Source organism: Streptomyces cyaneofuscatus, assembly GCF_000718135.1.
Classification (GTDB): Bacteria; Actinomycetota; Actinomycetes; order Streptomycetales; family Streptomycetaceae; genus Streptomyces; species Streptomyces cyaneofuscatus.
The window spans coordinates 112,345-215,747 of the sequence record NZ_JOEM01000011.1; the positions used below are offsets into that span (position 1 = coordinate 112,345).

Here is a 103,403-nt window from a genome sequence, read left to right on the forward strand (position 1 = left end):
CAGTATGGCGTGCATGCTGGTGCCCTCCTGCTCGGCACGCTGCTTGAGGGCCTCGGTCTGGTCGTCGCGGAGACGCAGGTTCATAGCCATACCAGAACGGTACCACCGGGTGGGGCCAGAGTGGTACTGGCTACATCTCCCGCACCCGCGTAGCCACCCAAGCCCCCACCACCGCGACCACCGCCATCGGCACGAACACCGCCGCGAAGGCCGCCGGGTGCGAGCCCGTGGCCGCCCCGCTCACCGTGCCGTGGGCCGCCGCGCCCAGGGCCTCGCCGCCGAGGGCCGCGAAGGCGGCGCCGCCGAGGGCCAGGAGCAGGACGTTGGAGAGGCCGTCGGAGATCTGGAGGGCGGCGGAGTTGGAGCCCGCCTCTTCGGGGGCCGACAGCTTCAGGAGCAGCACGCTGGTGGAGGCGATCACCATGCCCATGCCGAAGCAGCCGAAGGCCCAGGCCACGGCGACGATCCAGACCGGGACGGCCGGGATCAGCACGGTGGGGGCCACGGCGATGGATGCCGCCACCAGCACCATCCCGCTCACCATCAGCCGCTCCCGGTACGGCTCCAGGCGCGGCCGGGACTGGACGTACGAGCCGAGCGCCCAGGTCGCGCCGCCCACCGCCAGGGAGAGGCCCGCCATGGTCGGGGTCAGGCCGCGCTGGGTGACCAGCATCAGCGGTACGAAGGACTCGGCCGCGATGAACGAACCGGCCGCCACCCCGCGCAGCAGGATCACCGACGGCAGCCCGCGCGCCGCCCGTACGGTGCCGGTGGGCAGCAGGCCCCGTACGGCGGGCACCAGCAGCGCGACGCCCGCGGCGGCGGGGAGCACGGCGAGCCAGTTCAGCTCCTGGCCCGCGTACTGGAGCAGCCCGGCCCCCGCCGAGATCCCCAGCGCGAGGCGGATACGCCGGCGGTCGTACGGTGGCGGCGGCGCGTCCGGGTCCGCCGGGCCCGAGGCCATCCGGCGGATCTGCGGAAGGGCCAGGGCCAGCGGGATCACGATCAGGGCGGGGATGCCGACGAAGACCCAGCGCCAGCCGAGGTGCTCGGTCACCGTGCCGGCGGCCAGCGGCCCGACCACGGACGGGATCACCCAGCTCGCGGCGAAGGCGGCCATGATGGCGGGCCGGATGCGTTCGGGGTAGGCCCGCCCGATGACCACGTACAGGGCGACGATCACCAGCCCGCCGCCGAGCCCCTGGACCGCCCGGCCCGCGATGAAGACCCACATGGAGCCCGCCGCCCCGGAGAGCAGCAGACCCGCGCCGAAGGCGGTGATCCCGGTGGCGAGCGGCTGGAGCGGTCCGCGCCGGTCGGCCCACTGGCCGGAGAGCACCATGGCGAAGAGGCTGGTGGTGAAGTACGCGGAGAAGGCGAACGCGTAGAGCGGGATGCCGTGCAGTTCCCGGGCGGCCACCGGCATCGCCGTACCGACCGCCGTCGCCTCGAACGCGATGAGGAACACCACGGAGACGATGCCGATGCTGAGCGCCCGGAAGGTGCGCCCGAGCACCCCCTCGGCGGCCGCCTCGGTGACCGCCCCGGCCAGATCGTCGGGCAGCGCGTCCGGCATCCCCGGCCGCAGGTCGCCGGGTATGCCGGTCTTCAGATCGGTGGGGAGGTCCGCCGGCAGTCCGGTCGCGGGGTCGGTGGGGCCGCCCGGCAGGTCGTGCGGCAGGTCGGTCGGCGCGGGGCGCGCGGCGTCGGTGCCGTCACGCTGTTCGGGGGCGGTCATGGCCCCAGAGTAAGGGGCGTGGAGCGGTTTGAGCCCTGTCCCTGGGCCCGCCCGGGGTCGTCCCTTGGTCGTAGGCCGCAGGGCCCGGGCGTGAACGGCGTATGGCAGTCGCGTTGCGCACCGGCCGCTTCCCTTGTGGTCCGCTCCCCGCGCGTCCTAACGTCGAGGACGAAGAAGCAAACGCATGGCCGTGTGCCCGAGAGGCTCAGGGGCTCGACTGCAACTCGAGTTACACCGGTTCGATTCCGGTCACGGCCTCCGATGAGGCACCGAAAGGCTACGGCCGCCCCTATTCTGCGGGGGCGGCCGTAGCCGTGTCCGGGGCACGGGGACGCAGGCGCGGCCGGGGCTCGCTCTCCCCTTCTGAGCAGCTGAAGCAACGAACCCGCGGAAGCACAGGGATCGCACCTATGGCCGTCGTCGTCCTCCTGTTCCTCATAGCCGCGGCATTTCTCGCCGTCGCCCTGATCGGCCCGTACCGGCTGTACTGGCGGGCCCGGCCGCGAGCGGCCGGGCAACCTTCGGAAGCGGCTCTCGCGGTGGGGCGGGTCGCCGCGTTCGGGGCCGCCGGGGCCTTCGTCTTCGCGGGCTGCTCGGCTCAGGAAGCGGCTGACCTAGGGGCCTGGACAGCGAGCGAGGTCCGGAAAGCCTCCGAGGACGCGGCGGAGTCGATGGCCTCCGACCCCCAGATCCGCCGCGATCCGGCGGAGGGCTACACCTCACTGATCGAGGCGGCCGTCCGCGAAGCGGGAGAGGGCCAGGGACCCTCGTACCACGTCTCCGTAGAACGAGCCGGTGACGGTCACTCCTACGCCATCTCGGCGGACGGCTCCGAGGTCTGCATGCACGTCACGGAGGTGAGGTCGGCACAGGGCGGGATCCTGGTGCCGGAAGCGGGTGGCGGCAGCGGGTCCATCGCCACGTACGACCTGACCGCGACGGTCGAGGACGGCGCCTGCTGAACCGGGCGGCCGGGGCCGGCGGCCGGCCGAGGCCGCCGATGGCGCCGCCGCGGATCCGGCTGCCGGCCGGCACACCACCCGGCTCACGACAGAGGTTTCAGTTCGGGGTCCAGATTCTCGGGAAGCCCGCCGTTTCCCTCGCATTCGAGCTCTTTCGCCACAGCAAGAGACCCAGCGTGCAGGACAGTGAGGTTGGCCACGAGATCACTCACGGCATCTCCCCGGTCATGCGCCTTCCCCAGGCCCCCACGGATACGGGCCGGAACACGCTCCGACCCTTCGAGCCGCGGGCTCACACATTCGAAGTAGAGACCTGCCGAACGCGCGCCGGCCACCGCTTCCTTGCCCAGCGGGAACAGCCGAACGCCATCAGGGTTACGAGGGTCACCCACATCCTGAGGGGCGTAGATGCTGAAGGACAGAGAGGTCCTCTCACGGGAACTGACACCCTTTGCGGATATCTGGCAGAGCTTCTCGCTGGTCGACCAGGTGCGGTCCGACGCATACCCCTCCTTGATCTTCTCGATCACCCGGGCCATGCCTCCTCCGGCGCGCCGCTCGAAGGACGTAGCTCCGGCGACGGCTTCCACCGTCTTCTCCATGCGGTCCGGGAAGATGCCTTGGCACACCTCGGCTGCCCCCACGAAGCTCGGTTCGGGTTCAGGATCCGATCCACACGCCGCTCCGCCGAACCCGGCCGTCACGACCAGGGCAGCCATCAGGACCGTTCTGTACCGCGACTCACTCACACCCATGCCTCTCAGCCTGTCTCCGGACTTGTGCCCTGCTGGTTCTCACGGTCGTTTCCGGTCGAGTAGCCCGAACGCATCGATTCCTTCATGTCCTGGCGGAATCCGGAATCCTCTTTGGTCGTATGACGTGCCAGGAACTCCTCCATCGGGGCCTCCGCCATGGCTTCCCCAGACCGGTAGATCCTGTTCCAGTCCCCTTCGGAGAGGTCCTCGGCCTTCTCCTTGCTCTTGTCGACCGAGTTGTCCGAGATATCACCGACAAATTGGCCGATGACCTGCTCCGCCGCACCGCTGGCAGTATCGGTCGCCAGGGGGATCAGCACTGCTGCGGCACCCACGGCGGCCGTCGCCGGCAGGAAGGCGACTCCGGCCGCGATTCCGGCCGCCGCACCGAATTCCACCCATCCGGCACGCTTGGCCACTGCCTTCTCGAAATCTTCATGCGTCTTCATGTGGTTCGCGGCGACCTGGTCGGCCCGGGACTGGTCGAGCATGCCCTGCACCTCGGATCCGACGTGAATGGTGGAGCGGGCCGACCCCATATCGATCTTCCCGTCAGATCCCACCTGCGCTTCGAGCGCACTCCTCGTGTAGGCCTGCTCGGCCGCGGAGAGGGTGGCGTACGCATCCGGATGCTGACCGAGTGCGCTGAGAAAGCGGCGGGCGGCGCTCCTGCCCTCCTCCTCCTCGCCATCGAAGGAGACGTGTCCCTCCAGATTCTTGGCAGGAGCGAAGACGCTGTCAGTACTCCCCTTGTCCAAGGCCCAGTTGATGTCGTCGATATACCCGGCCCCCATGATGCCGAGGCTGTCGGCCATGCCCTCCTGCTTTTTGAGCAGCCCGGCGTCCTCGCCGTACTTCTCCATGACCTGGCGCATGACAGCCGCGTTGTCGGCGTCCCGCACAACACTCGCGTCCGGATGACCCGCCGGATAGCCCAGCGTCGCCGCCTCCAGCGCATGACCCAGCGCGTCCGGCATGTACTGCCGGGTGGCCTCCAGCTTGTTCGGGTCGGTGGAGTTCATGTCCGGGAACGACTCCCACTTCTCGTTTCCGAAGAAGTCGAGGTAGTTGTCGATGGCCTCGCCGTCCTGCTTGCCGAGATCGGCGGTGGCTCCCTTGTCGACCGTGCCGTCCTCGTTGTAGGCCGTCGGGTCGTCGGTGAAAAAGCGCTTCGCCGCGTCCGGGCTGTTTCCCAGAGCCTCCAGCATCGCCGTGACCGGGTCGTAGCCGGAGCCGTTCTTGCCCGAGGGGTTGAATGGGCTTCCCAGAAAGCTGTGCACCTGCTTGTTGTCGGCGAACCTGTACGGGTCCTTCTGGTGCAGTTGCGCGACGTGCTCGGCGATCGGGTTGAGGAACTTGGCGTCGTACTTCCCGTACCGCATGATGCCGCCGAGCAGTTGGTACCCGTACGGGTCGCCGGGGGTGTCGTACTTGGAGAGCGGGATCTGCTGCGTCCCGAGCTTGCGCAGCTCCGGTCCCCACTCCGCGGAAAACGCCTTGTCGTACGAGGCGGTGGCCAGGTTGAGGCCGAGGTTCTTCTGGAGCGTCTGGACGTCCTTCAGCCGCTCCTCGTCGAATTTCATGCCCCGGTACGTGTCCGTGGCGAGCTGCCCGAAGAAGGACAGGGACTTCTCCGGGCCGAGCTTCTCGTAGAAGTTCTTCGAGAACTCCACCGACTTGCTGTTGTCCCTCAGCAGTTCGTTGAGCGCCTGGAGTTGAGTGTGCGTGAGGTCGCGCCCCTTGGCGGCCAGCGCGGCGGCCCTGGCGGCCTCCTCCTGGTCCAGTTTCGTGTACTTGGGGGCGCTGAAGTCCTTGCGGTCGGTGACGTTCGCTTCCAGGGCGTTCTTCAACGACACATCGGCGTCGTTGCAGTTGTCCACGATCAGGTCGATCTTCTTCTGCCAGGCGGCGATGTTCTGGTTCTCCTGACGCACCAACTGCGGGTAGTCGGGATCGTGGCGCTGCGCGGGAGGCGCGTCCGCGAGCGGCTGACGCGCGGACACCTTGCCCTCCGCATCGACCCGGATGCCGGCGGCGGGCCCTTCGTGATCCCGGATGCCGGTCAGATCGGCCTTGGCCTTCTTGATGGCGGCGAGGCCGTCCTCCAGGATCATCTTCACGCCCTTGGCCTGAGCCGCGGCGTCCGCGAACTCCTTGGCGGTCTTGCCGATGAATGCCTTGGTGACCCCCGCGTTGAGCCCTTCCCAGCTGGCTTTGTCCGCCCTCGTCTTCATTCCGTCGGCGGCCTGGGTGGCAAGTCTGTCCAGTTTCTGCGCCATCTCCGACCAGTCGTCGGCCGCGGCCTTCAGCTTCCCCACGGGTGCGTCGACGATGTCCCGGTAACTCAGCACGTGCGTGTTCTCCCCCGAGTCCTACTGCAGGTATTCCGTGAGCTTGGAGATCGGTGGCAGGTCGCCCACGACCTTCACCTCGTCCTTCGCGTGCTGCGCCTTCGTGTAGTCCAGGTGGTTCGAGATGTGCGCGCAGGAATCCAGCAGCGTCTTCAGCTGGGTCTGCCAGCGGTCGTGCACCTTGAGTACCGCCGCACCACTCACGAAGTTGCCGTTGGTGAGCGCGATTGCCGCCTCGAAGGTGGTGGGGCGGGCGTGGTCGCCCTCCTTCGACAGCCTTGTTCTCAGGTCATAGGCGTCGTTCCCGATGGCTCCGAGGTCGTCCCGGTGCACCACCAGGTCGGGTGTGCCACCCCCGCCGCCCCCGCCGCCCTCGGACGGAACGCCGTTGATCTGCGTGGCGATCCGCTCGGCCGCTGCCGTGCGCAGTTCGGCCCATTCCTTGTCGAACGTCATGGCTTTCCCCCTGAACCCAACGTCATGGCTTTCCCCTTGAACCTACTGAGCGGCCGGCGGCGCTCAGGCCGCCTTCAGCTTCTCCATCACGTCGCGCATGTCACTGATCATGTCGGCGTGGAACGACTCCGGCGCGGGAGGGTCGGGCCACTCGTCCGGCTGCTCCCCGGTCTCGGATTCCACGGGGTTCATGGCGGTGGAGAGGGTGAGCGTGAGGACCACGGCGCCGTCCAGCACGCTCAGCCGGGTCCCTTCCCCGTCCTCGGCCAGCAGATAGGCCCGGTCCCCGAGGTTGGGTACCAGCTCGGGACGTTTCTCCTCGCCGTCCGTCAGAGCCGACGGTCCCTCGCGGGCCTCGAACTCGGAACGGGGGTCGGTCTCCTTGTACAGCTCGACCGTCAGTCCGACGTGGGCGTTGACGCTCCAGCCCTCTTCGTACGTCTCGGCGCCCTCTTCGGATATGAGTCCCAGGAAGCAGCGGACCTGGTTGAGCGCCGGGTGTTCGATGCGTCCCGCAGCGAGGGCGGGGGCGTCCTGGTGCTTCCCCACGGACGCGGTCAGCGCCTTCAGTTGCATCCCGGAACACGAGCGGCCGTCCACCCGGTAGCCCCGTGGGTCCGGCTTCCGCGTGACGCCGTCCCCGTACGCGAAGACGGCCGTCGCCCACACCGTGGACGCGACCAGTGCTCCGGCCGCGCCCCAGAGCAGGGCGTGGCCGCGTCGGCGCCCGGACGCGGGCTTCCGGTCGAAGTCGCCCACGGCCTCCGCGGTGTGCTCCGGTCCGAACTCGCCTATCAGCTCCGGCTCGGAAATCATGTCCGGTTCCCCCCTGGTCATGAAAGCGACGCACGCGTGTGCCCCGTCAGGCCTTCGGGGTCACCACCGCCGCCTGCGGGCGCACCGGCAGGCGGTTGACCGGGCGGCCGGTGGCCGAGCGGATCGCCGAGGCCACCGCCGCCGGGGCCGTCACGACCGGGACGGCCGAGGCGGGCTTGGCGCCGAAGGGGGCCACCACGTCCCGTTCCTCGACCAGTTTGACGATGCGGATGTCCGGGGCGTCCAGCGAGGTCGGGAGCGCGTAGCCGGTCAGGTCGGGGTGGCGGATCAGGCCGCGGGCAGTACGGAGGTTCTCGGTGAGGGCCGCGCCGATGCCCTGGGTGATGCCCGCCTCGATGCGGATCGCGAGCTGCTTGGGGTTGAGGACGCGGCCCACGTCCTGGGCGACCGCCATCTCGACCACCCGGATCGAGCCGAGCTCGATGTCGACGTCGACCACCGCCCGTACCGCGCAGAACGCGAGGCCCACGAACGCGTCGCCCTGGCCGGAGCCGTCCAGCGGTTCGGTGGGGTGGGGGCGGCACTGGGCGGTGGCCCAGAGTTCCTTGCCGTCCATCGCCTCCATGACGGTGGTGGACAGGACGCCGTCGTACGAGGTGATCTTGCCGTCGGCGATCTGGAGCAGCTCCGTGGACATGCCGAACTTGTGGGCCAGCGGCTGGAGGAGCTGGGTGCGGACCATCTTCGCCGCCCGCTCCACCGCCCCGCCGGAGACCCAGGTGTGGCGGCCGTGCGTCGCCGGGCCCGCCGGGGGCTGGTCGGTGTCGACCGCCGCCACGTGGACCTCGTCCACGCCCAGGACCTCCTGGACGATCTGGCGGGCGAGAGTCGTGAAGCCCTGGCCTGTTTCCACTGCCGCGCAGATGACCGTGGCCACGCCGTCGTGGACCCGGACCGTGGCCGTGGAGACCTCGTCCGCGCCCTCGGCACCGAGCATGTGGACCATGCCGACCCCGTACCCCACGCCCCGGCGCACCGCCCCGGGTTCGCCCGCGCCCTCGGGGCCGCCGGGCAGCAGCCAGTCGTCCTCGGGGGTGTCCTTGGGGAGGGCGGGGAGGGGGGCGTCGCGGACCGCGCGGAGCAGTTCGGCCACCGGGGCCGGGCAGGTCACCGTCTGGCCGGTGGGCAGGATGTCGCCCGTCGACAAGGCGTTACGGAGGCGGAGTTCGGCCGGGTCGATGGAGAGCTTGGCGGCCAGCTTGTCCATCTGGCCCTCGTACGCCGCGCAGACCTGCATCGCGCCTTCGCCGCGTACGTGACCGGAGGGCGGGTTGTTCGTACGGACCGCCCAGCCTTCGATGAAGGCGTGCGGCACGACGTACGGGCCGCAGGCGAACGCCACGGCCGCCGCGAGTGATTCCGAGGAGGCGTCCGCGTACGCACCCGCGTCCAGCAGGATCTGGGCCTCCACCTTGACCAGCCGGCCGTCCGCGTCCGCGTGGTGGCGGTAGCGGAGGAGGGTGGGGTGGCGGTGGGCGTGGCCGAGGAAGGACTCCTCGCGGGTGGCGGCCAGCTTCACCGGGCAGCCGGTGCGCAGGGCGAGCAGGCCCAGCGGGATCTGGAAGCCGGGGTCCTCGCGGTCGCCGGTCGCGCCGGGGACGCCGGTGACGACGACCTTGACCCGGTCCGGCTCCAGGCCGAAGCAGGCGGCGGCCAGGTCGCGGTCGGTGTGCGGGTCGGTGGAGGCGGTGTAGATCTCGACGCCGCCGTCGGGGCGGGGCACGGCGAGACCGGCCTCCGCGCCGATGGGGGCCGGGTCCTGGCGGCCGATGCGGTAGAGGCCCTCGACGATGACCTCGCCGGTCGCCTCGGCATCGCCGTACCGGAGCGGGATGTGCCGGATCAGGTTGCCGTCGGGGTGCAGGGGCTCCGCCGCGAACGCCTTCTCCGGGTCCGTGACCGGCTCCAGCACCTCGTACTCGACGGCGATCGCGGCGGCGGCGAGACGCGCGGTGTCCGGGTGGTCGGCGGCCACCGCGGCGATCGGCTCGCCGTGGTGGCGGACCAGGTCCGAGGCGAAGACCGGGCGGTCGACGACGCTGCGGCCGTAGTTGCTGTCCCCGGGGACGTCCTCGTGCGTGACCACCGCGCGCACCCCGGGCATCGCGGCGGCGGCCGAGGTGTCGACCGACAGGATGCGGGCGTGCGGGTGCGGCGAGCGCAGCACGGAGGCCCAGAGCAGCCCCTCGGCCCAGAGGTCGGCGGCGTACGGGAAGGTGCCCTCGGTCTTCGCGCGGGCGTCGGCGGGCGGCAGCGAGGCGCCCAGGCCCATCAGGGGCGGCTCCTGGCCGGGGCCATCGCCCGAACCGGCGGCGTCGATCCTGGGCAGGGTGGTGCTGGTCGCGTTGGCCGCGGTGGCTGCGTCGCCGCTCACGCCGCCTCCTTGTCGTTCGCCCCGCCGCTACGCGGGCGGGGGGTGACCTGTGGTGTCACGGGGTGCTGTCCGGATGCCGTGGGTCTGCGCGCGTCGATCACTGCGCGCCTCCCTCGTGCGAGTGGGAGTGCGGGTGGGGCTGGTGCTGTACGCCGCCGGCGCCGGGCTCGGCCTGGTGCGGGATGCGGGCCTCGTCCTGGGCGGCGGCGGACGCCTCCGCGCTCGCCTCACGGGCCGCCACGACGTCCGCGACCGCGTCGAGCACGCCCCGGTAGCCGGAGCAGCGGCAGAGGTTGCCGCAGAGGGCCTGGCGGGTCTCCAGCTCGCTGGGGGCGTGGTTGCCCTCCAGCAGGTCGTGGATGGTCATCGCCATGCCGGGGATGCAGAAGCCGCACTGGACGGCCCCGCAGGCGGAGAGCGCCCGCTGGACGTCGGAGGGCTCGCCGTCGACGGCGAGCCCCTCGACCGTACGGACCTCGCTGCCCGCGGCGGTGGCGGCCGGCACCAGGCAGGAGGCGACGAGGCGGCCGTCGACCTGGACGTTGCACGCCCCGCACTCGCCCTGCGAGCAGCCGTCCTTGGCGCCGGCGAGGCCGAGGCGCTCGCGGAGCACGTAGAGCAGGGACTCGCCGATCCAGGCGTCGGAGACCGGGCGGTCCACGCCGTTGACGTGGAGGACGTAGGAGGCGGCGGGGTGCTCGCTCGGTACGTCGAGGGGGGCTGCGACCGGGTCGTGGGACGGGTCGTGAGCGGGGTCGTGGGCCGGGTCCGGCTCCGGTTCCGCTTCGGGGGTCTGTTCCGCTTCCGCCTCGGGGGCGGCGGCGGCTTCCGGGCCGGGGGCGGCCGGGGACTCCGCTTCCGGTTCCGCGTCCGCCGCGGCGAGGGGTTCCGCCGGCGGCTCCTCCGCTTCCGGTTCGTCGCCGGGGAGCGGGTGGCCGTCGGTCTCGGGGCCGGGGTCCGCGACGGGGTGGGCCGCCGTGCGCTCCTCGTCCGGGGCGGGGAGCGCGGGCGCCGGGGACTCCTCGGGCTGCGGCTGTGCCTGCGGCTGCGTCGCCCAGGGGGCGGGGGCGCCGCCGGGGAGCGTGGCCGGGCGCGTGTCGTCCGCGTACCACTGCTGCGCGGCTGCCGCCGAGGCCAGGAACTCGCCCGACTCGTCCGGAAGATCCCCGTCCGCGACCGGGATCGTCCACTGACCGGTGTGGCCGGTGTGGCCTGTGTGGTTCGCGTGGTCTGTCTGTGCGGAGAGGTCCGTGTGCGCGGAGGTGTCGGTGTGGCCGGTGCGGTCCGGGTGGCCCGCGTGGTCGCCGGGGGCCGTGTGCTCCTGGTACTCCCCGGAGCCCTCCCCCGCACCGGGCTGCCCGGGCTGCTCCCCCATCGCCTCGGTGAAGTTCCACTGGGCCGTGGAGTGCGAGGTCTCCTGGTACGGCTGCGCGTAGCCGCCCTGCTCGTTCGGGTCCGGCCAGTGCACCGCCCCCGGGGCCTGCTCCTGGGCGCGCCGCTCGGCCTGCGCCTGCTGCTGGCTCTGCGTCTGCACGACCCAGCTGCCCGTCGCGGCCGGGTCCAGACCGGCGGCCGGGGTCAGCGGGACGATCATCGGCGGTACGTACCCGTGGCCGGGCGCGGCCAGCGGGATGTTGGCCAGGTCCTCCGGCGGCAGCTGGACGAACGCGGTGGCGTCCGCGTCGTACTCACCGCTCTGCGGCGTCGGCTCCCAGCCCTCGTACCGGGGGTCGGGGTGTTCCTCATTGCTCACGACAGTGCCCTCCCCAGTGCGCGTCGGGCGAGCGCGGCGACGGTGCGCCGCAGGTGGAGTACGGCCGGGGAGAGCGGCAGGGTCTCCGATCCGTCGGCCGGCGGTTCGTGGTCCGGGATGCAGGCGGCGGCGACGTACTCGCCGAAGGCGGCCAGCGCGTCGGGGGCCAGGCCCCGCTCGCCGTCCCAGTCGATCAGCGAGGCGATCCAGCGCTCCGCCTCCAGCGGGCGCAGCGGCATCGGGGCGATGGCGCCGACCGCGCAGCGCACCCCGCGCCGGGCCGGGTCGAGCACGATGGCGACCGAGGCGGTGGCGCGGCCGGGGCCGGTGCGGCCGGTGGCCTTGAGGAACACCTGCGGGGCGTGCAGCAGCGGTACGCGGACGAAGCCGATCAGCTCGGCCGGGCTCAGCATCTCGCGGCCCGCCAGCAGGTGGGAGACGGGGATCTCGCGGCGGACCCCGCCGGGTCCCGCGACGACCAGCTCGGCCTCCAGGGCGGCCAGCACCGGCAGGGCGTCGCCGGTCGGCGCGGAGGTGGCGATGTTGCCGCCGAGGGTTCCGGCGTTGCGGATCTGGGGCGGGCCCGCCGCGCGCGCGGAGGCGGCGAGGGCGGGGATCAGGGCGGCGAAGTCGGGCCGTCCCATGCGGGCGTGGGTGAGGCCGGCGCCGAGCAGGGCGTGGCCGTCCTGGTAGTGCCAGCCGCGCAGCTCGCTGATCCGGCCGAGGCCGACCAGTCCCGAGGGGCGCAGGAGCCCCTTGTTCACGGCCGCCATCAGGTCCGTTCCCCCCGCCACGGGGACGGCGGCAGGCATGGCTTCCAGCGCCGCCACGGCCTCGTCGAGCGAGGCCGGCAGCGTCACCGACTGCATCGCCTGCGGTGCGTGCGTGGTCAACCCAGCTGCCCCTTCCCGGTCTCCCGGCTGGTCCGCCTGTTCCGCCGTACGGTACGTGTTCACAGGCCGGACGTGGCAACTCTGGCACATCTTCCGATGGGACCGGCGCGAGGGTCCGCGAAGGGTGGATCCGTCCCTGACCTGGGGGATGATCCGGTTTCGCACCTCTTCGGAGTGGAGGGTGAATTGCCACTCTTCAGCGATGCTTGTACGACTTATTCCCTTCGTTCCGGAGGCTGTTCGCCCGGGCCGTTCGTTCCGGGGGCGTTCGTCCGGAGGCCGTTCGGTCCGCGCCGGAGATGCTCCGGCGCGGACCGTCCCGGGGCTCACACCGCCGGCGGCGCTCCCTCGATCGGGCGACCGAGGATGCCGGGCCGCCGCTGCCACGGCAGCGGGCCGCCCGGCCGGCGGTAGTCGACGCCGAGGGCGTCGAGCCGGGCGTAGTGGTCGGTCATGCGCGCGTCGAATCCTGCGAAGTCCCGGTCGGCCGGGGCCGGCAGGGAGCTCCAGGCGACCTCGGCGAAGGCGGCGAGGCGCGGGAAGACCTGGTAGTCGACGCGCGACCTGTTCTGCATGACCTCGGTCCACACATTGGCCTGGGTGCCGAGGATGTGCCGTACGGCCTCCTCGCTCAGCCCCGGCGGAACGGGTTCGAAGCGGTAGACGTCCTCCAGGGTGCGGACGTACCCGATGGGCATCGGCTCGTCGGGGCCGCCGTCCTGACGGTGGTCCAGATACACCTGCTGCTCCGGGCACATCACCACGTCGTGCCCGGCCTCGGCGGCCGCGATGCCGCCCGCGTACCCACGCCAGGAGGAGACCGCGGCGCCCTCGGCGAGGCCGCCTTCGAGGATCTCGTCCCAGCCGATGAGACGGCGGCCGCGGGCGGTGAGCCAGCTGTCGAAGTGGCGGATGAACCAGGACTGGAGCTCGTCCTCGTCCTTGAGGCCGAGTTCGGCGATCCGGGCCTGGGCGGTCGGGGACTCCTTCCACTGGTCCTTGAGGCACTCGTCGCCGCCGACATGGATGAACGGGGAGGTGGCGGCGGGGAAGAGGTCGAGCAGTTCCTCGAATACGCCCTCGAAGAAGCGGAGGGTGTTGTCAGTGGGGGCGAGTACGTTCGGGTTGATGCCCCAGGTGTCCCAGACGGAGAGGGTGGTGGTGTCGATGACGTCGGTGTTGCCCAGCTCGGGGTACGCGCTGATGGCGGCCTGCGAGTGGCCCGGGATGTCGATCTCGGGGACGACGCGGATATGCCGCTCGGCGGCGTAGGCGACGATCTCGCGGATGTCGTCCTGGGTGTAGTAGCCGCCGTGCGGCGTCTCGTCCCACAGCTCGGAGGCCCGGTGGCCGTACTTGGTACGGGAGCGCCAGGCGCCGGCCTCGGTGAGGCGCGGGTAGCGCTTGATCTCGACGCGCCATCCCTGGTCGTCGGTGAGGTGGAAGTGGAAGACGTTCAGCTTGTGCGCGGCGAGGAGGTCGAGGTAGCGCAGGACGTCGTCCTTGGGCAGGAAGTGCCGGGAGACGTCGAGCATCAGGCCGCGCCAGGAGAAGCGCGGCGCGTCCTCGACGACCACCGCCGGGACGTCCCAGGTGCGCCCCGGGGCGACCGGCGCGCGGCGGAAGGCGTCCGGGCCGAGGAGCTGACGGAAGGTCTGCGCCCCCCAGGACAGGCCGGCCGCGCTGCCGCCGGTGATGCGTACGGCGTCGCCGTCGACGACCAGTCCGTACGCCTCGGGGGCCAGCGCCGGGTCGAGCGAAAGCTCCACGCGGGAGCCCTCCGTGCCGTCGGCGAGCGGCAATCCGGTGGCCGCGCCGACGGTGGCGCGCAGCAGCCGGGCGACGCCCTCGGCGCCCGGTGCGGCGGCGAGAACGGTCGCCGCGTCCAGCCGGAACGGCTCCGCCCCCGGTGCTCCCCAGGTCACTTCGCGCGGCGCGGGGATCAGGCCGGGAGCCGCCGTGTCATCGGGTGTCATGACGTCAGTCCTTAACCGCTCCGCCCAGTCCGGAGACGAGGCGTCGCTGTACGAGTACGAAGAAGACGAGGACGGGAATGGTCATCACCGTCGAGGCTGCCATGATCCCGCCCCAGTCGTTCTCGTCCGGTTTGAAGAAGACCAGCAGCGCCATCGGCAGCGTCGACTGGGAGGTGTCGCTGATGATGAACGACTTCGCGAACAGGAAGTCGTTCCAGGTGGTGATGAAGGAGAAGACGCTCGTCGCCACCAGGCCCGGGAAGACCAGCGGGAAGAGGATCTGCCACAGGAAGCGGGTGCGGCTCGCCCCGTCGATGTAGGCGGCCTCCTCCAGGGCCTCGGGAACCGCTCTGACGAAGCCGCGCAGCATCCAGATGGCGAACGGCAGCGAGAAGGCCAGGTGCGGCAGGATCAGCGAGCCGAGCGTGTTGAGCTGGCCGAAGTCCCGCATCAGGAAGAAGAGCGGGATGGTCAGCGCCTCCACCGGCACCATCTGCGCCACCAGGAACATGATGAGCAGGGTGGTGCGGAACTTGAAGCGGAAGCGGGTCACGGCGGTGGCGGCCAGGAAGGCGACCAGCGCCGAGAGGATGACCACCGTGCCCGCCACCAGCAGGCTGTTGAGGAAGTAGCGGCCGAAGTCCTGCTGTTCGAAGACCCGGCGGAACGAGTCGAGGGAGGGGGCGAGCGTCCAGGGGCGGGGCTCGGTCGACTGGATCTCCCCGGCCGGTTTGAAGGCGGAGAGCACCATCCAGTAGAGGGGGAAGGCGACCGCGACCGCGATCACCAGGGCGGTGGCCTCGGCCGCCAGCCTGCCGGGCCGCTTGACGCGTAGCGCCGTACGTACGCTCACAGTTCCTCCCCCTGGCGCCGCACCAGGCGCAGATAGACCAGCGTGACGGCCAGCAGGATCACGAGCATCACGACGCCGATGGCGGAGCCGAGGCTGTACTGCGAGGACGCGAACGCCTTCTGGTACGCGTACACGTTGAGCACCAGGTTCTGCCCCGCGATGCCGCCGCCGTTGGTCATGACGTAGATCTGGGTGAAGACCTTGAAGTCCCAGATGATCGACTGGATGGTGACGACGATCAGGATGGGCTTGAGCATCGGCGCCATGATGGTCCGCCAGATCCGCCACTGGGAGGCGCCGTCCAGCGAGGCGGCCTCCAGCACCTCGGTGGGGATGGCCCGGATGCCCGCGTACACGGTGACCATGACGAACGGGAACGAGCACCACAGGACTTCGAGGAGTACGAGCGCGAAGGCGCTGTAACGCCCGTACGTCCAGGAGAAGTCACCGAGGCCGAGCACCTTGTTCACGGGTCCGAAGTCGGGGTCGAAGAGGAAGACCCAGACCGTCGAGCCGGTGATCGCGGGGGTGGCCCAGGCGCCGAGCGCGGCCATCATCAGCACCAGCCGGGGCAGGGCGCGGATGCGGGTGAGCAGGACGGCGAGCGCGCAGCCGACGAAGAGGGTGGAGACGACGCAGGCGGCGGCGAAGAGGACGGTGGCGAGGAGGACCTGCCAGAACTGGCTGTCGTTGAAGAGGGTGGCGTAGTTGCCGAAGCCCTTGAAGGTGGTCGGTTCGCCGCCGCTGACCTGGGCCTGGGTGTACTCCAGGAACGAGATCAGGCCGAGCTGGTAGATCGGGTAGACCAGCAGCCCGGCGAGCAGGACGAGGGCGGGCAGGAGGTAGAGCCAGGGGGTCCAGCCGGAGTGGCCCCGGGGGGACACCGGGCGGCCGCGCCGGGGCGGACGGGCGGCGGGAGTGCCCGCGCCCGCCCCGGACGCACCGGGGGCCGGAGCCTTGAGAGCGGTGGTGGGTGTGGTCATCGTCAGCCCGCGTCGGTGAAGGCCGCGTCCATCTTCTTCGCCGCGTCGTCCGAGGCCTGCGCCACGTCCTTACGGCCGGAGACGATCTCCTGGAACATGTTCGGCAGGACCAGCGAGGCGTCGATCTGGCCCCAGGCGGGCGAGGCGGGGACGAACTTGGCACCGGCACCGAGGGTCTGGACGAACGGGGCGACGAAGGGCTGCTTCTTCGCGGCGTTGTCCAGGACGTCGGTGTAGGTGGGCAGGAAGCCCATCGCGTCGAACATCTCGGCCTGGGTCTTCTTGCCGGTGAGCGACTTCATCAGGTCGACGGCGAGGGTGCGGTGCGAACTGCTCTTCAGTACGCCGATGTTGTTGCCGCCCGCGAAGGCGGGGGCGATGGAGTTCGGGGCGATGCCGGGCAGCGGGACGACCGCGTACTTGCCCTTGACCGAGCCCGCCTCGACGGCCGCGTGGCTGAAGTCGCCGCCGATGGCCATGGCGGCCTTGCCGGAGGCGAAGGCGGTCACGGTGGCGTTGCCGCCCATGGAGGCGCACTTGGCGGCCGGACAGTTGTCGTCGCCGAAGAGGGAGGTGTAGGCCTCGATGCCCTTGCGGGCCTTCTCACTGTTGATGGCCGACTTGTACGTACCGCCGCTCTCGCCCGCGATCTCGCCGCCGTGCGACCAGATGAAGGGCATCGCCCCGTAGGTGTACGCGCCGCCGACCGCGAGGCCGTAGAGGTCCGGCTTCTCCTTGCGGATCTTCTTGGCGGTGGAGATCAGCTCGGCCTGGGACTTGGGGGGTTCGATGCCGAGGTCCTTGAAGACGTCGGTGCGGTAGTAGAGGGCCCGGACGCCGACGAAGAAGGGGGCGCCGTAGACCTTGTCGCCGACGGTGACGGACTGCTTGGCGATCGGGTCGGTGTCCTTGGCCTCCTCCCAGGCGCCGAACTCCTCGGTGACGTCCGCGAGTCCGCCGTCCTTGACGTATCCGGCGGTGTCGCTGTTGCCGTACTCGATGAGGTCCGGGGCGCTCTTGGGGTCGTTGAAGGCGGCCTTGATGCGCTGGGCGCGAGTGTCGACGGGTATGTACTCGACCTCGACCTTCGCGCCTTCGTGGCTCTTCTCGAACGCGGCGACCGCGTCGTCGACGACCTTCTCCTTGGGCTTGTTGCCGACCTCCTGGAAGAGCCAGACACGGAGAGTCCCGCTCTTCTCGTCACCCTTCGCACTGGTGTCGGAGGTCTGCGGCGCGCAGGCGGTGGCGGTGAGGCCCGCCAGCACAAGCGCCGCAACCGGGGCGGCAATTCGGGCAGAAAGCTTCATCCGGGAACCCCTACCGGTCATTCGTTGCATCATGTGCAACGTGCGTTTCGTTCTGCACAACTGGCAGGAGAGTAAGTCCGGTTCCGGCGCCCGACAAGTGGTCTCCACCACTCTGTGACCCGCCGACGCAGCCCGCGCAACGCGAGCACGAGCGGTCACGTTCCGTCACCAGCGGCGCGGAGGCCGGAGCCCGGGCATGCCGAAGGCCCCCGGCACACGCGATCGACGCGTGTGCCGGGGGCCTTCGGAAGACGGAGTGGGAGCCCGGCCGGAGTGGGAGCCCGGGCCTACTTCTTGCCCTTGTCCTTGCCGCCCTTGCCCTTGTCCTTGTCGCCGCCGGCGCCCATGGACTCGTAGATCTCCTTGCACATGGGACAGACCGGGTACTTCTTGGGGTCGCGCCCCGGCACCCAGACCTTGCCGCACAGTGCGACCACGGGAGTGCCCTCCAGGGCGCTCGCCATGATCTTGTCCTTCTGGACGTAATGGGCGTAGCGCTCGTGGTCGCCGTCGCCCCTCGACACCTGCGGCGTCGGCTCTACGAGGGTCCCCGTACCTGCCCCGCGATCGGGCTCAAGAGTGCTCATAACCGCCAAGGGTACTGAAGAAGCGGGCCTTCAGTTGAGCGAAGGGTCGTCCGGATACGTGGCGATCATCGCCAGCTCGCTGCGCTGCCGCCGGAGCACCGCGCGCCAGAGGTTCTCCGGGCGCGGCGAGGAGACGTCACCGGGCTCCGACTCGACCACGTACCAGGCGCCCTCGGTCAGCTCGCCCTCCAGCTGACCGGGCCCCCAGCCCGCGTACCCGGCGAAGATCCGCAGCGAGCCCAGCGCCGGTCCCAGCAGCTCCGGCGGGGTCTCCAGGTCGACCAGGCCGATCGCCCCGTGCACCCGGCGCCAGCCGAGCGGGCCCTCGTCGCCGGGGATCACCGCCACGCCGAGCGCCGAGTCGAGCGAGACCGGGCCGCCCTGGAAGACGACGTCCGGCTCACCGGTCAGCCCGGCCCAGGAGCCGAGGATGTCACCGACGCCGACCGGGGTCGGGCGGTTCAGGACCACGCCGAGGGAGCCCTCCTCGTCGTGGTCGAGGAGGAGCACCACCGCGCGGTCGAAATTCGGGTCCGCGAGGGCGGGTGTGGCCACGAGCAGTCGCCCTGTGAGCGAGGACACCTCCGTCATGGCAGAAATGATCCCGCATCTTCGCCCTCCGCGGGGTCCCGGCGGCCGTGATGACCACCTCAGGAGAGCGAGCGCAGCTCAGGGCGCACGGAGGCACGGGGAGCGCACCGTACGGGGAGGATCCGGGAGCCATCCGGACGGTGACCCTCCGCAAGATCGGGTGCGCGGAGGGTGTTGTGGCGGATTCATGACGTTCGTACACCCCCCTTCGCCTTACGGAACGGGGGTAGGAGGCCATTACCCTTTTCGTTGGCCCCCTGCCCGACCACTCCGGAACGCGAGATACATGACCGGCACAGACGATGTCCTGCTTGTCCACGGCGGCACCCCGCTGGAGGGCGAGATCCGCGTCCGAGGCGCCAAGAACCTGGTGCCGAAGGCAATGGTCGCCGCGCTGCTCGGCAGCGGGCCCAGCCGTCTCCGCAACGTTCCCGACATCCGTGACGTACGGGTGGTCCGAGGACTGCTGCAGCTGCACGGCGTCACCGTCCGCCCCGGCGACGAGCCGGGCGAACTGATCCTCGACCCCTCGCACGTCGAGTCGGCGAACGTCGCCGACATCGATGCCCACGCGGGTTCGTCGCGCATCCCGATCCTCTTCTGCGGCCCGCTGCTGCACCGCCTCGGCCACGCCTTCATCCCGGGCCTGGGCGGCTGCGACATCGGCGGCCGGCCGATCGACTTCCACTTCGAGGTGCTCCGCCAGTTCGGCGCGACCATCGAGAAGCGGGCCGACGGCCAGTACCTGGAGGCCCCGCAGCGGCTGCGCGGCACCAAGATCCGGCTGCCGTACCCCTCGGTGGGCTCCACCGAGCAGGTGCTGCTCACCGCCGTCCTCGCCGAGGGCGTCACCGAGCTGTCCAACGCGGCCGTCGAGCCGGAGATCGAGGACCTCATCTGCGTACTGCAGAAGATGGGCGCGATCATCTCCATGGACACCGACCGGACCATCCGGATCACCGGTGTCGACAAGCTCGACGGATACACCCACCGGGCGATCCCGGACCGTCTGGAGGCGGCCTCCTGGGCGTCGGCGGCGCTGGCGACCGAGGGCAACATCTACGTACGCGGCGCCCAGCAGCGTTCGATGATGACCTTCCTGAACACCTTCCGCCGGGTCGGCGGCGCCTTCGAGATCGACGACGAGGGCATCCGCTTCTGGCACCCGGGCGGCGCGCTCAACGCCATCGCGCTGGAGACGGACGTCCACCCCGGCTTCCAGACCGACTGGCAGCAGCCCCTGGTGGTGGCGCTGACGCAGGCCGCGGGGCTGTCCATCGTCCACGAGACGGTGTACGAGTCGCGGCTCGGCTTCACCTCCGCGCTCAACCAGATGGGTGCGCACATCCAGCTCTACCGCGAGTGCCTGGGCGGCTCGGACTGCCGCTTCGGCCAGCGCAACTTCCTGCACTCGGCGGTCGTCTCCGGACCGACGAAGCTCCAGGGCGCCGATCTGGTCATCCCCGACCTGCGCGGCGGCTTCTCGTACCTGATCGCGGCGCTGGCGGCGCAGGGAACCTCCCGGGTGCACGGCATCGACCTGATCAACCGGGGCTACGAGAACTTCATGGACAAGCTGGAGAAGCTCGGCGCGAAGGTGGAGCTGCCGGGCGGTTCCCTGGTCTGACCGCACAGCGCTGCCGCACACAGCACTGCGCGAACACGGCGCCCCGGTCCCCTCACAGGGGGCCGGGGCGCCGTGCTGTCCGGGAACGCGCGAACCGCCCCGGCGTCGTCCCCGCGATCCGCTTGAAGTGGCGGGTCAGGTGAGACTGGTCGTGGAAGCCCACGGCGGCCGCCGCCTCCCCGGGCGGCACGCCGTCCAGCAGCAGCCGGCGGGCCCGGTCGACCCGGCGGGACGTCAGGTACTGGTGCGGCGCGATCGCGTACGCCGCGCTGAACGCCCGTACGAGATGGGCGGGGTGCGCGTGGACCAGCCGGGCGGCCTCGGCCAGGGTGATGCCCTCGCCCGGCCGCTCGTCCAGCCGCTCGTCCAGGAGGTCGCGGAGGTCCTTCGCGACGCCCGGGCCGGGCGGCGGGCCCGCGGGGGCCGTACGGGGGCGCAGGTGGCCCCGTAGCCGCTCGCCGATGAACGCCAGGCGGCTCTCCGCCTCGAAGGCCCCGCCCGGGTCCGCCAGGGCCGTGTGGAGGCGGCCCACACGGCTGCGCAGGAGCGGGTCGGCGAGGTCCGGGGTGTCCACGGCGGGCCCGATGAGCCCCGCGTCGAGCTGCGTCATGTCCAGGTAGAGCACCCGTTTGCGGAAGCCGTCGGAGGTCGCGGGCGAACCGTTGTGCGGGACCTGCGGCGGCAGCAGGCTCACCGTGCCGCCCGGGGTGCCGCGCTTGTGGCGGTCCAGGTCGTAGCGGACGGCCCCGTCGTCGACGATCAGGAGCGTCCAGGCGTCGTGCACGTGCATGGGGTAGGCGTGCTCGGTGAAGCGGGCGTGGAAGACCTCCACGACGCCCGGGACCGCCGGACGCCAGGCGGAGATCTCCTGCGGTGCCGGTTGCCTGGGCGTCACGCTAAGAACGTACAAGAATCGTGCGAGGGCCGACGGCCAGGCTCGGACCATGACGAACACGCACGAGACAGCGAGCGGAACCACGGCCACCGGCGAGGCTCCCGTCCGCTTCGACACGAAGGTCGCGGTGCTGCTCCGCGACGACCTGGAGACCTGGCAGCGTCTGAACGTGACCGCCTTCCTGGTCAGCGGCCTGGGGACGGTGGCGCCCGAAGTGATCGGCGAGCCCTACGAGGACGCCGACTCCACCCCGTACCTCCCGATGATCCGGCAGCCCGTGCTGGTCTTCGAGGGGGCGAAGGAGACGCTGACCGCCGCGCACGCCAAGGCGCTCTCCCGGTCCCTGACGACGGCCGTGTTCACCTCGGACCTGTTCGGCACGGGGAACGACCGGGACAACCGGGCGGCGGTACGGGCGGTGGGGCGGGACGCGCTGGATCTGGTCGGGCTGCTCGTGTACGGGCCCCGCAACGCCGTGGACAAGGCCCTCAAGGGCGCGCGGATGCATCCCTGACCCCGGGTGAGCCCGGCGGCGTGCGAGCGCCTGAGCGGGGCGCATGTGCCCGTGGCATGCGCGAGGGCGGCCACCCCTGGTCGGGGGTGACCGCCCTCCTTGCGCCTTTGAGGGTTACTTACCCTTGGCGGCTTCCTTGAGCTTCGAGCCCGCGGAGACCTTCACGCTGTAGCCGGCGGGGATGTTGATCGGGTCGCCGGTCTGCGGGTTGCGAGCGGTGCGAGCGGCACGGTGGGTGCGCTCGAAGGTCAGGAAGCCGGGGATGGTGACCTTCTCGTCGCCCTTGGCGACGATCTCACCGACGGTCTCGGCGAGCGCGGCCAGCACGGCGTCGGCGTCCTTGCGAGTCACCTCGGCGCGGTCGGCCAGGGCGGCCACCAGCTCACTGCGGTTCATGTTGTTACTCCCGTGTTCTTCTTGCCTGTGAGGCGTGAGATCGAAGCCGATGCTGCCAGGGCCCTCTGACAGTCCCCGGACCCGGGTCTGATGTCAGACCCTCGCGCCCGATTACGCATCCTGCCCCCACCTGCGGCGGGAAAGCCAATCCGGAACCCTTCAGGGTCAACGAAAAGCGCCACTGTCTGCTCGTGGTGACGTTCCGTCGGCTTCCCTTAGCGGTCCGCAGCGGATGCCGGGCCCTACGGGGCCCACTGCCCGCCCACCCTAAAGGGGCGTTTGGGGCGCCGCGACCCGCGACGCGCCGTACGGCACGGGCGGGTGCGGCCCGGGGTGTTTCCCGCGTACCCCTGATGGACCCCGCGAAACCGGGTGCCCTAGATGGCGTCGGCGGGTGCGGCTCCGGCGCCCGCGGCGGCCTTGGCGGCCGCGCGGACGGCTCCGGCGACCGCACCGGCGACCTTGTCGTTGAAGACGGAGGGGATGATGTAGTTCGCGTTGACCTCGTCCTCGGCGACCACGTCGGCGAGGGCTCCGGCGGCGGCGAGCATCATCTCCGTGTTGACGGTGCGGGACTGAGCGTCCAGCAGACCGCGGAAGACACCCGGGAAGACCAGCACGTTGTTGATCTGGTTGGGGAAGTCGGAGCGGCCGGTGGCGACGACGGCCGCCGTCTCGCGGGCGATCGCCGGGTCCACCTCGGGGTCCGGGTTCGCGAGCGCGAACACGATCGCGCCGTCCGCCATCGCCGCGACGTCGTCGCCGTTCAGGACGTTCGGGGCGGAGACGCCGATGAAGACGTCGGCGCCGACGACGGCCTCCTTGAGGGTGCCGGTGACGCCCTCGGGGTTGGTGTTGTCGGCGATCCAGCAGAGCGGCGACTCGGGGTCGGCGGCGACCAGGTCCTCGCGTCCGGAGTGGACGACGCCGTGGATGTCGGCGACCACGGCGTGCTTGACACCGGCGGCGATCAGCAGCTTCAGGATGGCCGTACCGGCGGCTCCGGCACCGGACATGACGACCCGTACGTCCCCGATGCTCTTGCCCACCACGCGCAGGGCGTTGGTCAGGGCGGCCAGGACGACGATGGCGGTGCCGTGCTGGTCGTCGTGGAAGACGGGGATGTCCAGGGCCTCGCGCAGCCGGGCCTCGATCTCGAAGCAGCGGGGTGCGGAGATGTCCTCCAGGTTGATGCCCGCGAAGCCGGGGGCGATCGCCTTGACGATCTCGACGATGGCGTCGGTGTCCTGGGTGTCCAGGCAGATCGGCCAGGCGTCGATGCCCGCGAAGCGCTTGAAGAGGGCCGCCTTGCCCTCCATGACGGGCAGCGCGGCCATCGGGCCGATGTTGCCGAGGCCGAGCACCGCGGAGCCGTCCGTCACGACTGCGACGGAGTTGCGCTTGATGGTGAGGCGGCGGGCGTCCTCGGGGTTCTCGGCGATGGCCATGCAGACCCGGGCGACGCCGGGGGTGTAGATCATCGAGAGGTCGTCACGGTTGCGGATGGGGTGCTTGGACGCCATCTCGATCTTGCCGCCGAGGTGCATGAGGAACGTACGGTCGGAGACCTTGCCCAGCACGACGCCCTCGATGTCGCGCAGACCTTCGACGATCTCGTCCGCGTGCGAGGTGGAGGAAGCGGCGATCGTGACGTCGATCCGGAGCTTCTCGTGGCCGGACGCCGTGACGTCGAGGCCGGTGACCGACCCTCCGGAGGACTCGACCGCCGTGGTGAGCTGGGAGACCGCGGTGCCGCTCGCGGGCACCTCCAGCCTGACCGTCATCGAGTACGAGACGCTGGGCGCCGTTGCCATGGCCGAGTCCTTCGCTTTCCTCAAGCTTCATTGCTTCGCATCCGGAACCCTCGTTCCGGTCACGCTTCCCGATCGTCGCACCTACCGACCGGTAGCCGGTAATGAGCATCTTCTTTCGGAAAGTGTTTTCCACCATACGAGAAGTCACCCGTTCGGCGGAACCCCCAAGAGCCCTCAAGAGTCCCGTAAACGAAAACAGACCCGCGCCACCATCAGGTGACGCGGGTCTGTCTTCTTCACTCAGGTGGCACCGACCCGCCATGCTCGCCTCGCGGCAAGTGGTCGCTCGAAGCGACGAAGGTTGGGCCCGGGGGCTTGGATCGAGCCGGTGCCAGTACCAAGGTAACAAAGACCCCGGAGAAGTGATTCCCGTACGACGGGCCGACCTGATCCCGTCGTACGGGCAACAGCTCAGGATCACTCCCGCAGCAGGTCAGGCACCCCGTCCTCGTCCGGCATGTCCCGCTCCCCCGACACCACCGTGAGCTGCTGCGTCGCCCTCGTCAGCGCCACGTACAGCACCCGCAGCCCGGCCGGGGACTCGTCCGCGATCTCCGCCGGGGAGACGACCACCGTGGCGTCGTACTCCAGGCCCTTCGCCTCCAGGCTGCCCAGCGCCACCACCCGCTCCCCCAGCTCCGCGAGCCACTCGCGGGCCTGGGTGCGCCGGTCCATCGCCACGACCACGCCGACCGTGCCGTCCACCTCCGCCAGCAGCCGGCGCGCCTCCTCGCGGACCGTGGCGGCCAGGTCGCCGTCCTCGACCGGCACGAAGCGCGGCACCACCCCGGTCGAGCGGACCGCCGACGGGGACTCCATGCCGGGCATGGCGAGCGCCAGCACCTTCGCGGCCAGCTCCGCGATCTCGGCCGGGTTGCGGTAGTTGACGGTGAGGGTGAAGCGGCGACGGGGCCGGGAGCCGAGCGCCTCGTCCCGGGCCGCCGCCGCCTCGTCCGGGTCGGACCAGGAGGACTGCGCCGGGTCGCCGACGATGGTCCAGGTGGCGTGGCGGCCCCGGCGGCCCACCATCCGCCACTGCATGGGCGTGAGGTCCTGCGCCTCGTCGACGATGACGTGCGCGTACTCCGTGCGCTCCGCCGCGAGCCGCTCGGCCCGCTCCCACTGGGTCTCCTCGCGCTGCGGCATCAGCTCCTCCAGCCCCGAGAGGTGGTCCAGCGGGTCCGCCTCACGCTTCCGCTTCGGCCGGACCACCGTGCCCAGCAGGGCCTGGAGCTCGTCCAGCAGCGCCACGTCGTGGACGGAGAGCGGACCGTTGCCCTCCGCGTCCAGCCGCTTCAGGGAGCGGGCCAGCCGGCGCACCTCGCCCTGGTTGAGGATGCGCCGGGACCAGCGGGCCAGCCGCTTCTCGTCGGCCATCGCGGCCAGCACCCGACGCGGGGTCAGCTCGGGCCACCACGCGTTCAGGAACTCCAGGAACGGCGTCTCGGTGGAGACGTCCTCGTCGAAGGAGGACCGCAACTCCGCCACCAGCTGCGGGTCGGTGTAGCGGCCGCGCCCGGAGGACTTGCTCCACAGGGCGTCCAGCAGCAGCTTGCGGGCGCGCGGGCGCAGCAGGTTGACGGGGGCGGTGCCGCTGAGCACGTTGTGGCGGACGCGCTGGAGTTCGTCGGCCTCCAGCTCGACCCGGGCGCCGAAGGCGACGACGCGCAGCCGGGTGGGGGTGGTCGCCGTGCCGTTCTGCGCGGGCTCCTCGCCGAAGGAGAGCTGGCCGCCACCGCTGCTGGGCGGCTTCGGCGCCTCCAGGGCGCCCCGGGCCGCCTTGCGCAGCACATGGAGCATCCGCGAGGAACCCTTGATCCGGGCGATCGCCGGTTCGTCGTAGGTGGTGGCGCCCTCGACGCCCGCCGCCTCGTCCGAGAGCGAGCCGACCGCGCGGATCGCGACCTGGCCCTCCTCACCGAGCGAGGGCAGCACGCCCTCGGTGTAGGCGACCAGGAGCGGGGTCGGGGAGACGACGAGGATGCCGCCCGCGTACCGCCGCCGGTCCTGGTAGAGGAGGTAGGCGGCGCGGTGCAGGGCGACGGCCGTCTTGCCGGTGCCGGGGCCGCCGGTGACCTCGGTGACGGAGGCGGCGGGGGCCCGGATCACCAGGTCCTGCTCGGCCTGGATGGAGGCGACGATGTCCCGCATGGTGTGGCTGCGGGCCTGGCCGAGGGCGGCCATCAGGGCGCCGTCGCCGATCACCGGGAGCTTCTCGCCGTCCAGATGCGCCGTCAGCTCCGGGCGCATCAGGTCGTCCTCGACCCCGAGGACCTTGCGGCCCTTGGAGCGGATGACCCGGCGGCGTACGACGCGGCCGGGCTCCTTCGGGGTGGAGCGGTAGAACGGGGCGGCGGCCGGGGCCCGCCAGTCGATCACCAGCGGCGCGTAGTCGGAGTCCAGGACCCCGATCCGGCCGATGTGGAGCGTCTCGGCGATGTCGGCGGTGGCGTCCTCCCGTACGGCGTCGTCGGCCGGCTCGACGGAGGTGAACGCGCCGTCGGGGCCGCGCTCACCGTCCTTGCCGAGGAGCAGGTCGATCCGCCCGAAGAGGAAGTCCTCGAACTCGTTGTTCAGCCGGTTGAGGTGGACGCCCGCCCGGAAGACCTGGGCGTCCCGCTCGGCGAGGGCGCCGGGCGTGCCGACCTGCCCGCGTTTGACGGCGTCGTGCATGAGAAATTCCGCCTCGTCGATCTTCTCTTCGAGACGGTGGTAAACGCGGTCCAGATGATCCTGCTCGACACCGATTTCCCGGTCCCGCAGCGAATCGACAGCGGCATCCTGCGCGGCCACCGAGGCCCCCTTCTGACGTGCATCGGGCAGCCGTCAACCCTATGCGAAGGGGGGCCCGGGCGCACCCGCCGTCCACCGTTACGCGTGTTGCGATTACGCGTCGGAGCGCGGACCTGGGTGACGCGCCGGGGTGGCGCGCCGGAGCGGCCGGGTCCGCTCAGGCGCCGATCTCCACCAGCCGCTCCCCGTCGAACGTGCGCACCTCGAAGCGGTCGATGTCCTCACGGGCCATCGCCGCGCCGCCGTGCACGTACAGCGGGTTCTTCGCCGACTCGTGCGTCGAACCCTCGATGCCGTACCCCCACTGCGGGACGGACCAGGAGGTGACGACCTCCTCCTCCCCCGTCTTGGAGACGGCGACGAGCGTGCACTTCTGCGGTCCTTTGACGTTCTTCAGCTCCAGGACCGTGTGGGTGCCCCACGCCTTCTCCTCCATCCCGACCGTCGCGCCGACCCGGGTGGTGGGGTCGGTCGCCGTCACCTTCTCCGTCATGTGCTGGAAGAAGGCGTCCTCGGCCGGGCTGGTGGGGTGCGGGTCGACGGCGGCGACGCTGCGGCCGCCGTCGTCGCCCGCCGTGACGGCGACGGCCGCGACCGGCCCGCCGATGATCAGGGCCGCCGCCGCGGCGATCAGATACCTGCTCCGCTTCGTCCGCCGGTGCCTGCGGTGCGCCACCTCGTCCATCAGCCCGCCGAGCACCTTGGGCGCGGGCCGCTCGGGAACGTGCGGTACGGGACGGGCCCCGGGCGCCGCCGCCGGCGCCTCGGCCAGCATCGCGAGCATGGGCTCCATGCCCGCGAACTCGTCCAGATGCGCGGAACACCGGGCGCAGCCCGCGAGATGGGCCTCGAAGGCGCTCGCCTGCGCGTCGTCCAGGATGCCCAGGACATAGGCGGCGGCCGCGTCGTGCTCGCTCCCTTCGGGCTCTCCGCCGAACGGCGGCTCGGGTCCGGTGGGGCCGCCGGGAGCGCCCGGATAGCCGGGGCCCGGGGGCTGCCCGGGGCCGGAGAGGTACGCGGGCCCCGAGGGGTGTGCAGGACCCGCGGGATAGGGGGAGTGCGGGGGGTGAGAGGGACCGGTGGGCATACGGGGTCCCGGAGGCCGGGGCCCGAACGGCTGCCACTGCTGGTCGCTCATGCCGTGATCCCCCTCTCTTCGAGTGCGAGCTTCATCGAACGGAGTGCGTAGAAGACCCGGGACCGCACGGTGCCGCTGGGGATGCCGAGCACCTCGGCCGCCTCGTTCACCGTACGTCCCCTGAAGTAGGTCTCGACCAATGCTTCCCGGTGCGCGGGCGTCAAATCGTCGAGCGCGTCCGACAACGTCATCAGCCACAGCGCCTTGTCGATCTCGTCCTCCGCGGGAATGACCTCCAGCGGCGACGGATCGACCTCGCGCGGCCGGGCCTGCCGGCTGCGGTGGCCGTCGATGACGATGCGCCGGGCGACCGTCACCAGCCAGGGGCGGACGGAGCCGGTGGCCCGGTTGAGCCGGCCGGCGTTCTTCCAGGCACGGATGAGCGTCTCCTGCACCACGTCCTCGGCCCGTTGGCGGTCGCCCGCCACGAGCCGGAGGACGTACGCGAGCAGCGGCCCGGCATGTTCGCGGTAGAGCGCCCGCATCAGCTCCTCGTCCGGTATCCCGTCAGGAGGCGTGGGCGGCTCACTGCGATGTCGAGCCCTGTGCGGACGGTCATCGGCCACGGCCGCATCCTTGCGCACCCGAACCTCCTGGTCGAGACCCTGAATGGAGCTCTTCGGGGAGGGATACGGGGGCGCGCGCCGGATCATTCAACGTCGCTTCATATTTCTTTCGTCGAGATCCTCCGGCGCCGGTGCCGGGCGACCCGTTCGCGGTTGCCGCAGACCTCGCCGGAGCACCAGCGGCGCCGGCCCCCGCGCGAGGTGTCCAGGTAGAGCCGGTGGCACGCCCCGCCCGCGCAGCGGCGCAGCGCTCCCCGCGCCACCGGGTCGGTGAGCAGGTCCACCGCGTCCCGCGCCACGACCGCGAGGAGCCCCGCGCAGCCGGGCTCGGCGCTCAGGGTCCGTACCAGCGCCCCGCCCTCGCCGCGCACCGCACGCGGCCCCGGCGGGGCTTCGGCCGCAAGGGAGTTGACCCGGTCCAGGGCGTTCCCGTAGCCGGGGCAGCCGAGTTGGGCCGACGCCGGGTCGATCCCGTGCTCCGCAAGGGCGAGTTGGGCCGACATCAGCCGGTCCACGTCCGCCCGCAGCTGCCGGAACCGGGTCAGCCAGGTGGCGTCCAGCGCGCGCAGAGCCGTGCCCGGCGGGACGAGCCGGGCGGCGGTCAGCCAGTCGGTGAGCCGTCCCGGTCCGTCGAGCTGTTCCCGGGCGCGAGGCGTCCCGCCCGCGGGCCCGGTGGCCACCAGGTCGAGACAGATCCGGCCGGAGTCGAACCGCCACACGTACGCGCCCCTGCCCGCCGCCATGCGCCTGTCACCGCCTCGGGATCACCGGTCGGATGCCACCCTCCAGAGTGCCCCCGGCGGGGCCCGGCCGTAACCCCCGCTACCGTGACGGCATGAACGATCACGGGGGAACAGCCGGGGGAGCAACCGGGGGAACGCACGGGCCGGGCATCACGCTCACCGCCGGCCCGCTGCTGATGCGCCCCTGGCGCGCGGAGGACGTACCGGCGCTGCTGGAGGCGTACGACGATCCGGCGATGCGGCAGTGGATACGGACGCCCGCGTCCACGCCCGAAGAGGCCGCCCGCTGGCTGGAGTCGCAGTACGAGGGATGGGAGTCGGGCACCCGGTTCAGCTTCGCCGTGACGGACCCGGGCCGGGGCGGGGAGCTGGTCGGCAACCTCGCGCTGAAGCGGCCGGGCCCCGGCCCCGAGCGGGCCGAGGTGGGGTACTGGACGGTGGCGCGGGCACGCGGTCGGGGGGTGGCGCCCCGGGCCCTGGAGGCGCTCACCGACTGGGCGTTCACGGCCTTCGCCGACGAAGGGCTGGTCCGGCTGGAGCTGCTGCACCAGGTGGACAACGTGGCGTCGTGCCGGGTGGCGGAGAAGGCCGGTTACGCGTTCGCGGAGCTGTTGAGCGCCCTGCCCCCGGAGTTCCCGCTGGACGGCCATCTGCATGTGCGCGAGGCGCCGTTGAGGCCGGACGGCAGGGTCACCGCTCAGCGTGGCGAAGCTGAGCCCGGGGTGTCCCCCGCCGGGTCCAGCGACAGCCGGTAGCCGCGTTTGACGACGGTCTGGATCAGCCTCGGCGCCCCCAGCGCGGAGCGCAGCCGGGCCATCGCCGTCTCCACCGCGTGCTCGTCGGTGCCGCTGCCGGGCAGCGCCCGCAGCAGGTCGGCGCGGGCCACCACCCAGCCGGGGCGGCGGGCCAGGGTGTGCAGGAGGGCCATGCCCGCGGGCGGCACCGCGCGCAGTTCGTCGTCGACCAGCACGGCGTGGCCGCGGATCTCGACGCGGTGGCCGGCGATGGGCAGGACCCGGGCGGTGGTGGGGAGTTGGGCGCAGACGAGCTGGACGAGGGGGCCCAGGCGGAAGCGTTCGGGCTGGACGGTGGGGATGCCACGGGCCTGGAGCGGGAGGGCGGTGACCGGTCCGACGCAGGCGGCCAGGACGTCGTCGCGCAGGGCGCCCAGGATCTCCGGGAGCAGCCCGCGGACCTCGGCGCGGCCCAGGAACGAGGCGGCGGCGGGGGCGCTGGTGAAAGTGACGGCGTCCAGGGCCCGGGCGGCGGTGGCGTCGAGCATCCGGTCGAGCGGGGCGATGTCCTGCGGCGGCATCCAGCGGTAGACGGGGACGCCGACGACCTCGGCGCCCGCCGCCTGGAGGGACTCGATGAAGCCGGGGAGCGGTTCGCCGTGCAGCTGGAGGGCGATGCGGCGGCCCTCGACGCCCTCGCCGAGGAGCCGGTCGAGGACTTCGGCCATCGATTCGGACCCGGGTGACCAGGCCTCGGTCAGCCCGGCGGCCCTCACCGCGCCCTTGACCTTGGGGCCGCGGGCGAGGAGTTCGACGCCGCGCAGCCGCTCCAGGAGCGCGTCGCCGATGCCCCAGCCGTCGGCCGCCTCGACCCAGCCCCGGAAGCCGATCGCGGTGGTGGCGACCACTACGTCGGGGGCGTGGTCGATCAACTCCTTCGTCGCGTCGAGGAGTTCGCTGTCGTCGGCGACCGGAACGATCCGCAGGGCGGGGGCGTGCTGGACGGCGGCGCCGCGCCGCTTGAGGAGGGTGGCGAGCTCCTCGGCGCGGCGGGCGGCGGTCACTCCGACCGTGAAGCCCGCGAGGGGGCCGTGGGTGGTGTCGTCGTCCTGCATGGCGTGTCCCCGGCTTCTGTGTCCCGCTGTTACGCGATGGTGCGGAGGCCCGAGACTGCCAACGGTGCGTGACAGGCTCGGTTCCCCCGTATTTCCCGGCCGTTACGTCACCCGTGGCCCGGGAGGTCCCGTCTCTACACCTCTGCGTAACCGACCTGCGTCTTCGCGGTCACGGGCGCGGGGCGGCGAAGGTATACCACCCAGGTGAGGGCGGAGCAGACGCCGTAGAAGGCGAGGAAGGACCAGAAGGCGGCGGTGCCGGTGCCGGAGGTCTGGAAGGACTGACGGAAGGCGAGGTTGATCGCGAGGCCGCCGAGGGCGCCGACGGCCCCGATGAAGCCCATGGCGGCGCCGGAGAGCCGCCGTCCGTGGGCGGCGGCCGCCTCGCCGTCGAGGCCCTTCTCGATCGCCTGGGCGTGGAAGATGCCCGGGATCATCTTGTACGTCGACCCGTTGCCGAGCCCCGTCAGGACGAACAGGGCGGTGAAGCCGACGAGGAAGACGGGGAGGGACGCGGTGGCGGAGGCGTGGATGACGATCGCGGTGGCTGCCCCCATCGCGGCGAAGGCGGCCAGCGTGATCCGGGCGCCGCCGTGCCGGTCGGCGAGCCGGCCGCCGAAGGGGCGGATCAGCGAGCCGAGCAGCGGGCCCATGAAGGTGAGCGAGGCGGCCTGGAGCGGGGTGCGGCCGAACTGGGTCTGGAGGACCAGGCCGAAGGCGAAGCTGTAGCCGATGAAGGAGCCGAAGGTGCCGATGTAGAGCATCGACATGATCCAGGTGTGCGGGTCCCGGACGGCCTCCTTGGCCGCCCCGGTGTCGTTGCGTACGGGCCGGAGGTTGTCCATGTACAGCGCGGCACAGAGCGCGGCCACCACGATCAGCGGGATGTAGACGCCGAGCACCAGCCGGGGGTGGGCCGCGCCCAGGGTGCCGATGACGAGGAGGCCGATGAGCTGGACGACGGGGACGCCGATGTTGCCGCCGCCCGCGTTGAGACCGAGCGCCCAGCCCTTCTCGCGGAGCGGGAAGAAGGCGTTGATGTTGGTCATCGAGGAGGCGAAGTTGCCGCCGCCGATCCCGGTGAGCGCGGCGACCGCCACGAACGTGCCGTACGAGGTCCCCGGTTCCATCACCCAGAACGCGGCGAGCGTCGGGGCGAGCAGGCTGACCGCGGTGAAGATGGTCCAGTTGCGGCCGCCGAACCGGGCGACGGCGAAGGTGTACGGCACCCGCACCAGCGCCCCGACCAGGGTGGCGGTGGAGATCAGGAAGAACTTCCCGGCCGGGTCGACGCCGTACTCCGGTCCCATGAACAGGACCATCACCGACCACAGGGTCCAGACGGAGAATCCGATGTGCTCGGAGAGCACGGAGAACCACAGGTTGCGGCGGGCGACGCGCTCGCCCTTCTCCCGCCAGAACGTCTCGTCCTCCGGCTCCCAGGTCTCGATCCAACGGCCTGCCATCACGCGCCTCCACAGGGGGGTCGGGGTGGTGTCCCCGTCGCTGCGGGGTGTGGTCCCGACGCTAGGGAGCGCGCGTTTCGGTGGAGTGCCGTGAGGTGACCGGTGGGCAACCTTGCTCTCACCGGACCGGAGGCGGCCCGGTGAGATGCGCCGCTACGGAACCGCCTGGCGCATCAGTGCCAGATCCCTCTCCGGCAGCCAGGCGCCGGGCGGGGGTACGAGCCAGCCCTGGGCCGTACCCAGCAGGTCCGATGCCGTACGCAGTGCGTCCACTCCGGGGTGGTTCAGGCCTTTGCGCCAGACCAGCATCAGCGGCGAAAGCGGAACGGGATCGACGAGCGGGCGGACCACGGCCCCCGGGAGCGGCGGGAAGTCCACCACCGCCAGGACAGGGTGGCCCGCCTTGGCGATGACGCGCTGGAATTCGGCCACCCCTACGGCGAGCGGAACGGGCGGTGCCAGTTCGATGTCCCACGCGGCGAACAGCAGCGCCGCGAGCTCCGTCCACTCCCGCGTCCGCTCGTTGCCCGCGCCCGCGTGGACGGTCGTCCCGGACAGCTCGGACAGCGGGATGGCCGCGCGCCCGGCGAGCGGGTGGGAGGCGGGCAGCATCAGGGCCATCGGCTCGTACCGCACCGGCTGTACGGAGAGCCCGGCGCGCACCCCCGGGGCGAGCCCGGCGGCCCGGCCGAAGGAGACGTCCAGCCGGCCGGCCAGGATCTCGGAGGCGGCCCAGGTGAGCCCGGACTCGAACCGTGCCATCAGCTCGCACTCGGGGGCGAGTTCACGGGCCCGCTCCAGCACCCGGGCGGCGGTCGTCCCGTCACTGTTGAGGTCGACCAGCAGGGGCCGGGCGGGGCCGCCGCTGAAGGCCGCGGCGAGTCCGTCGTGGGCGTCGAGCACCCGGCGGGCGTACGGGAGCAGACGCTCGCCGTCCGGGGTGAGCGCGACCTGCCGGGTGGTGCGGACGAACAGCTCCGCACCGAGCTCGCGCTCCAGTCGGCGGATGTCCCGGCTCAGCGCCTGCTGGGCGACGAAGAGCCGGGCGGCGGCCCGGGTGAAGTGCAGCTCCTCGGCGACGGCGAGGAAGGCGCGCAGGAGCCGGGGGTCGGTGTCGGGGGCGGGCACGCGGTGAATCTACAACGCGGCCGCCCATTCACAACAGGGGTGCGTGAATGGGCGGGCAGAAGGTGTTGGACCGGGGCGGCCGGGCGCGGCGAGGCTGGACCCCATGCCGAGATCCCCTGCCACCTGTACGGTCCCTCCCTCCACCGCACTGCTCACCGTCGCCGGCGGCCAGCTGGTCGCGGCCCCGCGCGCCGCGCCGGAGCGCGTACGGAGGAAGCGGCCCGCCTCCGCCAACCCCTACCTCCGGCTGCTCGCCACCCCCGGCGCCCGCGCCTTCACCGCGGGCAACCTGATCGCCCGGCTCCCCATGGGGATGCTCAGCGTCAGCGCGGTCATCATGATCGCCGGGTCCCGGGGCTCGTACGCGCTCGCCGGGGCCGTCACCGCGACGGGCCTCGCCGCGACGGCCGTGGTCGCGCCCTTCACCGCCCGGCTGGTGGACCGCTACGGGCAGGCCAGGATCGCGGTGCCCGCGACCGCGCTCGCCGTGCTCGGCTCCCTCGCGCTGGTGCTCTGCGTCCACCACGACGCCCCGGCCTGGACGCTCTTCGCCGCGTACGCCGCCACCGCGACCACCCCCAACACCGGCGGGATGTCCCGGGCCCGCTGGGCGCACCTGCACCGGGGCGACCCGGCGGCCCTGCACACCGCGAACTCCTTCGAGCAGGCAGCCGACGAGCTCTGCTTCATGCTCGGCCCGGTCCTCGCGGCGGTGCTCTGCGGGGCGCTGTTCCCGGAGGCGGGCACGCTGGTGGGCGCGTTCCTGCTGATGACCGGGGTCCTGGTCTTCGCCGCCCAGCGCGCGACGGAGCCGCCGCCGACCCCGCGTACGCGCACGGCCGTCTCCCCGCTCCGCACGCCGGGGATGCCCGCGCTGCTGGCAGTCTTCCCCGCCACGGGTGCGGTGTTCGGGGCGCTGGAGGTCGTCTCCATCGCCCATGCCGGGGGTGCGATCCTGGCGCTCCAGGCGGCAGGCTCCTGTGCGGCGGGGCTGCTCTACGGCTCGCTGCGGCCCGCGCGGAACGTCCACCGCAGGCTGCTGCTCTGCCTGACCGCGATGACCGCGCTGATGTCCCTGCCGCTGCTCGCCACCACCTCGACCGCCTCCCTGCCGGTCCTGGCGCTCTGCCTGCTGCTCGCGGGCGCGGCGACCGCCCCCACCATGGTCACGGGCATGACGCTGGTCCAGCGCGCCACACCTGCGGGCCAGTTGAACGAGGGCATGACGCTCTCGGTCACCGCGCTGCTGGGCGGGGTGGCGGCCGGCGCGGCGACGGGCGGCTGGCTGGTGGAGCACGCGGGTACGGTCTCCGGCTACGCCGCTCCGATGGGCGCGGCGGCCCTGGCGCTGGCCGTCGCGGCGGCGGGAACGTCTCTGCGGCGCCCCGGTGTCAGCGGTGGCTCAGCACGTTGACCACGCGGCCGTTGGGGTCGCGGACCATGAACCTCCGCACCCCCCACTCCTCGTCCTGCAACGGATGGACGATCTCCGCACCGCTCGCCCGGACGACCGCGTACGCCGCGTCCACGTCGTCGACCTCCACGCTCAGATCTGGGGTGACGGGGGCCGTGGCGTCGCTGGTGATGATGCTGATCTGTGCCGTCGGGCTGGACGGCGGGGCGAGCGTCACGATCCAGCCGTGGTTCATGACTTCCTCGAAGCCCAGCAGACCGTAGAACTCCCGGCTCTCCTGCACGGCTTCGGACTGGACGAGGGGCATGACACGGCGAACGGTCATCGACGACTCCCGATGAGAGGGGACGAGCACGCTGAGATGTCCACGCTTACCAGAACCCGCCCCCGGAACTCGCCCCGAGAAGGGGCGTTTCAGGCCCGTTCGCGGATCCAGGCGGCCAACTCGCGTACGACTTAGGCGGATGCGCCGCCGAGGTGGACCAGGGCCTCGTCGGTGATGGTGGGGAGGTCGCCGTAGAGGGAGGGCAGGGAGAAGCCCGCCAGCTTCAGCGCCTCGGCGAGGTCGCGGGCGGCCTGGTTGCCTTCCGCGAGGACGGCGGCGTACTGCGGTCGGTACATGGGGAATCAGCCTTCCGACGGTAAAGCGGTCATGTGGTGGGTGAGTTGACCGACCCTCAGCGGCGCGGGGGCGCCGAGAGCACGAACCCCAGCTCTCCGGCGGAGTCCACGACGAGCGACATGAGCTGAGCGGTGGTGAGCGCCTCGCGCCGCTCCCCGTGCGGGCCGAAGAGCAGGACGTACGCGGCCGGCTCCCCCCGGACCAGCGGCACCCGGAGCCCCGGGGTCGTGCCCGGCGCCGGTCCGTATCTGTCTGTCACGGGGCTCCTCCAGAGCACGGGGTCCTCCGGCCGCCGGCACGCCGGGCTGCGGCTGCGGCACAGTCGTCCTTCTGGCTCTTCGACTTCCCCGCCGACCCCTGCATCGCCTGCGTGGCGAACCTGACCGGGACGCTGTTCATGGACCAGTCCGGACAGCTCAACGCGTTCTCCGACGCGTTCGACAACCTCCGGGCCAGTGCGCCGGGCCCGGCAGATTCACTGACGCGCATCACCGACATCATGGATCTGATGCGCCGCGAACGAGACACGAGGAACCCGTCATGACCAGCGCCACCCCCACCGTCGTCGGCCCGTTCGTCAAGGCCACCGCCAGCGGCCAGCAGGATGCGTGCGTGGAGGTGGCCCCCCTCTCCGACGGCGGCCGGGCAGTCCGCGACAGCAAGAACCAGCACGGCCCCCGCCTCCACTTCACCCCCGCCCAGTGGGCGGCCTTCACCGACGGCGTGAAGAGCGACGCGTACGGGAGCTGACACGGACGCACCACCAGCACCCACAGGGCCGGGCCGCGCGGGATGACCGCTGCGGCCCGGCCTGCTCATGGGGCAGGGTGGGGGCATGTCGACCTACGAGACCATGGCGTTCCACCTGGAGACCGAGCGGCTGATACTGCGGCCGTGGGCGGAGTCGGACGCGGCGGAATTCAGCGCCCTCCTCTCCGAACGCGGCGACGAGACGTACACGGTCGAGCACGGCCGCGAAAGGATCGCGAAACTGCTCTACGCGACCGAGATCACGGGAATCGCCCTGCTGCCCATCCAGCGCCGGGCCGAGGGCGATTTCATCGGCTACTGCGGACTGGTCATCGGCCGCTCCACCCTGGAGGAGCCCGAGATCGCGTACGAGCTGTTCCGGCACGCGCACGGACGCGGCTACGCCACCGAGGCGGCCCGCGCGGTGGTCGGTGCCGCCGGGGCGACCGGGCGGAAGCGGCTCTGGTCGACCGTCGGCACCTGGAACACGCCGTCGCTCCGCGTCCTGGAGAAGCTCGGGTTCGAGCAGGACCGCGTTTCCATGGAAGGCACCAAGGAAGTGGCCTGGCTCACCCGGTCGTTGCCGTGAAAAGCGCCGCGGCATGAAAAAACCTCTGCCCCGCGAGCGGACTCGCGGGGCAGAGATTTACATGGGGTGGTGGAGATGGCGGGAATCGAACCCGCGTCCAACGGTGCGGAACCAGGGCTTCTCCGAGTGCAGTTCGCTGCGCTTTTCTCGGCCCCGGAGGTCACGCGAACAAGCCTCCGACAGGCTCAGCCACTGTTTGATTTCCTTCTAGGCCCCGTGGCCGGGCCTAGAAGTTTAGATCCCTAGTTGATGCCAGGATCCGGGTCGGGATCACCCCCGGGCTGACACTCCGCAGAGTCTTCGCTTAGCTGCTAATTAGGCAGCGAGGGCGAAGGCGGAGGAATCGCGCTTGGAATTGGCGATTATTGTTTGCGACATATGGTTTACGAGATCATTGCCGCTTCCTCGACTCGCTTCCCCTGCTTCGACATCCGCTGTCGAAACCGATCATCCCCATGTTGATTTTTCAAAACGCGCACCTTCGCTGAGGTGCACGGCCCATCGTACGTGACCAACGCCGGACGATGCCAGCGTATTCCCCCGCAGGGGGTCGGGGCAGGCCGGTCAGGCGCTGCGCTGGCGCCGGCGGGCCGCCGAGATCGCGCGGTTCGTCTCCCTCGTGTCCTGCTTCTCGCGGAGCGTCTGCCGCTTGTCGTACTCCTTCTTGCCCTTCGCCAGCGCGATCTCGACCTTGACCCGGCCGTCCTTGAAGTACAGGGCGAGCGGCACGATCGTGTGGCCGCTCTCCTGGGACTTGGACTCCAGCTTGTCGATCTCGGCCCGGTGGAGGAGCAGCTTGCGCTTGCGCTTGGCCGCGTGGTTGGTCCAGGTGCCCTGGACGTACTCCGGTACGTGGATGTTGTGCAGCCACGCCTCGTGGTCGTCGATCTGGACGAACCCGTCGACCAGGGAGGCCCGGCCCATGCGCAGGGACTTCACCTCGGTGCCCATGAGCACGAGGCCGCACTCGTAGGTGTCGAGGATCGTGTAGTCGTGCCGCGCCTTCTTGTTCTGCGCGATCATCTTGCGCCCGGTGTCTTTTTCCTTAGCCATAGTGCGGTCATTTTCGCACTACGACCCACCCCCGAGGCCACTCAATACCGTCTCGGCCCGCTGCTGGGCCCTCTCCCGCACCACCAGGTCGGGGGTGATGCCCCGGCCCTCGACGCTGCGGCCCGCCGGAGTGCGGTAGTGGCCCACGGTCAGCTCGGCCACCGAACCGCCCGGCAGCTCGCTGGGCATCTGCACCGAGCCCTTGCCGAAGGTGCGCGCGCCGACGGTGACCGCGCGGCCCCGGTCCTGGAGGGCGCCGGTCAGCAGCTCGGCCGCGCTCATCGTGCCGCCGTCGACCAGAACCACGACCGGCCGCTCGGTGTCGCCGCCCGGGTCGGCGTACAGCGCCTGCTGCTCCCCGCGTACGTCGTACGTGGCGACCAGGCCGCCGTCCAGGAAGGCGGAGGCGGCGGTGACGGCCTCGGTGACCAGACCGCCGGAGTTGGCGCGGAGGTCCAGGAGTATCCCGGCGTCCCCGGGCGCCCCGCGGACCGCGTCCCGTACCTCCTGACCGGTCCCCTTGGTGAAGGCGGCGACCTTGACGAGGAGCGCCGAGGAGGGGCCGGTGCCCAGACGGCTCACGGTGACCGCGTCGGGGGTCAGCCGGGCGCGCTCCAGCGTCCGCGTGGAGGGTTTCCCCTCCCGTACGAGACCGAGGGTGACGCGGGTGCCTTCCCCGGCCCCCGTACCGTCACCGCGGAGTAAGGCGACCACCTCGGGGACAGGGCGCTTGTCGACACGGCGGCCGTCGATGGTGCGGAGCAGGTCGCCCTCGCGGATGCCGGCCCGGTCGGCGGGGCCCCCGGGCTGGACCCGGGAGACGGCGACGCCCCCGCTCGCGGTGCGGCGGGCGGAGAGGCCGACGCCGAGGTACGAGCCGTCCAGGGCCTGCTCGAACTCCTCGTACTCCCGCTCGTCGTAGACCGCGCCCCAGCGGTCCCCGCTGCGGCTGACGACCTCCCCGGCGGCCTCCTTCACGGACTTCCCGTCGGCCTCGGCCTCCGCCGCCGCGTCCTCGATCTCCTCGCGGTCGACCGGGGCCAGGGTGGAGGCGACGGCACGTGCCGGGAGTTCGGGGAGGGGGTCGGGGTCCTGCGGCAGCGAACCGGTCGCCGCGCCGGTTGCGAGGACACACCCGAAGACCAATGTCAGGGCTGCCCCGCGGCAGAGGCCGCGGGGCCGGAAGCGGTGCGAACAACCCGACATGGCGCCGAGTCTAGGACAAGCCTCCTGGGGCGCACGGGCAGTTGCCCGCGCGCCCCAGGAGGCATAAGTCATACCTTCAGATACTTGCGCAGCGCGAAGAGAGCGGCGACGGCCGGCATAAGGAGGCCGATCGCGAGCACCAGCGGAAGCTTGGTGAGGACCGCGTCCCAGCCGATGAAGTTGATCAGGTTCAGCTTCTCCTGGAGCGCGAGTCCGCCGTCGATCAGGAAGTACCGGCCGCCGAGCAGCATCGCGCAGGCCAGCAGACCGCCGATGAGGCCGGCGACGGCCGCCTCCATGATGAAGGGGGCCTGGATGTAGAAGCCGGAGGCTCCCACCAGGCGCATGATGCCTGTCTCACGTCTCCGGCTGAACGCGGAGACGCGCACGGTGTTGACGATCAGGATCAGCGCGATGACGAGCATCAGGATCATCACGTAGATCGCGACGACGTTCATGCCGTTCATCAGCTCGAAGAGGTTGTCCAGGATGGACCGCTGGTCCTGGACGGACTGCACCCCGTCCCGCCCCGCGAAGGCCGTCGCGACGACCTTGTACTTCTGCGGGTCCTTCAGTTTGACGCGGAACGACTCCTGCATCTGGTCGGGCGTGATGTTGCCCGCCATCGGGGAGTCGCCGAACTGCTCCTGGTAGTGCTTGTACGCCTCGTCGACCGTCTCGAAGTGGACCGGCTTCTGCACGGCCTCCATCTTCTCGAGGTCGGCCTTGATCTGGGCCTTCTGCTCCGCCGTGACCGCGCCCTTCGCACACTTGGGCATGTCCTTGGCGTCGTTCTTGTTGCAGAGGAAGATCGAGACGTTGACCTTGTCGTACCAGTAGTCCTTCATCGTGCTGACCTGTTCGCGCATCAGCAGCGCGCCCCCGAACAGGGCGAGCGAGAGGGCGACGGAGACCACGACGGCGAAGGTCATCGTGAGGTTGCGACGGAGACCGACGCCGATCTCCGACAGGACGAACTGGGCGCGCATGGCGTCCTTTCAGTACTCGATGCTCGACATGAACGAGGGGCCCGGGGGCGCCCTCGGTCAGTGCTGGTAGCCGTAGACGCCGCGTGCCTGGTCGCGTACGAGACGGCCCTGTTCGAGCTCGATGACGCGCTTGCGCATCTGGTCGACGATGTTCTGGTCGTGGGTCGCCATGATCACGGTGGTGCCGGTCCGGTTGATCCGGTCCAGCAGCTTCATGATGCCGACGGAGGTCTGCGGGTCGAGGTTGCCGGTCGGCTCGTCCGCGATCAGCAGCATCGGGCGGTTGACGAAGGCACGGGCGATCGCCACACGCTGCTGCTCACCACCGGAGAGCTCACCGGGCATCCGCTCCTCCTTGCCGCCGAGGCCGACGAGGTCGAGCACCTGGGGCACGGCCTTGCGGATCTCACCGCGCGGCTTGCCGATGACCTCCTGGGCGAAGGCCACGTTCTGCGCGACGGTCTTGTTGGGCAGCAGGCGGAAGTCCTGGAAGACCGTCCCCAGCTGGCGGCGCATCTGCGGCACCTTCCAGTTGGAGAGCCGCGCGAGGTCCTTGCCGAGCACATGGACCATGCCCGTGCTGGCGCGCTCCTCGCGCAGGATCAGCCGCATGAAGGTCGACTTGCCGGAGCCGGAGGAGCCCACCAGGAAGACGAACTCACCCTTCTCGATGTCCAGCGAGACATCGCGCAGAGCCGGTCGGGTCTGCTTCGGGTAGGTCTTGGAGACGTTGTCGAATCGGATCACGGATGCACCACGGTCGGCCGGGAGTAGGTGAGCGTGACCATACGCGAACCGGGCTCACGCGTGCAGGCGGCGTCCGGCAATGGGCGATTTATGGTGGATCGCCGCCGGGTACGTATCGGGTCGGGCCCTCCCTTGTCCGGCGGGCCGCGCCGAAAACGGCGGGAGCTGGCACAGTGGTGGGGGGAACGGTTGCGTTTCCCGGAGCGTTGTGCGGAGAGAGAAGCAGTCAGCGGCTCCGCCGCGCGGGAGGAGGAATGCGCATGACCTACGACCGACTGGTGTGCGCGAACTGCGCGTCCCCCGTGAGCGAGGGGCGCTGCCGCGTCTGCCGTGCCGTCCGGCAGCAGATGCTGGAGGAGCAGGGTCAGGGCCCGCTGGCGGGGATGAATCCGGCCATGCTGATCGCGCTGATGGTCGTGCTGCTCGCGGCGCTGGCGCTGGTGGCCCACCAGACCGCCTGACCCCTCCTGTACGGCCGTGACGGCCGCTGGAGCGGCTTCATGCACGCAGAAGGGCCCGGGAGGCGTTGTACAGCCTCCCGGGCCCTTCTCTGCGCTGTACCGACCCGTGTACGGGGCTCAGGTGCACCCGTACGCGGTCTTCAGCGGGTCCTAGGCGACCGTACGGCCGCCGCCGACCAGACGCGGCAGGATGCGGAAGCCGATGCCGCCGGCGATCATCGTCGCGGCACCGATGACCAGGAAGGTGGTCTCGGCCGCACCGGTCTCGGCGAGCTCTTCCTTGCCCTTGCTCTGCTCGACCGGCTGGTTGCCGACGCTGTCGGTGTCCGTGTTGTCGGCGCACTCGACGACACCGGACTCGACGGTGCAGGCGTCGTCGCCACCGGTCGCGGAGCCGGTGGTGCCGGCGCCGTCGGTGGTGGAACCGGTGGTGCCGGTGCCGCCGTCGTCGCCGCCGGTGGAGCCCGACGTGCCGGTGGAGCCGGTCGAACCGGTGGAGCCCGTGGAACCGGTGGAGCCCGTGGAACCGGTCGAGCCGGTGGTGCCGGACGTGCCCGTGGTGCCCGTCGAGCCGGACGTGGTCTCACCGGTCGTGGACGTCTCGCCCGTGGTCTCACCCGTGGTGGTCTCACCGGTCGTGGACGTCTCGCCCGTGGTCTCACCCGTGGTGGTCTCACCGGTCGTCGACGTCTCGCCCGTGGTCTCACCCGTGGTGGTCTCACCGGTCGTCGACGTCTCACCGGTGGTCTCACCGGTCGTGGTCTCACCGGTCGTGGACGTCTCGCCCGTGGTGGTCTCACCCGTGGTGGTTTCACCCGTCGTGGTCTCACCGGTCGTCGTCTCGCCGGACGCGCCACCCTGGTCGGCGCCGCCGATCGGGTTGTCCCCGGTCTGGACCGACACGTCGGCGCTGAGGCCGCCGCCGTCCACACCGATACCGATGCCGACCGCCTGCGCCGCACCCGCGGCGGTCAGCGAGGCACCCGCGGCAATAACCGCACCAGCGGCTATCCGCGCGACGCGAACGCGCGTCTTCTTCGTCATCTGTTGCTACCCCCAGTAGCTGATCTCGTCATTGGAGCAGCCATATGCGGGGCCACGGCCCTGCGGGGAATCGTCTCGGCGAGGCCACGTCGTGTCGTGGTCACCCCGCCAGTCCCCCGGTTCACACCTGTCCCAGACATACGCATGCTGCTCTAGCACCCTGGCCAGAGTTAAGGATTCCGTCAAGGCCGTTGTGTGCAGTAGGCACCCTTATAGGGGTTCTTGACGGGTATTCGGCAGCACGACTGTGACGCATCGGGCACAGCTTCCCCCCAACTCGCGCCGGCCGCGCCCCAACGCAGGCGGGCCCGGACAGTTCCCTGTCCGGGCCCAACCTTCGTACGGCGGAGGTTACTTCTCGCGCTGCTTGCGCCAGCGGATGCCCGCCTCGACGAAGCCGTCGATCTCGCCGTTGAAGACCGCTTCGGGGTTGCCCATCTCGAACTCCGTACGCAGGTCCTTGACCATCTGGTACGGGTGGAGGACGTACGAACGCATCTGGTTGCCCCAGGAGTTGCCGCCGTCGCCCTTGAGCGCGTTCATCTTGGCCTGCTCCTCCTGGCGGCGGCGCTCAAGGAGCTTGGCCTGGAGGACGTTCATCGCGGACGCCTTGTTCTGGATCTGCGAGCGCTCGTTCTGGCAGGAGACGACGATGCCGGTCGGCAGGTGGGTCAGACGGACCGCGGAGTCCGTGGTGTTGACGCCCTGTCCGCCGGGGCCCGAGGAGCGGTACACGTCGATGCGCAGCTCGGACTCGTCGATCTCGATGTGGTCGGTCTGCTCGACGACCGGGAGCACCTCGACGCCCGCGAAGGACGTCTGGCGGCGGCCCTGGTTGTCGAAGGGCGAGATCCGGACCAGGCGGTGGGTGCCCTGCTCGACGGAGAGCGTGCCGTAGGCGTACGGGACCTGGACGGAGAAGGTGGTCGACTTGATGCCGGCCTCTTCGGCGTACGCCGTCTCGTAGACCTCGGTCTTGTAGTTGTGCCGCTCCGCCCAGCGGAGGTACATGCGCTGGAGCTTCTCCGCGAAGTCGGCGGCGTCCACGCCACCGGCCTCGGCGCGGACGGTCACCAGCGCCTCGCGGGCGTCGTACTCGCCGGACAGGAGGGTGCGGACCTCCATCTCGTCCAGCGCCTTGCGCACCGACTCCAGCTCGGTCTCTGCCTCGGCGAGCGCCTCGGCGTCGCCCTCGTCCTCGGCGAGCTCGAAGAGGACCGCGAGGTCGTCGATGCGACCGCGCAGGGTCTCGGTCTTGCGGACCTCGGCCTGGAGGTGCGAAAGCTTGCTGGTGATCTTCTGGGCCGCGTCCGGGTCGTCCCAGAGGGACGGTGCCGCTGCCTGCTCCTCGAGCGCGGCGATGTCCGCCCTCAGCGCATCCAGGTCCAGGACGGCCTCGATCGACCCCATGGTCGAGGAGAGGGACTTCAGCTCTTCGGAAATATCGACGACTGCCACGGGTCCAGCGTAACGGCATGGACGGTGAAGCTTGCCCTCCCCCGGGAACCCGGCCGGTACCCGCCAGGTCCTACGGGGTCGCCGGGGCCGAGTTCTCGCTGTCCTGCGGGCCCGCCGGGTCGCCGTCGCCGCCCCCCGTGGCCAGCCAGCCGCCGACCGCGACGGCCCCGCAGAGCAGGAGGGCCGCGGCGCCCAGGGTGATGCGGCGCTTGCGGACGGCCGCCGCCTTGTTACGGGCGGAGCCGGGGCGCGGCTTTCCCGGGGAGCGCGGGGCGCGGGCGGTGCCCAGGGGGCCGCCGGCCAGCTCGTCGGGGGCGGGGACGCGCATGCTCGTGTGGGTGTCCCGGTTGGAGTCCGGGGACGAGCCGGGCACCAGCGGGACCGCCCCGCGGCGGCGCGGCTCCTCGGCGGAGGGGGTGTACTGCTGCTCGTCGTACGCGGCCGGCTGCTGCTCCGCCTCCTCGGCGCCGGGCTCGTCCACGTCCAGGGGCGGGATGCCGGCGAGGAGCGGGAGCAGGTCCCTCAGGCGTACGGCCAGCTCGGAGGCGCGCAGCCGGGAGGCCGGGGCCTTGGCCAGGCACTGCACCAGGAGCTGCCAGAGCTCCTCGGGGATGCCGGGGAGCGGGACGACGGTCTCGGTGACATGGCGGCGCAGGACGGCGCCGGGGTGGCCGCCGCCGAAGGGGGTGAACCCGGCGAGGAGCTCGTACAGCACGGTCGCGAGCGCGTAGATGTCGACGGCGGCGCGCGGCGGGAGGCCCTCGACGATCTCGGGGGCCAGGTAGTCCGGCGTACCGATGATCTTGGTGGCCTTGGTGCGGCGCGGGGTGTCGATGAGCTTGGCGACGCCGAAGTCGGTGAGCAGGGCCGGGTGGGAGCCGCCGGGGCCGAGCGGGCCCTCCATGTCGAGCAGGATGTTCTCGGGCTTGACGTCCCGGTGGACGATCTGGGCCTTGTGGGCGGCGGCCAGGCCGTCGGCGACGTCCGCGATGATCGCGACGGCCGCTTCGGGGGCGAGGCGGCGTTCGCGGTCCAGACGGGTGCGCAGGTCGGTGCCGCGTACGAGGGTCATGACCAGGGCGAGGTCGTTGCCGTCCACCACGAGGTCCCGGACGGCGACCACGTTGGGGTGGTCGAGCCCGAGCAGGGCGGTGCGCTCCTGTACGAAGCGGCCCACGAGCTCCTGGTCGGACGCGAGGTCCTCACGGAGCAGCTTGATGGCGACCGGGCCCTCGGGCCCTTCGCCGAGCCACACCGTGCCGGCGCTGCCGCGCCCCAGGATCTGGTGGGCCGTGTACCGGCTGCCGATATTCCGTGCCAAGACTGCTCCCTCAGCGGCTGGCGGTGGACCCCCGGTCGACAAAGTTACGCGGCGTTCGGGGTGGTGCGTGCCCGGGATGGCGCCAACCTGCACTTCTCCGGACCGAATCGGTCCGGAGAAGTCGACAAAGGGACAGGGTCGGGAGCCGTCAGGCCTCCGTCTGCGGCCGTCAGGCCCCGCCCGTGCCCCCGGATTCGCCGGTGGCCTCGCCGATCTTGGAGACCCAGTCGGTGACCTTGCCGATCGCGTCGCCGATCGCTTCCCAGTAGCCCTTGCCCTGGGCGACCCAGTCCTGGAGCGGGGTCAGCTCCCAGATCAGCCAGCCGGCGACGACCAGCAGCACGATCGTGAACAGGCAGCCCTTGAGGCAGCCGAGACCGGGGATGCGCATCGGGCTGGAGCTGCGCTGCCTCGGCGGACGCGGCTCACGCGGCGGGCGCTGGGCCGGCTGCTGGGGCTGCTGCGGCTGCGGGGGCGCGTACTGCTGGCGCTGGGGCTGCTGCGGGGCCTGGTAGCGCTGCGGCTGATGCTGTTGCTGGTGTTGAGGCTGGTGCTGCTGCTGGTGCTGCGGGTACTGCTGCTGGAGCGGCTGCTGCCGGTGCTGCGGAGGCTGCTGCTGCCGCTGCGGGGGCTGCTGCTGGCGCTGGGGGCGGCGGCGCAGGGGGTCCTGGCTCGGGTCCAGGTACTGCACCTGCGTCTGCTCGTTGCGGTCGCGGGCCGCCTGGAGCTGCGACTGCCAGGGGTGCGGGCCGTCCGGCTGCGGCGACCCGTCGGGGTGCTGCGGCGGTACGGGCGGCATGACGGCGGTCGGGTCGGCGTGGCCCTGGTTGCCGTGACCCTGGTTGCCGCCGGGGCCACCGGTCTGCGGGAGCACGCTGGTGGCCGCGCCGGGGTCGTACGAGCCCGCGTTGCTCGGCAGCACCTGCGTGGGGTCGGCCGCGCCGGGGGTGTCCGGGACGGCCGTGGGCGCCGGGTCGGGGGCGAGCAGGGCGCCCACCCCGTCGGCGGCGGCGATCTGGGCCGAGTTCGCGTGGACGCCGATGCCGGCGGCGACCGTACGCAGGCCACGGGCCAGGTTCTCGGCGCTGGGCCGCTGGTCCGGGTCCTTGCGCAGGCAGCGCTCTATGACCGTCCAGAGGGGCTCGGGGACGGTGGAGGGGCGGCGGGGCTCCTCGCTGAGGTGCCGGTGCAGGACTTCGAGGGCGGTGCCCCCGGCGAACGGCGGGCGGCCGGTGACCAGCTCGTACAGCAGGATGCCCGCGCCGTAGATGTCCACGGCGGAGGTCTGCGGGCGGCCCTCGGCGGACTCCGGCGCCACATAGGCGGGGGTGCCGACGAACTCGTGCGTCCGGGTCAGCCCCGGGGAGTCGGCGAGCCGCGCGATGCCGAAGTCGGTGAGCATCGGGGTCATGCCGCCGCCCCGCTCGTCGAGCAGCACGTTGGCCGGCTTGAGGTCGCGGTGGACGACGCCGTCGGCGTGGCTGGCGGCGAGCGCGTCGGCGATCTGCGCGGTGAGCAGGGCGGCCGCGACCGGGGTGAGCGGGCCGTTCGCGCGCAGATAGCGGTGCAGGTCGGGACCGTCGATCAGGTCCATCACCAGGGCGAGGAGATCGCCCTCGACGACCAGGTCGCGGGTGCGCACGATGTTCGGGTGCGTGAGCCGGAGCAGCACGGAGCGCTCCCGCAGGAAGCGCATCACCACATCGGCGTCGTTGGCGAGCTCCTCCTTGAGGACCTTGATCGCCACGGTCTCGCCGGGCTGACCGGCGACGGCCGCCTCGGCGCCCGCGGTCTCCCGCTGGCGGGCTCGCCAGACGGTGCCCGTGGCGCCGCGTCCGAGCGGTTCCTCCAGGAGGTACTTGCTGCCTACAGGCCGCACGTCTTGCACTCCCTGCTGATCGTGGTGCTTGCGGTCCCCCGGGCCCACCCGGATGTTCCGGGCCGACGCTCCGGCCCATGTTCCGGCCCACTCTAATGCCGCTGGACAAGGGGTCGGGGGGTCGCGTTTCGGGGGAAGACGCGCACACCGGACAGATGGTTGCCGCACACGGTTGACGCTCGGGAATCCGAGACTCGAACTGCAGTGCCGCACCCGTGCCCGGGAGGCGGCAGGTATCGCCTGTGACGGCGGCCCGACCGGCGGGAACAGGACGCAAGCAGGCACTTTTGCGCCCACAGCCGACCATTCAAGATCATTTAAAGGTGACCGCCGGGCGTGTTGTCAGTGGCAGGTGCGAGGATGCCTCCAAGGACGGATCTGACGGGTCGGGAGCCCGGGGTCCGTGACGACCTGTACGGACGACCTGTCCGTGCCGGGTGGGGGGAATCACAGGGCGTTTCCCCTGCCGGGCACCCCGCGCAGAAGGGACCGCCGACGGCGATGCAGATCCGGCTGACCGTCCTCGCGCCGCGCAGCGGCCAGACCCCGGCGCGCGCCTGCGACGTGCTCGTCACCGCACCCGCCGGGACGGCACTGGCCGCTGTCGCCTCCGGCCTGGCCCAGGCCGTCTCCGGGCCCGAGGGCTCCCAGGGCGGCGGGGCGGTGGTGCTCTTCGCCGGGCGGGAGCGGCTGGACTCCCAGCGCATCGCCCTGGGTGAGCCGCCACTGGTGGACGGGGCGGTCCTCTCGCTCCAGCTCCCCGGCGAGGACGAGGCGACGGACGACACCGTTCCGGCCCAGCTCCACGTGGTCGCCGGGCCGGACGCGGGCGGGGTCCATCTGCTGCACGGCGGGCAGATCCGGATCGGCCGCTCCGCCGAGGCCGATGTCCCGCTGGACGACCCGGACGTGTCGCGGCTGCACTGCGCGGTGACGGTCTCCGAGGACGGCCGGGTCGCGGTGGCCGACCTCGGCTCGACGAACGGCACCTCGCTGGACGGTACGGAGGTCCGCGACCGGCCCGTCCGCTTCCCGCCCGGCGCCCTGCTGCGGCTCGGCGAATCGACCCTCCGGCTGACGGCGGGCGTGCGTCCGGTGACGCTGCCGACGGCCCCGGACGGCGAGGGCCACCTGCGGGTGAGCCGCGTCGAGACGGAGCCGCACGCGCCGGACGCCGCGTACGGGAGCCCGTCGCCGTCGTCCTACGCCCACCGCCAGGAGGCGGCGAGGCGGGAGGGGTCGACGGGGCCGGTGGGCCAGATGGGGCCGGTGGGGTACGGGGGCCAGGCTTCCGGCCCCGGACACGGCTCCCCCGAGGCTGCCGCGCGGCAGCGCACCCATGGCAGCCGGGAGCCGTTCCCGGCAGGCGGCGCGGGTGGACGTGAGCCGTTCGGTCCGGCAGGCGCCCGGGGGAGCGGCCGGGAGCCGTTCGGTACGGGCGGCGGTACCGAGCCGTTCGGTGCCGGCGGCGGTACGGAGTCGTTCGGTGCGGGCGAAACGCCCCGGCGCGGGGGCATAGGCGCCTGGGCCCGGCGGCTCAAGGGCGGTGGCGGCAGCAGGGGCGAGCAGGCGCAGGGCGCCGAGCAGCCGGGCCGGGGCTCATGGCCGGAGACGGGGGCGGCCCCGTCCGGTCGCGCCCACGCCTCGTCCGGTCACGCCCCGGAGGCCCCGGGCTCCGACCCGTACGCCTCCTCCGCCTCCTCCTTGGCCTCCGCCGGTTCCGCCGGTTCCTTCGGTGACGCGGGGGGCCACCTCGCCTCCCCCGCCTCGCCGCTCTCCCCCTTCTCCGCCGTGCCGTCCGCGCCCGAGGGCACCTGGCCGGACCCTGCGGCCGTGCTGCTGACCGCGCTGGGCCCCGGGCCCCGGCTGTGGGAGCGCCACGACGGGCACCCGGAGGCCCTGGTGGTGCGGCTCGGGACGACCGACCGGGCCGATGTGCCGTCGGTGCCGGTGACGGTGGGACTGCGGGAGGCCGGTTCGCTGGGCCTCGCCGGGCCGCGCGCCCGGCTGGCGGGGCTCGCCCGCGCCACGGTGGCGCAGCTCGCCGCCCTGCACTCCCCCTTCGACCTGGAGATCGTGCTCATCTCCACAGACCGCGCCCGCTCCCTGGAGGAGCGGCGGCGCGAGTGGTCCTGGCTGGGGTGGCTGCCGCATCTGCGCCCGATGCACGGGCAGGACTGCCGACTCCTCCTCGCGTACGACCGTGAGCAGGCGGCCGCCCGGACGGCCGAGCTGGTCCGCCGCCTGGACGAGGGCCCGCTCGGTCCCGGCTGGCCCAACCTGGACCGCACCGGGGTGGCCGACGCGGCCCGCGCGCACACGGGCCCGCACACCGTGGTCATCCTGGACGGCGACCCGGGTACGGCGGCGCTGCGCGAGACCACGGCCCGGCTGGCCGGTGCGGGGGCGGCGGCGGGCATCCACCTGATCTGCCTGGCCGAGACCTCGGCCGCCTCCCCCACCTCCCCGGTGGCCGCGACGTACGACGCCGCCTGCCGGGCCTCCATCGCCTTCCGCGAGTGCGGGGCGGTCGCGATGCTCAGCGGCGATGTGGCGACGGCGTTGCGCCTGCTGCGTACGGCGGGCGGTCAGGCGGCGGGCCACGGCACGGTGGCCGCGGTGGACGCGGTGTCGGCGGCCTGGGCCGAGCGGTTCGGGCGGGCGCTGGCGCCCCTGCGCGACGAGGGCTCGGCCGCACTGGCGGGCCGCCCGACGACGGCGGCGCTGCCGCCCTCGGCCCGCCTGCTGGACGAGCTGGGCCTGGCCCGCGCCACCCCGGCGTCGCTGATGGCCCGCTGGGCCTCCACGGCGGAGCACCAGCCGGGCGCATCGGTGCCCAGGCCCGCCGCCGTCCCCCCGTCCCGGTCGGACCGGGAGACCCCCGGCTCGGGCCGCACGCTGAGCACGGGCCCCCGCGTCGGCCCCCAGCGTTCGTCGGGCGACAGCCACCGCTCCCAGGAGACCCCGGGCTCTGGGCGTACGCCGTACCCGGGAGCGGACCGCCAGGACTCCGGCCGCACGCCGTACCCACGAGCAGGGGGCGGGGATTCCGGCCGTACGCCGTACCCGGGCGCCGAAGCCAGGGACTCGGCCCGTACGCCGTACCCGGCCACGGACAGCCGGGACTCCAGCCGCACCCTCTACCCGGACACCGAGAACCGGGAGTACCGGCACACCCCGTACCCGGCCGCCGAGAGCCGGGGCTCGGGCCGCACGCCGTACCCGGGCGCGGACCGCCAGGACTCGGGCCGTACGCCCTACCCCCCGGCCGAAGCTCACGGCTCCGGCCGTACGCCCTACCCGGGGGCGGACGCCGGCGATTCCGGCCGCACCCCGCACCCCTCCCGCACCGCCCCCCGGGTCGGCCCGCAGGGGGGTGAGGCCGAGGCGGGGCGGGCGCCGGAGGCCGTGCACGCCGGGCGGCCCGTGCTCGTGCTCGGGGCGGGGCCCCGGGGTGCCCTCAGTGTCGATCTCGCCGACGAGGGCCCGCACCTCCTCATCGAAGGGCCCGCCGGCAGCGGGCGTACCGAGCTGCTGCGGGCCATCGCCGCCTCCCTCGCCTCCTCCGCCCGGCCCGACCGGCTCGGCATCCTGCTGGTCGACGGCGCCGGCGGAAAGCCCGAGGAGCACGGCAGTTCAGCACCGGGGCTGCTCCCCTGTACGGAGCTGCCGCACGTATCCACCCATCTCGTCGCCTCCGACCCGGTCCGGATGCGGGAGTTCGCGCAGGCCCTCGGCGGCGAGCTGAAGCGCCGCGCCGAGCTGCTCGGCCCGCTGGACTTCGCCGCCTGGCACGCCCGGCACGCGGAAGAGGCCCAGCAGGAGGAGTCCCGGCGGGTCGTGGGCCAGCGTCCGCCGAGCGGCGCCGAGCGCCGGGGCGACCTGGACTCCCCGGCCAGCGGCACCCTGCGGCTGCGCCAGGTCGCGCCGCGGGCGTCGGACCCGGGCCCCTCGCCCCTGCCGCGCCTGGTCGTGCTCGCCGACGACTTCGACGCACTGGTCGCTCCGGGGCTCGGCAGCCCCGGCCGCCCCGCCGCCGGTTCCGTGGTGCGGGCGCTGGAGGCCGTGGCGCGGGACGGCGGCCGGCTCGGGGTGCACCTGGTCGCCACCTCGGCGCGCCCGGACCGTACGGAGGACACCGAGCTGGCCCGGGGGGCGAGGCTGCGCATCGTGCTGGACGCGCCGGTCCTGCCGCCCTCCCCCGACGAACCCGCCCCGGGCCGGGGCAGGCTGGGCCACCCGGACGGCCGGGTGACCCCGTTCCAGGGGGGCCGGGTCACCGGCCGCATCCCGCGTACGGCGACGCTGCGGCCCACCGTGGTCCCGCTGGAGTGGGAGCGGATGGGCGATCCGCCGACCCGCCGCCCGGTCAGGGAGCTCGGCAACGGGCCGACGGACCTGGCCCTGCTCGCCAGCGCCCTGGAGCGCGCGGCCCGCTCGGTGAACGCCGAACGCCTGCCTCCGCTGATCCCGTTCCCGACCTGAGACGACCCCGCCGGAATCCGCCGCTCCACACCCTGGAGGCACGCGCCCCACCTGACACTCCTGCCCCTGCCCGCCCGTCCCTCACCTCATTCCGCCGCATCCGCGCCCATCTGCTGATACGACGTCACGAGGCGATCACGATCACCGTGTTGGGCCGGACGGCGGTATTGCGGGGCCCGTGCACCGGGCGTAGGACTGTGCGCACGGACGACGCAGCCCGGGCGACGACAGCGTGGTCGGGCGCGTACGGAAGAGACGGGGCAGGAATGCGTACAACCCTTTCCATACGCAGGGCAGCACTCGTCTTCACGGCGGTCGGCGCTCTGGCGCTGACCGGCTGCGGGGACGGCGGCGGGGACGGTGGCGGGTCGAAAAAGCCGGGCGGCGGGACGGACAAGGGCACGGACAGCGCCCCCACCGTCACCCTGCCGAAGCTGGACGGGGAGAACATCTCCGTCGCCGCGGTCTGGACCGGACCCGAGCAGGCCAACTTCACCAAGGTGCTGGGCGAGTTCGAGAAGCGTACGGGCGCGAAGGTCACCTTCGTCCCGGCCCAGGACCCGATCGTCAACTTCCTCGGTACGAAGATCGCGGGCGGCCAGCCCCCGGACGTCGCGATGATCCCGCAGGTCGGCGCCATCCAGCAGGCGGTGGCCAAGAAGTGGGCCAAGCCGGTCGGCCCCGAGGCCAGGGCCCAGCTCGGCCAGAACTACACCCAGGTGTGGCAGGACCTCGGCGCGGTGGACGGCACCCAGTACGGCGTGTACTTCAAGGCCGCCAACAAGTCCCTGATCTGGTACAACGCGGCGGCCTTCGACAACGCGGGCGCGGCCGAGCCGAAGACCTGGAAGGACTTCATCACCACCGCGGAGACCATCTCCGCCTCCGGTGTCACCCCGGTCTCCGTCGCGGGCGCCGACGGCTGGACGCTCACCGACTGGTTCGAGAACGTCTACCTCTCCCAGGCGGGCCCGGAGAAGTACGACCAGCTCGCCAAGCATGAGATCCCATGGACCGACCCCTCCGTCAAGGACGCGCTGACCACGCTCGCCGAGCTGTTCGGCAAGCCGGAGCTGATCGCGGGCGGCGCCGACGGGGCGCTCCAGACGGAGTTCCCGGCCTCGGTGACCCAGACGTTCACCGGCGGCGACCAGCCCAAGGGCGCCATGGTCTTCGAGGGCGACTTCGTCTCCATCAACATCGCGCAGACCGAGGCGAAGATCGGTACGGACGCGAAAGTCTTCCCGTTCCCGGCGGTCGGCGCGGACTCCCCCGTGGTGACCGGCGGCGACGCGGCCGTGGCGCTGAAGGACAGCAAGGGCGCCCAGGCGCTGCTGACCTGGCTGGCCTCGGCGGACGCGGCGAAGATCTGGGCCGAGGCGGGCGGGTTCATCTCGCCGAACAAGTCCTTGGACACCGCCGCGTACCCCAACGACGTGCAGCGCACGATGGCCGAGGCGCTCGTCGCGGCCGGTGACGACGTCCGCTTCGACATGTCGGACCAGGCCCCGCAGTCGTTCGGCGGGACGCCCGGCAAGGGCGAGTGGAAGATCCTCCAGGACTTCCTGAAGAACCCGAAGGATGTCGCGGGGGCCCAGCAGAAGCTGGAGTCCGAGGCGGCCAAGGCGTACAAGAGCTGACGCGGTGGCCACCACGAACACGGAGGGCGCCGGTCCGGCGCCCTCCGTCTCCCCCGCCGCAGCCCCGGACCCACGCCCGTCACCGAAGGCCGGAGGCAGGAGCGTCACCGGCACCCGTAAAGCCATCGCGGCGGCGTTCCTGCTGCCCGCGCTGGTGCTGCTCGGCGCCCTGGTGCTCTATCCGATCGGTTACTCGGTCTACCGGTCGTTCTTCGACCAGGCGGGCACGGGCTTCGCCGGGATCGACAACTACAAGGCGCTGTTCACCGACGACACGATCCTCACCGCGGTGAAGAACAACGCGATCTGGGTGGTGTTCGCCCCGACCGTCGCCACCGCGCTCGGCCTGATCTTCGCCGTCCTGACCGAACGGATCCGCTGGGGTACGGCGTTCAAGCTGATCGTCTTCATGCCGATGGCGATCTCGATGCTGGCGGCGGGCATCATCTTCCGCCTCGTCTACGACCAGGCGCCCGAGCGCGGGGTGGCCAACGCCGTCGCGGTGAGCGTGCACGACACGTTCAACGAGTCGGCCGGCTTCCCCAAGGCACGCCCGCTGCCCGTGCACCCGCTGGAGAAGGGTGCGGGCGGGTCGTTCGTCTCCAAGGAGCCGGTACGGGCCGGCGAAGCCGTCCAGGTGCCGCTGGTCGGCGTCGCCCCGGCGAAGATGCCCGGCGACGCCCGCCCGGCGAAGGCGGCTCCGGCGGCGGACGGTGACCGGATCACCGGCACGGCCTGGCTGGACTTCACCCGGGGCGGCGGCGGGAAGCCGAATGTCGTCGACCCGGAGGAGCTGGGCCTGAAGGGCCTGAAGGTCGAGGCGGTCAAGGACGGCAAGGTCGTCGCCACCGCGACCGCCGGGGCCGACGGGGTCTTCACCCTGCCCGCATCGGCGGACGGGGCCCAACTCCGCCTGCCCGCCGACAACTTCCGCGAGCCCTACAACGGCGTCGACTGGCTCGGCCCGTCCCTGGTGACCCCCGGGATCATCGGGAGTTACGTGTGGATGTGGGCCGGGTTCGCGATGGTGCTGATCGCGGCCGGTCTGGCCGGTCTGCCGCGTGAGCTCCTGGAGGCGGCCCGGGTGGACGGCGCCAACGAGTGGCAGGTGTTCCGCCGGATCACCGTGCCGATGCTGGCCCCGGTCCTGGCGGTGGTGCTGGTGACGCTGATGATCAACGTGCTGAAGGTCTTCGACCTGGTCTTCATCATCGCGCCGGGCTCCAGCCAGGACGACGCGAACGTCCTGGCCCTCCAGCTGTACCGGTCCTCGTTCGGCACGGACGCCGACCTGGGCATCGGCAGCGCGATCGCGGTGCTCCTGCTGCTGCTGGTGTTGCCGGTGATGCTGTTCAACATCCGGCGCATGCGGAAGGAGGCGCGGCGATGAGTACACCCCCGAGTACCCCCACGAAACTCACGCCCAAGGCCGAGCAGTCCCTCGGCGCCCGGATCGCGGCGCGCCTCGGCGGTGGGGTGATGCGGGTCTTCCTGATCCTGGTCGCCCTGTTCTGGATCATGCCGACGATCGGTCTGTTCCTCTCCTCGCTCCGCGGCCCCGAGAACATCGCGGCCACCGGCTGGTGGAAGATCTTCACCGCCCCCTCCGAGCTGACCTTCGACAACTACCAGCGGCTGCTGGACAATTCGACGATCACCGGATCCCTCCTCTCCACCATCATGATCACCGTGCCGTCCACCGTCCTGGTGGTGGTGATCGGCTCGCTCGCCGGGTACGCCTTCGCCTGGATGGACTTCCCCGGCCGCGACTGGTGGTTCCTGCTGGTCGTCGGGTTGCTCGTGGTGCCCGTCCAGGTCGCCCTGATCCCGGTCTCCGAACTCTTCGGCACCATCGGGATCTTCGAGACGACACTCGGGGTGGTCCTCTTCCACACGGCCTTCGGGCTGCCGTTCGCGATCTTCCTGCTGCGGAACTTCTTCGCGGAGATCCCGCGCGAACTGCTGGAAGCCGCACGGCTCGACGGGGCGGGCGAGATCCGTCTCTTCACCCGGGTCGTGATGCCGCTGGGCGGTCCGGCGATCGCCTCGCTCGGGATCTTCCAGTTCCTGTGGGTGTGGAACGACATGCTGGTGGCGCTGATCTTCGCGGGCTCCGACTCGCCGCCGATCACCGTGGCGCTCCAGCAGCAGGTACGCCAGTTCGGCAACAACATCGACGTCCTGGCGCCCGGCGCCTTCGTGTCGATGGTGATCCCGCTGGTGGTGTTCTTCGCCTTCCAGCGGCAGTTCGTCTCGGGTGTCATGGCGGGAGCCGTCAAGTAGCGCCTGCGGCAAGGCCCTCACGCACGACGACACGTACAGCCGTTCGTCAACCCGAAGCGGCCCGGTTCCCCGGAACCGGGCCGTTTCGGCGCGCGTTTCGCCCGAATGCCACGCCCGGCGTAACCCTGTCATTCCATCCGACGTTTGCGGGCCACCTGGTTCCCGCGAACGACCCATGGATGTGTAGTGCCCCGGTTCACTGTCATCGTGCCCGCATTCCGGGTCCAGGCGTATCTGCACGCGTGTCTGGATTCCGTGCTGAGCCAGTCCTTCAAGGACTTCGAGATCGTCGTGGTCGACGACTGCTCCCCGGACGCCTGCGGCCCGATCGCCGACGAGTACGCCCGCCGCGACCCCCGCGTCACCGCGCTCCACCTCCCCCGCAACGCCGGCCTCGGCCCGGCCCGCAACGCGGGTATGGAACGGGCGACCGGCGACTATCTGATCTTCCTGGACGGCGACGACACCCTCCTCCCGGAGTCCCTCCAGGCCATCGCCGACCGGATCGGGGCGACCGGCGACCCTGATGTCCTGATGTACGACTACGCCCGGACGTACTGGTCGGGCCGGAGCGTACGCAACGTCCTCGCGGACCGGCTCGACGAGCGCGGCCCCGCCTCCTTCCGGCTGGCCGACCGCCCCGAGCTGCTCCACCTCCTCATGGTGGTCTGGAACAAGGCGTACCGCCGATCCTTCGTCGAGGCCGAGGGGTTCACCTTCCCGCCCGGCTACTACGAGGACACCCCCTGGACCTACCCGGTGCTGATGTCCGCCGGGTCGATCGCGGTCCTGGACGCGGTCTGCGTCTCCTACCGGCAGCGGCGGCGCGGCAACATCCTCTCCACCACCAGCGAGAAGCACTTCGACATCTTCGACCAGTACGACCGGGTCTTCGCCTTCCTCGACGCGCGCCCCGAACTCGACGTCTGGCGGCCCGTGCTGTTCCGCCGGATGCTCGACCACTTCTGCGCCGTCCACGCCTCCCCCGACCGGCTGCCCCGCCCCAGCCGCGCCGCCTTCTTCCGCCGGGCCACCGCCTCCTGCCGCCGCTACCGCACCCCCGGCGCCCCGGCCCCCCGCCGCGCCCGGCTCCGCCACGGCCTGCTGCGCCTCGGCGCGCGCCGCACCTACCGGGCCCTGGCGGCGACCCGGCGGATCGGCGACGGGCTGCGGCGCGGCGCGGCCGCCCTGCGCCGGGCGGTGCGGGGCGCGGCGCTCCGGGCGCACTACCGCGTCCAGCTCCGGCTGCCGCTGCGCCCCCGGGACGCGGTCTTCGCAGCCTCCGGGGGCGGGGCCTACGCGGGCAGCCCGGCCGCGATCGAGGCGAAGGCGCGCGACCTGGTCCCGGGGCTGCGGACCACGTGGATCTGCGACCCCCGCCACGCCCGCACCGTGCCGCCCGCCATCCGCACCCTCACGCCCGGCACCTTCGCGTACGGGAGCGCCCTCGCCCGCTCCACGTACCTCGTGAACGACGCCGCCTTCGACCGCCGGCTGGTGAAGCGGCGCGGCCAGGTCCTCCTCCAGACCCACCGCGGTACCCCGCTCAGGACCGTTGGCACCGATCTCCTGGACCGCCCCGCCGCCGCCCGGGACACCGACTTCGAGCAGATGCTGCGCGACGTCGACCGGTGGGACTTCGCCCTCTCGGCCAACCCGCACTCCACCCTCGTACGGGAGCGGGCCTACCCGTCGGGGTACACGACGCTGGAGTACGGCTCCCCGCGCAACGACGTCTACCACCGCGCCGGGCCCGCCGAGGTGGCCCGGCTGCGCGAGACGCTCGGCATCCCGGCGGGCGCCACGGCCCTGCTGTACGCGCCGGCTCCGCGCGACTACCGCCGTGTGCAGCGGCCCGCCCTGGATCTGGAACAGCTCATCCGGGTGCTGGGCCCGCAGTTCGTGATCCTCGATCGCGCGCCCGGCAGCAGCCGTACGCGTACGGCGACGCATCCCCGGATCATCGACGTCACCGGCCACCCCTCCCCGGAGACGTTGGCGCTCGCCTCGGACGCGCTGATCACGGACTACGCCTCGCTGATGTTCGACTACGTCAACCTGGACCGCCCGGTGGTCCTGCATCTGGACGACATCGAGGCGCACGAGGCGGCCCGGGGAACCTACTTCGACATCACGTCGTTCCCTCCCGGCGTCGTCGCACGCAGCCAGGACGAGCTGTTCGACATCTTCGCCACCGACCACTGGCGGGGCTCGCGCTCGGCCCAGCTGCGGGCGGCGTTCCGGGCCCGGTTCTGCCCGTACGACGACGGGAACGCGGCCGAGCGTGTGGTGCGGCGGGTCTTCCTCGGCGAGACGGACGGGCTGCCGCTGCCCGTCCCGCCCTCGGCCCGGCGGACGGCTCTCCCGGCGCAGCAGAACACGGCGGAGGCGCGGGTGGGCCAGAGCTGAGCCGGGCCCCACGGGGCTGAGTCGGGCCCCACAGGGCTGAGCCGAGGCCCCACGGGGCTGAGTCGGGGCCCCACGGGGCTCAGCCGGGGCCCCGACTCACCGCTCCAGGAACGCGAACAGCTCCTCCCAGCGCCGCCCCACCTCCGGCTCCGAGAACCGCTGGGCGCCCGACCGTGCCCGGGCCCCCAGCGCGTCGCGCAGCCGGGGGTTGCCGGTCAGCCGGAGCAGCCGGTCGGCGAGGGCGGCGGTGTCCCCGGCGGGGGCGAGGAGCCCGTCCTCGCCGTCCCGGACGATCTCGCGGACCCCGGGCGCGCAGTCGAAGGCGGCGCACGGCACCCCACTGGCCATCGCCTCCAGGAGCGCCAGCGGGAAGCCCTCGCCCCGGGAGGACTGGACGAAGACGGAGGCTCCCGCGAGGGCCGCCTCCACGTCGTCCGTACGGCCCATCCACTCCACGGACCCGTCGAGCCCGAGCCGTGAGCACTGTGCCTTCAGCGCGGCCTCGTCCTCGCCCGTGCCGTACAGGCGCAGCCGCCAGTCGGGGCGCTGCGGGGCGACCAGGGCCCAGGTGTCGAGGAGGAGGTCGATGCCCTTCTGGTCGGTGAGGCGGCCGATGGCAGCCACGGTCCGGGCGGTGCGCGGGGAGGGGACGTGGGGCAGGCGGGCGAGGGCGTTGGGGAGGAAGCCGACGTTGTCGAAGCCGTCGCCCGCCCACCGGTCGGCGTCCTCCTCGGTGAGGACGAGCCAGTGGTCGATGTCCCGGTAGTGGTTCTTGATCCAGCGGTACCGGTGGCTGGCGCGGGAGTAGTCGTAGGACTCGTGGCTCATCCCGATGACCCGCAGCCCGGTGGTGTCGGCCTCCCCGACCCACTCCATCGCCCAGACCTGGGTGACGACGACGACCGCGCCGGGCCGGGCGGTGGCGAAGAGCTCCGAGAGCCGCGCGACCGCCCGCCGTTTCCGCTCGGCCCGGGCCGCCTCCCGGCGCCGGGTGGGGATACGGAAGCGGTCCCGGATGCCGTGGGGTGTCCAGGGGGTCGGCGGGTGGGCGGGATAGAGGGCGGTGACGGGGTAACCGGGCTCGGCGGGCAGGGCCATCTTCCGGTCGGAGGCGTGGATGCCGATGACGTGGACACGGTGGCCCTGCTCGGTGAAGAGGCGGGCGGTCTGGTGCGTCCAGGCGGTGACACCGCCGAGTTCGTCGGTGCTGTTGGAGACGATGAAGATGTCGCGGCTCATCGGCCGGCCCCCCGGTCGTGGTGGTCAGTGATACGGGAGGCGCCCTGCCGCGAGAACACCGCGGCGACGACCTGGCGAGCCGCGTCTCCCCGGTCGAAGGCCCCGAACTCCGCGGCGAACGCGGCCCGGTGGGACGCATGACGGATATCGGACTTCTTCAACTCGGCGAGCTCCGCGAAGAGTTCCTCCTGGGTCGCGGTCACCGGGCCCGGCGCCTTCTCCCGCAGGTCGAAGTAGCTGCCGCGCTCGGCGGCGTACGTGTCGAGGTCGGGGGCGTACAGGAGGACGGGCCGGTCCAGCAGCGCGAAGTCGAACATGATCGAGGAGTAGTCGGTGACCAGGACGTCGGCCAGGGCGAGGAGCTCGCTGACGTCGTGGTGGCGCGAGACGTCGATCACCGTGCCGGGCGGGCAGAGCGGGAGCCGGGCGGCCTCCAGGTAGTGCGCCCGGACGAGGAGGGTGTACGAGTCCCCGAAGCGCTCGGCGAACTCCCGTACGTCCAGGAGCAGTCGGCGCCTGGCCTGTTTCCCGCCCGCCGCCGGACCGCCCCGGAACGTCGGCGCGTAGAGGACCACCTTCTTGTGGTCGTCGATCCCCAGCGCCCCGGCCAGCGGCGGGCGCGGCAGCCTGCCCTCGCTCTCGGTGCGGGTGCGCTCCGCGACCAGGGCGTCGTTGCGCGGGTAGCCGGTGCGCAGCAGCCGGTCCTCGGGGAGGCGGTAGGCGCGGGCGAGGGTGGCCACGTCGTGCTCGGAGCGGACGAGGAAGTGGTCGAAGCGGTGGACGGCCTGCTGGAGGCGTTCGCGCTGGGGGGCGTTCTGAAGCCGTACGCGGGTCTCGTCGAAGCCCATCCTCTTGTACGCGGAGCCGTGCCAGGTCTGGAGGTAGGTGGTGCGGGCGGGCTTGCGGAGGTGCTGGGGGAAGCCCTGGTTGTCGACCCAGAACTCGGCGCGGGCCAGCGCCCACAGGTACCGCCAGGACCAGCGGCGTACGAGGCGGGCGTCGTCCGGGAAGCCGGCCGGGGAGGTGTCGTAGGACCAGGTGGAGCGGAGCTTCAGGCCCTGGCGGCGGATCTCCTCGTGGAGGGCGCGCGGGCTGTCGCCGTAGCAGCGGCCCATGTGGCTCTCGAAGACGACGGAGCCCCGGCGCACGGGGAGGCGGGTGAGCCAGGTGTTGTACGTGGTCGCCTTGAAGGACCGGGAGCGGTAGCGGTCCAGCCGCTTGCGCAGGGCGCGGGCGAGGAGCTTCGCCTTGCGGGCGGGGCGGAAGTGGGTGGCGTACCGCACCAGGCGGCGGGTGGCCCGGGCTGGGCGGCGGCGGGCGGTGAGGCGGAGGGCCAGGTGGTCCTTGAGCGTGATGTAGGGCTCCCAGGTGTCCCCGGCGAGCTGCCCGAGCCGGGGCCGGGCGGCGAACCGGACCGCCGTCCCTTCCACGAGGTCCTGCGGGCCGAAGAGGTCGCTGACGGACCGCACCCCTCCCGCCTCCACGATCAGCCGCGCGTCCCAGGCGGTGTCGCGGACGCCCAGGGGACGCAGGAGGCGCGTGACGTCGGCGCGCGCCCCCCATGTGACCCCGTTCCCGTCGTGGCGTACGTCGTCCACCGGGAACGCGACGGCGCGCGCCCCGCCCCGGGCCCGGAACTCCAGGGTGGCGGTGAAGGCGACGTCGGGCGCCAGGTGCGGGGGCAGCACGAGGCGGCCCTCCAGCAGCAGCCGGCCCTTCTCGGCGGTGCAGCGGGTGAGCCGGTTCATCAGCCGGGCCCCGCCGAACACCCGGTACTGGTGGCCCAGTTCGGTGACGTCGACGGAGCAGTGCTCGTCCCACTCCACCCGCCCGCCCTCGCCCGTGGCAACCGTGACCGGGGCGCAGACAGTGGCGGGCCGGCTCAGCGCGTACGCGGCCGTCAGGACGCCCTCCGCGTCGCCCCTGGCCAGCAGGGTGGCCGCGACCCGCTCCAGCGGCGGCAGCTCCGGCGGTACGGGGGCGGTCAGGACGCGGGCGGCCGTGGCGGCGACCCGGGTACGGCGGGCGGCGGGGAGCCGGGGGAAGGAGCGGGCCAGCGGCACCAGATGATCCCGTACGAAGGCCCGCTCCCGCTCCTCCCTCAGCGCCGGAAGCCCGTGGGCGTCCAGGGTGGCGGCGACCCGGCGGTGGGCCTCCACCAGGGCGGCGAGATCGCGGGCCCGGTCGGGTACGGCCCGGCCGGTCACGATCAGCCGCCGCACCAGGGCGATCCGGCCGACGGCCGCGGCGGCGAGGGGGCCGAAGAGGATCTCGCCGTGCGCCAGGTCCTCCTCGTACCGCAGCCCGTGGCGCCGGGCGGCCTCCCGGCGCAGGCAGAACCCGGTCACCAGGGCGTCCCGGACGACGAGCTGGGGCGCGTCGGCGAACCCGGCGACGGTACGGGAGCGGGCGTACAGCTCGCCCTGCCACGGCGGCTCCTGCTCCTTGCCGCCCTCCTCCGTGGTCCAGCTCCACCGCCCGGCGACCAGGTCGGCCCGGCTGCGCTCGCCCGCCTGCCAGAGGTTGCGGCAGGCGTGGCGGTGGAGGCGCTCGCCGGGGGTGAGCACCAGGACGTACCGCCCGGTCGCGGCGTCCAGGCCCGCGTTGCGCAGGGCGCCGGTGGTGCGGGCGGCCGGGTCGGGGTGGATCAGGCGGACCCGGTCGGGGGAGCTGTCGGCCAGGGCGCGGGCGGCGGTGCGGGTGGGCCCGTCGGCGCGGGCAGCGAGGACGACGACGGCCTCGGAGCCGCGCAACGACTGGCCGAGGACGGACGCGACGGAGGCGCGCAGGGCGTCGGGGCCCTCGCTGCCACCGTTCTCCCCGCCCGCGGTGATCACACAGCTGAAGTCGCTCATGCCTGTGCCCCCTCGGTCCCGGCGGCGTCCTTGAGCATGCGGTCGACGACCTTCACGGCCGCGTTCCCGTCGTCCAGATCGCAGAACGCCTCCCGGAACCGCTCGTACGCCTCCCGGTGCCCGGCCACGGCGGCCTCCGGGTCGCGCAGGGCGGCCGCGATGCCCGCGGAGTCCGGGATCAGAGGCCCGGGGGCCCGGTGCTCGAAGTCGAAGCAGAAGCCGCGCAGGGTGTCCCGGTAGTGGGCCAGGTCGTGGGTGTGGAAGAGCATCGGGCGGCCGGTCTGCGCGAAGTCGAACATGATCGAGGAGTAGTCGGTGACCAACACGTCACTGATCAGGAGGAGTTCGGCGACGTCCGGGTGGCGCGAGACGTCCCGTACGACGTCGGTGTCGGGGACGCTGCCGCCGACGAGGTAGTGGCGGCGCACCAGGAGGACATGGTCGTCGCCGAGCGCCTCGCGGACCTGTTCCAGGTCGAGTTGGTGGCCGGGGTCGTACCTCCCCCCCTGCCGGGGCCGGTCCTCGCGCCAGGTGGGGGCGTACAGGACGACCCGCCGCCCCTCGGGGATCGCGAGGCGCTCCCGTACGGCGGCGGCGACCTTCGCCCGGTCGGGCGCGTACAGCAGGTCGTTGCGCGGGTAGCCGGACTCCAGCACCTCGCCCGAGTAGCCGAAGGCGCGGCGCAGGACGGGGGTGGAGAAGCTGTTCGGGGAGACGAGCACGCTCCACTGGGCGGACCGGTGCTCCATGGAGGCCATGTAGGCGGCATCCGCGTGCGGGGTGCCCGCGAGGTCGCGGCCGATGCGCTTGAGCGGGGTGCCGTGCCAGGTCTGGACGACACACTGGCCTTCGGCCCGCTCGAACCACTGCGGCAGGTGGGTGTTGGTGACGAGCCAGCGGCTCCGGGCGAGCGCCTCGTACCACTCGGCGCTGTGCAGGGCGATGGCGCGGACTCCTTCGGGCACGGCCGCCTGCTGGTCGCGGACCACCCAGAGGTGCTCGATGTCCGCTTCCCGAGAGGCCAGTTCGCGGTGGATCGCGCGGGGCGAGTCGGAGAACTGGCGGCCGTCGAAGCTGGAGTAGAGGACGGCCTGGCGCAGCTGGTCCCGGTCGGCGGCGCGGAGTACGGCGTACCGCTCGCGCTGGATCCGCTGCCCGTACGGGCCCTGCTCGGCGACCGGCAGGGCGCTGCCAGACTCCAGGACGAGCCGGTCGTGGTAGCGCCGCTGGAGGGTGAAGGGCCGCCCGCCGGACGCCTGTTGGCGGGGGAGCGTGGCGTGCAGCGGTGTGGCCAGGCGCAGCGGCCGGTACGCGTCGGGGTCGCGCTCGCCGGGCTCGCGGAGGAAGGGGTACCAGCGCCCCTCGGCGAGCGGCAGCGGCCCGCCCGGCCCGTCGACGGCGGCCGGGCGGACGACGGCCCGGAAGCGGCCGCCCTCCGTCAACTCCACGTCTGCAGTGGCCTCTTCGTGGTGGCCGCTGTGCCGCAGCACCAGCTCACCGATGGTGCCCGACGGCTCCGGGAAGGCGCCTTCGAGGACCAGCTCGCCGCTTTCGGGCCACTCCACGGAGGTGACGACGGGCTGCACGGCCCGGTCGGTGAGGACGAGGTCGCCGGACGGGTTGGGGGCCACGTACAGCTCACGTCCGCCGGGGAGGCCGGGGATGCCGGGGAGCGGGTAGCGGCCGGCCTCGGCGTCGGTCCGGGCGCCGACGGTCAAACGCCCCTTGCCACCGACCAGTTGTACGCCCCAGATCTCGTCCTGACCGCGGAACGCGCTCAGCGGGATGTCGGCGGCGCGGGACCCCAGCGAGCCGCGCAGGGCGAACTCCTGGGTCTCCTTGGTGCGCCACTCGGTCAGCCGCAGGGCGACGGGCCCGTCGTCGTCGAGGACCTTCACCTCCAGGCGCAGGGCGTCGTCGTCGACGGCCGACTGTCCGGTGAGTACGGCGGCGACGCGTTCGGTGCGCAGCTCCAGCTTGTTGCCGGAGAGGACGGGGACGACCCGGGTCCGCTCGTCGGCGTACAGGGCGGCGGGCGGGGCGGGGGTGCCGGTGAGCCGCATCGGACCCCGGCGGACGCGGCCCGCGCCGAACAGGGCGGCCTCCAGCTTCCAGGTCGTACGAGGCCCCTTGCCCCGGGCGGCGATCGTGCGCGGGTCCACGACGGCCTCGAACCCGGCGCGCTCGTACCGGTGCAGGGAGCGCCCGGACCGGGCGGTGGCCTCGTCGCCGCCGGAGCCACCGGAACCGCCGATGGGGCGCAGCCGCAGCGGGATCAGCCGCTTCCCTGCCCGCAGCCAGCCGAGCCGGGGCGGCGGCCCGCCGGGAACGTTGCGCACGTACGCGTACCCGGTCAGCCGCAGCAGCCCGTCCCGCCATACGGCCTCGGTGAGGTGGGCGTGGACCGGGAGGTCGGCGGGGGCGAGCGCGGTGGTGGCGGGTGGCAGCGGGTCACGGAGGGCGGGGAGGTGGGCGCGGGGGCGGAGGAGTCCGCGTACGTGGAAGGCGTCCCGGTCCGTCTTCTCCTCGGCGAGCAGCGCGAGGAGTTCGGCAATCCGGCGCTCCCGGATGAGCTGCCACTTGACCCGCAGGTCCAGCGGCAGACCGGCGAACACAGCGGGCTGGACGGTGGCGGCGAAGGCCCCCGCGTGGTCGAGGAAGGCCGTGTGGAACTCCTCGTCGCCGTCCGGCAGCGCCTCGATGAACAGCCACAGGTCGCCGGAGAGCGCGTGCGCGTCGTAGCGCCGTTTGGCCTCGGCCATACCCTCCCGGCCCGCGAGGAAGCGGCTGACGGTGGTGACGGCGGTGACCCGGTCGCGGATGCCCTTCGGGACGGCCCGCCGGGTGGTGATCGAGCCGTCGCGGTCCCGCCAGTGGTAGACGGGCTCCTCGACGACGTCGACCGAGCGGGCCAGGAAGTGGGCGGGCAGGACGACGGCGATGTCCTCGTACAGCACGCCCGTCGGGAAGGCGAAGGCGTGCTCGTCCCAGAAGGTGCGGCGGAACACCTTGTTGCAGGCGATGCGGTCGCCCAGCAGGATCCAGTCCCGGGTGACGTGGGTGGCGGGGCGGGCCTTCTCCATCGGCTTGCGGAACATCGGGGACTGTTCGAGCGCCCCGTTCGCCCGCAGCCGCAGCACGTTGCCGGTCGCGAAGTCGGAGCCGGAGCGGTCGAGTTCGGCGAGCATCCGTGCGTACGCGCCGGGGGGCACGACGTCGTCGCTGTCGACGAACGTGAGGAACTCGCCCTCCGGGTCGGCCGCACGGACCCCGGCGTTACGGGCCGCGCCGAGCCCGGCGTTCTCCTGCCGGATCAGCCGGAAGCGCGGGTCGCGGTCCACGAACTCCTGTGCCAGGGCAGGCCCGTTGTCCGTGGAGCCGTCGTCGACGAGGACGACCTCCAGGTCCGCCATGGTCTGTTCGGCGAGCGAGGTCAAGCAGGCACCGAGGTACTCCTCGACGTTGTAGAGGGGGACGACGACGGTGAGACGGGGTGCCATCGCAGCGCACGATCCTTCCGGGCGGACGACATCGGGGGACGGCCGTCAAGGGGTATGAGGGGGCCACGGTGTACAACCCGCGCCACGGGGACCGGTCACCCGAGGGAAGCCATTCGGGTGACGGGGAGGGCGGGTTCGCGCGTCCGGGGGCGCGCCCGCGGCGCGGTCGAGCCCCGTGCCGGGAAAGGGCACGGGGCTCGGTTCGGGTCGGACCCGGCGGGTCGGATCCGGCGGATCAGGGCTTGACGGCGATCCGGCCCTCGTCCATGCGGAGCAGCAGCAGCCGCTCACCGGTCTTGTCGAGGAACTCGTCGACGGCCTGCCGCGACCCCTGCCAGTACCCGTAGTCGTCGATCAGCAGCACCCCGCCGCTGACCAGCCGGGAGTACAGGTGCTCCAGCTCGTGCTTGGTGGAGGCGTACCAGTCGGTGTCGAGCCGCAGGATCGCGATCTGCTCGGGCGCCTGGGCGGGGACCGTGTCCTCGACCCGTCCCTGCACGTAGTGGACGCGCTCCTTCGGGTACGAGACGTGTCCGAACCCGGCCTGGACGTCCTCCAGCGAGGCGACCGCCCAGATCGGCCGGTCCTTGCCCTGGGCGTCCAGCAACTCCTGGGCCGGGCGGCCGTCGCGCCGCAGGTCCTCGGCGGTGGGCGGGGTCATGCCCTCGTACGTGTCGAAGAGGTACAGCTCACGCTCGTCCTCCCCGACGGAGAGCAGGGTCCTGGCGCAGGCCTGCATGGAGCCGCCGCGCCAGACCCCGCACTCGACGATGTCGCCCGGGATGTTGTGCCGGGCGATGTACCGGGTGGCGAGGATGAAGGCGTTGAGCCGCTCCGGCGAGGTCATCGAGTACGGCTTGACCGCCCGGATGATGTCCCTGGCCTCATCGTCGTAGTCCGCCGGGAAGGTGAGGGCGGACTTCTTCGCGGCCGGCTTCGGGGCCGGCGCCGCCACGGGGGCCGGGGCCGGGGTCGAGGCCGCCAGGGACTGGGCCGGGGCCGTGCGGGCGGCGGGCACCGTCACGCGCCTGAGCTGGTATCCGGTGAGCTGCTGAAGGACGCCGTTGACGGCGTTGCGCCAAGCCATGGACCGGGACAGTACGCGCGCTTTGCGGCGCATGTCACCTTTCGTCAACCTGTCATTGATCGGGCCGATTCCTGTTCGAGGGAAGGTACCTGTACGGGGACGGTCTTCGGGCGCCCGCACTGCTCGCGGCCGTCCAGCGGCGCGGGCAGCGGGACGGCGTCGACACCGCCGACCCGGTTGGCCCACCAGACCGCCAACTCCCTTACGGCGAACATCGTCAGCCGCGGATAACGCTGCGGCTTGCGGAAGACACCGACGGAGTCGCCCCAGTAGGCGGCCTTCTTGTCGATGGCCCGGTAGTCATGCCAGATGCCCTTCCGCGGCGGGAAGTCGGTGTAGGCCTCGCGGAGTTCGAGCCGGGAGTGAGCGGCCAGCGCGCGGAACCCGTCCGGGTAGTAGCGCCAGCAGTCCTGGGCATCGTGGACATGGCCGCGCGAGGGCGCGGTGATGAAGGCGTGGCCGCCCGGCTTCAGGACCCGGGCGATCTCCAGCATGGAGGCCCAGAAGAACGGGATGTGCTCGAACGCCTGCCCGGAGAGCACGACATCGGCACTGTTGGAGCGGGCGGGGATGCGGTACGGCTTCTTCATGACGGCGTCCACGTTGGGCCCGTCCTGCACATCGACGCCGAAGTAGTCGATGGGGTGTCCGGCGAGGAGCGCCCGGTGGGTCCGGGTCTGCTTGCCGGAGATACGGGAGCCGAGGTCGACGACCCGGTAGGTGCCGTTGCCGGACGCGGGCCCTTCGGCGGACCCCCCGCCAGGCCCTTCGACGGGCAGGTACTCCCTGATGCAGAGTTCCATCTGCTCGTAGGCGGACCGGTGCATGGACGTCTCCCAACCTGGCGGTGTGCGTGAGCTGTCGGAATCAACGACTGGGCGGGGCAAAGGGGACGGCGAAGAACCGCCGTACGACCCGTTCCGCCGCGTGCCCGTCGTCGTACGGGCAGAACCGCTCGCGGAACGCGGTGCGCAGCGCGGCCGACGCGGGCGAGCGCCACTCCCCCGTACGGAACACCTCGACCAGTTCGTCGGAGGTGACGGTGACGGCGCCCGGGGTGTCGCCGGGCCGGCCGGAGAGCAGGTCGAAGTACGTCCCGCGCGTGGTCCGGTAGGTGTCCCAGTCGGGGGCGTGGACGACGATCGGGCGGTCCAGGCAGGCGTAGTCGAACGCCAGCGAGGAGTAGTCGGTGATCAACGCGTCGGCGGCCAGGCAGAGTTCTTCGACCCGGGGGTGTGCGGTGACATCCCGGACCCGGCCGGTCGGGGTGGAGCCGCCGACCCCGGCGGACCGGCCGTAGAAGTAGTGGGCTCGCACCAACACCACGTACTCCGGGCCCAGTTCGCGGGCCAGGCGCTCGGGGTCGAGGTCGGGGACGAAGCCCTCGCGGTAGTCGCGGTGGGTCGGGGCGTAGAGGAGCACGGTCCGGTCCGCGTGGATGCCGAGTTCGGCGCGGATCTTCGCGATGTCCTCGGCGGTGGCGGTGAAGTAGACGTCGTTACGGGGGTAGCCGAGGTCGAGCCGCTGGTACGAGCCCGGGTAGACGCGGTCCCAGATCTCGGTGCTGTGCGGGTTGGCGGAGAGGCTGAAGTCCCACTGGCCCACGTGCGCGAGGATTTTGGCGAAGTCCGCCTTCCGGGCCAGCTCGGGGTAGGCCCGCTGGTCGAGGCCCATCGTCTTGAGCGGGGTGCCGTGGTGGGTCTGGAGGTAGCGCTGACCGGGGCGTTTGGTGAAACCGCCGGGGAAACTGGAGTTGTTGACCAGGTACGTGGCGGTGGCCATCGCCCGCCAGTAGGGGCGCGAGCCCTCGATGACGTACGGCACGCCCGCGGGCATCCGGTCGCGGTGCCGGGAGGAGACGGCCCACACGCCCCTGATGCGCGGGGCGAGTTCGCGGGCCTTGGCGTGGATGGCGGCCGGGTTGCAGGCGGCGCCCCGGTTCCAGTACGCGCCGTAGACGGCGAGGTCCGGGTCGAGCGGGCGGTGGAGGTCGGTGCGGTAGGCGGCCCGCATGACCTGCCTGCGGACGTACCGCTTCACGGAAGCTCGGGTGGGCATGGCAGCCGAGCGTAATCCCGGCAACGGGGAACGGACGGCCCGCGTTCACCCGTTCGGGTCAGCGGCGGTGACCCCGGGACCCGGCCTCTGTTGACCAGGACATGAAGCCACCGCTCCTCAGCGTCGTCATCCCCGTCCACAACGTCGAGGACTACCTGGAGGACTGCCTGCGCTCGGTGGCGGAACAGAGTCTCGACGCCATCGAGGTGGTGATGGTCGACGACGGCTCCACGGACGGCAGCCCGGCGATCGCCGAGGAGTTCGCCGCCCGGGACAGCCGGTTCCGGCTGGTGCGGCAGGAGAACGCCGGGCTGAGCGCGGCCCGCAACACCGGCGTCCGGCACACCACCCCGGCCGTCCCCTACCTGGCGTTCGCGGACAGCGACGACTTCGTCGTCCACGACGCGTACGAGCGGATGGTGGCCTCGCTGGAGTCGACCGGCTCCGATCTGGTGACCGGCAACGTGTGGCGGCTGACCGGGCAGGGGCGGCAGCAGGCGTGGCAGTACCGCTGGCTGACCGCCTCGCGCCCCCGCACCCACATCACCCGGGACCCGCGCCTGCTCGCCGACCGGGTGGCGTGGAACAAGGTGTTCCGGCGCTCCTTCTGGGACGGGCACGCCTTCACGTTCCCGGAGGGGAAGCTGTACGAGGACACGCCGGTGATGATCCCCGCGCACTATCTCGCGGGCGCGGTCGACGTGCTGCACGAGCACGTCTACTACTGGCGGGTACGGGAGGGCTCGATCACCCGGCGGCGTACGGACGTCACCGGCGTACGGGACCGGATCGCCGCGTGCGAGCAGGTCAGCGCGTTCCTGGGCGAGGGTGGGCACGGGGGCGCGGCGCAGCGGCGGGCGTACGACGCGTCCTGTCTGCGCGACGACTTCGGGTACTTCCTGGACGGGCTGCCGATGGGCGGCGACGCCTACCGGACGGCGTTCCTGGAGGGTGCCGGGGCGTTCGTCGACCGGGCGGGGGACGGCGTGCTGGAGGGGCTGCCGGCGGAGCTGCGCATCAAGTGGCGGCTGGTGCGGGAGCGGCGGCTGGAGGAGCTGCTGACCGTCCTCGCCTTCGAACGGGCCAATGGCGCGGGCACATTCGCGGTGGAGGGGCTGCCGGGGCGGCGGCGGGCGGTGTACCCCGGCGTGCGCGGCGTGAGCGCCCGGCTCGCGCGCACCGACGTGCCGGCGGTCGCACGGCTCGTGGAGGCGCGGTGGGGCGCGGACGGGAAGCTGCGGCTGCACGGGTACGCCTATCTGCGCAACCTTCCCGCCGGGTCGGCGCGACGGCAGCTGAAGGTGGGGGTGCTCCGGGCGGAGGCGGGCCGTCGGGTGCGGGCGGTTCCGGTGCGGTCCGTGAGCGGGCCCGAGGCGACGGTGAACTCCGGGCAGGAGTTGCACGGTTACGACCACGCCGGCTTCGAGATGGTCCTCGACCCGGACCGGCTGCCCGCGTCGGGACACGGTGGTGGGGGCGGGGCCGGGGCCGTTGGCTGGCTGGTCGGGCTGGTCGTCGCGGCGCGCGGGGCGGTCCGGCGGGTGGCGGTGCGCGCCCTGGACACGGGCGCGGACCAGCCGCTCGTGCACGACCTGGGCGACGGCCGGCGGGCGGTGCTCGACCACCGGGGCGGGCGGCTGCGGGTGCGGGTGGAGCGGCTGGGCGCGGTGGTGGAGGCGAGCGGCGGTGCGGAGGGCGGGCCGCTGGAGCTGAGGGGGCGGTGGATCGGGGGCGCTGCGCCCGCGGCCCTTCTGCTGATGCGCGACGGGGAGGAGGGGCGGGCCGAGGAGCGTTCGTTCCCGGTGGAGTGCGGGCAGGGCGGGGATCATGGGACGGCGTTCACGGTACGTGTGCCTCTCGACGGTCTCGCCGCCGTGCCGCCCTCCCCGCACCGGGCCCCCCGTGAGGTCGAGGCGGAGGGCGGCGCGCGCCGGCGGGCCCGGCTGCTGCTCACCGACGGGACCCGCGCCCCGATGCCCGCCGCCCCGGACCTGCCGCCGCCCGCGTGTGCGGACGCGGCGGGGAACCTGGTCGTGGACCTGGGAGGGCTGCCGGTCGTGGACCGGGTGGAGCGGGGGGCGGACGGGTCGCTGCGGATCGCGGGGACGTACGCCCCGGGGTCCTCGGGTTCGGGAACGTACACACCTCCTGCCGCTTCGGAGGCGGGGGCGGCGTCCTGCGCGGGCGCACGTCTCCTCCTGCGTCACGAGAACCTGGACGAGACGGTCCCGGTCACCGAGGCCACCGTCGAAGGCCGCCCCACCGGCCGTTTCTCCGCCCGGATCGCCCCGCCCCTCCCCGAAGGCCGCTGGGCCCTCCACCTGGACGGCCACCCCGTGCGCGTCCTCACCTCCCTCGCCGGGCGCCTCCCCTGCGGCGACTCCGCCCTCGCCCTGGAGCGGCGCAACGGCGACCGGCTGACCGTCCTGGCGGCTCCGGCGCTCCCGGTCGCCGAGCGGAGCGCGTACAGCAGACGGCTCCTGCGCGACGCGCACCACCCCGCGCGGCGCACCACCGCGCACCTTCCGCTCCTGGACACCGTCCTCTACGCGGGCGGCTCGGGCGGCGACTCCCCGCGCGCCGTGCACGCCGAGCTCGTGCGCCGGGGCACGGAGACCGAGCACCTGTGGGTCACCGGTACCACCCCGGGCCGGACGACCCCCGTACCGCCCGGCGCGCGGGCCGTCCCCGTGCACAGCGCCGCCTGGTACGAGGCGCTGGCCCGCTCCCGCCGGATCGTCACGGACGAGCAGCTGCCCCTCTGGTTCGAGCGGCGCCCCGGGCAGGTGGTCGTCCAGACCTGGCGCGGCACCCCGCTCGGCCGCTTCGGCGCCGGCCTGGCCGAGACCCTCTACGCCGACCACCAGCATCTCGCCACCTTGGCGCACCGATCGGCCCAATGGTCGGTACTGGTCTCCCCGAGCCGCTTCGCCACCCCCTTGCTGCGCAGGTCACTGGCGTACGGGGGCGAGGTGCTGGAGGCCGGATCACCGGCCAACGACGTGCTCTGCGCGCCCGACCGGGAGAAGGCCGCCGAGGAGATCCGGCGCACGCTCGGCGTACCGGAGGACCACCGGGTCGTCCTGTACGCGCCGACCTACCGCGACCACCTGGCCCATCCCCCGTCCGCATCCCGCGACGCCCCCGACCGCACGGCCCCCGGCCCGTACCGCTGGGATCCGGCGCTGGACCTGCCCGCCCTCGCGCGCTCGCTGGGCCCCGGCCACACGGTGCTGGTGCGCCGGCACCCCCGGGTCACGGGCAGCATCGCGGAAGGGCCCGGCGTCCTCGACGTCTCGGGCCGGCCGGGGGCGGCCGAGCTGCTGCTGATCGCCGACGTGCTGGTCACGGACTACGCGGGGCTGATGTTCGACTTCGCGCTGACGGGCCGCCCGATGCTCTTCCACACGTACGACCTGGAGCACTACCGCGACACCGTGCGCGGCTTCTGCCTGGACTTCGAGACCCGGGCGCCCGGTCCGCTGCTGGTCACGACGGACGAGGTGGCGCAGGCGTTGCACGGCCTCGGAGCGGTGGCGGCCCGGCACGCCGACGCGTACGAGAGCTTCCGCCGCGACTACTGCGACCTGGACGACGGCGGGGCGGCGGGACGGGTGGCGGACCGGCTGCTGGCGGACCTCGGGTAAGGCTTTGCGTTTCTTCCCCCGGAAGAGTGGCGGACGGGAGGGACGGCCCCGCACACGGAACCCATGACGTGTGTCCCTCTCCTCTCCCACCCCCGCCTCGCCCGAGACCCCCACCTCCGCCACCTCCGCCCCTCCCCCCACGGCGGCCGAGGACGACGGACTTGTCGTAGCGCCCCGGTGGCTGCCCTCGCCCTACGTCCTGCTGGGCGGCCTGCTGTGGGCGGTGCTGTCGGCGGCGGCCTGGCGGGTGCCGATGTGCTGCGAGGCGGGGCTCAACGCGGCCGTCGTCGAACGGCTGCGGAGCAGTCTGCTGCACCCGGCGTTCCCGATGACGGACCTGCCCGCCGTGGCCAGCGCGCACTACTCCCCGTACGCCCTCGTCCAAGGCCTGACCGCGCGGGCCAGCGGGCTCTCCGGGCAGACCGTGCTCGCGCTGTCCGCCGCCGTGAACCTGGCGCTGCTGCTGACCGGGATCGGCCGGCTGGCCCGGCAGCTGACCCCGAGCCGCTGGGTGCCGGTCCTCGCGCTGGTCCCGCTGGGCCTGATCCACTGGGCGGACCCGGGGCGGTGGAGCGCGCCGGGCACGTTCGCCATCGCGGTCACCCTCCATCTGTGGGCGTGGACCGGTCACGCGGTCACCCGGCTTCCCCGCCCGGGCTCCGGGCGGCCGCCGGGCCGGGCGCCCCGGTGGGCGGAGGCGGTCGGGATCGGCGTCCTGCTCGGGCTCGTCCTGCTGGTCCACCCGCCGACGGCGCTGGGTGCGGCGCTGGGCGTGGTCGCGCTGATCGCGGTGAAGCAGCGGACCCGGATCAGGCCGACGGTGCGGCGGTGGGCGGCGGCCGGGCTGTGCGCGGTGGGCGTGGCGGCGGTGTGGCCGTACTACAACGGGCTCACTGCCGCGCAGCCCCCCGCGTCCGCCGAAGCCACGTCGCGCCCGGAGGGCGGCGGTGCGCCGGTGACCGGGGAGCCGTACACCTGGGCGACCGCGCACGTCCCGCCCGGAGAGGTGGTGCTGACGGACAGCGTCCCCGCGATGTACGCCCTGGCCGGGCACGGAACGTTCCTGCTCGCGGACGCGGTGCCGGACACCGGGCTTCCGGCGGCGGAGCGGCGGGCGCGGAGCCGGGCGGTGGCCACGTATCTCGACGCGGCGACGCCCCAGGAGGAGCGGGACCGGATCGCCGGGCGGTACGGGGTGCGGTGGGTGCTGCTGACCCGGTTCCAGAAGCTCCCGGGGGACGCGTCGGTGCTGGCGTACAGCCCGCGCACGGGTGAGGTGCTGGCGCGCGTACCGGAGCGGTGACCCCGACCTGGCCGCCTCAGGCGCCGTTGCGCAGCGCGGCGACCGCTGAGGCGGCCAGGTCGTCCAGGTAGCCCCTGGGCAGCTCGCTGCGGACCACGACGAGGCGCCAGTACAGCGGCCCCACGATCAGGTCGAGGGCCCGGTCCGGATCGCTCCCCTCCGGCAGCTCCCCCCGGGCGACCGCCTCCCGCACCACCACGGCGGCGACACCCTGCTGCTGGTCGAGGAGGGCGGCCTTGATCGCCTCGGAGATCTCCGGGTTGCGGGCCGCCTCCACCAGCAGGTCCGGGATGACCTGCGAGGCGACCGGGTGGCGCAGGGCGTAGGCGGCGAGTTCGAGGACGGCGCGCACATCCCCGTACAGCGAACCGGTGGCCGGCGCGGGCATCCCCTGCGAGGCGACGGCCGCGACCAGGTCGAGGACGAGGGCGAGCTTGGACTTCCAGCGGCGGTAGACGGCGGTCTTGCCGACCCCGGCGCGCCGCGCGATGCCCTCGATGGACATCCGGGCGAACCCCACCGCGGCCAGTTCCTCGAAGACGGCCGCGCGGATGGCGTCGGTGACGTCCTCGCGCAGGACGGCGGCGCCTGCGGGGGCGCGGCGGCGGGTTCCGCGTTCGGTGGTCATGGCCCGAATGATAGTCGGCGACGACGGAACGGTTGCGTTACGACGTACAAGCGTCCTACTCTCGGCGTTACGACGGTACGGTCCCGTCCCAACGAGGGCGTCCCCACGGGCCCGTACCGTTCTGCTCCACTTCCCCGTCCCCTCCCCTCCGCCTCCCCCTCCCGCATCCGTCGAAAGTGATCGTTCGTGGTGAGCCAGACAACCGCCCCGCCCCCGCCGGTGAGCGCTCCCGGCCCGGCCGCCCCCGCCCTGGACTCTCCCGCCCTGGACGCTCCCGCCTACGCGCCCGGCGAGCTGGCCGCCCTCGCCGCCCGGCACGGCCTGACGGTCAGCGGCGCCCGGCCCTCGCTGCCCGCCTACATCCGGCAACTCTGGGGGCGGCGGCACTTCATCGCCGCGTTCGCGACGGCCAAGCTGACGGCCCAGTACAGCCAGGCGAAGCTCGGCCAGATCTGGCAGATCGCGACGCCGCTGCTGAACGCTGCGGTCTACTACTTCATCTTCGGCGTCCTGCTGGACACCAAACGCGGGGTGGAGGACTTCGTTCCGTTCCTGGTCACCGGGGTCTTCATCTGGACCTTCACCAGCAGCTCGATCACCGCGGGCACGCGCGCCATCAGCGGCAACATCGGGCTGGTGCGGGCCCTGCACTTCCCGCGCGCCTCGCTGCCGGTGGCACTCGCGCTCCAGCAGTTGCAGCAGTTGCTGTTCTCGCTGGGGGCGCTGACCCTGATCCTGCTGGTGTTCGGCCAGTTCCCGCGCCCGTCCTGGCTGCTGGCGATCCCGGCGCTCGCCCTCCAGGCGGTGTTCAACACCGGCGTGTCGATGGCCGTGGCCCGGCTGACGGCGAAGACCCCGGACATCGCGCAGCTGATGCCGTTCGTGCTGCGGACCTGGATGTACTCCTCCGGCGTGATGTGGAGCCTGGACCACCTGCTCCAGGGCGAGCGGGTGCCGCACGCGGTGATGGTGGCACTGGAGTACAACCCGGCGGCGATCTTCATCAACCTCATGCGGTTCGCGCTCATCGACAGCTACAGCGCGGCGCAGCTGCCGCCGCACGTGTGGGCGGCGGCAGCCGGCTGGGCGCTGCTGTGCGGGGTGGCAGGATTCGTGTACTTCTGGAAGGCCGAGGAGACGTACGGACGTGGCTGACATCACCGATCCCTCCGGGGACCACCGGGTACCGACCGTCGTGGTGGACGACGTCCACATCACGTACACCGTCAACGGCGCCCGTACGGGCAAGGGCAGCGCGACCTCGGCGCTCAGCCGGATCACCTCGCGCCGCCGTACCCCCGGCGCACGCCAGGTGCACGCCGTGAAGGGCGTCAGCTTCGCCGCGTACAAGGGCGAGGCGATCGGCCTGATCGGCTCCAACGGCTCCGGCAAGTCGACCCTGCTCAAGGCGATCGCGGGCCTGCTCCCGCCGTCCCACGGCAAGGTCCACACCCAGGGCCAGCCGTCGCTGCTCGGGGTGAACGCGGCCCTGATGGGCGACCTCACCGGCGAGCGCAACGTGGTACTGGGCGGACTCGCGATGGGCATGACGCGCGCGCAGATCCGCGAACGCTACGACGACATCGTCGCCTTCTCCGGCATCAACGAGAAGGGCGACTTCATCACGCTGCCGATGCGCACGTACTCCTCCGGCATGGGCGCCCGGCTCCGCTTCTCCATCGCGGCCGCCAAGAGCCACGACGTCCTGCTGATCGACGAGGCGCTGTCCACGGGCGACGCGAAGTTCCAGCGCCGTAGCAAGGACCGCATCCAGGAACTCCGCGCCGAGGCGGGCACGGTCTTCCTGGTCAGCCACAGCAACAAGTCCATCACCGAGACGTGCGACCGGGCCCTGTGGCTGGAGGCGGGCACGCTGAGAATGGACGGTCCGGCGAAGGAAGTGGTGGCGGAGTACGAGAAGTTCACCCGTTCCAGCCCGTCCGGCGTTTGAGGACGGAACCCTACGCCGAGGGGGCCGGCGCCACCAACGGCACCGGCCCCCACAGACATACCCCCTAAGCGTGCGTACGCAACAACGTCCGCATCGTCCGCATGGCCACCGACAGATTCGCCAGATCGAACGCGTCCGACCCCTGGATCTCCTCCAGCGTCGACCGCGACCGCGCCAGGATCGCCGCGTTCTTCTCCTCCCACGCCCAGAACCGCTCCTCCGGCGTGGCCGTGTCGTCGCCCACGCTCAGCACGTCCGACGTGAGCGCCGCGTGCGCCGCGTACAGGTCCTCGCGGATGGAGGCGCGGGCCATGGACTGCCAGCGGTCGGCCCGCGGCAGCTCGATGATCCGGTCCATCAGCTGGGTGATCCGCAGCCGGTCCGCGAGGTCGTAGTACACCTCGGCGACCTCCAACGGGTCCTTGCCCGTCCGGTCCGCGATCGCGACGATGTCCAGCGCCGGGAAGGCGGAGGAGAACCCGGCGACCCGGACCGCCAGCTCGCTCGGGACACCCGCCGAGGTCAGCTCGTCGAGGATCGAGTGGTACCAGTCCAGGTCGGCACCCTTGAGCAGCTTGGGCAGCTCGTTCCAGACCTGCTCGACCCCGTCCCGGAACCCCTCGATGGTCTCCGCGATGGCGACGGGCTGCGGCCGGTTGCCCAGCAGCCAGCGCGAACCACGCTCCACCAGCCGGCGCGAGTGCAGCCGGATCCGGGTCTGGACATCGGCGGCGACCTGGTTGTCGAGCGCCTCGACCGCGTCCCACACCGCCGAAAGACCGAAGATCTCGCGGGCCGTGAACTGGGCCCGCACGATCTCCTCGATCGACGCCCCGGTCTCCTCCCGCAGCCGGTGCAGGAAGGTCGAACCGGCGGTGTTCACCGTGTCGTTGACCAGCACCGTCGTGATGATCTCGCGGCGCAGCGCGTGCCCGTCGACCGCCTCGGGGAACCGCTCGCGCAGCTGGCTCGGGAAGTAGGCGTGGACCAGCTTCTGGAGGTGCGGGTCATCGGGCAGGACCGTCGAGATCAGCTCGTCCGCCGTCGTGATCTTGGTGTAGGCGATCAGCACCGCCAGCTCGGGCTGGCTGAGCCCCGTCTCGTTGCTGAGCAGCTCACGGATCTGCCGGTCGGCGGGCAGGAACTCCAGCGCCCGGTCCAGCGCCCCGTCCTTCTCCAGCCGCCGCATGAAGCGCTGCTGGGCGTGGAGCAGGGAGGGCGCCTGGGCGGAGGCGTTGGAGAGGGCGACGTTCTGCGCGTAGTTGTTGCGCAGGACGAGCGCGCCGACCTCGTCGGTCATGTCGGCGAGCAGCTTGTTGCGCTGCTTGACGGTCATGTCGCCGTCCCGGACGAGACCGTTGAGCAGGATCTTGATGTTCACCTCGTGGTCGGAGGTGTCCACACCGGCGCTGTTGTCGATCGCGTCGGTGTTGATCCGGCCGCCGTTGCGGGCGAACTCGATGCGGCCGAGCTGGGTGGCACCGAGGTTGCCGCCCTCGCCGACAACCTTGGCCCGCAGCTCCTCGCCGTTGACGCGGATGGCGTCGTTGGCCTTGTCGCCGACGTCGGCGTTCGACTCGGAGACGGCCTTGATGTACGTGCCGATGCCGCCGTTCCACACCAGGTCGACGGGGGCCTTGAGGATGGCCTGCATCAGGTCGGCGGGCGTCATCTTGCTCACCGACGCGTCGATGCCGAGCGCCTCACGGATGTGGTTGTTCAGCGGGATCGACTTGGCACTGCGCGCGTGGATGCCGCCGCCCGCGGAGAGCAGCCCCGTGTCGTAGTCGGCCCAGGAGCTGCGCGGCAGGTCGAAGAGGCGGCGGCGCTCGGCGTACGAGGTCGCGGCGTCCGGGGTGGGGTCGATGAAGATGTGCCGGTGGTCGAAGGCGGCGACCAGGCGGATGTGCTCGGAGAGCAGCATCCCGTTGCCGAACACGTCACCGGACATGTCCCCGACGCCGACGACGGTGAAGTCCTCGGTCTGGGTGTCGTGGCCCAGCTCCCGGAAGTGCCGCTTGACGGACTCCCAGGCGCCGCGCGCGGTGATGCCCATGCCCTTGTGGTCGTAGCCGGCCGAGCCGCCGGAGGCGAACGCGTCGCCGAGCCAGAAGCCGTACGCGACGGCGACCTCGTTGGCGATGTCGGAGAAGCTCGCGGTGCCCTTGTCGGCGGCGACGACGAGGTACGTGTCGTCCTCGTCGTGGCGGACGACGTCGGCGGGCGGCACGACCTCGCCGGCCACCATGTTGTCGGTGATGTCCAGCAGGGCCGAGATGAACGTGCGGTAGGCGGCGATGCCCTCGGCGAACCAGGCGTCCCGGTCCACGGACGGGTCCGGGAGCTGCTTGGCGACGAAGCCGCCCTTGGCGCCGACGGGGACGATGACGGTGTTCTTCACCATCTGCGCCTTGACCAGGCCGAGCACCTCCGTACGGAAGTCCTCGCGCCGGTCCGACCAGCGCAGCCCGCCGCGGGCGACCTTGCCGAAGCGCAGGTGGACGCCCTCCACGCGCGGCGAGTAGACCCAGATCTCGAACGCCGGGCGGGGCGCGGGCAGGTCCGGGATGGCCTGCGGGTCGAACTTCATCGAGACGTAGGAGTGCGGGGTGCCGTCCTCCGCGTTCTGGAAGAAGTTGGTGCGCAGTGTCGCCTTGATGACGGTGAGGAAGGACCGCAGGATCCGGTCCTCGTCCAGCGAGGCGACCTGGTCCAAGGCCCCGTCCAGCTCCTCCAGGAGCCCGTCGGTGAGCTCCGTGCCCGCGCTCTGGCGGCCGGGCGACATCCGGGCCTCGAAGAGCGAGACGAGCAGCCGGGTGGTGTGGACGTTGTTGCGGAGGGTGGACTCCATGTAGTCCTGGCTGAACGTGGATCCGGCCTGCCGCAGGTACTTCGCGTAGGCGCGCAGCACCACGGCCTGGCGCCAGTTCAGCCCGGCGCCCAGCACCAGCGCGTTGAAGCCGTCGTTCTCCGCCTCGCCCTTCCAGACGGCGGCGAACGCCTCCTGGAAGCGGGCGCGGGCGTCGTCGGCGAGGTGGCCGGTGTGGCCGTTGGTCTGCGGCATCCGCAGCCCGAAGTCGTAGATCCAGGCGTGCGTACGGTCCGCGCAGCGCAGCTCGTACGGACGCTCGTCGACGACCTCGACACCGAGCTGCTGGAGCGCCGGGAGGACGGCGGAGAGGGAGACCTGCTCGCCGGTCCGGTAGATCTTGAAGCGGCGCTCGCCGGGGCCCGCGCCGACCGGCTCGTACAGGCTGAGGGCGAAGTCCTTCTCGCCCTCCTTCAGGGTCTCCAGGTGGACCAGGTCGGCCACGGCGGCGCGCGGCGAGTGGTCGGCCTTGTAGCCCTCGGGGAAGGAGTGGCCGTACTGGCGCTGGAGTTCGGCGGCGCGCTCCTCGCCCAGCTCGGCGTTGAGCGCCTCGCCGAAGCCGTCGGCCCAGGAGCGGGCGGCCGCGACGAGACGGGCCTCGATGCGGTCGGCGTCGGCGTCGGTGAGGTGCGCCAGCTCGGTGCCCGGGGGGACCCGGATGACGAAGTGCAGCCGGGAGAGGATCGACTCGGTGTTCCAGGCGGTGAAGTCGACGTTGGTGCCGCCGAGCTCCTCCTTGAGGATGTCGATCAGCCGCAGGCGTACGCCGGTGGTGTACCGGTCGCGCGGGAGGTAGACGATCGCCGAGTAGTAGCGCCCGTACTCGTCCTGGCGCAGGTAGAGCCGCAGTCGGCGGCGCTCCTGGAGGTAGAGGACGGAGGTGACGATGGAGCGGAGCTGGTCGACGGGGGTCTGGAACAGCTCGTCGCGCGGGTAGGTCTCCAGGATCTGGAGCAGGTCGCGGCCGTCGTGGCTGTTGTACGAGAAGCCCGCGCCCTCCACCACTTCGGCGACCTTGCGGCGGATGACGGGCACCCGGCGCACGGACTCGGTGTAGGCGGCGGAGGAGAAGAGGCCGAGGAAGCGGCGCTCGCCGACGACGTTGCCCTTGGCGTCGAACTTCTTCACGCCGACGTAGTCGAGGTAGCTGGGGCGGTGCACGGTGGCCCGGCTGTTGGCCTTGGTCAGGACGAGGAGCTTGTGCTCGCGGGCCTTGGCGCGGGCGTCGGCGGGCAGCCGGTCGAAGGACGGGCTGACCGGGTGGTCCTCGCTCTCGCTGTGCTGCGGGTCGGAGCGCAGGATGCCGAGCCCGGTGCCGGGTACGGCGGCGAGCGCGTCGCTGTCCTTGAGCTCGTACTCGCGGTAGCCGAGGAAGGTGAAGTGGTCGGCGGCCAGCCAGCGCAGCAGCTCGCGGGCCTCCTCGACCTCCTCGTCGGCGAGGTCGTCCAGCGGCTCGCCCGGCAGGTCGTCGGCGATCCGGAGGGCGGCGTCGCGCATCTTCCCCCAGTCCTCGACGGTCTCCCGTACGTCGGACAGGACGCGGCGCAGGTCGGCGGTGATCTGCTGGAGGTCGGCGCGGTCGGTCTCGCGGTCGATCTCGACGTGGATCCAGGACTCGACGAGCGCGTCGTGCGGCAGCTCGGCCTGGGCGCCGTTGCCGCCCTTGTCCTTGCGGCCGTTGGAGGTCTTCGGGGTGCCGGGACCGCCGGAGAGGACCTCGATGAGCTTGCCGGTGACATCGCGGCGGACAGTGACCTGCGGGTGGATCACGACATGGATGCCGCGGCCCTGCCGGGACAGCTCGTTGGTGACGGAGTCCACCAGGAACGGCATGTCGTCGGTGACGACCTCGACGACGGAGTGGCTGCAGGTCCAGCCGTTCTCCTCGACGGTCGGGGTGTGCACGCGGACGTTGGCGGTGCCCTGCGGGCGGTTCTCGGCCAGCCGGTAGTGCGAGGCGGCGGCACCGTAGACATCGACCGGGTCCCGGCCGCTGAGGTCCTCGGGAGCCGTATGCAGGTAGTAGCGCTGAAGGTAGGCGAGCACCGCGTCCTGACCTGGACGGGCGTCCTCGTCGGCCCCGGAGGCGGCGACCCGCACCCGGGGGGTACCGCCCGGGCCACCGACACCACCGCCCGGGCTGTGGTCAGCTACCTGGGCAGCCCGTGCGAGCAGCTCGGCCTTGGCTTCGTCCAGCTTGGTCTGCATGTCCTCTGGCTCCTGTCGCGCGCCGTTGCGTGACGTAGGTGAGAAAAACGACGTACCGCCACGACACGGGGTTTCCGGTCTGGGTCGACGCTATGCCGCTTCGAGAGTCACCCGGGACCACATGGGCCGTTTGTGACGGCCGGTCCGGGGTCGGGAGATCGCGGATCGCCCGGGTGCGGTGGCACTCCGGGCGGCGGCCGGGGGCTTCGCTGCCCCCGAGGCGTATCGCGCTGATCACGGCACCAGGCTATCGCCCCTGCACCCCACCCCGTCATGAGCCGCATGTGTACAAAAGAAGACATCGAACTTTGACACTTCGGACAGTGCGGCGTATCGCCTTGGCGCATGCACGGAACGGGGGCAACCTGATACCGGGGGACGCGAGCAGGTCCCGAGAGCCCGAGGAGCACGCCATGTCCGACCCCGAGAAGATCCTCATCGTCACCGGCGACGCCGCCGAGTCCCTCGAAGTGCTCTACCCCTACCAGCGGCTGCTGGAGGAGGGGTACGAGGTCCACATCGCGGCCCCCGAACGCAAGACGCTGCGCTTCGTGGTCCACGACTTCGAGCCCGGCTACGACACGTACACGGAGAAGCCCGGCTACACCTTCCCCGCCGATCTGGCCTTCTCCGAGGTGGACCCCGGGGCGTACATCGCCCTGGTGATCCCCGGCGGCCGGGCCCCCGAGTACCTCCGGAACAACGCGGAACTGCGCAAGATCATCAGTGCCTTCTTCTCCGCCGACCGCCCGGTCGCCCAGATCTGTCATGGTCCCCTGATCACCGCCGCCACCGGCAGCCTGAGCGGCCGCCGCGTCACCGCGTACCCCGCCCTGGAGCCCGACATGCAGAGCGCGGGCGCGACGTTCCAGGACACGGAGGCGGTGGTGGACGGCCCGCTGATCTCATCGAGGGCATGGCCGGACCACCCGGCATGGATGAGGGAATTCCTGAAGGTGCTGCGCACCCGATCAAACTTGCCGAACTGATCCAGCCCGTCCAGCCACACTCAGCCCGTCCAGCCACACCCAGCCCGTCCGGCGTTTGAGGACCGTGGTCCGGGGCGGAGCCCCGAATCCCGCAGCACCGGCCCCCGCGCCCAGGGTCACGCGGAGAACGTCTCCGCCAGAGCAACCGCCTCCCCCAGGCTGTCCACCACCGGCACCCCCGCCGCCAGCAGACTGCTCCGGCTGTGCGACCCCCCGGTGTACAGCACGGCCCGCGCCCCCACATGCGCCGCCGCCACCGCGTCGTCCACCGCGTCCCCGATGACCACCGAGTTCTCCGGGGATATCCCGCCCACCCCGGCCAGCGCCTCGAAGTGCCGCTCCATATGGAGCGCCTTGCTCCCGCCCGACGGCCCCGTCCGCCCGTCCACGCGGACGAAGTGCGACTCGATCCCGTACCCGCGCACGACCGGCACGAGGTGCTCGTGCCCGTACATGCTCAGGATCGACTGGCTGTGCCCGGCCAGCTTCCACTGCGCCAGCAGGTCCTCCGCCCCGGCGGTGAGCCCGCAGGCGACCCGGCGCTCCGCGTAGTACCGGTGGAAGATGTCGTCCATCCGCTCCCACTCGGCCTCGGTGGGCAGCCGGCCCAGGAGCCGCTCGTAGAAGCGGGGTATGGGCACGCAGTACATCTCCCGGTACTGCTCCAGCGTGAGCGGCGCCAGCTCCACCTCGGCGAACGCGGCGTTCGTCGCGTGGATGACGGCGTGGATGTCGTCGAGCAGTGTGCCGTTCCAGTCCCAGACCAGATGTGTGCGTGTCTTCCCGGGTGTCATACAGAAAAAGTACCCGCCGGGTACGACAACGCCGAGGCCTCAGCCGATGAGCTGCGGAATCTCCTGGACGCCGAACCAGAGGAGCTCGTGGTCCTCCGCCCCGTCCACCGTGAACTGCGCGTCGTCGTCGCCGAGGTCCGCCGCCCCCAGGGCCGCCGCGGCCGCCGCCACGTCCTTCTCGGCCTCGTCGGCGTCCACGTGCACCGCGGCGGCCTTGGCCAGCGGCAGGGCGGCGGCGAGGCGCACCTCGCCGAGCGAGGCCGCGCTCAGTCCGTGGTCGGGGTCGGCGGTGGCGGCCCCGTCGGGGACGTCGACGGCGACGACGATCCGGCGCCGGGCCTCGTCCGGGTCCCCGGCGATCAGCCGGAGCGAGGCGGCGGCGGCCCGGTTGAGCGCCGCGTACTCCAGCTCCTCGATGTCGTCGGAGACGTACCACTCGCGCAGCCCGGGGGTGACCGCGTAGGCCGTCAGCGGCCCCGGGCCGACCTCGCCGGACGCGTATGCCGCTGCGAGACCGGAGAGGGTCAGGGGGACGTACACGCGCATGGCAGGCCGCTTTCGTAGTCGGAAACGCCTTCAGGATACGTGGGGACCGTCCCCTTTCGGGTTTCGGCAACCGGGGGCCCGCGTCCACCCGCGACGCTCCGTCACCCCCGTGCCGGCCCTTGCGGCACCTGGCCCGCACCCCGGATAGGTGAATCCCGCCGAGCCCCTGACCGGGCACGGGAGCCCCTTGCGGTGTTGTCGGCCGTCCCCGTAGAAGATCCCCAGCACAAGTTACCGCCCGGTATTTCCCGGGCCCGGTTCACGGGGGCGACGACCATGAGCATGAACAGCACGAGGCCCACCGGCCGCAGCGACCAGCGCCGGCCCAGGGCCGTCCCTCCGCAGCGGTCCCGGCGGCTCCAGCCGCACCGCCCGCCGCGGCCCCACCAGTGGTTCGCCGAACGGCTGCTCGCGGTCCTCAGCGGCCAGCGCCCGGTGCACTGGATGCTCGGCCACACCATCGGCGACGCCTACGACCAGCTCGCCGAACTGGCCCCCAGCACCCCGCTCGGGGCCACCCGGGGCCACCGCCCGGTCCTTCGCCACTGCCACGGCGCCCAGCCCGCCACCGGGGTGGTGGAGGCGTTCGCCAGCATCGCGGCGGGCGACCGGGTGCGGGCCATGGCCTTCCGCCTGGAGCAGGGCCCCGACCAGCGCTGGCGCTGCGCGGCCGTGGAGCTGGGCGGCGAACGCCTCGTCCCGGCCGGAAACGCCGGTCCGGGTCCGCGGTGACGCCCACAGAGCGGCCGGGGCCGGACACCCTGCGGTGTCCGGCCCCGGCCGATGCGGCGCTGCTGGTGCTACTTCTTGCGACGGCGACCGCCGCCGCCACCGCTCTTCTGCGCCTTGCGGCGCTCGGCACGCGTCATCCCGTCCGAGGAACCGGACTGCGCACCGTCGGTGGCGAAGTCGCCCTCGACGACACCGCCCTCGCCGTCCACCGTGGGAGCGGAGAAGTGCAGCCGGTCCGGACGCTGCGGGGCCTCCAGGCCCTTGGCGCGGATCTCCGGACGCGCGGCGGGAGCACCCTCCTTGGAGAGCGAGGTGCGCTCGGCCGCGTCCTGCACGGGAACCTCTTCGACCTGCTGCTCGACCTGGACCTCCAGGTTGAACAGGTAGCCGACGGACTCCTCCTTGATGCCCTCCATCATGGCGTTGAACATGTCGAAGCCCTCGCGCTGGTACTCGACCAGCGGGTCCTTCTGCGCCATGGCCCGCAGGCCGATGCCCTCCTGGAGATAGTCCATCTCGTAGAGGTGCTCGCGCCACTTGCGGTCCAGCACGGAGAGGACCACGCGCCGCTCCAGCTCACGCATGATGTCGGAGCCGAGGGTCTTCTCGCGCTCCTCGTACTGCTCGTGGATGTCGTTCTTGACCGACTCGGCGATGAACTCGGCGGTGACGCCCGCCAGGTCGCCGGCCGCCTCCTCCAGCTCGTCGACGGTGACCTTCACCGGGTAGAGCTGCTTGAAGGCGCCCCACAGCCGGTCCAGGTCCCACTCCTCGGCGAAGCCCTCGGAGGTCTCCTGCGCGATGTAGTCGTCGATCGTGTCGTCCATGAAGTGCCGGATCTGGTCCTGGAGGTCCTCGCCCTCCAGAACGCGGCGGCGCTCACCGTAGATGACCTCGCGCTGCCGGTTGAGCACCTCGTCGTACTTCAGGACGTTCTTACGCGTCTCGAAGTTCTGCTGCTCGACCTGCGACTGGGCGGAGGCGATGGCACGGGTGACCATCTTGTTCTCGATCGGCACGTCGTCCGGGACGTTCGCCATCGACATCACGCGCTCGACCATCTGGGCCTTGAACAGGCGCATCAGGTCGTCGCCCAGCGACAGGTAGAAGCGGGACTCGCCCGGGTCGCCCTGACGGCCGGAACGACCGCGCAGCTGGTTGTCGATACGGCGCGACTCGTGCCGCTCCGTGCCGAGCACGTACAGCCCGCCGAGCTCCTTGACCTCCTCGAACTCCGCCTTCACGGCCAGCTCGGCCGACTCCAGCGCGGCGGGCAGCGCGGCCGCCCACTCCTCGACGTTCTCCACCGGGTCGAGGCCGCGCTGGCGCAGCTCCGCCTCGGCGAGGTCGTCCGGATTGCCGCCGAGCTTGATGTCGGTGCCTCGGCCGGCCATGTTCGTGGCGACCGTGACGGCGCCCTTGCGGCCGGCCTGGGCGACGATCGTCGCCTCCCGGTCGTGCTGCTTGGCGTTGAGCACCTCGTGCTGGACACCGCGCTTGGAGAGCTGCTGCGAGAGGTACTCGGACTTCTCGACCGAGGTGGTGCCGACCAGGATCGGCTGGCCCTTCTCGTGCTTCTCGGCGATGTCGTCGACGACGGCCGCGAACTTGGCGACCTCGGTGCGGTAGATCAGGTCCGACTGGTCGGCCCGGACCATCGGCCGGTTCGTCGGGATCGGCACCACGCCGAGCTTGTAGATCTGCTGGAACTCGGCGGCCTCGGTCATCGCCGTACCGGTCATGCCGGAGAGCTTGTCGTAGAGGCGGAAGAAGTTCTGCAGGGTGATCGTGGCGAGGGTCTGGTTCTCGTCCTTGATGTCCACCCCTTCCTTCGCCTCGATCGCCTGGTGCATGCCCTCGTTGTAGCGGCGGCCGGCGAGGATACGGCCGGTGTGCTCGTCGACGATCATGACTTCGCCGTCGATGACGACGTAGTCCTTGTCCTTCTTGAACAGTTCCTTCGCCTTGATGGCGTTGTTCAGGTAGCCGACGAGCGGGGTGTTGACCGACTCGTAGAGGTTGTCGATGCCGAGCCAGTCCTCGACCTTGGCGACACCGGTCTCGTGGATGGCCACGGTCCGCTTCTTCTCGTCGACCTCGTAGTCGCCGGTCTCCTCGATGCCCTTGAGCTGGTTGCCCGCCTCACCCTTGGTGAGACGCGTGACCAGCTTGGCGAAGTCGCCGTACCACTTGGTGGCCTGGTCGGCCGGGCCGGAGATGATCAGCGGCGTACGGGCCTCGTCGACGAGGATCGAGTCGACCTCGTCGACCACGGCGAAGTTGTGGCCGCGCTGGACGAGCTCGTCCTTGGACCACGCCATGTTGTCGCGGAGGTAGTCGAAACCGAACTCGTTGTTCGTGCCGTACGTGATGTCGCAGGCGTACTGCTCGCGGCGCTGCGCCGGCGTCATGTTGGAGACGATGCAGCCGATGGTCAGGCCCAGGAACTTGTGGACCCGGCCCATCATCTCGGAGTCGCGCTGGGCGAGGTAGTCGTTGACCGTGATCAGGTGCACGCCCTTGCCGGAGAGCGCGTTGAGATACGAGGGCAGGGTGCCGACGAGGGTCTTGCCCTCACCGGTCTTCATCTCGGCCACATAGCCGAGGTGCAGGGCGGCTCCGCCCATGATCTGTACGTCGTAGTGGCGCTGTCCGAGGACGCGCTTCGCGGCCTCGCGGACCGTGGCGAACGCCTCGGGAAGCAGGTCGTCCAGGCTCTCGCCGTCCGCGTACCGTTCCTTGTACTCGTCGGTGAGCGCCCGCAGCTCGGCGTCGGAGAGGTTGACGAAGTCCTCTTCGATGGAGCTGACCTGGTCCGCGATGCGGTGCAGTTTGCGCAGGATCTTGCCTTCGCCTGCACGCATGAGCTTGTTGAAGACGGACACTGAGGCTGGTCTCCTTGCCGGTCGGGCCTGGCACTGGTCGTGTGATGGACTCTGGCGCGGGCACGGCAGGTGGGCCCCACCGCAACGGCCATCGTAAGCGAGGACCCCACCGCGCCGGGAGGGCTGCCGCCGCGTGGAGCTCGCCGCACCCTCCAGGGACAACGGCTCAGAGGCGCGGAAGGTGCCGGGAAGCCCCAAAAGTGCTCGCATCGCGGCTCCCGGCTCATGAGAATCACTGTATGGAGCCGACCACTCTCACCACGCGACGCCTTCTTCTGCGGCCGTTCGGCCCGCAGGACACCTACAAGGTGCACGCGGCCTGCCAGGACCCGGACATCCAGCGCTGGACGGTGATCCCCTCCCCGTACCGGCTCACCGACGCGGAACTGTTCATCGCCAAGCTCGCCCCGGCCGGGTGGCGGGACGACTCCGCGTACAGCTTCGCCCTGGTGCTGCCGGAGACCGGGACGCTCGTCGGGGCACTCTCCATCGACCGCCGCAGCCGCCCGGGGACGTACGAGGTGGGCTACTGGTCCACCAAGGAGCACCGCGGTCGCGGGTACGTCACCGAGGCGGTGCTCGGCTCCGCCCGCTGGGCCTTCAGCGCGCTCCGGGCGGACCGGCTGGAGTGGCGGGCCGAGATCGGCAACCTGGCTTCCCGTGCCGTCGCCCGGCGCGCGGGGTTCCGGCTGGAGGGCGACCAGCGGTCCGGGCTGCTCAACAAGGGGGTGCGGCGGGACGCCTGGACGGCGGCGCTCCTCCCGTCCGACCTGGGGCTTCCCGGCGCCCACCCGTATCTGCCCGAGCGGCACGCCGAACGGCCCGGCACCGCACCGGACTCCGTGCGCTGAGACGGGGGGGCGCCATCCCTTCCCCGACTGTCAGTGGTGCGGTCTAGGGTTCGACGTATGACGCCTGTGCCTCCTCCCGCAGTCGAACTCTCCGCCGACCAGGCCCGCCGCATAGCGCTGCGCGCCCAGGGCTTCCTGGGGGCGCCGGACCGCAGGGCAGGGGTGCCGGGGGTGCTGCGCCACCTCGGCGCCGTCCAGCTCGACACCATCTCGGTGCTGGCCCGCTCGCACGAGCTGATCCCCTACGCCCGGCTCGGCGCGGTCGGCCGGCGCACGGTGGAGGAGGCGTACTGGTCGGGCGGCCGCTCCTTCGAGTACTGGTCGCATGCCGCGTGCATCCTGCCCGTCGAGGAGTGGCCCCACTTCGCGTTCCGCCGCCGCGCCTACCGCGCCCGCCCGCAGTGGCACCACGATCTGCCCGACGGCGTGTACGACACCGTGATCAAGCAGCTGAGCGCCGAGGGCCCGTTGACGGCCACCGAGCTCGGCGGCGCGAAGAACGGCGGGGAGTGGTGGGACTGGTCGGCCTCCAAGGTCGCCGTCGAACGGGCCCTGATGTACGGCGAGGTGGTCTGCACCGAGCGGCGCGGCTGGAAGCGGGTCTACGACCTCGCCGAGCGCGCCATCCCGGACGCCGTGCTCCATGACGACCTGAGCGACACCGAGTGCCGGCGGCGGCTGGTCGCGCTGGCGGGCAAGTCCCTGGGGGTCGGCACCCGCAGCGACATCGCGGACTACCACCGGCTGCGGGGCGAGGAGTTCGACGCGGTGGTGGCGGACTCGGGCCTGGTGCCGGTGGCGGTGGAGGGCTGGGCCAAGCCGGCCTGGGCGGACCCCGAGGCGCTGGCCACGGAGCCGCGCGGCCGCCACCGTACGACGCTGCTGTCGCCGTTCGACTCGTTGGTCTGGGAGCGGGCGCGCACCGAGCGGGTCTTCGGCTTCACGCACCGGCTGGAGGCGTACGTCCCCAAGTCGAAGCGGATCCACGGCTACTTCGCGATGCCGTTGCTGGCGGGCGGGAAGCTCCAGGGCCGCGTCGACCCGGCGCGCGAGGGCACCACGCTGATCGCCCGGCAGGCTTCCCTGGCCGGTCCGAAGGCGGTGGTCCCGATGGCCGAGGCCCTGGTGGAGGCGGCGGCCTGGGTGGGCTGTACGGACATCCGGCTGGAGCGGATCGACGCCCCGGAGCTGCGCGACCCGCTCAGGGACGAGATCGGCCGGGCGCTGCAGCGGGCCTACCGCTGAGGGGCCGGGCAGACACCGCGGCGCCTACCTGATCTCCAGGATCTTCTCCCGCATGGCATAGACCACGGCCTCCATGCGGGAGTGCAGCTGGAGCTTCTCCAGAATATTGCGGACGTGGTTCTTCACCGTGTTCTCGGAAATGAACAACTCCTTGGCGATATCCCGGTTGTTCATGCCGGTCGCCACGAGTTTGAGGACTTCCAGTTCCCGTTCGGTGAGCCGGGGGGCGGGGACGAGCCGGCGCTCGTCGGTGCGCTGGATCATCGATTTGAACTCGGTGAGCAGCTTGGAGGCCATGGACGGGCTGATCTGCGACTGCCCGTCCGCGACGGCGCGAATGGCCGTCGCCACCTCGTCGGTGGAGATCTCCTTGAGGAGATATCCGGTGGCGCCCGCCTTGATCGCGTCGTAGAGGTCGGCCTCCTCGTCGCTGATCGTCAGCATGATGATCTTCGCGCTGGGGGCCACCTCCTTGATGGAGGTGCAGGCCTCGATGCCCCCGCGCTTGGGCATCCGCACATCCATCAGAATGATGTCGGGCAGCAGGTCGGCGGCCTTGTCGACCGCCTCCGAACCGTCCCCGGCCTCACCGACGACCTGGATGTCCTCCTCCTGCGCGAGGACGATCTCCAGACCCCTGCGGAAGAGCGCGTGGTCGTCGACCACGAGGACCCGGATGGGCTCCTTGCGCGAGGGGCCGTCCGGGTCGTCGTCGGTGCGGGCACCGGCGTCGTCGGAACCACTCGCACCGCGCACGGGCCCGAAGGTGTCCACCATCGTTCCTCCCCCTGAAGGCCACGGCCTGATAGTCATCAGTCGTCCGCCAACGGCGTTTCACCGAACCCCGATTGGCTCGGAACGCCATGATTCCATGCCGGGACGCCCGAGCGGTGATCCTGTGATCGCGCGCAGGCGCCCCTGGTGGCGTGAAAACGCTCCAGGGGCACCTGTGACGGTGTGGCGTCAGCCGCCGAGCGCACCACCCGCGCCGCCTGCCTCATCAGCGGCGAGCGGGTCGGTCCTCAGGTGGATGACGCCGTAGTCGTAGGCGTGCCGCCGGTAGACGACACTGGGCTCCTTCGTCTCGGAGTCGACGAACAAGTAGAAGTCGTGCCCGACCAGTTCCATCTCGTAGAGCGCCTGGTCGAGCGCCATGGGTGCGGCGGTGTGGGTCTTCTCGCGCATCACGAGAGGCCCTTCGCCCTGCACCTCGATCGATCCGACCTTCGTGGTCGGTACGGGCTCCGACGGCTGCTCGCCGACCAGTTCGCCGTCCTCGTCGAACGAGGCGACACCCGGCACCACGTCCCCGACCTCGGCGGCCGACAGACGGCCGTTGCCCCGGCGGCTGTAGCGCTTGTCGTGCTGCTTGCGCAGCCGGGCCTCCAGCTTTCCGGTGGCCAGGTCGAGCGCTGCGTAAGGGTCGCCCGCCGCCGCTTCCGCCCGGATGACCGGGCCGCGCGAACGGAGTGTGATCTCCACCCGGTCGGAACGGTCGGCCTGACGGGGATTCGGCTCCTTGGACACCTCGACGTCGAGGCTGATCACCTTGCCGTCGAACTTCTGGATCTTGTCCAGCTTCAGCTTTTCGGCCACGTGCTTGCGGAACCGCTCGGGCACCTCGGTCTTGCGGCCCTTGACGACGATGTCCACGCAGAACTCCGTTCCCGGATCGCCCCGCTTCGGCGGCGGGGCATCTCCCTTTTGCACCAGCCCCCGGTGATTCCCAGGGGCCTCGGACTCGGTGACTTTCGCCTCCTCCTCCCCCATCGGAGAGGTCACTACCCCACCGGCTTCATCGCTTCCGGTCCATCGGTGAGTTACCTGCCCGAAACCTCACGGTGCATTCATCGAGGTTCGGCTTTCACCGTTCCTCACAACTGAACATAGCCTGCGCACCGGGGTATCGGCACCCGCTACCGGCACTTACCTCCGTTCAGGGGGTTTTGCCCTGCCATTACCTGCAACGATGCAAGTTCTCGGTCAGTTCCGGTTTATTTCGAAGGCGGACGGAGAAGCAGAGACGACCGCCGCCGCGCACACCCCGCGGCCGGAGGGTCTCCCGTCGCTCCCGAGCGCCTCGGTGACGGCCCGCGCCGCCTCGGCCAGCGTCGATCCCGTCGTCAACAGGTCGTCCACCAGGACCACCCTCCCGGGGGCGAGCAGCCGCGCTCCCCCTCCGGCCACTCCCAGCGCCCCGGCGAGATTCGCCCGCCGCCGGTGTGCCCCGAGCCCCGACTGATCGGCTACCGCCCGGCGCTGCCGCAGCACCGGGAGCACCCGGGCCGGCCGCCCCGTCCGGCGCAGCTCGTCGGCGGCCGCCCGGGCGATCCGCAGCACCGGATCATGCCCGCGTGCAGCGGTCGCGGAGCGCGCGGAGGGCACGGGCACCAGCAGCACGGGCCCCACGGCTCCCGCCTGCCCCGTCCCGGCCCGTACGGACGCCGCCAGAGCCCGTCCGAGGGGTCCGGCGAGCCCGAGTGCCCCCCGCTCCTTGTGGGCCAGCAGCACCGCGCGTACGGCGTTCTCGTAGGGCGCCACCGCGTGCACCGCAGGAAGCCCCGCGGGCCGGGGCGAGGGCCGCACCCTGCGGGCCGGCACCCCGTTCAGTGCGGCCCCGCACACCGGGCACAGCTCCGTACGCGGCCTGCCGCAGCCCGCGCAGGACACCGGCAGGACCAGTCCGGAGAACTCCCGCCACCAATCCCGCATGGATCCACCGTGCCCGGCCGTCGGGCAACGGTCCACCCCTGTGGAAAACCGCCGTGACGCGCCAGTCCCCCGACCAGCACCGGCATCAGCCCGGGTAGACCAGCGAGGTGCCTTCCTCCAGCACCGTCTGCCAGTTGTCCCCCGGCGAGAGCTTCACTATGCCGTCGCCCTCGGTCTCCGCCATCAGCGGGAGCAGCTCGTCGTCCGCCGCGGCGACCGCCTGGACCTGGTTCACCCCGGGCAGCACCCCGGAGGCTCCGGAGGACGGCGTGGAACCGTCCGCCTGCACGTACCGCACCTGCTGGACACCGCCCGCCTCCTTGCCGACCACGACGAGACGGCTGCGGCCCGACCAGGAGATGGCCGTCACGTCCGTGAGCTGGGGCGCGGCCTGGCGCAGGTCCTCGACCGAGAGCTCGGGCGCCTCGTCTGTCCCACGCCGCTCGACCCGGCCGATCTTGAGCGTCGTATGCCCGTCCTCCGTCACCAGCAGGGCGATCCGCACCCCGTCCGCCGACAGCCGCAGCTCCTCGATCCGCCCGCCGTCCAGGCCCGGGACCCGGACCTCCTGCGGCTCGCCCTCACCCTCGACCAGCCGCAGCAGCCTCGGGCGCGCCCTGTCGCGGTCGGCGACCCACAGGTCGCCCCGCCCGTCCCAGCTCGGCGAGGACAGCCGGTCGGCGGTCTTCTTGCCGGCGCTGGTCACCGCAGGAGCGGCCAGCTCACCTTCCTCGTCCAGGGACGCGACGTACAGGTTCTGCCCGGTGGCCGAGACCGCGGCGGCCCGCCGTTCGTCCCGGGCCACGCCGACGGCGCCCATCGCGACCGTGCCGACGCCCAGCGGGCCGCGCACCACCTCGGGTGTGCCGTTGCCCTCCTGCGCGCCGGGGAGCCGCTGGAGGCGCCCCTTGGCGTCGATGAAGTACTGGCTGTCAGGCCCGTCGGAGCTGCTGTCGGAGGAGAACTTCGCCGCCTCGTCCGCGTCCAGCGCACAGAGCCGGCCCCGCCCGCCCTCCAGCTCCACCTGCTCGACCCGCGCGGAGGTCAGGTCCCGCAGGGTGAAGAGCACCTGGGCGGCCATCATCCGGCAGGCCGCCCGGCCCGCCTTGTCGGCCTTGCCGTTGAGCGGCACTCTCAGCACGTTCTGGTCGTCGGGGGCCAGCGCGACGACGTCCTTGCGCAGGGCGGTCCCGGTGGGGAACCGGGAGTCGACCACGGGCCGCAGCCAGTTCGTCGGCCCCTCCAGCAGCGTCCTGACCGTCTGCGTCGCCGTGCTCATCCGCGTGACCGGATCGGTGCCGGTGCGTACGTAGACGGGGTCGGCGACGAGCGTCGGCTGTCCGGTCGTCCGCCCGGTGGCGTAGTAGTACTTGTTCACCGAGCGGTAGAGCCGCTTGAAGTCGGACTGCCCGAGGACCAGCCCGTCCGGCACGGTGTCGATGCGCCACTCGGCCTTCCCGTCCGCCACCTTCTCCCGCACCAGGTGCAGCACCTGGGAGTAGTCGGTGGGGGCGAGCGGCTGGTACGAGCTCTGGGCGTCGACGTTCGCCACCTTCTCGCCGGTCAGCGTGTAGGAGGTCTCGGAGTCCCGGCGCTCCTCGTCCTGGAGCGAGGGACCGCTGCGGTTGGGGGCCTGGGTGAGCACCGTGGTGCCCTCGCCCGGCTGCCAGGTATCGGCCGCGTCCTTGCTCAGGTACTTGCGCGTGGTCCGGAAACCTGGGTCGTCGCTGGTCATCGACTCCAGGAACCCGTCGACGATCTCGCTGGGCGCCGCGCCCTCACGGGGCTCGACCGCGTACACCTGCACCTGGGAGTCACCCGGCTGCGAGGCGTCGACCGCCTTGACGTCACCGGTCATCGGCATCGACCCGCAGCCGGCGAGCACGATGACGGAGCAGCCGAGCAGCGCGGACATCCGCACGCCGCGTCCGGGGCCACCACGACGGCGGTCAGTACCCACGAGTGGTGTCCTCCTGGTCGGAATGGGGCGCCGGGGAACCGGCACCGCCGGAACGCTCCGGTGCCGGGCGTGCCACCACCCGGGCCCCGTTGCCGGGCAGCGCCGCCGGGTGCACCGAGGCGGGGGCCGGGTGCGGAACCGTGGAGGAGCGGGCCGGCACGGGCAGCGGCGAGCGCTTCGCCGCACCGGGCTGGTTCGGCACGGACACCAGCCGGTTGTCGCCCGCCGACGCCTCGTCGCGCTCCCGGCTCTCCCGGTTGCGCCGGGAGTCCTCGGGCTCCAGCGGTATCGGCGAACCGCGCAGCGGCTCGTCCGCCGTACGCGGCAGGGTCAGCCGGAACTGGGACCCGCCGCCCGGCTCGCCCCACGCCTGGAGCCAGCCGCCGTGCAGCCGGGCGTCCTCGACGGCGATGGAGAGCCCGAGGCCGGTCCCGCCGGTCGTCCGGGCCCGCGCCGGGTCGGCGCGCCAGAACCGGTTGAAGACGCGGGTCGCCTCGCCGGGCTTGAGCCCGACCCCGTAGTCCCGTACGGCCACGGCGACGGCACCCTGGGCCACGCCCATCCGCACGATGACGTCCCGGCCCTCGCCGTGCTCGACGGCGTTGACCACGAGGTTGCGCAGCACCCTCTCGACGCGCCGGGCATCGGCCTCGGCGATCACCGGCTGGTCGTCGCCGATGACCAGGATCCGGCTGCCCTTGCGCTCGGCGAGCGGTTCGGCACCGCCGATCACCCGGTGCACCACGGTCCGCAGGTCTATCGGCTCGGCCTCCAGCGCCGCTGCGCCCGCGTCGAACCGGCTGATCTCCAGCAGGTCCGAGAGCAGCGACTCGAAGCGGTCGAGCTGGTCGCCGAGCAGCTCGGCGGAGCGCGCGGTGACCGGATCGAAGTCGGCACGCGCCTCATGGATGACGTCGGCGGCCATCCGTACGGTCGTGAGCGGGGTCCGCAGCTCGTGGGAGACATCGGAGACGAAACGCCGCTGCATCCGGGAGAGCTCCTCCAGCTGCTGGATCTTCAGCTGAAGGTTCTGCGCCATCTTGTTGAAGGCCTCACCGAGCCGGGCGATGTCGTCCTCGCCGGTGACCTTCATCCGTTCCTGGAGCTTCCCGGCGGAGAGCCGCTCGGCGATACCGGCCGCCATCCGCACCGGTGTGACGACCTGCCGCACCACGAACCAGGCAATGGCTCCGAGCAGCACGACGACGAAGAGCCCGGCGGTCGCCAGGGTCGTCTTGACCAGCGCCAGGGACTTCTCCTCCTGCGTGAGCGGGAAGAGGTAGTAGAGCTCGTAGGCCTGCTGGTCGATGTCGTAGAGCCGCTTGCCCACGACGAGGCCCGGCTGGGACTCGTTGCCGTTGGAATAGCGGATCAAGGAGTACGTCTGGAAGGCGCCCTGCCCCTTGCCCACGTCCTGGCGCAGGCGCTCGGGCACGCTGGCAGCCTCGACGCTGCCCGAACCACGCGGGGCACGGCTGCCCGCCCCCTCGCCCACCGAGTCCGCGCTGAGCGCGACCACGTTGAAGGCGTTCTTTCCGCCACTGGCCAGCTGGTCGACGAGCTCGGTGCGCCACGAGGTGTTGGCGGTCATGCCGTCGGGCCCCTCGGTGCCCTGCCCGCCCGGCGCCAGGGAAGCGTTCGCCTTCTCCTGGGCCGCGGCGAAACCACCGGCGGCCTGGGTCTGGGCGGCCTTGCCCTTCGCGTCGAGCAGACCGTTGCGGACCTGCCCGATCACGACGAAGCCGAGCAGCAGCACCACGCCGATCGACATCAGCAGGGTGCCCGCGACGACGCGGAGCTGCAGATTGCGCCGCCACAACCGCACGGCGGGCAGCAACGGACGGCGGACCCACCGCATCAGCAGACGCGGTACGGGCCCGCCGGGCGTCCGGTCCTGGAACAACCGGCCGCCCTGCAGGAAACGGCTCATACGAGAAGCCTTCCGTCCCGGACCGGCAGCCCGCTCCGCACGGACTCCCGGCTCCCCGGGGTTCGGAGCAGCGCTGCCCTCGGCCATATCAGCTCGGCCCGGCCTTGTAACCGACCCCTCGGACGGTCACGACGATCTCCGGCCGCTCCGGGTCCTTCTCGACCTTGGAGCGCAGCCGCTGGACGTGCACGTTCACCAGCCGGGTGTCGGCCGCGTGCCGGTAGCCCCAGACCTGCTCCAGCAGGACCTCACGGGTGAAGACCTGCCACGGCTTGCGGGCGAGGGCGACCAGCAGGTCGAACTCCAGCGGTGTCAGGGCGATGGACTGCCCCTCCCGCTTCACGGAGTGACCGGCCACGTCGATGACCAGGTCACCGATGGTCAACTGCTCCGGCGCGGGCTCTTCGGACCGCCGCAGGCGGGCCCTGATCCGGGCGACCAACTCCTTAGGTTTGAACGGCTTGACGATGTAGTCGTCGGCCCCTGATTCCAGGCCGACCACGACATCGACGGTGTCGCTCTTGGCAGTGAGCATGACGATCGGCACACCGGACTCGGCCCTGATCAGCCTGCACACCTCGATGCCGTCCCTTCCGGGCAGCATGAGGTCGAGCAGCACCAGGTCCGGCTTGGCCTCACGAAATGCGGCCAGTGCCTTGTCGCCGTCCGCTACGAACGACGGCTCGAAACCTTCTCCACGCAGCACAATCCCGAGCATCTCGGCCAGTGCGGTGTCGTCGTCGACGACAAGGACGCGTCCCTTCATAATCGACATCATCCCATTAGCTAATCGTTACCTGCGATGACCTGGCACACAGCTCTGCCAGTCCGACCCCCGTGACCGGGGAAATGACGCCCTCCTCGGTGACGATCGCCGTGATCAATTCGGACGGCGTGATGTCGAAAGCCGGGTTGTACACCGGGGCCCCGAGGGGTGCGACGACCTTCCCACCCCCGGCGCCCTCCGATACGCCTCCCGGGGATGTGACCTCCGTCACTTCTTGCCCGGAACGCTGCTCAACGATGATCGATGTGCCTTCGGCCGTCTCCATGTCCACGGTCGTCGTCGGCGCCACCACGATGAACGGCACATGGTGGTACTTCGCGAGCACAGCCAACGGATAGCTCCCCACTTTGTTGGCCACCGAGCCGTCTGCGGCAATGCGGTCCGCCCCAATGAGTACGGCATCCACCTCCCCCGCGGCGAACAGGGAGCCCGCCGCACTGTCCGTGAGCAGGCTGTACGCCATCCCGTTGCGCGCCGCCTCGTACGCCGTCAGCCTCGCCCCCTGGAGCAGCGGCCGGGTCTCGTCCACCCACAGCCGGCGCAGCCGCCCCTGCCGGTGCACCCGCAGGGCGACCGCGAACGCCGTCCCCTCGCCCCCGGAGACCAGCGCCCCGGTGTTGCAGTGGGTCAGCAGCTGATAGCCCTGCCCCGGCAGCAGCTCCTCCAGCAGCGCCGTCCCGTACTCCGCCATCCGCTCGCTGGCCCGGGCGTCCTCCCGGTGCAGCGCCCGGGCCTCGGCCAAGGCCACAGCCGCGGCCTCGGCCACCCCCGCCCCCTTCTCGGCGGCCGCCCAGTAGGCCGTGGCCACCCGTCGCACCCCGTAACCGAGATTCACCGCGGTGGGCCGCGCCCCCTCCAGCAGCCCGGCCGCCTCCGCCACGTCGTAGCCCCGCGCCGCCGCGAGCGCCACCCCGTACCCCCCGGCGATCCCGAGCAGCGGTGCCCCCCGTACCGCCAGCGTCCGGATCGCCCGCACCAGCGCGGGCACATCCGTACAGACCAGCTCGACCTCCTCCGCGGGCAGCCGCGTCTGGTCGAGGAGCACCAGTACGGGACCTTCCGGAAGCTCGTCCCAACGAAGTACGGAAAGCGCGGAAGGCTCGCTGCCCACCGGCGTTTGCACGTCCTGATCAGCCATCCACCCAGTCTGCCCGGTGAGCCGCCCACAAATGAAGGCACGAAGGAGAGAAGGCTCCCGGCCCGCACCGCACCGGCCCGTGGCACGATGGCTGCCAACCTGCCGCCCCGATGAGCGGACAGGACGGTGAAGGAGCGAGAATGAACGACTCTCCGGGCTGGGCGACGCCCGGATCTGCCCCCTCGGACGGCCAGGAGGCGGCCATTCCCCGCCCCTCCGCCCCCCAGGACGGAAGCGCACCGACGGGACAGTGGTCCCCCGAGCAGCCGCCTCCCGGGCAGTGGTCCCCGCCGAGCAACCCCGGCAACCGCCCGCCCGCCCCCGGCTGGGGCGGCGGTCCGCAGCGACCGGACTGGGGCATGAAGGCACCGGCGGCGAAGCCCGGCGTCATCCCGCTGCGCCCCCTGAGCCTCGGCGAGATCCTCGACGGCTCGGTCTCGGCCCTGCGCGCCCACTGGCGCACGGCACTCGGCTTCAGCCTCGCGGTCTCCGTGGTCGTCCAGATCGCCGTCACCCTCATGCAGCGCTACCTCCTGCCCAAGCCGACCACCGTCGACCCGAACGCCACCGGCACCGAAGCCCTTCGCCAGGCCTCCGAATCCGCCCGGACGACGCTGCTCTCCCTCGCCCCGGCGTCCCTCCTCACGATGGTCGCCACGCTCTTCACCGCGTCCATCGTCACCGTGGTGATCAGCCGCTCGGTGCTGGGCCGCCCGGTCACGCTCTCCGACGCCTGGGCCGAAGCCCGTCCGCGAATCCTCCCCCTGATCGGGCTGACCCTGCTGGTGGCCCTGATCGCCGCCACGGTCATGACCGTCGGTGTCGGCCCCGGACTGCTGGTGGGCGCCGAGGCCGGCGCGGCGCTGGCGCTCCTCGGCTTCACCGCCGCCTGCGTCGTGATCCTCTGGCTCCAGGTCAGCCTCGCCCTCGCCGCCCCCGCCCTGATGCTCGAACGGCAGGGCATCCTCGCCGCGCTGCGCAGGTCGGCGAAGCTGGTCCGCGGTGCCTGGTGGCGCACGTTCGGCATCCTCGCGCTGACCTACCTGCTCGTCTTCCTGGTGAGCTTCCTCGTCTCCATCCCCTTCGGCGTCGTCGCGGTCATCGCCGACGGAACCGACATCAGCGAGTTCTTCGAAAGCGGCGGCCCCTCCCTCGGCTGGCCCTTCCTGATCGTCACGGGCATCGGCGAAGTGGTCGTCTCCACGCTGCTGTATCCCTTCGTCGCCGGTGTGATGGCACTGCTCTACGTGGACCAGCGCATCCGCCGCGAGGCGCTCGACCTCGACCTCGCCCGGGCCGCAGGCCTCCCCGGCCACGACGCCGACACCCCCAGGAGCTGATGCGGTGTCGGGGGCGGGGGGCACCACAGCAGCACGGCAGGCCACCGGCGCGGGGGACATACCCGTGGACACTCCACGTGTCCCCGCCCGGGAGGCGGCTGAGAGCGAGCTGTCGAAGCCGATGTACCACGAGAACGATCCGAACATTCTCCAACGCGGCCTGAACCACTTCTGGGACTGGGTCGCCGGCGTGTTCGACGCCGCTGCGGGCGCCGCCCCCGGCGGCCCGGCCGGGCTCGCCGTCCTGGCCCTCATCCTCATCGGCCTCGCCGCCGCCCTCTGGTGGCGGCTCGGCATCCCCCAACGCTCCTCCCGGGCCCCGGACGCCCTCTTCGAGAGCGACGGCCCCCGCAGTGCCGCCCAGCACCGTGCCGCGGCCGACGCGCACGCCGCCGCTCTCCGCTGGACCGAAGCCGTCCAGGAACGCATGCGGGCCATCGTCCGGTCGCTGGAGGAACGCGCCCTGCTCGACCCCCGCCCCGGCCGCACGGCCGACGAAGCCGCGACGGAAGCGGGCCGCGCCCTGCCCGCCCACGCCGCCCGGCTGCGCTCCGCCGCCCGGGACTTCGACGACGTCACATACGGCGGCCGCACCGCGGGCCAACCCACATACCTGGCCCTGCGCGCCCTGGACACCGAACTCGACGAGGCGAAGCCCGTGCTGCCCGGAGCCTCCCGAGGAGCCGCCGGATGACCACGGCCACCGCCCCTTCCCCCACCTCGACGGCGCCCACCCCCCACCAGGTCTGGAAGCGCGCACGAGGACTGCTGATCGCCCTGCTCATCCTCGTGATCGCAGGCGTCACGTTCGCCGCGGTCCGCTCCGGCACCAACTACGGGCACCTCGACCCCCGCTCCGCCGACGCGAAGGGCAGCCGCGCCGCAGCCGAGCTCCTCAAGGCGCGCGGAATATCCGTCACCGTGGCGACGACCCTCGACGAAGCCACCACCGCGGCAGGACCCGACACCACCCTCCTGGTCACCGGCCCCAATCTCCTCACCCCCACACAACAGCGCCGGCTCCACGAGGCAACCAGCGCCTCCACCGGCCGCACCGTCCTGATCGCCCCGGGCCCGGCAGCCGCGTCTCGCCTCTCCCCCGGCGTACGCACCGAGCCCCACCGCCCGGTGGCCCCCCTCCCCCCGTCGTGCGCCTTCCCCGCCGCCCGCAGCGCCGGAACGGCGGACATGGGCGGCGTCCGCTACACGGCACCGGACTCCACCGCCACCGCCTGCTACCCCAGCGACGGCAGCCCCAGCCTGCTGATCCTCAAGCACCGCGGAGATGGTGACACCGTCCTCCTCGGCTCCCCCGATTTCCTCCGCAACGAGCGTCTCGACCAACAGGGAAACGCCTCTCTCGCCCTGCAACTCCTCGGTTCGCGACCCCATCTCGTCTGGTACCTCCCCTCTCTGGCCGATCCGTCCGCCACCAGCGACGACGGCTCCCCCGACAACAACGACACCGACAGCGACGGCAACGGCGGGGAGGCTTCGGGCGAGGAGAGCGACTTCCTCGACCTCATCCCCTCCGGCTGGCTGTGGGGAACGCTCCAACTCACGCTCGCCGCAGTCCTCGCCGCGATCTGGCGAGGCCGCCGCCTCGGCCCCCTCGTCGTGGAACGCCTGCCGGTCTCCATCCGCGCATCGGAGTCCGCCGAAGGCCGCGCCGGCCTCTACCGCAAGGCCAACGCCCGTGAACGAGCAGCCGAATCACTCCGGGCCGCCGCCCGGACCCGCATCGCCCGCCTCGCCGGCGTAACCGCCCGCGAGGCGCACACCTCCGACGTTCTCCTCCCTGCCGTGTCCGCCCGCACCACCACTGGCGACGACCTGAGCACCCTGCTCTTCGGCCCGGCCCCCGCCGACGACGCGGCCCTTGTCCTGCTGGCCGAGCACCTCGACGCCCTCGAAAGAGAGGTACGCACTTCATGAGCGCCCCGACCCCCGAGCCGGCCGAACCCACAGCGGTCCCCGCGACCCCTGCGGCTCCGGAGCCCGCCGACGGCGCCCGCCCGTCCTTGGAAGCCCTCCGCTCCGAGATCGCCAAGGCCGTGGTCGGCCAGGACCCGGCTGTCACCGGACTCGTCGTCGCGCTGCTCTGCCGCGGACACGTACTCCTCGAAGGCGTCCCCGGAGTCGCCAAGACCCTCCTGGTCCGGGCCCTCGCCGCCTCCCTCGAACTCGACACCAAGCGCGTCCAGTTCACCCCCGATCTCATGCCGAGCGACGTAACGGGCTCCCTCGTCTACGACGCCCGTACCGCCGAGTTCTCCTTCCAGCCCGGCCCGGTCTTCACCAATCTGCTGCTCGCCGACGAGATCAACCGCACCCCTCCCAAGACGCAGGCCTCCCTCCTGGAAGCGATGGAAGAGCGTCAGGTCACCGTCGACGGCACCCCCCGCCCGCTGCCGGACCCCTTCCTCGTCGCCGCGACCCAGAACCCCGTCGAATACGAGGGCACCTACCCGCTGCCGGAAGCCCAGCTGGACCGCTTCCTACTCAAACTGACCGTGCCTCTGCCCTCCCGCCAGGACGAGATCAACGTCCTCACCCGTCACGCCGACGGCTTCAACCCCCGCGACCTCAAGGCAGCAGGCATACGGCCCGTCGCAGGCCCCGCCGATCTGGAAGCGGCCCGCGCGGCCGTCGCGAAGACCACGGTCTCCCCCGAGATCGCCGGCTATGTGGTGGATATCTGTCGTGCCACGCGCGAATCCCCCTCGCTCGCTCTGGGCGTCTCCCCCCGAGGCGCCACCGCACTGCTCTCGACCGCACGCGCCTGGGCCTGGCTCACCGGCCGGGACTACGTCACCCCGGACGATGTGAAGGCCTTGGCGCTTCCCACACTCCGTCATCGCATCCACCTGCGGCCCGAGGCGGAAATGGAGGGAGTCACCCCCGACTCCGTCATCACCTCGGTGCTCGCCCACGTCCCCGTACCCCGATGAGGCGGTGACCATGGCCCTCACCGGACGTACCGCACTGCTGGCCGCGCTGGGATCACTCCCCGTAGGCATCCTCGCTCCGAGCTGGGCCGGGATGCTCGCGGTCAACGCACCGCTCTCACTAGCGATTCTGTGCGACTACGCCCTGGCAGCGCCAGTGCGAACGCTCCGATTCACTCGATCCGGCGATACATCTGTTCGACTTGGTGACGCGGCCGATGTGCAACTCACCGTGACCAACAGCTCGCGGCGGCGGCTCCGGGCCCAGCTCCGCGATGCCTGGCCGCCGAGCAGTTGGCCCACCGGCACCGAACAGGCCGCGTCCCGCCACACATTGACGGTCCCTGCCGACGAGCAGCGGCGCCTGACCACTGTTCTGCGTCCCACCCGCCGCGGCGACCGCAGGGCCGAGCGCATCACGGTCCGCTCGTACGGCCCGCTCGGCCTCGCCGCCCGCCAAGGCAACCACCGCGTCCCCTGGTCCGTGCGGGTGCTGCCCCCGTTCACCAGCCGGAAGCACCTGCCGTCCCGGCTCGCCCGCCTCCGCGAACTCGATGGCCGCACCAGCGTTCTGACGCGCGGTGAGGGCACGGAGTTCGACAGCCTGCGGGCGTACGTGCCGGGAGACGACACCCGTTCCATCGACTGGCGGGCAACGGCACGCCAGTCGGCCGTCGCGGTCCGGACGTGGCGCCCCGAGCGCGACCGCCACATCCTCATCGTCCTGGACACCGGACGCACCTCCGCGGGCCGCGTGGGCGACGTCCCCCGCCTCGATGCGGCGATGGACGCCACCCTGCTCCTCACCGCACTCGCGACGCGCGCCGGCGACCGCGTGGACCTCCTCGCCTACGACCGCCGCGTCCGAGCCCGTGTACAGGGCCGGACCTCCGCAGGCGACGTCCTGGCGACGGTCGTCGACACCCTCGCCACACTGGAGCCCGAGCTCGTCGAGACGGATGCCAGGGGTCTCAGCACCACAGCACTCTCCGCCGCCCCCCGCGGCTCGCTGATCGTTCTCCTGACATCCCTGGAGGCCGCGCCTATCGAAGAGGGCCTCCTCCCGCTGCTCCCTCAGCTCACCCAGCGCCACACGGTTCTGCTGGCCGCCGTGTCCGATCCACGGATCGAGGAGATGGCAAAGGCCCGGGGCACGGTGGACGCGGTGTACGACGCCGCCGCCGGCACCCAGGCCCAGGCCGAACGCCGCAGCACGGCGGAGAAACTCCAGCGCCATGGCGTCGTCGTCGTGGACGCCACCCCGGACACCATCGCCCCCGCCCTCGCCGACGCCTATCTGGCCCTCAAGGCCGCAGGCCGCCTCTGAGGCTCTCCGACAACGGCCTCCGGTGAGCGACGGACGACGCTTGTCACTCGCTCACCGGAGGCCAAAGGCTTCGGACATCTCCGGAACGCAGAAAAGCCCCGCACCATACGGTGCGGGGCTTTCCCGGAAAAATTGTTCGGCGGCGTCCTACTCTCCCACAGGGTCCCCCCTGCAGTACC

The 103,403-nt window shown here is 71.9% G+C and carries 81 protein-coding genes, 1 tRNA gene and 1 other RNA gene (1 of these 83 running past the window's edge); 28 read left to right on the forward strand and 55 right to left on the reverse strand.

Translation table 11 applies throughout. The features are described from left to right. Together IF17_RS0119810 and IF17_RS0119815 are read right to left on the reverse strand one after the other, a co-directional pair. Positions 1-90 carry the start of a ribbon-helix-helix protein, CopG family gene (locus IF17_RS0119810; protein WP_026290595.1) on the reverse strand. Its footprint begins 111 nt before the window's first position, so 90 of the gene's 201 nt are visible here — the first part of the coding sequence; its start codon is at positions 88-90; the stop codon falls past the left edge of the window. A gap of 40 nt (positions 91-130) precedes the next feature. Continuing rightward, a complete protein-coding gene (locus tag IF17_RS0119815; RefSeq protein WP_030567784.1) occupies positions 131-1,738 on the reverse strand; it encodes an MFS transporter in 1,608 nt (535 codons plus the stop codon). 186 nt (positions 1,739-1,924) lie between these two features. Between IF17_RS0119815 and IF17_RS0119820 the strand changes: the two genes are divergently transcribed. Beyond that, a tRNA-Cys gene (locus IF17_RS0119820) sits at positions 1,925-1,996 on the forward strand. A gap of 152 nt (positions 1,997-2,148) precedes the next feature. Continuing rightward, positions 2,149-2,700, forward strand: coding sequence for a hypothetical protein (locus tag IF17_RS0119825; RefSeq protein ID WP_030567786.1), 552 nt, complete (start codon positions 2,149-2,151; stop codon positions 2,698-2,700). A gap of 83 nt (positions 2,701-2,783) precedes the next feature. On the opposite strand, the gene IF17_RS0119830 is transcribed toward IF17_RS0119825, so the two are convergent. The 13 genes from IF17_RS0119830 to IF17_RS0119890 form a co-directional block, all read right to left on the reverse strand. Further along, entirely contained in the window at positions 2,784-3,419 is a 636-nt protein-coding gene (locus IF17_RS0119830; RefSeq protein ID WP_157851164.1) for a hypothetical protein, read from the reverse strand. A gap of 41 nt (positions 3,420-3,460) precedes the next feature. Further along, a complete protein-coding gene (locus tag IF17_RS0119835; protein WP_030567790.1) occupies positions 3,461-5,806 on the reverse strand; it encodes a DUF6571 family protein in 2,346 nt (781 codons plus the stop codon). A gap of 21 nt (positions 5,807-5,827) precedes the next feature. Then, complete coding sequence (locus IF17_RS0119840) at positions 5,828-6,262, reverse strand: hypothetical protein (RefSeq protein ID WP_030567792.1); 435 nt, start codon at positions 6,260-6,262, stop codon at positions 5,828-5,830. A 63-nt stretch (positions 6,263-6,325) separates the two neighbouring features. Further along, positions 6,326-7,078 carry a hypothetical protein gene (locus tag IF17_RS0119845; protein WP_030567794.1) on the reverse strand — a complete coding sequence of 251 codons (753 nt, stop codon included), beginning with the start codon at positions 7,076-7,078 and terminating at the stop codon, positions 6,326-6,328. A gap of 46 nt (positions 7,079-7,124) precedes the next feature. Further along, positions 7,125-9,473, reverse strand: a complete 2,349-nt coding sequence (locus IF17_RS0119850; RefSeq protein WP_030567796.1) for a xanthine dehydrogenase family protein molybdopterin-binding subunit — start codon at positions 9,471-9,473, stop codon at positions 7,125-7,127. Between the two features lie 97 nt (positions 9,474-9,570). Next, positions 9,571-11,226, reverse strand: coding sequence for a 2Fe-2S iron-sulfur cluster-binding protein (locus IF17_RS0119855; RefSeq protein WP_030567798.1), 1,656 nt, complete (start codon positions 11,224-11,226; stop codon positions 9,571-9,573). Further along, complete coding sequence (locus IF17_RS0119860) at positions 11,223-12,119, reverse strand: FAD binding domain-containing protein (protein ID WP_030567800.1); 897 nt, start codon at positions 12,117-12,119, stop codon at positions 11,223-11,225. Before IF17_RS0119860 ends, IF17_RS0119855 begins: the two co-directional genes overlap by 4 nt. 326 nt (positions 12,120-12,445) lie before the next feature. After that, positions 12,446-14,095 (reverse strand): beta-N-acetylhexosaminidase, encoded by a 1,650-nt coding sequence (locus IF17_RS0119865; RefSeq protein WP_030567802.1) that lies wholly within the window; start codon positions 14,093-14,095, stop codon positions 12,446-12,448. A gap of 4 nt (positions 14,096-14,099) precedes the next feature. Then, entirely contained in the window at positions 14,100-14,948 is an 849-nt protein-coding gene (locus tag IF17_RS0119870) for a carbohydrate ABC transporter permease (RefSeq protein ID WP_030567804.1), read from the reverse strand. Next, positions 14,945-15,931 (reverse strand): carbohydrate ABC transporter permease, encoded by a 987-nt coding sequence (locus tag IF17_RS0119875; protein WP_030567806.1) that lies wholly within the window; start codon positions 15,929-15,931, stop codon positions 14,945-14,947. Before IF17_RS0119875 ends, IF17_RS0119870 begins: the two co-directional genes overlap by 4 nt. A 2-nt stretch (positions 15,932-15,933) precedes the next feature. Further along, the gene (locus IF17_RS0119880) at positions 15,934-17,238 is read right to left on the reverse strand and encodes an extracellular solute-binding protein (RefSeq protein ID WP_030567808.1); all 1,305 of its coding nucleotides are present in this window, start codon (positions 17,236-17,238) and stop codon (positions 15,934-15,936) included. 287 nt (positions 17,239-17,525) lie between these two features. Further along, entirely contained in the window at positions 17,526-17,825 is a 300-nt protein-coding gene (locus IF17_RS01000000136585) for a DUF3039 domain-containing protein (protein ID WP_029395429.1), read from the reverse strand. A 30-nt stretch (positions 17,826-17,855) separates the two neighbouring features. Beyond that, positions 17,856-18,416: a YqgE/AlgH family protein gene (locus IF17_RS0119890; protein ID WP_018512335.1), complete on the reverse strand. Its 561-nt coding sequence runs from the start codon at positions 18,414-18,416 to the stop codon at positions 17,856-17,858. 286 nt (positions 18,417-18,702) lie between these two features. Between IF17_RS0119890 and murA the strand changes: the two genes are divergently transcribed. Beyond that, positions 18,703-20,043 (forward strand): UDP-N-acetylglucosamine 1-carboxyvinyltransferase, encoded by a 1,341-nt coding sequence (gene murA / locus IF17_RS0119895; RefSeq protein ID WP_015608864.1) that lies wholly within the window; start codon positions 18,703-18,705, stop codon positions 20,041-20,043. A gap of 52 nt (positions 20,044-20,095) precedes the next feature. On the opposite strand, the gene IF17_RS0119900 is transcribed toward murA, so the two are convergent. Beyond that, positions 20,096-20,989, reverse strand: a complete 894-nt coding sequence (locus tag IF17_RS0119900; protein ID WP_425315172.1) for a helix-turn-helix transcriptional regulator — start codon at positions 20,987-20,989, stop codon at positions 20,096-20,098. Here IF17_RS0119900 and IF17_RS0119905 point away from each other — a divergent pair. Then, the gene (locus tag IF17_RS0119905) at positions 20,988-21,452 is read left to right on the forward strand and encodes a DUF2000 domain-containing protein (protein ID WP_030567812.1); all 465 of its coding nucleotides are present in this window, start codon (positions 20,988-20,990) and stop codon (positions 21,450-21,452) included. The genes IF17_RS0119900 and IF17_RS0119905 overlap by 2 nt on opposite strands. A 114-nt stretch (positions 21,453-21,566) precedes the next feature. Here IF17_RS0119905 and IF17_RS0119910 read toward each other — a convergent pair whose 3' ends face one another. From IF17_RS0119910 to IF17_RS0119935, 6 genes are all read right to left on the reverse strand, one after another. Continuing rightward, entirely contained in the window at positions 21,567-21,848 is a 282-nt protein-coding gene (locus IF17_RS0119910) for an HU family DNA-binding protein (protein WP_003968811.1), read from the reverse strand. A gap of 377 nt (positions 21,849-22,225) precedes the next feature. Next, positions 22,226-23,662 carry an NAD-dependent malic enzyme gene (locus IF17_RS0119915; RefSeq protein ID WP_030567814.1) on the reverse strand — a complete coding sequence of 479 codons (1,437 nt, stop codon included), beginning with the start codon at positions 23,660-23,662 and terminating at the stop codon, positions 22,226-22,228. Between the two features lie 417 nt (positions 23,663-24,079). After that, positions 24,080-26,455, reverse strand: a complete 2,376-nt coding sequence (locus tag IF17_RS0119920; protein ID WP_030567816.1) for a HelD family protein — start codon at positions 26,453-26,455, stop codon at positions 24,080-24,082. 157 nt (positions 26,456-26,612) lie between these two features. Next, entirely contained in the window at positions 26,613-27,593 is a 981-nt protein-coding gene (locus IF17_RS1000000137910) for an anti-sigma factor family protein (protein ID WP_030567818.1), read from the reverse strand. Then, positions 27,590-28,177 carry a sigma-70 family RNA polymerase sigma factor gene (locus tag IF17_RS0119930; protein WP_076966337.1) on the reverse strand — a complete coding sequence of 196 codons (588 nt, stop codon included), beginning with the start codon at positions 28,175-28,177 and terminating at the stop codon, positions 27,590-27,592. The genes IF17_RS1000000137910 and IF17_RS0119930 overlap by 4 nt, the downstream gene beginning before the upstream one ends. A gap of 80 nt (positions 28,178-28,257) precedes the next feature. Continuing rightward, on the reverse strand, positions 28,258-28,902 hold the full coding sequence (locus IF17_RS0119935; RefSeq protein ID WP_030567821.1) for a CGNR zinc finger domain-containing protein: 645 nt from the start codon (positions 28,900-28,902) through the stop codon (positions 28,258-28,260). Between the two features lie 92 nt (positions 28,903-28,994). On the opposite strand from IF17_RS0119935, the gene IF17_RS0119940 reads away from it, so the two are divergent. Continuing rightward, positions 28,995-29,657 carry a GNAT family N-acetyltransferase gene (locus IF17_RS0119940; RefSeq protein WP_030567824.1) on the forward strand — a complete coding sequence of 221 codons (663 nt, stop codon included), beginning with the start codon at positions 28,995-28,997 and terminating at the stop codon, positions 29,655-29,657. On the opposite strand, the gene IF17_RS0119945 is transcribed toward IF17_RS0119940, so the two are convergent. The 3 genes from IF17_RS0119945 to IF17_RS0119955 all read right to left on the reverse strand — a co-directional run bounded on the left by IF17_RS0119945 (position 29,600) and on the right by IF17_RS0119955 (position 33,345). Further along, positions 29,600-30,751, reverse strand: coding sequence for a uroporphyrinogen-III synthase (locus IF17_RS0119945; RefSeq protein WP_030567825.1), 1,152 nt, complete (start codon positions 30,749-30,751; stop codon positions 29,600-29,602). The two genes, IF17_RS0119940 and IF17_RS0119945, sit on opposite strands and share 58 nt — an antisense overlap. Before the next feature lie 134 nt (positions 30,752-30,885). After that, the gene (locus IF17_RS0119950; RefSeq protein WP_030567826.1) at positions 30,886-32,217 is read right to left on the reverse strand and encodes a nitrate/nitrite transporter; all 1,332 of its coding nucleotides are present in this window, start codon (positions 32,215-32,217) and stop codon (positions 30,886-30,888) included. Between the two features lie 153 nt (positions 32,218-32,370). Then, positions 32,371-33,345, reverse strand: coding sequence for a LysR family transcriptional regulator (locus IF17_RS0119955; protein ID WP_030567827.1), 975 nt, complete (start codon positions 33,343-33,345; stop codon positions 32,371-32,373). A 103-nt stretch (positions 33,346-33,448) separates the two neighbouring features. On the opposite strand from IF17_RS0119955, the gene IF17_RS0119960 reads away from it, so the two are divergent. After that, positions 33,449-34,759 carry an MFS transporter gene (locus IF17_RS0119960; RefSeq protein ID WP_032772267.1) on the forward strand — a complete coding sequence of 437 codons (1,311 nt, stop codon included), beginning with the start codon at positions 33,449-33,451 and terminating at the stop codon, positions 34,757-34,759. Here the strand turns inward: IF17_RS0119960 and IF17_RS0119965 are convergent. The 3 genes from IF17_RS0119965 to IF17_RS1000000137190 all read right to left on the reverse strand — a co-directional run bounded on the left by IF17_RS0119965 (position 34,737) and on the right by IF17_RS1000000137190 (position 35,640). Further along, positions 34,737-35,084, reverse strand: a complete 348-nt coding sequence (locus tag IF17_RS0119965; protein ID WP_030567830.1) for a VOC family protein — start codon at positions 35,082-35,084, stop codon at positions 34,737-34,739. The two genes, IF17_RS0119960 and IF17_RS0119965, sit on opposite strands and share 23 nt — an antisense overlap. A gap of 131 nt (positions 35,085-35,215) precedes the next feature. Further along, positions 35,216-35,380 (reverse strand): hypothetical protein, encoded by a 165-nt coding sequence (locus IF17_RS1000000139295; protein WP_167344527.1) that lies wholly within the window; start codon positions 35,378-35,380, stop codon positions 35,216-35,218. A 56-nt stretch (positions 35,381-35,436) separates the two neighbouring features. Beyond that, on the reverse strand, positions 35,437-35,640 hold the full coding sequence (locus tag IF17_RS1000000137190; protein ID WP_051884078.1) for a hypothetical protein: 204 nt from the start codon (positions 35,638-35,640) through the stop codon (positions 35,437-35,439). On the opposite strand from IF17_RS1000000137190, the gene IF17_RS1000000139845 reads away from it, so the two are divergent. The 3 genes from IF17_RS1000000139845 (at position 35,539) to IF17_RS0119990 (ending at position 36,720) form a co-directional block, all read left to right on the forward strand. Next, a complete protein-coding gene (locus IF17_RS1000000139845) occupies positions 35,539-35,925 on the forward strand; it encodes a Scr1 family TA system antitoxin-like transcriptional regulator (RefSeq protein WP_237667069.1) in 387 nt (128 codons plus the stop codon). The two genes, IF17_RS1000000137190 and IF17_RS1000000139845, sit on opposite strands and share 102 nt — an antisense overlap. Beyond that, positions 35,922-36,131, forward strand: coding sequence for a DUF397 domain-containing protein (locus IF17_RS0119985; protein WP_030567832.1), 210 nt, complete (start codon positions 35,922-35,924; stop codon positions 36,129-36,131). Before IF17_RS1000000139845 ends, IF17_RS0119985 begins: the two co-directional genes overlap by 4 nt. Positions 36,132-36,216: 85 nt before the next feature. Further along, entirely contained in the window at positions 36,217-36,720 is a 504-nt protein-coding gene (locus IF17_RS0119990; protein ID WP_030567834.1) for a GNAT family N-acetyltransferase, read from the forward strand. Positions 36,721-36,787: 67 nt separating this feature from the next. Here the strand turns inward: IF17_RS0119990 and ssrA are convergent. The 5 genes from ssrA to ftsE all read right to left on the reverse strand — a co-directional run bounded on the left by ssrA (position 36,788) and on the right by ftsE (position 40,715). Continuing rightward, positions 36,788-37,175, reverse strand: a transfer-messenger RNA (tmRNA) gene (ssrA, locus tag IF17_RS1000000137375). 109 nt (positions 37,176-37,284) lie between these two features. Then, positions 37,285-37,773 carry an SsrA-binding protein SmpB gene (gene smpB / locus IF17_RS0119995; protein ID WP_030567837.1) on the reverse strand — a complete coding sequence of 163 codons (489 nt, stop codon included), beginning with the start codon at positions 37,771-37,773 and terminating at the stop codon, positions 37,285-37,287. A gap of 18 nt (positions 37,774-37,791) precedes the next feature. Next, positions 37,792-38,979: a S41 family peptidase gene (locus IF17_RS0120000; RefSeq protein ID WP_051884079.1), complete on the reverse strand. Its 1,188-nt coding sequence runs from the start codon at positions 38,977-38,979 to the stop codon at positions 37,792-37,794. Between the two features lie 68 nt (positions 38,980-39,047). Beyond that, complete coding sequence (ftsX, locus tag IF17_RS0120005; protein WP_018512317.1) at positions 39,048-39,968, reverse strand: permease-like cell division protein FtsX; 921 nt, start codon at positions 39,966-39,968, stop codon at positions 39,048-39,050. Between the two features lie 57 nt (positions 39,969-40,025). Beyond that, complete coding sequence (gene ftsE, locus IF17_RS0120010; RefSeq protein WP_018512316.1) at positions 40,026-40,715, reverse strand: cell division ATP-binding protein FtsE; 690 nt, start codon at positions 40,713-40,715, stop codon at positions 40,026-40,028. 260 nt (positions 40,716-40,975) lie between these two features. Here ftsE and IF17_RS0120015 point away from each other — a divergent pair, with 260 nt between their 5' ends. Then, complete coding sequence (locus IF17_RS0120015) at positions 40,976-41,176, forward strand: hypothetical protein (protein ID WP_018512315.1); 201 nt, start codon at positions 40,976-40,978, stop codon at positions 41,174-41,176. A gap of 150 nt (positions 41,177-41,326) precedes the next feature. Here the strand turns inward: IF17_RS0120015 and IF17_RS0120020 are convergent, their stop codons facing one another. From IF17_RS0120020 to IF17_RS0120035, 4 genes are all read right to left on the reverse strand, one after another. Beyond that, the gene (locus IF17_RS0120020) at positions 41,327-42,220 is read right to left on the reverse strand and encodes an LPXTG cell wall anchor domain-containing protein (RefSeq protein ID WP_030567841.1); all 894 of its coding nucleotides are present in this window, start codon (positions 42,218-42,220) and stop codon (positions 41,327-41,329) included. Between the two features lie 351 nt (positions 42,221-42,571). Beyond that, positions 42,572-43,678, reverse strand: coding sequence for a peptide chain release factor 2 (gene prfB, locus IF17_RS0120025; protein WP_030567842.1), 1,107 nt, complete (start codon positions 43,676-43,678; stop codon positions 42,572-42,574). Positions 43,679-43,748: 70 nt separating this feature from the next. Beyond that, positions 43,749-44,999, reverse strand: a complete 1,251-nt coding sequence (locus tag IF17_RS0120030; RefSeq protein WP_030567843.1) for a serine/threonine-protein kinase — start codon at positions 44,997-44,999, stop codon at positions 43,749-43,751. 169 nt (positions 45,000-45,168) lie between these two features. Then, positions 45,169-46,878 carry a serine/threonine-protein kinase gene (locus IF17_RS0120035; RefSeq protein ID WP_030567845.1) on the reverse strand — a complete coding sequence of 570 codons (1,710 nt, stop codon included), beginning with the start codon at positions 46,876-46,878 and terminating at the stop codon, positions 45,169-45,171. A gap of 501 nt (positions 46,879-47,379) precedes the next feature. On the opposite strand from IF17_RS0120035, the gene IF17_RS0120040 reads away from it, so the two are divergent. The 5 genes from IF17_RS0120040 (at position 47,380) to IF17_RS0120060 (ending at position 57,695) form a co-directional block, all read left to right on the forward strand. Continuing rightward, the gene (locus IF17_RS0120040; protein WP_030567847.1) at positions 47,380-51,363 is read left to right on the forward strand and encodes an FHA domain-containing protein; all 3,984 of its coding nucleotides are present in this window, start codon (positions 47,380-47,382) and stop codon (positions 51,361-51,363) included. Positions 51,364-51,629: 266 nt separating this feature from the next. Further along, positions 51,630-53,003: an ABC transporter substrate-binding protein gene (locus IF17_RS0120045; RefSeq protein ID WP_030567849.1), complete on the forward strand. Its 1,374-nt coding sequence runs from the start codon at positions 51,630-51,632 to the stop codon at positions 53,001-53,003. Between the two features lie 4 nt (positions 53,004-53,007). Next, the gene (locus tag IF17_RS0120050; protein ID WP_030567851.1) at positions 53,008-54,393 is read left to right on the forward strand and encodes a carbohydrate ABC transporter permease; all 1,386 of its coding nucleotides are present in this window, start codon (positions 53,008-53,010) and stop codon (positions 54,391-54,393) included. After that, a complete protein-coding gene (locus tag IF17_RS0120055; protein WP_030567853.1) occupies positions 54,390-55,286 on the forward strand; it encodes a carbohydrate ABC transporter permease in 897 nt (298 codons plus the stop codon). Before IF17_RS0120050 ends, IF17_RS0120055 begins: the two co-directional genes overlap by 4 nt. A 186-nt stretch (positions 55,287-55,472) precedes the next feature. Next, positions 55,473-57,695 carry a bifunctional glycosyltransferase/CDP-glycerol:glycerophosphate glycerophosphotransferase gene (locus tag IF17_RS0120060; RefSeq protein WP_030567855.1) on the forward strand — a complete coding sequence of 741 codons (2,223 nt, stop codon included), beginning with the start codon at positions 55,473-55,475 and terminating at the stop codon, positions 57,693-57,695. Between the two features lie 96 nt (positions 57,696-57,791). Here the strand turns inward: IF17_RS0120060 and IF17_RS0120065 are convergent, their stop codons facing one another. The 6 genes from IF17_RS0120065 to IF17_RS0120090 form a co-directional block, all read right to left on the reverse strand. Further along, positions 57,792-58,934, reverse strand: a complete 1,143-nt coding sequence (locus tag IF17_RS0120065; protein WP_030567857.1) for a glycosyltransferase — start codon at positions 58,932-58,934, stop codon at positions 57,792-57,794. After that, positions 58,931-61,789 (reverse strand): bifunctional glycosyltransferase/CDP-glycerol:glycerophosphate glycerophosphotransferase, encoded by a 2,859-nt coding sequence (locus IF17_RS0120070; RefSeq protein WP_030567859.1) that lies wholly within the window; start codon positions 61,787-61,789, stop codon positions 58,931-58,933. The genes IF17_RS0120065 and IF17_RS0120070 overlap by 4 nt, the downstream gene beginning before the upstream one ends. Beyond that, entirely contained in the window at positions 61,786-65,289 is a 3,504-nt protein-coding gene (locus tag IF17_RS0120075) for a bifunctional glycosyltransferase/CDP-glycerol:glycerophosphate glycerophosphotransferase (RefSeq protein WP_030567861.1), read from the reverse strand. Before IF17_RS0120075 ends, IF17_RS0120070 begins: the two co-directional genes overlap by 4 nt. Before the next feature lie 235 nt (positions 65,290-65,524). Then, positions 65,525-66,409: a TylF/MycF/NovP-related O-methyltransferase gene (locus IF17_RS0120080; RefSeq protein WP_030567863.1), complete on the reverse strand. Its 885-nt coding sequence runs from the start codon at positions 66,407-66,409 to the stop codon at positions 65,525-65,527. An 11-nt stretch (positions 66,410-66,420) separates the two neighbouring features. Next, on the reverse strand, positions 66,421-67,203 hold the full coding sequence (locus IF17_RS0120085; RefSeq protein WP_030567865.1) for a methyltransferase domain-containing protein: 783 nt from the start codon (positions 67,201-67,203) through the stop codon (positions 66,421-66,423). 40 nt (positions 67,204-67,243) lie between these two features. Continuing rightward, positions 67,244-68,434, reverse strand: coding sequence for a CDP-glycerol glycerophosphotransferase family protein (locus IF17_RS0120090; protein ID WP_078615966.1), 1,191 nt, complete (start codon positions 68,432-68,434; stop codon positions 67,244-67,246). A gap of 101 nt (positions 68,435-68,535) precedes the next feature. Between IF17_RS0120090 and IF17_RS0120095 the strand changes: the two genes are divergently transcribed. After that, positions 68,536-72,081, forward strand: a complete 3,546-nt coding sequence (locus IF17_RS0120095) for a bifunctional glycosyltransferase/CDP-glycerol:glycerophosphate glycerophosphotransferase (protein WP_030567869.1) — start codon at positions 68,536-68,538, stop codon at positions 72,079-72,081. Between the two features lie 70 nt (positions 72,082-72,151). Further along, the gene (locus IF17_RS0120100) at positions 72,152-73,384 is read left to right on the forward strand and encodes a hypothetical protein (protein WP_030567871.1); all 1,233 of its coding nucleotides are present in this window, start codon (positions 72,152-72,154) and stop codon (positions 73,382-73,384) included. A gap of 16 nt (positions 73,385-73,400) precedes the next feature. Here IF17_RS0120100 and IF17_RS0120105 read toward each other — a convergent pair whose 3' ends face one another. After that, positions 73,401-74,012 (reverse strand): TetR/AcrR family transcriptional regulator, encoded by a 612-nt coding sequence (locus tag IF17_RS0120105; RefSeq protein ID WP_030567873.1) that lies wholly within the window; start codon positions 74,010-74,012, stop codon positions 73,401-73,403. Between the two features lie 249 nt (positions 74,013-74,261). On the opposite strand from IF17_RS0120105, the gene IF17_RS0120110 reads away from it, so the two are divergent. Further along, positions 74,262-75,167, forward strand: coding sequence for an ABC transporter permease (locus IF17_RS0120110; protein ID WP_030567875.1), 906 nt, complete (start codon positions 74,262-74,264; stop codon positions 75,165-75,167). Beyond that, a complete protein-coding gene (locus IF17_RS0120115) occupies positions 75,160-75,963 on the forward strand; it encodes an ABC transporter ATP-binding protein (protein WP_030567877.1) in 804 nt (267 codons plus the stop codon). Before IF17_RS0120110 ends, IF17_RS0120115 begins: the two co-directional genes overlap by 8 nt. A gap of 64 nt (positions 75,964-76,027) precedes the next feature. On the opposite strand, the gene IF17_RS0120120 is transcribed toward IF17_RS0120115, so the two are convergent. Continuing rightward, positions 76,028-81,040 carry an NAD-glutamate dehydrogenase gene (locus tag IF17_RS0120120; protein ID WP_030567879.1) on the reverse strand — a complete coding sequence of 1,671 codons (5,013 nt, stop codon included), beginning with the start codon at positions 81,038-81,040 and terminating at the stop codon, positions 76,028-76,030. Between the two features lie 413 nt (positions 81,041-81,453). Here IF17_RS0120120 and IF17_RS0120125 point away from each other — a divergent pair, with 413 nt between their 5' ends. Next, positions 81,454-82,029 (forward strand): DJ-1/PfpI family protein, encoded by a 576-nt coding sequence (locus IF17_RS0120125; protein ID WP_030567881.1) that lies wholly within the window; start codon positions 81,454-81,456, stop codon positions 82,027-82,029. A gap of 116 nt (positions 82,030-82,145) precedes the next feature. Here IF17_RS0120125 and IF17_RS0120130 read toward each other — a convergent pair whose 3' ends face one another. Continuing rightward, positions 82,146-82,823 (reverse strand): HAD family hydrolase, encoded by a 678-nt coding sequence (locus IF17_RS0120130; protein ID WP_030567883.1) that lies wholly within the window; start codon positions 82,821-82,823, stop codon positions 82,146-82,148. Positions 82,824-82,862: 39 nt separating this feature from the next. Beyond that, positions 82,863-83,369: a DUF6912 family protein gene (locus IF17_RS0120135; protein ID WP_030567885.1), complete on the reverse strand. Its 507-nt coding sequence runs from the start codon at positions 83,367-83,369 to the stop codon at positions 82,863-82,865. A gap of 276 nt (positions 83,370-83,645) precedes the next feature. Between IF17_RS0120135 and IF17_RS0120140 the strand changes: the two genes are divergently transcribed. Further along, positions 83,646-84,101 (forward strand): Rv3235 family protein, encoded by a 456-nt coding sequence (locus IF17_RS0120140; protein WP_030567887.1) that lies wholly within the window; start codon positions 83,646-83,648, stop codon positions 84,099-84,101. 68 nt (positions 84,102-84,169) lie between these two features. Here the strand turns inward: IF17_RS0120140 and secA are convergent, their stop codons facing one another. Then, positions 84,170-86,986, reverse strand: a complete 2,817-nt coding sequence (secA, locus tag IF17_RS0120145) for a preprotein translocase subunit SecA (RefSeq protein ID WP_030567888.1) — start codon at positions 86,984-86,986, stop codon at positions 84,170-84,172. A gap of 239 nt (positions 86,987-87,225) precedes the next feature. Between secA and IF17_RS0120150 the strand changes: the two genes are divergently transcribed. Both IF17_RS0120150 and IF17_RS0120155 read left to right on the forward strand, forming a co-directional pair. Beyond that, complete coding sequence (locus tag IF17_RS0120150) at positions 87,226-87,837, forward strand: GNAT family N-acetyltransferase (RefSeq protein WP_030567889.1); 612 nt, start codon at positions 87,226-87,228, stop codon at positions 87,835-87,837. A 57-nt stretch (positions 87,838-87,894) separates the two neighbouring features. After that, positions 87,895-89,082 (forward strand): winged helix-turn-helix domain-containing protein, encoded by a 1,188-nt coding sequence (locus IF17_RS0120155; RefSeq protein ID WP_030567891.1) that lies wholly within the window; start codon positions 87,895-87,897, stop codon positions 89,080-89,082. A 24-nt stretch (positions 89,083-89,106) separates the two neighbouring features. Here the strand turns inward: IF17_RS0120155 and IF17_RS0120160 are convergent, their stop codons facing one another. The 7 genes from IF17_RS0120160 to mtnA form a co-directional block, all read right to left on the reverse strand. Beyond that, positions 89,107-89,859: a response regulator gene (locus IF17_RS0120160; RefSeq protein WP_018512286.1), complete on the reverse strand. Its 753-nt coding sequence runs from the start codon at positions 89,857-89,859 to the stop codon at positions 89,107-89,109. A 186-nt stretch (positions 89,860-90,045) separates the two neighbouring features. Further along, positions 90,046-90,735, reverse strand: a complete 690-nt coding sequence (gene hpf / locus IF17_RS0120165; protein ID WP_018512285.1) for a ribosome hibernation-promoting factor, HPF/YfiA family — start codon at positions 90,733-90,735, stop codon at positions 90,046-90,048. Between the two features lie 330 nt (positions 90,736-91,065). Then, complete coding sequence (locus IF17_RS0120170) at positions 91,066-91,794, reverse strand: ComF family protein (RefSeq protein ID WP_030567893.1); 729 nt, start codon at positions 91,792-91,794, stop codon at positions 91,066-91,068. A gap of 85 nt (positions 91,795-91,879) precedes the next feature. Beyond that, positions 91,880-93,715, reverse strand: a complete 1,836-nt coding sequence (locus tag IF17_RS0120175) for an LpqB family beta-propeller domain-containing protein (RefSeq protein WP_032772273.1) — start codon at positions 93,713-93,715, stop codon at positions 91,880-91,882. 28 nt (positions 93,716-93,743) lie between these two features. Further along, positions 93,744-95,771 (reverse strand): MtrAB system histidine kinase MtrB, encoded by a 2,028-nt coding sequence (mtrB, locus tag IF17_RS0120180; protein WP_032772275.1) that lies wholly within the window; start codon positions 95,769-95,771, stop codon positions 93,744-93,746. 1 nt (position 95,772) lies between these two features. After that, positions 95,773-96,462 carry a two-component system response regulator MtrA gene (gene mtrA / locus IF17_RS0120185; protein ID WP_007448372.1) on the reverse strand — a complete coding sequence of 230 codons (690 nt, stop codon included), beginning with the start codon at positions 96,460-96,462 and terminating at the stop codon, positions 95,773-95,775. A 4-nt stretch (positions 96,463-96,466) separates the two neighbouring features. Then, on the reverse strand, positions 96,467-97,609 hold the full coding sequence (gene mtnA / locus IF17_RS0120190; protein ID WP_078615969.1) for an S-methyl-5-thioribose-1-phosphate isomerase: 1,143 nt from the start codon (positions 97,607-97,609) through the stop codon (positions 96,467-96,469). Positions 97,610-97,749: 140 nt separating this feature from the next. Between mtnA and IF17_RS0120195 the strand changes: the two genes are divergently transcribed. From IF17_RS0120195 to IF17_RS0120215, 5 genes are read left to right on the forward strand one after another with little or no spacing between them, the layout of a single operon-like run. Continuing rightward, positions 97,750-98,949, forward strand: coding sequence for a DUF7847 domain-containing protein (locus IF17_RS0120195; protein ID WP_030567900.1), 1,200 nt, complete (start codon positions 97,750-97,752; stop codon positions 98,947-98,949). Positions 98,950-98,953: 4 nt separating this feature from the next. Further along, on the forward strand, positions 98,954-99,643 hold the full coding sequence (locus IF17_RS0120200; protein WP_030567902.1) for a DUF4129 domain-containing protein: 690 nt from the start codon (positions 98,954-98,956) through the stop codon (positions 99,641-99,643). After that, on the forward strand, positions 99,640-100,884 hold the full coding sequence (locus IF17_RS0120205; RefSeq protein ID WP_030567905.1) for a DUF4350 domain-containing protein: 1,245 nt from the start codon (positions 99,640-99,642) through the stop codon (positions 100,882-100,884). The genes IF17_RS0120200 and IF17_RS0120205 overlap by 4 nt, the downstream gene beginning before the upstream one ends. Next, on the forward strand, positions 100,881-101,900 hold the full coding sequence (locus IF17_RS0120210; RefSeq protein WP_030567907.1) for an AAA family ATPase: 1,020 nt from the start codon (positions 100,881-100,883) through the stop codon (positions 101,898-101,900). Before IF17_RS0120205 ends, IF17_RS0120210 begins: the two co-directional genes overlap by 4 nt. Positions 101,901-101,910: 10 nt before the next feature. After that, positions 101,911-103,224 (forward strand): DUF58 domain-containing protein, encoded by a 1,314-nt coding sequence (locus IF17_RS0120215; RefSeq protein ID WP_030567908.1) that lies wholly within the window; start codon positions 101,911-101,913, stop codon positions 103,222-103,224. The last annotated feature ends 179 nt before the right edge of the window (positions 103,225-103,403 follow it).

Bases quoted from the DNA above. Each gene is read 5' to 3' on its own strand.
- IF17_RS0120150 (WP_030567889.1), top strand. From the start codon at position 87,226: ATGGAGCCGACCACTCTCACCACGCGACGCCTTCTTCTGCGGCCGTTC.
- IF17_RS1000000139295 (WP_167344527.1), bottom strand. From the start codon at position 35,380: ATGTACCGACCGCAGTACGCCGCCGTCCTCGCGGAAGGCAACCAGGCC.
- IF17_RS0119865 (WP_030567802.1), bottom strand. From the start codon at position 14,095: ATGACACCCGATGACACGGCGGCTCCCGGCCTGATCCCCGCGCCGCGC.
- IF17_RS0119910 (WP_003968811.1), bottom strand. From the start codon at position 21,848: ATGAACCGCAGTGAGCTGGTGGCCGCCCTGGCCGACCGCGCCGAGGTG.
- IF17_RS0120015 (WP_018512315.1), top strand. From the start codon at position 40,976: ATGACCTACGACCGACTGGTGTGCGCGAACTGCGCGTCCCCCGTGAGC.
- IF17_RS0120045 (WP_030567849.1), top strand. From the start codon at position 51,630: ATGCGTACAACCCTTTCCATACGCAGGGCAGCACTCGTCTTCACGGCG.
- IF17_RS0120070 (WP_030567859.1), bottom strand. From the start codon at position 61,789: ATGAGCGACTTCAGCTGTGTGATCACCGCGGGCGGGGAGAACGGTGGC.
- IF17_RS0120055 (WP_030567853.1), top strand. From the start codon at position 54,390: ATGAGTACACCCCCGAGTACCCCCACGAAACTCACGCCCAAGGCCGAG.
- IF17_RS0119880 (WP_030567808.1), bottom strand. From the start codon at position 17,238: ATGAAGCTTTCTGCCCGAATTGCCGCCCCGGTTGCGGCGCTTGTGCTG.
- IF17_RS0120140 (WP_030567887.1), top strand. From the start codon at position 83,646: ATGAGCATGAACAGCACGAGGCCCACCGGCCGCAGCGACCAGCGCCGG.
- mtnA (WP_078615969.1), bottom strand. From the start codon at position 97,609: ATGGCTGATCAGGACGTGCAAACGCCGGTGGGCAGCGAGCCTTCCGCG.
- IF17_RS0119845 (WP_030567794.1), bottom strand. From the start codon at position 7,078: ATGATTTCCGAGCCGGAGCTGATAGGCGAGTTCGGACCGGAGCACACC.
- IF17_RS0120000 (WP_051884079.1), bottom strand. From the start codon at position 38,979: ATGTCGGGTTGTTCGCACCGCTTCCGGCCCCGCGGCCTCTGCCGCGGG.
- IF17_RS0120130 (WP_030567883.1), bottom strand. From the start codon at position 82,823: ATGACACCCGGGAAGACACGCACACATCTGGTCTGGGACTGGAACGGC.
- IF17_RS0119965 (WP_030567830.1), bottom strand. From the start codon at position 35,084: ATGACCGTTCGCCGTGTCATGCCCCTCGTCCAGTCCGAAGCCGTGCAG.
- IF17_RS0119840 (WP_030567792.1), bottom strand. From the start codon at position 6,262: ATGACGTTCGACAAGGAATGGGCCGAACTGCGCACGGCAGCGGCCGAG.
- IF17_RS0119990 (WP_030567834.1), top strand. From the start codon at position 36,217: ATGTCGACCTACGAGACCATGGCGTTCCACCTGGAGACCGAGCGGCTG.
- IF17_RS0119915 (WP_030567814.1), bottom strand. From the start codon at position 23,662: ATGGCAACGGCGCCCAGCGTCTCGTACTCGATGACGGTCAGGCTGGAG.
- IF17_RS0119935 (WP_030567821.1), bottom strand. From the start codon at position 28,902: ATGGCGGCGGGCAGGGGCGCGTACGTGTGGCGGTTCGACTCCGGCCGG.
- mtrB (WP_032772275.1), bottom strand. From the start codon at position 95,771: ATGGCCGAGGGCAGCGCTGCTCCGAACCCCGGGGAGCCGGGAGTCCGT.
- IF17_RS1000000137910 (WP_030567818.1), bottom strand. From the start codon at position 27,593: ATGAGCGACCAGCAGTGGCAGCCGTTCGGGCCCCGGCCTCCGGGACCC.
- IF17_RS0119900 (WP_425315172.1), bottom strand. From the start codon at position 20,989: ATGGTCCGAGCCTGGCCGTCGGCCCTCGCACGATTCTTGTACGTTCTT.
- IF17_RS0120215 (WP_030567908.1), top strand. From the start codon at position 101,911: ATGGCCCTCACCGGACGTACCGCACTGCTGGCCGCGCTGGGATCACTC.
- IF17_RS0119945 (WP_030567825.1), bottom strand. From the start codon at position 30,751: ATGCAGGACGACGACACCACCCACGGCCCCCTCGCGGGCTTCACGGTC.
- IF17_RS0119905 (WP_030567812.1), top strand. From the start codon at position 20,988: ATGACGAACACGCACGAGACAGCGAGCGGAACCACGGCCACCGGCGAG.
- IF17_RS0120210 (WP_030567907.1), top strand. From the start codon at position 100,881: ATGAGCGCCCCGACCCCCGAGCCGGCCGAACCCACAGCGGTCCCCGCG.
- IF17_RS0120160 (WP_018512286.1), bottom strand. From the start codon at position 89,859: ATGGTGGACACCTTCGGGCCCGTGCGCGGTGCGAGTGGTTCCGACGAC.
- IF17_RS0120075 (WP_030567861.1), bottom strand. From the start codon at position 65,289: ATGGCACCCCGTCTCACCGTCGTCGTCCCCCTCTACAACGTCGAGGAG.
- IF17_RS0119830 (WP_157851164.1), bottom strand. From the start codon at position 3,419: ATGGCTGCCCTGGTCGTGACGGCCGGGTTCGGCGGAGCGGCGTGTGGA.
- mtrA (WP_007448372.1), bottom strand. From the start codon at position 96,462: ATGATGTCGATTATGAAGGGACGCGTCCTTGTCGTCGACGACGACACC.
- IF17_RS0120155 (WP_030567891.1), top strand. From the start codon at position 87,895: ATGACGCCTGTGCCTCCTCCCGCAGTCGAACTCTCCGCCGACCAGGCC.
- IF17_RS0119815 (WP_030567784.1), bottom strand. From the start codon at position 1,738: ATGACCGCCCCCGAACAGCGTGACGGCACCGACGCCGCGCGCCCCGCG.
- IF17_RS0120125 (WP_030567881.1), top strand. From the start codon at position 81,454: ATGTCCGACCCCGAGAAGATCCTCATCGTCACCGGCGACGCCGCCGAG.
- IF17_RS0120135 (WP_030567885.1), bottom strand. From the start codon at position 83,369: ATGCGCGTGTACGTCCCCCTGACCCTCTCCGGTCTCGCAGCGGCATAC.
- IF17_RS0120105 (WP_030567873.1), bottom strand. From the start codon at position 74,012: ATGACCACCGAACGCGGAACCCGCCGCCGCGCCCCCGCAGGCGCCGCC.
- IF17_RS0119825 (WP_030567786.1), top strand. From the start codon at position 2,149: ATGGCCGTCGTCGTCCTCCTGTTCCTCATAGCCGCGGCATTTCTCGCC.
- IF17_RS0119950 (WP_030567826.1), bottom strand. From the start codon at position 32,217: ATGGCAGGCCGTTGGATCGAGACCTGGGAGCCGGAGGACGAGACGTTC.
- IF17_RS01000000136585 (WP_029395429.1), bottom strand. From the start codon at position 17,825: ATGAGCACTCTTGAGCCCGATCGCGGGGCAGGTACGGGGACCCTCGTA.
- IF17_RS0120080 (WP_030567863.1), bottom strand. From the start codon at position 66,409: ATGCGCCGCAAAGCGCGCGTACTGTCCCGGTCCATGGCTTGGCGCAAC.
- ftsX (WP_018512317.1), bottom strand. From the start codon at position 39,968: ATGCGCGCCCAGTTCGTCCTGTCGGAGATCGGCGTCGGTCTCCGTCGC.
- IF17_RS0120170 (WP_030567893.1), bottom strand. From the start codon at position 91,794: ATGCGGGATTGGTGGCGGGAGTTCTCCGGACTGGTCCTGCCGGTGTCC.
- IF17_RS0120195 (WP_030567900.1), top strand. From the start codon at position 97,750: ATGAACGACTCTCCGGGCTGGGCGACGCCCGGATCTGCCCCCTCGGAC.
- IF17_RS0120065 (WP_030567857.1), bottom strand. From the start codon at position 58,934: ATGAGCCGCGACATCTTCATCGTCTCCAACAGCACCGACGAACTCGGC.
- IF17_RS0119890 (WP_018512335.1), bottom strand. From the start codon at position 18,416: ATGACGGAGGTGTCCTCGCTCACAGGGCGACTGCTCGTGGCCACACCC.
- murA (WP_015608864.1), top strand. From the start codon at position 18,703: ATGACCGGCACAGACGATGTCCTGCTTGTCCACGGCGGCACCCCGCTG.
- IF17_RS0119940 (WP_030567824.1), top strand. From the start codon at position 28,995: ATGAACGATCACGGGGGAACAGCCGGGGGAGCAACCGGGGGAACGCAC.
- IF17_RS0120095 (WP_030567869.1), top strand. From the start codon at position 68,536: ATGAAGCCACCGCTCCTCAGCGTCGTCATCCCCGTCCACAACGTCGAG.
- IF17_RS0120120 (WP_030567879.1), bottom strand. From the start codon at position 81,040: ATGCAGACCAAGCTGGACGAAGCCAAGGCCGAGCTGCTCGCACGGGCT.
- IF17_RS0120090 (WP_078615966.1), bottom strand. From the start codon at position 68,434: ATGCCCACCCGAGCTTCCGTGAAGCGGTACGTCCGCAGGCAGGTCATG.
- smpB (WP_030567837.1), bottom strand. From the start codon at position 37,773: ATGGCTAAGGAAAAAGACACCGGGCGCAAGATGATCGCGCAGAACAAG.
- IF17_RS0120020 (WP_030567841.1), bottom strand. From the start codon at position 42,220: ATGACGAAGAAGACGCGCGTTCGCGTCGCGCGGATAGCCGCTGGTGCG.
- IF17_RS0120085 (WP_030567865.1), bottom strand. From the start codon at position 67,203: ATGCACCGGTCCGCCTACGAGCAGATGGAACTCTGCATCAGGGAGTAC.
- IF17_RS0119875 (WP_030567806.1), bottom strand. From the start codon at position 15,931: ATGACCACACCCACCACCGCTCTCAAGGCTCCGGCCCCCGGTGCGTCC.
- IF17_RS0119960 (WP_032772267.1), top strand. From the start codon at position 33,449: ATGCCGAGATCCCCTGCCACCTGTACGGTCCCTCCCTCCACCGCACTG.
- IF17_RS0120040 (WP_030567847.1), top strand. From the start codon at position 47,380: ATGCAGATCCGGCTGACCGTCCTCGCGCCGCGCAGCGGCCAGACCCCG.
- IF17_RS0119985 (WP_030567832.1), top strand. From the start codon at position 35,922: ATGACCAGCGCCACCCCCACCGTCGTCGGCCCGTTCGTCAAGGCCACC.
- IF17_RS0120205 (WP_030567905.1), top strand. From the start codon at position 99,640: ATGACCACGGCCACCGCCCCTTCCCCCACCTCGACGGCGCCCACCCCC.